Origin of the sequence: Mycobacteroides franklinii, from assembly GCF_002013895.1 — a bacterium.
Classification (GTDB): domain Bacteria; phylum Actinomycetota; class Actinomycetes; order Mycobacteriales; family Mycobacteriaceae; genus Mycobacterium; species Mycobacterium franklinii.
This window is the reverse complement of sequence record NZ_MAFQ01000016.1, coordinates 1-115343: the sequence shown is the minus strand read 5'-3', so window position 1 is coordinate 115343 and position 115343 is coordinate 1. Positions and strand designations below refer to the sequence as shown.

The 115343-nt window shown below is 64.0% G+C and carries 108 protein-coding genes and 10 pseudogenes; 60 read left to right on the top strand and 58 right to left on the bottom strand.

Annotation, left to right across the window (positions count from 1 at the left end; all coding sequences use genetic code 11):
• Positions 1–118 precede the first annotated feature (118 nt).
• A pseudogene (locus B4393_RS23625) lies at positions 119–1111 on the top strand (MFS transporter); the annotation flags it as partial.
• Positions 1112–1411: 300 nt separating this feature from the next.
• Complete coding sequence (locus tag B4393_RS23620) at positions 1412–2113, top strand: type II CAAX endopeptidase family protein (RefSeq protein ID WP_236743238.1); 702 nt, start codon at positions 1412–1414, stop codon at positions 2111–2113.
• A 62-nt stretch (positions 2114–2175) separates the two neighbouring features.
• Here B4393_RS23620 and B4393_RS23615 read toward each other — a convergent pair whose 3' ends face one another.
• Positions 2176–2592: a DUF5313 domain-containing protein gene (locus B4393_RS23615; RefSeq protein ID WP_078336193.1), complete on the bottom strand. Its 417-nt coding sequence runs from the start codon at positions 2590–2592 to the stop codon at positions 2176–2178.
• Positions 2593–2825: 233 nt separating this feature from the next.
• On the opposite strand from B4393_RS23615, the gene B4393_RS23610 reads away from it, so the two are divergent.
• The 5 genes and pseudogenes from B4393_RS23610 to B4393_RS23590 all read left to right on the top strand — a co-directional run.
• Positions 2826–3194 (top strand): ArsR/SmtB family transcription factor, encoded by a 369-nt coding sequence (locus B4393_RS23610; protein ID WP_078336211.1) that lies wholly within the window; start codon positions 2826–2828, stop codon positions 3192–3194.
• A 118-nt stretch (positions 3195–3312) separates the two neighbouring features.
• A complete protein-coding gene (locus B4393_RS23605; protein ID WP_078336210.1) occupies positions 3313–5178 on the top strand; it encodes a phosphoenolpyruvate carboxykinase (GTP) in 1866 nt (621 codons plus the stop codon).
• A 61-nt stretch (positions 5179–5239) separates the two neighbouring features.
• Complete coding sequence (locus B4393_RS23600) at positions 5240–6898, top strand: SulP family inorganic anion transporter (RefSeq protein ID WP_078336192.1); 1659 nt, start codon at positions 5240–5242, stop codon at positions 6896–6898.
• Between the two features lie 152 nt (positions 6899–7050).
• Positions 7051–7425, top strand: coding sequence for a hypothetical protein (locus B4393_RS23595; protein ID WP_078336191.1), 375 nt, complete (start codon positions 7051–7053; stop codon positions 7423–7425).
• Positions 7426–7464: 39 nt separating this feature from the next.
• Positions 7465–7983 (top strand): annotated as a pseudogene (locus B4393_RS23590) (thiolase family protein); the annotation flags it as partial.
• Between the two features lie 283 nt (positions 7984–8266).
• Here the strand turns inward: B4393_RS23590 and B4393_RS23585 are convergent.
• A complete protein-coding gene (locus B4393_RS23585; protein ID WP_078336190.1) occupies positions 8267–8863 on the bottom strand; it encodes a TetR/AcrR family transcriptional regulator in 597 nt (198 codons plus the stop codon).
• A 126-nt stretch (positions 8864–8989) separates the two neighbouring features.
• Here B4393_RS23585 and B4393_RS23580 point away from each other — a divergent pair, with 126 nt between their 5' ends.
• The 3 genes from B4393_RS23580 (at position 8990) to B4393_RS23570 (ending at position 10684) form a co-directional block, all read left to right on the top strand.
• The gene (locus B4393_RS23580; protein ID WP_078336189.1) at positions 8990–9724 is read left to right on the top strand and encodes an SDR family NAD(P)-dependent oxidoreductase; all 735 of its coding nucleotides are present in this window, start codon (positions 8990–8992) and stop codon (positions 9722–9724) included.
• A gap of 175 nt (positions 9725–9899) precedes the next feature.
• Positions 9900–10289, top strand: coding sequence for a nuclear transport factor 2 family protein (locus tag B4393_RS23575; protein WP_078336188.1), 390 nt, complete (start codon positions 9900–9902; stop codon positions 10287–10289).
• Positions 10286–10684: an SDR family NAD(P)-dependent oxidoreductase gene (locus B4393_RS23570; RefSeq protein WP_236743237.1), complete on the top strand. Its 399-nt coding sequence runs from the start codon at positions 10286–10288 to the stop codon at positions 10682–10684. The genes B4393_RS23575 and B4393_RS23570 overlap by 4 nt, the downstream gene beginning before the upstream one ends.
• Here the strand turns inward: B4393_RS23570 and B4393_RS23565 are convergent.
• Positions 10656–11144, bottom strand: a complete 489-nt coding sequence (locus B4393_RS23565) for a MarR family winged helix-turn-helix transcriptional regulator (RefSeq protein WP_078336187.1) — start codon at positions 11142–11144, stop codon at positions 10656–10658. The genes B4393_RS23570 and B4393_RS23565 overlap by 29 nt on opposite strands.
• 390 nt (positions 11145–11534) lie before the next feature.
• Between B4393_RS23565 and B4393_RS23560 the strand changes: the two genes are divergently transcribed.
• Positions 11535–11915 (top strand): DoxX family protein, encoded by a 381-nt coding sequence (locus B4393_RS23560; RefSeq protein WP_078336186.1) that lies wholly within the window; start codon positions 11535–11537, stop codon positions 11913–11915.
• A complete protein-coding gene (locus tag B4393_RS28425) occupies positions 11912–13102 on the top strand; it encodes a YceI family protein (protein ID WP_078336185.1) in 1191 nt (396 codons plus the stop codon). Before B4393_RS23560 ends, B4393_RS28425 begins: the two co-directional genes overlap by 4 nt.
• Before the next feature lie 235 nt (positions 13103–13337).
• Here B4393_RS28425 and B4393_RS23550 read toward each other — a convergent pair whose 3' ends face one another.
• Positions 13338–13820 carry a MarR family winged helix-turn-helix transcriptional regulator gene (locus tag B4393_RS23550; RefSeq protein ID WP_078336209.1) on the bottom strand — a complete coding sequence of 161 codons (483 nt, stop codon included), beginning with the start codon at positions 13818–13820 and terminating at the stop codon, positions 13338–13340.
• Between B4393_RS23550 and B4393_RS28420 the strand changes: the two are divergent.
• From B4393_RS28420 to B4393_RS23525, 5 genes and pseudogenes are all read left to right on the top strand, one after another.
• Positions 13768–14112: pseudogene (locus B4393_RS28420) on the top strand (NAD(P)-binding domain-containing protein); the annotation flags it as partial. The gene B4393_RS23550 and the pseudogene B4393_RS28420 overlap by 53 nt on opposite strands.
• Before the next feature lie 275 nt (positions 14113–14387).
• Positions 14388–15323 carry an SDR family oxidoreductase gene (locus tag B4393_RS23540; RefSeq protein ID WP_078336184.1) on the top strand — a complete coding sequence of 312 codons (936 nt, stop codon included), beginning with the start codon at positions 14388–14390 and terminating at the stop codon, positions 15321–15323.
• Positions 15324–15384: 61 nt separating this feature from the next.
• Positions 15385–15810 carry a nuclear transport factor 2 family protein gene (locus B4393_RS23535; RefSeq protein WP_078336183.1) on the top strand — a complete coding sequence of 142 codons (426 nt, stop codon included), beginning with the start codon at positions 15385–15387 and terminating at the stop codon, positions 15808–15810.
• A gap of 158 nt (positions 15811–15968) precedes the next feature.
• Positions 15969–16592, top strand: a complete 624-nt coding sequence (locus B4393_RS23530; RefSeq protein ID WP_078336182.1) for an NADPH-dependent F420 reductase — start codon at positions 15969–15971, stop codon at positions 16590–16592.
• A gap of 168 nt (positions 16593–16760) precedes the next feature.
• Positions 16761–17504 carry an SDR family NAD(P)-dependent oxidoreductase gene (locus B4393_RS23525; protein WP_078336181.1) on the top strand — a complete coding sequence of 248 codons (744 nt, stop codon included), beginning with the start codon at positions 16761–16763 and terminating at the stop codon, positions 17502–17504.
• A gap of 123 nt (positions 17505–17627) precedes the next feature.
• Here the strand turns inward: B4393_RS23525 and B4393_RS28205 are convergent, their stop codons facing one another.
• From B4393_RS28205 to B4393_RS23490, 8 genes are all read right to left on the bottom strand, one after another.
• Positions 17628–18467 carry a tyrosine-type recombinase/integrase gene (locus B4393_RS28205; RefSeq protein ID WP_236743236.1) on the bottom strand — a complete coding sequence of 280 codons (840 nt, stop codon included), beginning with the start codon at positions 18465–18467 and terminating at the stop codon, positions 17628–17630.
• A gap of 73 nt (positions 18468–18540) precedes the next feature.
• Positions 18541–18666 carry a hypothetical protein gene (locus B4393_RS28320; RefSeq protein ID WP_269087573.1) on the bottom strand — a complete coding sequence of 42 codons (126 nt, stop codon included), beginning with the start codon at positions 18664–18666 and terminating at the stop codon, positions 18541–18543.
• A gap of 95 nt (positions 18667–18761) precedes the next feature.
• Positions 18762–21701: an MMPL/RND family transporter gene (locus B4393_RS23515; protein ID WP_078336208.1), complete on the bottom strand. Its 2940-nt coding sequence runs from the start codon at positions 21699–21701 to the stop codon at positions 18762–18764.
• On the bottom strand, positions 21698–22159 hold the full coding sequence (locus B4393_RS23510) for an MmpS family transport accessory protein (RefSeq protein WP_078336180.1): 462 nt from the start codon (positions 22157–22159) through the stop codon (positions 21698–21700). Before B4393_RS23510 ends, B4393_RS23515 begins: the two co-directional genes overlap by 4 nt.
• 37 nt (positions 22160–22196) lie before the next feature.
• The gene (gene mhpA, locus B4393_RS23505) at positions 22197–23777 is read right to left on the bottom strand and encodes a bifunctional 3-(3-hydroxy-phenyl)propionate/3-hydroxycinnamic acid hydroxylase MhpA (protein WP_078336207.1); all 1581 of its coding nucleotides are present in this window, start codon (positions 23775–23777) and stop codon (positions 22197–22199) included.
• Positions 23778–23809: 32 nt separating this feature from the next.
• Positions 23810–25696 carry an acyl-CoA synthetase gene (locus B4393_RS23500; RefSeq protein WP_078336179.1) on the bottom strand — a complete coding sequence of 629 codons (1887 nt, stop codon included), beginning with the start codon at positions 25694–25696 and terminating at the stop codon, positions 23810–23812.
• Positions 25693–26631 (bottom strand): fumarylacetoacetate hydrolase family protein, encoded by a 939-nt coding sequence (locus B4393_RS23495; protein ID WP_078336178.1) that lies wholly within the window; start codon positions 26629–26631, stop codon positions 25693–25695. The genes B4393_RS23500 and B4393_RS23495 overlap by 4 nt, the downstream gene beginning before the upstream one ends.
• On the bottom strand, positions 26628–27761 hold the full coding sequence (locus B4393_RS23490; RefSeq protein WP_413816165.1) for a VOC family protein: 1134 nt from the start codon (positions 27759–27761) through the stop codon (positions 26628–26630). Before B4393_RS23490 ends, B4393_RS23495 begins: the two co-directional genes overlap by 4 nt.
• A 340-nt stretch (positions 27762–28101) precedes the next feature.
• Here B4393_RS23490 and B4393_RS23485 point away from each other — a divergent pair, with 340 nt between their 5' ends.
• Positions 28102–28719 carry a TetR/AcrR family transcriptional regulator gene (locus B4393_RS23485; RefSeq protein WP_078336176.1) on the top strand — a complete coding sequence of 206 codons (618 nt, stop codon included), beginning with the start codon at positions 28102–28104 and terminating at the stop codon, positions 28717–28719.
• Between the two features lie 161 nt (positions 28720–28880).
• Entirely contained in the window at positions 28881–29162 is a 282-nt protein-coding gene (locus B4393_RS23480; protein ID WP_236743235.1) for a hypothetical protein, read from the top strand.
• 66 nt (positions 29163–29228) lie between these two features.
• Here the strand turns inward: B4393_RS23480 and B4393_RS23475 are convergent, their stop codons facing one another.
• Positions 29229–29690, bottom strand: coding sequence for an SRPBCC domain-containing protein (locus B4393_RS23475; protein ID WP_078336175.1), 462 nt, complete (start codon positions 29688–29690; stop codon positions 29229–29231).
• A 907-nt stretch (positions 29691–30597) separates the two neighbouring features.
• Between B4393_RS23475 and B4393_RS28315 the strand changes: the two genes are divergently transcribed.
• Together B4393_RS28315 and B4393_RS28490 are read left to right on the top strand one after the other, a co-directional pair.
• Positions 30598–30726 carry a hypothetical protein gene (locus B4393_RS28315; RefSeq protein WP_269087572.1) on the top strand — a complete coding sequence of 43 codons (129 nt, stop codon included), beginning with the start codon at positions 30598–30600 and terminating at the stop codon, positions 30724–30726.
• A 263-nt stretch (positions 30727–30989) separates the two neighbouring features.
• Positions 30990–31097 (top strand): annotated as a pseudogene (locus tag B4393_RS28490) (Hsp20/alpha crystallin family protein); the annotation flags it as partial.
• Between the two features lie 1021 nt (positions 31098–32118).
• On the opposite strand, the gene B4393_RS23460 reads toward B4393_RS28490, so the two are convergent.
• Positions 32119–33006 (bottom strand): alpha/beta fold hydrolase, encoded by an 888-nt coding sequence (locus tag B4393_RS23460; protein WP_078336174.1) that lies wholly within the window; start codon positions 33004–33006, stop codon positions 32119–32121.
• A 171-nt stretch (positions 33007–33177) separates the two neighbouring features.
• Here B4393_RS23460 and B4393_RS23455 point away from each other — a divergent pair, with 171 nt between their 5' ends.
• From B4393_RS23455 to B4393_RS23445, 3 genes and pseudogenes are all read left to right on the top strand, one after another.
• Positions 33178–33795, top strand: coding sequence for a TetR/AcrR family transcriptional regulator (locus B4393_RS23455; RefSeq protein WP_078336173.1), 618 nt, complete (start codon positions 33178–33180; stop codon positions 33793–33795).
• Positions 33792–34784, top strand: a complete 993-nt coding sequence (locus B4393_RS23450) for an NADP-dependent oxidoreductase (protein ID WP_078336172.1) — start codon at positions 33792–33794, stop codon at positions 34782–34784. The genes B4393_RS23455 and B4393_RS23450 overlap by 4 nt, the downstream gene beginning before the upstream one ends.
• 258 nt (positions 34785–35042) lie before the next feature.
• A pseudogene (locus tag B4393_RS23445) lies at positions 35043–35899 on the top strand (alpha/beta fold hydrolase).
• 94 nt (positions 35900–35993) lie between these two features.
• On the opposite strand, the pseudogene B4393_RS28485 reads toward B4393_RS23445, so the two are convergent.
• From B4393_RS28485 to B4393_RS23395, 10 genes and pseudogenes are all read right to left on the bottom strand, one after another.
• A pseudogene (locus tag B4393_RS28485) lies at positions 35994–36203 on the bottom strand (TnsA-like heteromeric transposase endonuclease subunit); the annotation flags it as partial.
• 218 nt (positions 36204–36421) lie between these two features.
• Positions 36422–36781 (bottom strand): annotated as a pseudogene (locus tag B4393_RS28200) (DUF6973 domain-containing protein); the annotation flags it as partial.
• An 85-nt stretch (positions 36782–36866) separates the two neighbouring features.
• On the bottom strand, positions 36867–39491 hold the full coding sequence (gene dnaB, locus B4393_RS23430; RefSeq protein ID WP_078336171.1) for a replicative DNA helicase: 2625 nt from the start codon (positions 39489–39491) through the stop codon (positions 36867–36869).
• A 450-nt stretch (positions 39492–39941) separates the two neighbouring features.
• The gene (rplI, locus tag B4393_RS23425) at positions 39942–40397 is read right to left on the bottom strand and encodes a 50S ribosomal protein L9 (RefSeq protein ID WP_070937716.1); all 456 of its coding nucleotides are present in this window, start codon (positions 40395–40397) and stop codon (positions 39942–39944) included.
• 18 nt (positions 40398–40415) lie between these two features.
• Complete coding sequence (rpsR, locus tag B4393_RS23420; RefSeq protein WP_005064619.1) at positions 40416–40670, bottom strand: 30S ribosomal protein S18; 255 nt, start codon at positions 40668–40670, stop codon at positions 40416–40418.
• A gap of 44 nt (positions 40671–40714) precedes the next feature.
• On the bottom strand, positions 40715–41218 hold the full coding sequence (locus B4393_RS23415; RefSeq protein WP_070937715.1) for a single-stranded DNA-binding protein: 504 nt from the start codon (positions 41216–41218) through the stop codon (positions 40715–40717).
• Between the two features lie 85 nt (positions 41219–41303).
• Positions 41304–41594, bottom strand: coding sequence for a 30S ribosomal protein S6 (gene rpsF / locus B4393_RS23410; RefSeq protein ID WP_070937714.1), 291 nt, complete (start codon positions 41592–41594; stop codon positions 41304–41306).
• 242 nt (positions 41595–41836) lie between these two features.
• Positions 41837–43423: a glycosyltransferase family 87 protein gene (locus B4393_RS23405; RefSeq protein WP_078336206.1), complete on the bottom strand. Its 1587-nt coding sequence runs from the start codon at positions 43421–43423 to the stop codon at positions 41837–41839.
• Between the two features lie 85 nt (positions 43424–43508).
• A complete protein-coding gene (locus tag B4393_RS23400) occupies positions 43509–45887 on the bottom strand; it encodes a transglycosylase domain-containing protein (RefSeq protein WP_078336170.1) in 2379 nt (792 codons plus the stop codon).
• Between the two features lie 19 nt (positions 45888–45906).
• Complete coding sequence (locus B4393_RS23395) at positions 45907–46329, bottom strand: DUF5318 family protein (protein ID WP_070937711.1); 423 nt, start codon at positions 46327–46329, stop codon at positions 45907–45909.
• A 130-nt stretch (positions 46330–46459) separates the two neighbouring features.
• On the opposite strand from B4393_RS23395, the gene B4393_RS23390 reads away from it, so the two are divergent.
• The 5 genes from B4393_RS23390 to B4393_RS23370 all read left to right on the top strand — a co-directional run bounded on the left by B4393_RS23390 (position 46460) and on the right by B4393_RS23370 (position 50391).
• Positions 46460–46915 (top strand): hypothetical protein, encoded by a 456-nt coding sequence (locus B4393_RS23390; RefSeq protein ID WP_078336169.1) that lies wholly within the window; start codon positions 46460–46462, stop codon positions 46913–46915.
• Between the two features lie 25 nt (positions 46916–46940).
• A complete protein-coding gene (locus B4393_RS23385) occupies positions 46941–47726 on the top strand; it encodes a DUF1707 SHOCT-like domain-containing protein (RefSeq protein ID WP_078336168.1) in 786 nt (261 codons plus the stop codon).
• A 34-nt stretch (positions 47727–47760) separates the two neighbouring features.
• Entirely contained in the window at positions 47761–48627 is an 867-nt protein-coding gene (locus tag B4393_RS23380; RefSeq protein WP_078336167.1) for a DUF1707 SHOCT-like domain-containing protein, read from the top strand.
• 97 nt (positions 48628–48724) lie between these two features.
• Positions 48725–49270, top strand: coding sequence for a PadR family transcriptional regulator (locus B4393_RS23375; RefSeq protein WP_070937707.1), 546 nt, complete (start codon positions 48725–48727; stop codon positions 49268–49270).
• A 29-nt stretch (positions 49271–49299) separates the two neighbouring features.
• Positions 49300–50391, top strand: a complete 1092-nt coding sequence (locus B4393_RS23370) for an inositol-3-phosphate synthase (RefSeq protein ID WP_070939136.1) — start codon at positions 49300–49302, stop codon at positions 50389–50391.
• Between the two features lie 98 nt (positions 50392–50489).
• Here the strand turns inward: B4393_RS23370 and B4393_RS23365 are convergent, their stop codons facing one another.
• Complete coding sequence (locus tag B4393_RS23365; protein ID WP_078336205.1) at positions 50490–51314, bottom strand: TIGR03619 family F420-dependent LLM class oxidoreductase; 825 nt, start codon at positions 51312–51314, stop codon at positions 50490–50492.
• A gap of 103 nt (positions 51315–51417) precedes the next feature.
• Here B4393_RS23365 and B4393_RS23360 point away from each other — a divergent pair, with 103 nt between their 5' ends.
• Positions 51418–52806: an amino acid permease gene (locus B4393_RS23360; RefSeq protein WP_078336166.1), complete on the top strand. Its 1389-nt coding sequence runs from the start codon at positions 51418–51420 to the stop codon at positions 52804–52806.
• Here B4393_RS23360 and B4393_RS23355 read toward each other — a convergent pair.
• From B4393_RS23355 to pdhA, 9 genes and pseudogenes are all read right to left on the bottom strand, one after another.
• Entirely contained in the window at positions 52796–53845 is a 1050-nt protein-coding gene (locus tag B4393_RS23355) for a phosphotransferase family protein (protein ID WP_078336204.1), read from the bottom strand. The genes B4393_RS23360 and B4393_RS23355 overlap by 11 nt on opposite strands.
• 32 nt (positions 53846–53877) lie before the next feature.
• Complete coding sequence (locus B4393_RS23350) at positions 53878–55167, bottom strand: acyl-CoA dehydrogenase family protein (RefSeq protein ID WP_078336165.1); 1290 nt, start codon at positions 55165–55167, stop codon at positions 53878–53880.
• Position 55168: 1 nt separating this feature from the next.
• The gene (locus B4393_RS23345; RefSeq protein ID WP_078336164.1) at positions 55169–55816 is read right to left on the bottom strand and encodes a TetR/AcrR family transcriptional regulator; all 648 of its coding nucleotides are present in this window, start codon (positions 55814–55816) and stop codon (positions 55169–55171) included.
• Positions 55813–56550, bottom strand: a complete 738-nt coding sequence (locus B4393_RS23340; RefSeq protein ID WP_078336163.1) for an SDR family NAD(P)-dependent oxidoreductase — start codon at positions 56548–56550, stop codon at positions 55813–55815. Before B4393_RS23340 ends, B4393_RS23345 begins: the two co-directional genes overlap by 4 nt.
• Positions 56551–56628: 78 nt before the next feature.
• On the bottom strand, positions 56629–57309 hold the full coding sequence (locus tag B4393_RS23335; protein WP_078336162.1) for a sensor domain-containing protein: 681 nt from the start codon (positions 57307–57309) through the stop codon (positions 56629–56631).
• Positions 57309–57395, bottom strand: a pseudogene (locus B4393_RS27360) (sensor domain-containing protein); the annotation flags it as partial. The pseudogene B4393_RS27360 and the gene B4393_RS23335, both read right to left, overlap by 1 nt.
• Positions 57396–57441: 46 nt before the next feature.
• A complete protein-coding gene (locus B4393_RS23330) occupies positions 57442–58740 on the bottom strand; it encodes a dihydrolipoamide acetyltransferase family protein (RefSeq protein ID WP_078336161.1) in 1299 nt (432 codons plus the stop codon).
• Between the two features lie 15 nt (positions 58741–58755).
• A complete protein-coding gene (locus tag B4393_RS23325) occupies positions 58756–59715 on the bottom strand; it encodes an alpha-ketoacid dehydrogenase subunit beta (protein ID WP_191988888.1) in 960 nt (319 codons plus the stop codon).
• Between the two features lie 11 nt (positions 59716–59726).
• Positions 59727–60821 carry a pyruvate dehydrogenase (acetyl-transferring) E1 component subunit alpha gene (gene pdhA / locus B4393_RS23320; RefSeq protein WP_078336159.1) on the bottom strand — a complete coding sequence of 365 codons (1095 nt, stop codon included), beginning with the start codon at positions 60819–60821 and terminating at the stop codon, positions 59727–59729.
• Positions 60822–60986: 165 nt separating this feature from the next.
• On the opposite strand from pdhA, the gene B4393_RS23315 reads away from it, so the two are divergent.
• Positions 60987–61460, top strand: coding sequence for an Lrp/AsnC family transcriptional regulator (locus B4393_RS23315; RefSeq protein ID WP_070911577.1), 474 nt, complete (start codon positions 60987–60989; stop codon positions 61458–61460).
• A gap of 3 nt (positions 61461–61463) precedes the next feature.
• On the opposite strand, the gene ggh is transcribed toward B4393_RS23315, so the two are convergent.
• Positions 61464–62804 (bottom strand): glucosylglycerate hydrolase, encoded by a 1341-nt coding sequence (gene ggh, locus B4393_RS23310; RefSeq protein ID WP_078336158.1) that lies wholly within the window; start codon positions 62802–62804, stop codon positions 61464–61466.
• Between the two features lie 120 nt (positions 62805–62924).
• Between ggh and B4393_RS23305 the strand changes: the two genes are divergently transcribed.
• On the top strand, positions 62925–63590 hold the full coding sequence (locus B4393_RS23305; protein ID WP_078336157.1) for an SDR family oxidoreductase: 666 nt from the start codon (positions 62925–62927) through the stop codon (positions 63588–63590).
• Here B4393_RS23305 and leuS read toward each other — a convergent pair.
• Positions 63587–66463 (bottom strand): leucine--tRNA ligase, encoded by a 2877-nt coding sequence (gene leuS, locus B4393_RS23300; protein WP_078336156.1) that lies wholly within the window; start codon positions 66461–66463, stop codon positions 63587–63589. The genes B4393_RS23305 and leuS overlap by 4 nt on opposite strands.
• 235 nt (positions 66464–66698) lie before the next feature.
• On the opposite strand from leuS, the gene B4393_RS23290 reads away from it, so the two are divergent.
• The 4 genes from B4393_RS23290 (at position 66699) to B4393_RS23275 (ending at position 70441) form a co-directional block, all read left to right on the top strand.
• A complete protein-coding gene (locus B4393_RS23290; RefSeq protein WP_078336155.1) occupies positions 66699–67664 on the top strand; it encodes an LpqN/LpqT family lipoprotein in 966 nt (321 codons plus the stop codon).
• A 40-nt stretch (positions 67665–67704) separates the two neighbouring features.
• A complete protein-coding gene (locus tag B4393_RS23285; protein ID WP_070937693.1) occupies positions 67705–68067 on the top strand; it encodes a hypothetical protein in 363 nt (120 codons plus the stop codon).
• A 127-nt stretch (positions 68068–68194) separates the two neighbouring features.
• Entirely contained in the window at positions 68195–69571 is a 1377-nt protein-coding gene (locus B4393_RS23280) for a DUF445 domain-containing protein (protein WP_078336203.1), read from the top strand.
• 36 nt (positions 69572–69607) lie between these two features.
• Positions 69608–70441, top strand: a complete 834-nt coding sequence (locus tag B4393_RS23275) for a DUF4393 domain-containing protein (RefSeq protein ID WP_070937692.1) — start codon at positions 69608–69610, stop codon at positions 70439–70441.
• Positions 70442–70443: 2 nt separating this feature from the next.
• Here B4393_RS23275 and B4393_RS23270 read toward each other — a convergent pair whose 3' ends face one another.
• On the bottom strand, positions 70444–71070 hold the full coding sequence (locus B4393_RS23270) for a YqgE/AlgH family protein (RefSeq protein ID WP_070937691.1): 627 nt from the start codon (positions 71068–71070) through the stop codon (positions 70444–70446).
• Positions 71071–71199: 129 nt separating this feature from the next.
• Here B4393_RS23270 and B4393_RS23265 point away from each other — a divergent pair, with 129 nt between their 5' ends.
• From B4393_RS23265 to B4393_RS23255, 3 genes are read left to right on the top strand one after another with little or no spacing between them, the layout of a single operon-like run.
• Positions 71200–72537 carry an MFS transporter gene (locus B4393_RS23265; protein ID WP_078336154.1) on the top strand — a complete coding sequence of 446 codons (1338 nt, stop codon included), beginning with the start codon at positions 71200–71202 and terminating at the stop codon, positions 72535–72537.
• A complete protein-coding gene (locus B4393_RS23260; RefSeq protein ID WP_078336153.1) occupies positions 72521–73300 on the top strand; it encodes a TIGR03084 family metal-binding protein in 780 nt (259 codons plus the stop codon). Before B4393_RS23265 ends, B4393_RS23260 begins: the two co-directional genes overlap by 17 nt.
• Positions 73246–74505, top strand: coding sequence for a phthiocerol/phthiodiolone dimycocerosyl transferase family protein (locus tag B4393_RS23255; RefSeq protein ID WP_413816164.1), 1260 nt, complete (start codon positions 73246–73248; stop codon positions 74503–74505). The genes B4393_RS23260 and B4393_RS23255 overlap by 55 nt, the downstream gene beginning before the upstream one ends.
• On the opposite strand, the gene B4393_RS23250 is transcribed toward B4393_RS23255, so the two are convergent.
• Entirely contained in the window at positions 74473–75021 is a 549-nt protein-coding gene (locus tag B4393_RS23250; protein ID WP_078336152.1) for a pullulanase, read from the bottom strand. The two genes, B4393_RS23255 and B4393_RS23250, sit on opposite strands and share 33 nt — an antisense overlap.
• A 167-nt stretch (positions 75022–75188) precedes the next feature.
• On the opposite strand from B4393_RS23250, the gene B4393_RS23245 reads away from it, so the two are divergent.
• A complete protein-coding gene (locus tag B4393_RS23245) occupies positions 75189–75935 on the top strand; it encodes a TSUP family transporter (RefSeq protein ID WP_078336201.1) in 747 nt (248 codons plus the stop codon).
• 11 nt (positions 75936–75946) lie between these two features.
• Here the strand turns inward: B4393_RS23245 and B4393_RS23240 are convergent, their stop codons facing one another.
• A complete protein-coding gene (locus B4393_RS23240; RefSeq protein WP_078336151.1) occupies positions 75947–77386 on the bottom strand; it encodes a CCA tRNA nucleotidyltransferase in 1440 nt (479 codons plus the stop codon).
• Between the two features lie 62 nt (positions 77387–77448).
• Between B4393_RS23240 and B4393_RS23235 the strand changes: the two genes are divergently transcribed.
• The 8 genes from B4393_RS23235 (at position 77449) to B4393_RS23200 (ending at position 88673) form a co-directional block, all read left to right on the top strand.
• Positions 77449–78255: an NUDIX hydrolase gene (locus B4393_RS23235; protein WP_109558585.1), complete on the top strand. Its 807-nt coding sequence runs from the start codon at positions 77449–77451 to the stop codon at positions 78253–78255.
• On the top strand, positions 78252–80567 hold the full coding sequence (locus B4393_RS23230) for a DUF6049 family protein (RefSeq protein WP_078336150.1): 2316 nt from the start codon (positions 78252–78254) through the stop codon (positions 80565–80567). The genes B4393_RS23235 and B4393_RS23230 overlap by 4 nt, the downstream gene beginning before the upstream one ends.
• Entirely contained in the window at positions 80555–83989 is a 3435-nt protein-coding gene (locus B4393_RS23225; RefSeq protein ID WP_078336149.1) for a murein biosynthesis integral membrane protein MurJ, read from the top strand. The genes B4393_RS23230 and B4393_RS23225 overlap by 13 nt, the downstream gene beginning before the upstream one ends.
• 249 nt (positions 83990–84238) lie before the next feature.
• Complete coding sequence (gene sigM / locus B4393_RS23220; RefSeq protein ID WP_070937683.1) at positions 84239–84823, top strand: RNA polymerase sigma factor SigM; 585 nt, start codon at positions 84239–84241, stop codon at positions 84821–84823.
• Positions 84824–84908: 85 nt separating this feature from the next.
• Positions 84909–85808: a hypothetical protein gene (locus tag B4393_RS23215; RefSeq protein WP_078336148.1), complete on the top strand. Its 900-nt coding sequence runs from the start codon at positions 84909–84911 to the stop codon at positions 85806–85808.
• Between the two features lie 193 nt (positions 85809–86001).
• Complete coding sequence (trxB, locus tag B4393_RS23210) at positions 86002–86979, top strand: thioredoxin-disulfide reductase (RefSeq protein WP_078336147.1); 978 nt, start codon at positions 86002–86004, stop codon at positions 86977–86979.
• A gap of 29 nt (positions 86980–87008) precedes the next feature.
• Complete coding sequence (trxA, locus tag B4393_RS23205) at positions 87009–87338, top strand: thioredoxin (protein ID WP_070911559.1); 330 nt, start codon at positions 87009–87011, stop codon at positions 87336–87338.
• A gap of 147 nt (positions 87339–87485) precedes the next feature.
• Positions 87486–88673, top strand: coding sequence for an N-acetylmuramoyl-L-alanine amidase (locus B4393_RS23200; protein ID WP_078282196.1), 1188 nt, complete (start codon positions 87486–87488; stop codon positions 88671–88673).
• Between the two features lie 34 nt (positions 88674–88707).
• On the opposite strand, the gene B4393_RS23195 is transcribed toward B4393_RS23200, so the two are convergent.
• The 3 genes from B4393_RS23195 to B4393_RS23185 are packed head-to-tail and all read right to left on the bottom strand — an operon-like array spanning position 88708 to position 91381.
• Positions 88708–88932 carry a ferredoxin gene (locus B4393_RS23195; protein ID WP_078336146.1) on the bottom strand — a complete coding sequence of 75 codons (225 nt, stop codon included), beginning with the start codon at positions 88930–88932 and terminating at the stop codon, positions 88708–88710.
• On the bottom strand, positions 88929–90542 hold the full coding sequence (locus tag B4393_RS23190) for a cytochrome P450 (protein WP_078336145.1): 1614 nt from the start codon (positions 90540–90542) through the stop codon (positions 88929–88931). The genes B4393_RS23195 and B4393_RS23190 overlap by 4 nt, the downstream gene beginning before the upstream one ends.
• The gene (locus B4393_RS23185) at positions 90539–91381 is read right to left on the bottom strand and encodes a hypothetical protein (RefSeq protein WP_078336144.1); all 843 of its coding nucleotides are present in this window, start codon (positions 91379–91381) and stop codon (positions 90539–90541) included. The genes B4393_RS23190 and B4393_RS23185 overlap by 4 nt, the downstream gene beginning before the upstream one ends.
• Positions 91382–91523: 142 nt before the next feature.
• Here B4393_RS23185 and B4393_RS23180 point away from each other — a divergent pair, with 142 nt between their 5' ends.
• Both B4393_RS23180 and B4393_RS23175 read left to right on the top strand, forming a co-directional pair.
• Positions 91524–92165 (top strand): TetR/AcrR family transcriptional regulator, encoded by a 642-nt coding sequence (locus B4393_RS23180; protein ID WP_078282192.1) that lies wholly within the window; start codon positions 91524–91526, stop codon positions 92163–92165.
• Positions 92144–93115 carry an MBL fold metallo-hydrolase gene (locus B4393_RS23175; RefSeq protein ID WP_078336143.1) on the top strand — a complete coding sequence of 324 codons (972 nt, stop codon included), beginning with the start codon at positions 92144–92146 and terminating at the stop codon, positions 93113–93115. The genes B4393_RS23180 and B4393_RS23175 overlap by 22 nt, the downstream gene beginning before the upstream one ends.
• Positions 93116–93140: 25 nt before the next feature.
• On the opposite strand, the gene B4393_RS23170 is transcribed toward B4393_RS23175, so the two are convergent.
• The 10 genes from B4393_RS23170 to rpmH all read right to left on the bottom strand — a co-directional run bounded on the left by B4393_RS23170 (position 93141) and on the right by rpmH (position 99407).
• Positions 93141–93857 (bottom strand): acetyltransferase, encoded by a 717-nt coding sequence (locus B4393_RS23170; RefSeq protein WP_070937676.1) that lies wholly within the window; start codon positions 93855–93857, stop codon positions 93141–93143.
• Positions 93858–94111: 254 nt separating this feature from the next.
• Positions 94112–95101 carry a ParB/RepB/Spo0J family partition protein gene (locus tag B4393_RS23165; RefSeq protein ID WP_078336142.1) on the bottom strand — a complete coding sequence of 330 codons (990 nt, stop codon included), beginning with the start codon at positions 95099–95101 and terminating at the stop codon, positions 94112–94114.
• A gap of 64 nt (positions 95102–95165) precedes the next feature.
• Entirely contained in the window at positions 95166–96041 is an 876-nt protein-coding gene (locus tag B4393_RS23160) for a ParA family protein (protein ID WP_272818824.1), read from the bottom strand.
• Between the two features lie 91 nt (positions 96042–96132).
• Positions 96133–96846: a 16S rRNA (guanine(527)-N(7))-methyltransferase RsmG gene (rsmG, locus tag B4393_RS23155; protein WP_078336140.1), complete on the bottom strand. Its 714-nt coding sequence runs from the start codon at positions 96844–96846 to the stop codon at positions 96133–96135.
• Between the two features lie 48 nt (positions 96847–96894).
• Complete coding sequence (locus B4393_RS23150) at positions 96895–97440, bottom strand: Jag family protein (protein WP_070937672.1); 546 nt, start codon at positions 97438–97440, stop codon at positions 96895–96897.
• 42 nt (positions 97441–97482) lie between these two features.
• On the bottom strand, positions 97483–98568 hold the full coding sequence (yidC, locus tag B4393_RS23145) for a membrane protein insertase YidC (RefSeq protein ID WP_078336139.1): 1086 nt from the start codon (positions 98566–98568) through the stop codon (positions 97483–97485).
• Positions 98561–98803 (bottom strand): membrane protein insertion efficiency factor YidD, encoded by a 243-nt coding sequence (gene yidD, locus B4393_RS23140; protein WP_236743240.1) that lies wholly within the window; start codon positions 98801–98803, stop codon positions 98561–98563. The genes yidC and yidD overlap by 8 nt, the downstream gene beginning before the upstream one ends.
• Positions 98757–98912 (bottom strand): hypothetical protein, encoded by a 156-nt coding sequence (locus B4393_RS28195; RefSeq protein WP_236743243.1) that lies wholly within the window; start codon positions 98910–98912, stop codon positions 98757–98759. The genes yidD and B4393_RS28195 overlap by 47 nt, the downstream gene beginning before the upstream one ends.
• Positions 98857–99240: a ribonuclease P protein component gene (gene rnpA, locus B4393_RS23135; protein WP_078336137.1), complete on the bottom strand. Its 384-nt coding sequence runs from the start codon at positions 99238–99240 to the stop codon at positions 98857–98859. The genes B4393_RS28195 and rnpA overlap by 56 nt, the downstream gene beginning before the upstream one ends.
• Before the next feature lie 23 nt (positions 99241–99263).
• On the bottom strand, positions 99264–99407 hold the full coding sequence (gene rpmH / locus B4393_RS23130) for a 50S ribosomal protein L34 (protein WP_030097696.1): 144 nt from the start codon (positions 99405–99407) through the stop codon (positions 99264–99266).
• 73 nt (positions 99408–99480) lie between these two features.
• Between rpmH and B4393_RS23125 the strand changes: the two are divergent.
• The 10 genes and pseudogenes from B4393_RS23125 (at position 99481) to B4393_RS23075 (ending at position 110463) form a co-directional block, all read left to right on the top strand.
• Positions 99481–99884 (top strand): annotated as a pseudogene (locus tag B4393_RS23125) (hypothetical protein).
• A gap of 122 nt (positions 99885–100006) precedes the next feature.
• Positions 100007–101482, top strand: coding sequence for a chromosomal replication initiator protein DnaA (gene dnaA / locus B4393_RS23120; protein ID WP_078282182.1), 1476 nt, complete (start codon positions 100007–100009; stop codon positions 101480–101482).
• A 699-nt stretch (positions 101483–102181) separates the two neighbouring features.
• Positions 102182–103381, top strand: coding sequence for a DNA polymerase III subunit beta (gene dnaN, locus B4393_RS23110; RefSeq protein WP_070937668.1), 1200 nt, complete (start codon positions 102182–102184; stop codon positions 103379–103381).
• A 33-nt stretch (positions 103382–103414) separates the two neighbouring features.
• A pseudogene (gene gnd / locus B4393_RS23105) lies at positions 103415–104323 on the top strand (phosphogluconate dehydrogenase (NAD(+)-dependent, decarboxylating)); the annotation flags it as partial.
• Positions 104324–104342: 19 nt separating this feature from the next.
• Positions 104343–105491 carry a DNA replication/repair protein RecF gene (recF, locus tag B4393_RS23100; protein ID WP_078336200.1) on the top strand — a complete coding sequence of 383 codons (1149 nt, stop codon included), beginning with the start codon at positions 104343–104345 and terminating at the stop codon, positions 105489–105491.
• The gene (locus tag B4393_RS23095) at positions 105484–106035 is read left to right on the top strand and encodes a DUF721 family protein (protein ID WP_070937666.1); all 552 of its coding nucleotides are present in this window, start codon (positions 105484–105486) and stop codon (positions 106033–106035) included. Before recF ends, B4393_RS23095 begins: the two co-directional genes overlap by 8 nt.
• A 224-nt stretch (positions 106036–106259) precedes the next feature.
• Positions 106260–108287, top strand: coding sequence for a DNA topoisomerase (ATP-hydrolyzing) subunit B (gene gyrB, locus B4393_RS23090; protein WP_078282180.1), 2028 nt, complete (start codon positions 106260–106262; stop codon positions 108285–108287).
• A gap of 132 nt (positions 108288–108419) precedes the next feature.
• On the top strand, positions 108420–109631 hold the full coding sequence (locus tag B4393_RS23085) for a hypothetical protein (protein ID WP_070937664.1): 1212 nt from the start codon (positions 108420–108422) through the stop codon (positions 109629–109631).
• Positions 109631–109870 (top strand): hypothetical protein, encoded by a 240-nt coding sequence (locus B4393_RS23080; RefSeq protein WP_078336199.1) that lies wholly within the window; start codon positions 109631–109633, stop codon positions 109868–109870. Before B4393_RS23085 ends, B4393_RS23080 begins: the two co-directional genes overlap by 1 nt.
• A gap of 2 nt (positions 109871–109872) precedes the next feature.
• Complete coding sequence (locus tag B4393_RS23075; RefSeq protein WP_078336135.1) at positions 109873–110463, top strand: DUF3558 family protein; 591 nt, start codon at positions 109873–109875, stop codon at positions 110461–110463.
• A 48-nt stretch (positions 110464–110511) separates the two neighbouring features.
• Here the strand turns inward: B4393_RS23075 and B4393_RS23070 are convergent, their stop codons facing one another.
• The 6 genes from B4393_RS23070 to B4393_RS23045 form a co-directional block, all read right to left on the bottom strand.
• On the bottom strand, positions 110512–110808 hold the full coding sequence (locus B4393_RS23070) for a hypothetical protein (protein WP_078336134.1): 297 nt from the start codon (positions 110806–110808) through the stop codon (positions 110512–110514).
• 76 nt (positions 110809–110884) lie between these two features.
• Positions 110885–111808 (bottom strand): lipoprotein LpqH, encoded by a 924-nt coding sequence (locus tag B4393_RS23065; RefSeq protein ID WP_078336133.1) that lies wholly within the window; start codon positions 111806–111808, stop codon positions 110885–110887.
• A gap of 59 nt (positions 111809–111867) precedes the next feature.
• The gene (locus tag B4393_RS23060; RefSeq protein ID WP_078336132.1) at positions 111868–112647 is read right to left on the bottom strand and encodes an RsiV family protein; all 780 of its coding nucleotides are present in this window, start codon (positions 112645–112647) and stop codon (positions 111868–111870) included.
• Positions 112648–112663: 16 nt separating this feature from the next.
• A complete protein-coding gene (locus B4393_RS23055; protein WP_208863578.1) occupies positions 112664–114055 on the bottom strand; it encodes a glycoside hydrolase family 19 protein in 1392 nt (463 codons plus the stop codon).
• Positions 114056–114073: 18 nt separating this feature from the next.
• The gene (locus tag B4393_RS23050; protein WP_078336130.1) at positions 114074–114979 is read right to left on the bottom strand and encodes a hypothetical protein; all 906 of its coding nucleotides are present in this window, start codon (positions 114977–114979) and stop codon (positions 114074–114076) included.
• Positions 114957–115286, bottom strand: coding sequence for a hypothetical protein (locus B4393_RS23045; RefSeq protein ID WP_157901325.1), 330 nt, complete (start codon positions 115284–115286; stop codon positions 114957–114959). Before B4393_RS23045 ends, B4393_RS23050 begins: the two co-directional genes overlap by 23 nt.
• Positions 115287–115343 lie beyond the last annotated feature (57 nt).

The following is a 115343-nucleotide window of genomic DNA, read 5'->3' as shown; positions in this document are numbered from 1 at the left end:
GGCGCAATGCCGTTCATCGCCGTCGCCTACCTGGGTTCACATTTCCTGAGCTTTCTCGGCAACGGGATCCTGGCGGTGGCGCTGCCGTTGATCGTGCTGCACGACTACCGCGAGCCCCCTCAGCGTCGGCGCGGTCTCGACGGCGACCGCGGTGCCTGCGCTGTTAGTCGGACTGTGCGCCGGAGTGCTGATCGACCGGGTGAACCGGCGTACCTGTTCGATCATCTCGGACCTGGTGTCGGCCGCCGCCGTCGTAGCGATCCCGCTGGTGGATTTGGCGACCGGGCTGACCATCAGCTGGCTGGTGGCGCTGGCGATCCTCGGTTCGTTCGGCGACGTCCCCGGCATGACGGCTCGGCAGGTGATGGTGCCGGTGGTGGCCCGAGATGCCGGGGTGCCGTTGGAGCGGCTGATCGGTCTACGCCAATCGATGACCTCGGCGGCGCTGGTGATTGGGCCAGCCGCGGCGGACACACTGCTGACGTTGTTCAACGGCAGCACGGTGCTTTTCGTGACGGCGGCGACATCATCAGCAGCAGCACTGGTCACCGTGACCCTGCCACCAAGGCTCGGACAGGTGGAAAGTGCTGCCGCCAATCATGATTCGCTGCTGGGTAAACTGACCGCCGGCGCGGCTGCCCTGCGCGGCAGCCGGTTCCTGATCAGCACCGTCACCCTCACCGTGGGTCTGGCAGTGGCGCTGGGCGGGCTGCAGGGACTGGTGCTACCGCTGTACTTCAGCGAGTTGTCCCGGCCCGATCTACTGGGTTTCGTGCTGACCGCGCTGGCAGTCGGCATGCTGGTCGGCACCACGGTGTTCGCCGCAGTCAGCGCGCGGATGTCACGGCGACGGTGGCTGGTCGGCGCCCTGAGCGGGACCACTACGGGATTCCTGCTGCTCGCGACACTGGCCGGTCCGGGCTGGGTGTTCGCGGGCGCCGCGCTGTTCGGTATCGGCAACTCGGTACTGGGAGCGGAGCTGGGAGTGCTGCAGGCCCAACGCATCCCGGACCGAATCCGGGGCCGGGGCCGGGTGCTGAGCCTGCAGAACGCCTGCCTGCAGGTGGCCGTCCCAGCCGGAGTCGGACTCGCAAGTCTGATGGCCGAATGAGACTCGCCGGTCGCGGCCGGGCTCGCCCTGTTCGCCTTCTGGCTTTCGGTACTAGTCCTAGCGGGGACGGTGTCGCGCCAGTCGACCGATGTCTAGCTGAAGCCAGCGGCCGTCGCCGCAAAGACGACACCCGAAGGCATATCAGCCAATACGTATCGCTGAAACGTTTACTAGAAATCTTTCTCGAGGTCGGGTTGTCTGGAGATGAGACGACCTTGCTGGAATCAAACCGGCCATCCGTCGCAGACACTGAAAACATCCCGTTGACTGTGCCGTTGGGGCATGGTCAACACTGGTGTCGTGAGCGCTGCTGCAGACAAACGTTCCCGGGACCAGGATCGCCGTCGACCAGGCTGGCCCGAAGCAGGTGCGGCTGTGCTGGCGGCCGCGGTGCTCTACACAGTTGGGGCGGTAGCGGTTCTCCGGCTACCACCCGGCTGTCCGATTTCGCCCGGTCAGGCGAACTTCCTTGTCTCGGGCCTTGCTCCATTGGGAGCTTTCGCTCTCGCAGCACTCATCCGGTTCCGAGATGTACGCCCTTTCGGGGTGCGGCGCACGGATGCCGGTTGGCTGTTCGTGGCCCCGGGAATTGGCCTGGCATGCTTCGTGTTGAGCTGGCCGGTCTCGGCACTGTTCGACCCGCTCTTCCCTGGCTCGGAAAGCGTCCAGCAAGGTTATCGGGACGCGGCCAGCGCTGGCTTGTCCTCACTCGTGGTGACCGTTGCGCTCGGCGGGCTGCTCACGCCCCTGGGTGAAGAGGCGCTGTTTCGCGGCGTCTTGGCACAGTTCCTTTTACGTTGGGGCACTTGGATCGGTCTGGTGGTCAGCGCAGCCATCTTCGCTCTCGCTCACGGCATCAACGCTGTCATGCCACTGGCATTCGTCATCGGGCTCAGCACCGGACTGCTGCTGCAGCTTTCCGGCTCTATCTGGCCAGGAGTGCTGGTCCATGCCGTCTACAACAGTTTGGGTATCTTTTACCACGCCGCCGCCGGTGGCTGACTCGAATCAGCATCCCGGGCCATCAAGGCAAATAGTGCGGCGGTTCATCGGCACCTTCATGTCTAGATGGGGTCGCTGCTGGAGTAGCTGTCGGTTGTTTGTGGGCGCTCGCCGTAGCGTTGGGCATATGCCTGGTGTTTGCGTGCATTCTTTTCGCGGTTGACGTTGTCGGCGAGTTTGGGGTTCAGGCCGTGCGTGGCCAGGCGGTGACGACGCCAGATCTTGTTGAGGGCGTGGGTCATCAGGATGGCCCAGACGTAGATGGGCAGTGTGATCGCGGTATGTAACAGGAGTCCGCCGGGGAGGAGCCAGAATGGGGCCAGGATGAAGTGGGGCGGGATGACGTATCGGATCATGTGGCGGCGGATGGCGCCGGGACCGGCCAGGTCGTTAGCGACCCAGTCGCGCATGCTGTCAGGCAGACGCTTGCCGTAGGCGTAGGTGATGTATTGCCACGTGGTGGGTCGGTCGGTGGCCATAGACATACTCCTGAGCGTTGTTGATTCGCCCGCATTTCGGCACGCCCGCTGGGGGCCGAAATCTGCGGGATCCGGCAGATCTTGCGGTTCCCACCGGGGCCTGTGTAGCAGACAGCCCTGCTGAATAGGGTAACCACGGTGGGAACCAGTCGGAACTATAGACCACCGTTGTGCTGCGATATTGCCGGGTTGCTAATCTGTGCATGTTGTCGCATTGGTGAGGTGGTGTTGTGGTGGACGCGCGTCAGCCGCTGTATCGGATGAAGGCGGATTTCTTCAAAACGCTGGGCCATCCGGTGCGGATACGGGTGTTGGAGTTGCTTAGTGAGCGCGATCAAGCTGTCTCCGAGATGCTCCCGGAGGTTGGGATCGAGCCTGCGAATTTGTCGCAGCAGTTAGCGGTGCTGCGCAGAGCTGGTTTGGTGACGGCGCGCCGTGAAGGGCTATCTGTGCTGTACACGTTGACTTCTCCGCAGGTGGCCGAGCTGTTGGCCACCGCGCGGCGGATTTTGACTGGGGTGAATGCCGATCAAGCCGAATGGCTTGATGGTGCCGTCCCGGTCCCTGTGGGGTCTGCGCGGGTAGCGCGGACCCGGCGCTAGCCGGAGGTAGGGCCGTTACCTCCGGCTAGCGCCCTCTGGTTGCTTGTTTTCTTAATTAGCGTGCTTTGTTGATAGTTAGATCCTGAAGAGCTGGTGAGGAGCGGTTGTGGTGAGTTCGGTGGACGCAGTGGATACGACAGTTCAGGGTTTGGCGCCTGCGCCGACTACCCATGCGGGGGTGTTGTTGTGGGTGGCGGAGATGGCTGAGTTGCTGGGCCCGGACAAGGTGGTGTGGTGTGACGGGTCGCGTGCGGAGTGGGATCGCCTGACCAAGCAGTTGGTGGCCAAGGGCACGTTCGTGCCGTTGCGGGGTAAGCCGAATTCTTTTTGGGCTGCGTCGGATCCGGCGGATGTAGCGCGGGTCGAGGACCGCACGTTCATCTGCTCAGACAATGCGGCCGATGCCGGTCCGACCAACAATTGGATGGACCCGGTGGATATGACCACGATCATGACCGAGGAATACCGGGGTGCGATGGCGGGGCGCACGATGTATGTAATCGCATTCTGCATGGGCCCGTTGGGGGCTGATGACCCGAAGTTCGGTGTGCAGGTGACCGATTCGGAGTATGTGGCAGTCTCGATGCAGATCATGACCCGCTCTGGCGCGCAGGTGTGGGATCGCCTCGGGCTGCGCGGCCGGTTCGTCAAATGCGTGCACTCTGTGGGCGCTCCGCTGGCACCGGGGCAAGCTGACGCGCCGTGGCCCTGTGATGAGACCAAATACATTTCGCATTTCCCGGCCACCCGCACCATCTGGAGTTATGGCTCGGGCTATGGCGGTAACGCACTGTTGGGCAAGAAGTGTTTCGCGTTGCGGATCGCCTCGGTAATGGCCCGCGATGAGGGCTGGCTGGCCGAACACATGCTGATCCTCAAACTCACCTCCCCCGAAGGTGTTGTGAAATATGTGGCCGCGGCGTTCCCCTCCTCGTGCGGCAAAACGAACATGGCGATGCTGGCCCCAGCGTTGCCGGGCTGGACCGCCGAAACGATCGGCGATGACATCGCCTGGATGCGGTTCGGGGCCGATGGGCGCCTGTACGCGGTCAATCCCGAAGCCGGATTCTTCGGGGTCGCGCCCGGTACCGGGCGGGCCACCAATCCGCACGCGATGGACACCATCGAGCTGGGCAACTCGATCTTCACCAACACCGCGCTGACCAACGACGGAGACGTGTGGTGGGAAGGTGCGACCGACACCCCGCCCGAACACTTGACCGACTGGCGCGGCCAGCACTGGACGCCGGCATCCACCGAGCCTGCCGCGCAACCGAATTCACGCTATTGCACCCCGATCGCGCAGTGCCCGACTGTGGCCCCCGAATGGGATGACCCCACGGGGGTGCCGATCTCGGCGATCTTCTTCGGCGGCCGGCGCGCCAGCACCGTCCCGCTGATCACCGAATCCCGCAACTGGCGTCACGGGGTGTTCCTGGCCTCCACGCTGTCCTCGGAAACCACAGCAGCTGCCGCCGGTGAAGTCGGTGTCTTGCGCCGTGACCCGATGGCGATGCGTCCCTTCTTGGGCTATCACGTCGGCGACTACTTTGCGCACTGGCTCAACATCGGTACCCGCAGCGATCCGGATCTGCTGCCGAAGATCTTCTATGTCAATTGGTTCCGCCGCGGCACCGATGGCAAGCTCCTGTGGCCGGGTTTCGGGGATAATGCCCGCGTCCTCAAGTGGGCACTGGAGCGCCTCGAAGCCACCGCTGACGCGGTCGCAACCCCAATCGGCTACCTGCCCACCGTTGATGCGATCGATCGCACCGGGCTGGATATCAGCGATCAGGACCTCGAAGAGGCGCTGTCGGTGAACATCGACGAATGGATCGCCGAAGCCGAGTCGATCGATTACTGGTATGCCAGCATCGGCGGCAACCGGCTGCCCGATGACCTGCGGGTCGAGCTGGGCGCCCTGCGGACACGACTGGTCGAAGCACGGCAGGGATGCGCCGGCTCGGCCACCGAATCACGGTGACCATCAACCCAGATGAGGCTCCGGTGCCGCAGCGGGGCCCGATCGGTCACGGGGTCCGGTGATGGGTGCAGCCGGTATCGGCGCGGTGGCGCGGCTGCTGCCGCGACGCAACGATTACGCCGGTTTGAGTCGGTCATGGCGCCGCGACATCCTGGCTGGGATCACCGTCGGGGTGGTTGCGCTGCCGCTGGCGTTGGCGTTCGGGATCAGCTCGGGGGCCGGGGCCGCCGCAGGCCTGATCACGGCGGTGATCGCCGGTGTGATCGCCGCGGTGTTCGGTGGCTCACATGTGCAAGTGTCCGGGCCCACCGGGGCGATGGCGGTCGTGTTGGCCCCCATCGTGGCTCAATATGGCAGCGGCAGTTTGGCTTTGGTCACTATCCTGGCCGGGATCATCGTGGTGGCCGCGGGCATCACCGGGTTGGGTCGTGCGGTTACGTTCATCCCGTGGCCTGTGATCGAAGGCTTCACCCTGGGGATTGCCGCGATCATCTTCCTGCAGCAAGTCCCCGCCGCCGTGGGCCTGTCGGCGCCGCAGGGCCACCCCCCGCTGGCCGCCGCGATCGACGTTCTCATGCACACCCGCTGGAGCATGGCCGCACCACCATTGTTGGTGGTGGGATTCGTTGCGGCGCTGATGGTTGGCCTGCCGCGGCTACACCGTGCCATCCCCGAATCATTGACAGCGGTCGTGGCCGCAACTGTGCTGGTGACCGCCACAGGATTGTCGGTCGCCCGTATCGGCGAATTGCCTTCGCGGCTACCGGCGCCGCTGCTACCGCACGCCAATCTGGCTGCCTTGCAAGCCCTTCTGGGAGCAGCAGTGGCAATTGCCGCCTTGGCTGCGATCGAATCGCTGCTGTCGGCGCGGGTCGCGGCCGCCATGTCACCCACCGGCCCCTACGATCCCGACCGCGAACTCGTCGGGCAGGGCCTGGCCTCGGTGGCCTCCGGGATGTTCGGCGGGATGCCGGCCACCGGAGCGATCGCCCGCACCGCCGTCAATGTCCGATCCGGGGCCCGCACCCGTGTTGCGGCGATCACACACTCAGTTCTGCTGCTCGCGGTGGTGTACCTGGCCAGCGAGCCAGTGGCTGCCATCCCGTTAGCCGCACTCTCGGCGGTCCTGATGATCACCTCCTTCCGGATGATCTCGGCGCGCACTGCGGTCACGATCCTGCGCTCTACCCGCTCCGATGCCCTGACCTTTGCTCTCACCGCAGTTGTCACGATCTGTTTCGATCTGATCGAAGCGGTGGAAATCGGCATCGTGGTGGCCGCCTTCTTCGCCCTACGCGTCGTGGCGCGACGCAGCAGTGTCACCCGCGAAGAACTACCCGGCCCTCCAGAGCCGGGCGATGAGAGAATCGCGCTGCTGCGCCTGGATGGCTCCATGTTTTTCGGTGCGGCCGAACGCATCTCGAATACCATCACCGACGCCGACCATCCCGACGTCAATGTCGTGATCATCCGCATGTCCCAACTGGGCATGCTTGATGCCACCGGCGCACACACGCTGGCCCAGATCGCCGAAGACCTAGAGGCCCGCGGCATCACCGTGATCATCAAAGGTGTACGGCCAGAACACCTTAAGCTCCTCACTAATGTCGGTGTCATCGAATCGCTACGTCACGAAAAACACCTCATCGACACCCTCGAGGACGCCATCGCCCATGCCCGCACCCATGCCACCGGCACCCACCCACCCACAAACACCTAACAGGAAGCCTGCATGAATTCTTGGATGTACATCGCCGCACTCCTTGCGTTAACGAGCGGAGCCGTATTCGTGGTGTGGAAGCTCCAGCGCTAAGACATGCAAGCCGTATTAAGACTGTTCGACGACGCCTTGTAAGCGAAAGGGCCGCACCTGTGAGCTACGCCCACGACTCGGCGCACGCCAAGATCCTCATGGAGGGCCTTGGGGGTGGGGTGTGCCTGCTGGCAGTGCACTGGCACGTCCAGGAGGCCGACAGGCAAGCTCACCTACCGCGGATCCGGGCGACCACGTTGGGCATAATCCGTTCGCTTATCGGCGAGGGCTTGTTCGAGCTGGGCACGATGGCGCCAAACGCACACCGATTTGTGCCGACCGATGATCCCGAAGCTGCACTACGCGAGGTCCGCGCCGACTACGTCGACAACTTTGACGTATTCGGATGGCAGTACCACTGGTGGCTGATCATCACCGCGCAAGGCAGACAGTTGGCCGAGCCCCTCATCACGGCCTATCAACGTGAACTTTAAGACACCCCAACAACGTTCAGAGCGCAAAGGAGCAGCTCCATGGGTAATCCGGTCATCGTCGAAGCGACGCGCAGCCCCATCGGCAAACGCGGTGGATGGCTCGCGGGCCTACATCCCGCCGAGCTGCTGGCAGCATCCAGAAGTCGGTGATTGCGCGCGCGGGCCTAGATCCCCACGAGGTCGAGCAAGTCATCGGCGGCTGCGTGACCCAGTTCGGCGAGCAGGGCGGGCACATCACCCGGCAGGCGTGGCTGCACGCCGGGCTGCCCGAGGCCACCGGCGCCACCACCATCGACTGCCAGTGCGGCAGCGCGCAGCAGGCAGGCCAACCACCTCATCGCCGGCTTGATCTACTCGGGTGCCATCGACACCGGCATCGCCTGCGGTATCGAATCGATGAGCCGCGTACCGCTCGGCGCCAACGTCGGTGGCACCGGCATTCCGCGCCCCGCCTCGTGGGATATCGACATGCCGAACCAGTTCGAGGCCGCCGAGCGCATTGCCAAGCGTCGCGGCATCACCCGCGCCGACGTGGACGGCCTGGGCGTGCGCTCGCAGGCACTGACGAGTGAAAAACGCGGTATCGCCACACGGTGTCGATACCGCGTTCGCGCCGGCTCCGGTCGTAGGTCGCGAGATCCGTCAATTTGGAGAGGCGCGGGGCGTCTCGCAGAAGTGCAGCGGAGACCCGGCCGAATGCCCCCCCCCCCCCCCGTCCGTGTGGGCGCGGACCTGCTGCCGGTAGGCGCAGGCCGCTCTGGCGTAGGGCTTGGACTCCTCATTCTCGTCAGCTTCAGCTGAACTCGCCGCCGGATCTGACATGTGGCCCCGTCCTCGTTCGCTAGTTCCCGCCTGCACCGGGCGGTACCGCTGCCGTGAGTACGGCGTTGTCTATGAGCACGACTGCGATGGCGGCGGCAGTGGCGAAGGTTTCGGTGTTGAGGACTCGGTTGCGGGCCGAAGCGCCATCTAAGAGCAGCGCCAGCTGTTCGCCGAGCTGTTCGGGGTCGGTGGCACCGGCCTCGCGCGCGGTTTCAGTGAGCCGCGCAGCAAACGCCCTCTTGTAGTCGGCGGCGCGTACGCGTGCCGGGTGGTCCGGGTTGGGGAGTTCGACGGCCGCCGCGATGAACGGGCACAGCGGCGCATGAATGTCGAAGGCGGCCATGAGCCGCTCTCGGGGTGTGAGGTCGGTGCGGTCGAACACCTCGGGCAGGAGGTCGGGATCGAACCGGCGGAGGTGCTCGGCGATCAGCTCATCTTTGCCGCTGAAGTGCTGGTAAAACGTGCGCTTGGACACCTGGGCCACCGCGCAGAGCTGGTCCAGGCCGGTGCTGTTGATGCCTTGATCACGGAACAGTTGTCGTGAAGCGCCCAGGATCCGCTCTCGTGCGCCCCTGCCGCGGCGCAGGCCCCGCGGCCCCTTTTCTAGCTCCGTCACGTACCCAGTCTAACCCAGGCCGGTACGGATCGGTGTACATAGCTTGCGCTCCCTGTCGCCGGTCGCTACGTTAAGTAATCAGATCGGTGTACATAACATCGGCACTTTCCGATAGAGGGAGTAATCGTGGGAAAACTCGATGGCAAGGTCGCAGTAATCACGGGCGGAACAAGTGGTATGGCGCTGGCCGGCGCCAAGTTGTTCGTCGAGGAGGGCGCTCATGTCTTCATCACGGGCCGACGTAAGGACGCGGTGGAGGAGGCCGTCGAACTGATCGGGCGGAACGTGACTGGTGTGCAAGGTGATTCAGCCGACCTCGGCGATCTGGACCGTTTGTTCGACGTGGTCAAACAGGAGAAAGGCTCCATTGACGTGTTGTGGGCAAGCGCCGGGACGGGCAAGCAGGCCAAGCTCGGCGAGATCACCGAGGAGGACTTCCATGACGCCTTCTGGTTGAACGCGCGCGGCACGCTGTTCACAGTGCAGAAGGCACTACCGCTGTTCAACGATGGCGGCTCGATCTTCATGACCGGGTCAAACGCCTCGCTTCGGGGCTACCCCAATTGGAGTGTGTACGCGGGAAGCAAGGCCGTGTTGCCCGCCTACGCGCGGGCGTGGGTCTCTGAGTTGAGGGACCGCAAGATCCGGGTGAACGTGCTGACCCCCGGCCAGGTCGCCACGCCGGCTCTGGAGCAGGTAATGACCGCGGAGCAGAAGGCTCAGTTCGAGTCCGTGATCCCGCGGCGCGAGTCGGGCCGCCCCGAGGAGATCGCGTCGGCCGCATTGTTCCTCGCCTCGGATGACTCGAGCTATGTCAACGGCACGGAGCTGGTGGTCGACGGCGGCACCACGGTGATCTAAGTGACAGACACCGGGACGCGCGCCGACGAAGACATCGCCGCACCGGCCCGCACACATCAGCGCTAGATCACCGGCCTTCCGATCTTCCGCAAATCCGTTGCGGTCGTTGGCTATCGAGTGGGCGCACCGAGCAGATCTCACACACCGCAGAGCAAAAAGCACCTAAGGAGTAACCATGACCACTTTCACCCCACACCGCGACACCGTGGAATCCTTCGTCGACTACATGCACGGCGGCGCTGACAAAGACGCTCTTTCCGGCCTCCTCGCCGAGGACGTGGTGTTGTTCAGCCCGCTCGACAATGAGCCAGTCACCGGCCGCCGGGAAGTCCTGGAAGCCATGCAGGGGATCGGCGGGGCGGCCGACCTCACCTACAAGGAAGTCCTCACCGGCGAGACGCATCACGCCGCATATTTTCGGCTACAGATCGAAGACACCGTGGTCGACGGGATGGACTACATCCTGCTCGACGCAGACGGCAAGATCGCCGCGGTCACCGTATTTTGGCGCCCCCTGCCGTCCGGTGTCCGGATGCAGCGCCGCCTTGCGGCAAGGTGGCGGTGATCACCGGCGGTTCCAGTGGTATGGCGCTTGCCGGTGCCAGGTTGTTCGTCCAGGAAGGCGCGCACGTTGTCATCACGGGCCGACGGAAGGAAGTGGTCGATGAGGCTGTCATGCTGATTGGCCGCAATGCGACTGGCGTGCAGGCTGATTCGGCGAATCTAGATGATCTGGACCGTTTGTTCGACGTAGTCAGGCGGGAGAAGGGCGCCATCGACGTGTTGTGGGCCAATGCCGGCACGGCCGAAGAAGGCAGGCTTGGCCAGATCACTGAGGAACACTTCGACGCCACGTTCGGGCTCAACGCCCGCGGCACACTGTTCACGGTGCAAAAAGCGCTGCCACAGGCACCGCGGACCGACGATGCAATCAACCAGACTCGGCGATCCGGTCAGTAATGGTCTCGGCCGCTCTGCCGAGCCCGATCAGGTCCGTCTTCGTCAACGGTTCCACCACCAATTCGCGCACCTTCGCGACGTGCAACGGGGCCGCGGCGCCGACCCGCCGCATTCCGGCCTTCGTGAGCTCGACCACGCTTACCCTGCCGTCATCGGCGCTGACACGCTTGATCACCAACCCGTTGTCGGCGAGGCGCCTGACCACGTGCGATAACCGCGACAACGAGGAGTTGGCACGGGCGGCGAGCTCAGACATCCGCAGCGTCCTGTCGTCGGCTTCCGACAGATTCGCCAACACCAGGTACTCGAACATCGTCAATCCGGTGGTGCGCTGCAGATCGCTTTCCAGGGCCGCCGGAAGCTCCATGATCATCGACAGGAGCTGACGCCACGCACGCTGCTGGTCGTCGTCGAGCCACACCGTTTCGCGTCGACGACGATCACGCTTGGGTCGCGTCATAGCGACGACCCGATGGTGTCCCATCGCACAGCTGTCATCCGAGCCTCCTGATCCGCCTGAAGGATAGTTCCACCATCAACCATTGACGGTGAGCCGCCGACCGGCGACGGCTCACGTTGCGGAAACCCTCAGCACCAGCGCTTCCCTGGGAAACAACCCTCAACCCCTGTGGCACCGGCGATGGCGCCTGGTCGTCATCGAGGCGTCGCGGTCTGAGTCGCGTGGGCAATGAGTGCGATACAGACCATTAGTTGACGCGTCACGTTAATACGGTCTAGTTTGATTGAAGCATCAACTAATCTCCCCGGGCGCCCGGCATGAATGCGCGATTCGCAGGTGTAGCCGCTCGGGCCAAACCTGTTCGCAAACCGACGTCTTCGAGGAGCCAACGTGAACATCGCGGTATGGATCGCATCCGGATTACTCGCCGCCGCATATCTCTTTATCGGTGGCACGAAACTGCTGACGTCCAAGGAGCGTCTCGCGGAGAACCCCTCCATGGCTGGCGCCGCCGAGGCGTTGTCTGCGAGGTCGATCAAACTTATCGGCGGCGTCGAGGTGGCCGGCGCTCTCGGTCTGATCCTGCCGTGGCTCACCGGCATCGCGCCTATCCTGACGCCTGCCGCTGCCCTGGGGCTCGCGCTGCTGCAGGTGGGCGCGGCGGTGTTCCACGGTCGCCGCGGGGAGTACAGCAATTGGCCCGTGAACGCCGTGTTCCTGGCGCTGGCGATCTTCATCGCGGCCGCTCGGGCCGCGGAGGTCGTGCGATGACCAGCACTCGGCAATATGCCATCGTAGGCACCGGCAGCATCGGCACGGTTCTGGCGCAACGGTTCTCTGACCATCACGTTCCAGCACTCTGGGCCAACACGCGAGGCCCGGAGACGATCGACGTCACCGAACTGTCTGCCTTGATCACACCGGCCACCCTCGACACGGCCCTGGATGCAGACGTGATCATCTTGGCCATTCCGTTCCTGAAGGTCCGTGAGCTGGGTGGGCGCCGTCCCGACTGGTCGGGCAAGATCGTCGTCGACGCGACGAACGCGTTTCTGGTGCCCAATTCTGAGCAAATCCTCGGCGGACGCCTCTCGACCGAGTTCAACGCCGAGGCGTTCCCGGGCGCCGCGGTGGTCAAGTCGTTCAACCAAACCGCCGCCAGGCAGCTCGCGCAGAAGCGCCCACCCGAATTCGGTAAACGCGTGGTCTTCGTCGCCAGCGACGACTTCACAGCAAGCGCGGCGGTAGCCGGGCTGTGCACTGATCTCGGCTTCGCCCCCATCGAACTCGGACGTCTCGACGAGGGTGGTGTACTGATCCAGGCCCGCAACGCCCTGGTCTTACGCGAACTCTACGAGCTGCCGGCCGAACTCGAGAAGAGTATTCAGGTGACGTCGGCGGTTGGGCGGGATCTGCTCCCCGGCACGTGGACGATCGACCCCGTGCACTCTTCCATCACGTTCTCGGTTCGCCACCTGATGGTGGGCAGGGTACGTGGGCGGTTCGGCGACTTCTCCGGGGCGATCACGGTGCCCGAGAACGGAACTCCGAGCATTACGGCGACCATCGCGGTCGGGTCGGTGGACACCGGCAACCCAACCCGCGACGAGCACCTGCGGGCACCCGACATATTCGGCGCCGACGAGTTCCCCACCGCGACCCTTGTCTCGGTCGACATGCACGGCACCGGGCAGAACGACTGGGTGCTCATAATCGACTTCACCCTGCGCGGAATCACCAAACGCCTACCTCTGGCGTTCTCATTTCTCGGCGTGAGCGCCGGCATGGGTCACGGTGACGTGGCGGGGTTCGAAGGTGTGATCACACTCAGGCGTAGCGATTTCGGCGTCCTGACCGACACTCCCGTGCTCGCCGGGGGCGGCCCGATGCTCGGAGACGCCGTCGAGGTCACCGTGTGTTTAGAGGCGGTCAAGGCACCCGCCGCGCCGACGAGATGAGAGGGCGGCGCCGCACCCGCGTGGGCCCCGCGTCGACCGCAGCAGTCCTTGGGCAACAACATCTTTCATGGGATGGTGACCCGATGCTCAAGGCCGGAAGAAATGACACGAAACTGAGAAATACCGCCGATGACTCGTAGTGGGACAACGCGCCCTGACCACTGCCCACAAGGCTTGGGAGATGACACGCCGTTTGAGAACTGACAGGCTGGCCGCTGCTGCGCCGATGAACCACCTAGGAGGGTTCGTCGGCGGCGCAAGAGTCGGCGTCTGTCACCAGATGGTGCAGGATCCGTTCGTGGAGGACCGTCAACTGGTCGAGTTCAGCCGGGGTGAGCAGGTCCAGAAAAACACGGCGGACGTCTGCAACGTGGCCGGGCGCCGCCTTATCGATGGCGGTGCGGCCAACCGGAAGCAGGCAGACCATCGTGCTGCGGGCGTCGGCGGGGTTGGGCTCGCGGCTGATCAGCCCACTTTTTTCCATGCCCCGAAGCTGGTGGGACAGACGGCTCTTCTCCCAACCCAGTGCATTGCGCAACTGATGGGAAGGCATGCGGTCACCGTCGTGATCGGAGAGCAAGGCCAGGACCTCGTAGTCGGCCCCGGACAGGCCCGATTCCTGCAGGCCCCGGTCTAAGTGCACGCCGACCTGATGACGCGCGTCGATGAAGGCCCGCCAGGCGCGAAGTTCGCGCGGGTTCAGCCAGTTCGGCTCCACCTGCCTCGATACCCCCTCTCGATTGGTTGACTCCTCATCCATATCCACTTATGGTGGAGTACTCAACCTATTTCGATCGTACGTCAAGACGGGATACGTCATGAGCAGCATCAGCATCATCGGCGTGGGGAACATGGCCAGGGCCTTGGCCGGCCGTGCGCTCGCTGGCGGCAACGCGGTCGAGATCATCGGCCGCGACCCGTCCAAAGCCGAAGCGTTGGCCGCCGCGCTCGGCGGCGCCACCGTCGGTAGGGCCGGTACGGCCCCGGCCGGGGACATCGTCGTCCTCGCCGTGCCATACGGCAGCGCGGCGGCGGTTATCAGTCAGTACGGGGACACCCTGAACGGCAAGGTCAGGGGCGCTGCCCATGGCGCGGGCACTGGAGAACGCCACTCTGCTGCAACTGGGCCTGGCCACCCACTGCGTCAAGAACCCGAATCTCTTCCTCGGCGTCAGCGTCCTGCGCTGAGCGCACCACCACCATTTCCCGCCCCCGCGCTCGTCGTTCTAGGCGCACAAGGCACCAGCAGAACACCTCACTCCACCTACCTGAGAAGGACAGTCACATGCACGTTTTCGTCACTGGCGGAACCGGCCACGCCGGTTCGCACATCATCCCCGAACTCATCGCCGCCGGGCACGACGTCACCGCCCTGGCCCGGTCGGAGGCATCCGCGACGGCTCTGTCCGCGCTCGGCGCCAAGGTGCGTCGCGGCAGCCTTGAAGATCTCGACGGGCTCAAGGAAGCGGCCGCGAACGCCGACGGCGTCATCCACGTCGGGCACCGGCAAGACCTACTTCCCTCCGGCGGGATGGATGCCGTGGCCGCCGCCGAACTCCCGATCATGCTCGCCTACGGCGAGGCACTGCAGGGGACCGGAAAGCCACTGGTCGCAGCAGGCAGCATCGGCTCGCCTGGAAACCTGGGCCGACCGGCCACCGAGGACGACCCGGCCCTTCCTAGCGGGGAGGAGCATAGGGGCACGCTACGGGCTCGTAACATCGTGGAACGGGCCGTAATCGGCCTGGCCGAGCAGGGAGTGCGGTCCTCGATCGTGCGGCTCCCACTCATCGCACACGACACGACCGATAACACTGGCTTCCTGCCGGGGCTGATCGCGCTCGCGAAGGAGAAGGGCGTCGTCGGCTACCCCGGCGACGGCATGAATGTGTGGAACGCCGTGCACATCCGCGATGTCGGCTCTCTGTTCCGCCTGGCGCTGGAGAAGGGTCCGGCCGGCAGGTATTGGCACGCGGTCCAGGATGAGGCCATCGCGTTCCGCGACATCGCCGAGGCCATCGGCGGCCGCCTGGATCTACCCACCGTGAGCATTCCCCTAGATGTCCTGATGCTGCCGGGATACTTCGGCATGTTCACGAATCTGGTCACCGGATCCTTCCCGGCGACCAGCCTCATCACCCGCCAAACCCTGGGCTGGGAACCCCTTCAGCCCAGCCTGTTCGCCGATCTAGACAACGGCCACTACTTCCCTGCCGGCTGATGGCCTAGGCACACCGACCAAATCGCACACGCTCAACCCACACACTATGAGAGGAGTAACCATGGCCACGTTCGCCCCGCACCGCGGCACCGTGGAGGCGTTCGTCGACTGCATCCACGGCGGCGCAGACAAAGACACTCTCACCGGCTTGCTCGCCGAGGACGTGGTGCTGTACAGCCCGTTCGGTGACGAGCCAGTCGTCGGCCGCGAGACCGCCGTGCAGACCATCAAGACCGTCAACAAACTGTCGTCCGACGACACCTACCTGGAGGTCCTCAGCGGCGACACCCACCATGCCGCACACTTCCGGCTACAAGTCGGAGACGCCGCGGTCAACGGCATCTTCTTCGTCCTGCTCGACAAGGACGGCAAGATCGCCGAAGTCAGCATCTTCTACCGCACGCTGCCGGCCGGCGTCGCGCTGCAACGCAACCTTGCGGATGCAATTGGCATGCAGCCCTGGGAACTGCGCACCAGCCGGGAGTGACGACCAAGACCGTGCCCTCCTTGGCGACGGCCTCGGCCAGCTCAGTCGCTTTCAGTCAGCCTCGGATGCCTTCCCTGGGCTTTGTCGGGACCTCACCAAGCCGGGCTTCGGAGTGGGGGAATCGATCCTTTAGATAATCAGTCAAGAGAGGACATCTCATGAGCAGCATCAGCATCATCGGCACCGGAAACATGGCGGGTACCATCGCCACGCTGGCAGTAGCAGGCGGCAACACCGTCGAGGTCATCGGCCGCGATCAGTCCAAAGCCGCCGATCTGGCCAGGACTCTCGGCGGCAGCACCACTGCCGGAGAGTTCGGTGCCGTCCCGGCCGGGGACATCGTCATCGTGGCCCTCGGGTACGCCAACGTCGTTCCCGTCGTCGCCCAGTACGGAGACGCACTCGCGGACAAGGTGATCGTCGACATCTGCAACCCCGTGAACTCCGCGGCCGACGGGCTCGCTATCCCCGACGGCACCTCCATTGCGCAGAACGTTGCCGAGCAAGCCCCGGCCAGCGCCAGCGTGGTCAAGGCCTTCAACACCACCTTCGGTGCCGTCCTAGCCAAGGGCCAACCGATGGACGTCCTCATCGCCGGCGACGACGAGCACGCCAAGGCCCGCGTTGCCCAGTTCATCGAGAGCATGACACTGCGCCCGCTCGATGTCGGCGGCTTGACCATGGCGCACTACCTGGAAGGAACGGGCCTGGTCATGATCGGTCTGGCACAACACGGAGTGGGGAACTTCGACTTCGCACTCGATGTCACCGTCCCCGGCTGAACCACAACACCGCCACCCGGCCGCAGAAGTGAACGACGAGCAGGCAAGCACACCTCAAGTACTAGGGCGGACGTTGCGACCGCCCGTGGTCAGCGTCAGCCGACGATGGTCCGGTCGAAGGAGGAGTCGCCCAGATGCCCAGCTACACAACCAAACACAGGAGTCATTGTGGGAAAGCTTGACGGCAAGGTGGCGGTGATCACCGGCGGTTCCAGTGGTATGGCGCTTGCCGGTGCCAGGTTGTTCGTCCAGGAAGGCGCTCACGTTGTCATCACGGGCCGACGGAAGGAAGTGGTCGATGAGGCCGTCATGCTGATTGGCCGCAATGCGACTGGCGTGCAGGCTGATTCGGCGAATCTAGATGATCTGGACCGTTTGTTCGACGTAGTCAGGCGGGAGAAGGGCGCCATCGACGTGTTGTGGGCCAATGCCGGCACAGCCGAAGAAGGCAGGCTTGGCCAGATCACTGAGGAACACTTCGACGCCACGTTCGGGCTCAACGCCCGCGGCACACTGTTCACGGTGCAAAAAGCGCTGCCACTGTTCAACGATGGCGGCTCGATCTTCATGACCGGGTCAATCGCATCTGTCAGGGGCTACCCATCCTGGAGTGTCTACGCCGCGAGCAAGGCAACGCTACATGCGTACGCCCGCGGGTGGTTAGCCGAGTTGAAGGACCGCAGAATCCGGGTCAACGTGCTGACCCCGGGCCAGGTCGTCACGCCAGGACACGAGCAGCTGTTCGACGACGAGACCAAGGCCGCGATGGACGCGAGGGAGGCGTTGATCCCACGGGGAAAAAACGGCAGCCCCCAGGAGATAGCGACGGTCGCCTTGTTCCTCGCCTCGAACGACTCGAGCTTCGTCAACGGTATGGAATTGATCGCCGACGGCGGCACCACCGCAGTCTGACCACGCACCACCATTGAGCCGACGGTGGGGCCTGATCCAGCCGCTGCTAGCGGCGGTTGCTAAACACGCGAGGAGCCGACCAACAGTTCACCAGGGAGCAAGCGAACAGCTAGGGCAACAGACTCACCCGGTCGCAATGGAGTGCTCCACGCAATCGCTGGATGCCGTAACCAGTGCCGCCAACAGCTTGGCGAGGCGCGCACACCCTATCGAAAGCGGTGTTCCGCCAACGTTGCCGGAGACGAAACAACCACTCATCGCCACTGTGAGACAACAGACCAACGGATCCGTCACAATCACCTTGTGAGCCACCACTCGCGGCAGGCCCCGAAAACCGAGGTAGTCAACGTCCGCGCGTCCGCGAGGGCGGCCAATAGGGGCAGGGTTGGTGCGGAGCCAATCACGCACCGGCACAGCATCTTTCCCGCTGCGCCACCACCGAAAATAGTGCGCGTAACACAAGCCCAGATCAGGGCGAGGACGATCTGAACCGGGTATGTCGTTGCCCAACCAGTAGACGTCGCGGCCACATTCGCCGACCGCGCAGCGCTCCTGGGTGGCCCTCCGCGAATCGTCGGGTGCTTCACGGACCGGCCAAACGTCCAATGTCCAATGTCCAAGGGCTAGGGGGAATCTGCAGGGTGGCGATCCGATCGAGTAGCACCGCGTGCCCGCGACTGATGTGCCCCAGCCCCGGTGACCATCAGCGCTGCTTGCCGCCGGGTGGGTCGGATAACGGCTGCCACACCAAATGCTCGGTCTCCCGTATTCGGGCCGCCAGATCATCGCGGCCAGATGGATGTAGACATCGGCGCTGGAGGCATGCGACTGACCCAGTCGAGCCGCGATCTCAGGCGCTGTCCAGCCTGCCTTCGCTAGTGCAGTCGCATGCGTGGGCCGCAACGTATGCGGATGCAGACCCTCGAACGAAACGGTGTACCAGGTAATTCCACGCGCCGACAACCACCGGTTAAAACAAGCTCAAATGCAATGCGCATGACCGCACCGAATTCGGTGATCGATCAACGGCCCGCATTCAACGCAGGAACTGCCCAATCTCCCCGAGCGGCAGGCCCGAGTCGTCGACCACCGTCCATGACCGCGTGTCGTGAACGGTCACCGGAACTGCCCGCAGCCCAGCAGAAATCGTGGTCGACCTCATCGCGCGCCTGTAGATAACCAGCCACGATCGCACAATAACTCGGGGTACCGACAGGGCCGAGGATGCGAGCCTGAGTGAGTTTAAGTGCCTTCGATCTACGCCTGTGGACTGACCTCGCTGATGGATTGTGGTCCGGAGCTCGGCTCATTTCTGAAGGTGGCTCGCTTCGGCGTGGGCAGTTTCTGCGGCCACCAGAACCAGGGCCCGAGGAGACTGGCTAACGGCATCACCAGCAATAGCCGGACGATCATCATGTCGAAGACCAGTCCGATGCAGATGGTCGCTCCGGCTTGGCCGATGTTGACCACGTCGCTGGAGAGCATCGCCAGCATGGTTCCGGCGAGCACGAACGCCGCAGTGACAGCGACGTTGCCGGAGCCGGTGATAGTCCGGATCAGGCCGGTGCGGATACCGGCCGACAACTCTTCGCGGTATCGGGACAGCAGTAGCAGGTTGTAGTCGCAGCCCACGCCGACGAGCACGATGAAGGCGATGGGCAGTGTGAGCCAATGCAAGGTGATGCCGAACAGGGTCTCCCAGATGAAAGCCGCCAGCCCCAGCGAGCCCAGGAAGGACAGCACCACGGTGATCAACACGATCACCGAACCGGCCAGCGTTCGCGTGATGACCATGACGATCAGGAACACCAACCCGAAGGTGGCCAACATCATCGTCAGGATGTCGTTCATGGAAAACGTTTGCACATCACGGAAATTTGAGGATGAGCCGGCCATGAGAAGCTGTACGTCCGATAGGGAGGTGCCCTTGATGGCTTCGTGGGCGGCGGCCTCAGCGCGCTGGATCTGATCGATGCCCTCGGGGCTCATCGCTTCACCCTGGTGGTAGATCATGATGCGGGTGCCCCTACCGTCGGGCGTCATCATGAACTTCAACCCAGTCTGAAATTCCGTGGTTTTGAAGGAATCCGGGGGCAGGAAGAAGAAGTCGTCGTTCTTGGCGTTGTCGAATGCCTGCGCCATGTCGACCATCGGGCTGACCATCGGCTCAAGCTGGGTGATGGTCGCATGCATCAGGCTCTGCGTGGTCAGCGTCAGCCGCTGCATGACAGTCATGTTCTGCACCATGGCGTTGAGTTGGGCGATCATCTGCGGGGTGGCGGTGGAAATCTTGGTCAGACCATCGACCATCGGCCCTAGATACTGCGTCGTTTCGTCGATACTGTCGAGAGACTCGTTCAGCGAGCGCATGGCCCAGCAGATCGGGATGTCGAAGCAGTGCGGTTCCCAATACAGATAGTTGCGCACTGGCCGGAAGAAGTCGTCGAAGTCGGCCATCTTGTCCCGCATCGTCTCCATTGCCTCTTTGAGCCCTTTGGCGGCCTCTGTGGAGATCTGCGCGCCTTCGGCTAACTGTCGCGTGAGGTCCGTCATCTTTTGGGTCGAGGCGATCATGTCGCCCATACGAGCGGCCATGGTGTCGATATCGGCGACCCGGTCTTTCATGAATCCGAGATTCTGGCCGATCATGGTGCCCATGGAACCCATGGAATAGGGCAGCGAGGCGTGTTCCAGCGGTCGGCCGTTGGGCCGGGTGATGCTCTGCACCATCGAAATGCCCGGTGTGCGGACGATATTCTTGGCAATCCGGTCCAGGCTGATCATGTCGGTGGTGTTGCGCATGTCGTGGTCGGCCTTGATGTACAGGGTGTCGATCGAGAGCTGGCTCGGCTGGAAATGCCGGTCGGCCGCTGCGTAACCCTGAGATGCTTCCACAGAAGTCGGTGCGTAGTCCCGGTCGTTGTAGCTCACCGTGTAGTTGGCCAGGTTGGCGATGCACAGCGGAATCACCAGTGCCGCAACCGCAATCATCGCGGCGGGCCACTTGGCGGTGGCAGTGCCGAGCTTACGCCAGACGGGGCTGGCCTTGGCCGGCTCGCCCAGCCAGGGGATCTTGCTTCCCAGCGTCAACAGCGCCGGGCCCATCGTGAGGGCCGCCATGACCGACACGGCCATCGCCACGAAACACGGCGGCCCCAGGGTGCGGAAGTAGTCGAGCGTGGTCAGGCTCAGACACAGGCACGCACCCGAGATCGCTACTCCCGAGCCGATGACGACGTGGGTCACGTTGTGCACCGAGGTGTAGTACGCCGACTCGCGGTCCTCCCCGGCCCGCAAGGCCTCCTCGAAGCGGCCCAGGTAGAAGATGCCGTAGTCGGTAGCAACACCCAGGACCAGGGACACCGCCATATTCATCCCGAAGGACGAGATCCCGATGACGTGATTCTCAACCAGCAGCGAGATCACGCCACGCGCGGTAGCGAGCGTGATCAACACACCGAACAGCGGGATGATCGCCCGGGTAACGGAGCGGAAGGCGATCAGCAGCATGACGATGATCACCACGACGGTGACGATTTCCAGCGTGACCATGCTCTCGTCGGCGGCGGTCAGCATGTCCGAGGCCAAAGGCGCCGGACCGCTCACGTAGACCTTGAGTCCCTCGGGTTTCTCATTGTCGAGTTTCTCGATGATGCCCCGAATGGCCTTAATCGACCTGTTCGAGTCGGCATCAGCCAAATCGCCGGTCGGCCGGACCGTCAGCGTTGCCACCTGACCGTCCGCGCTCTGCTGACCCGAGCGGGTGACCGGATCGCCCCACATGTCCATCAGTGACTGCACATGCTCTTTGTCGTCCCGAAGCCGACGAACCATCTCGCCGTAATACTTTCGGTCCTGTTCGCCGAGCTGGCGGCCCTGCGCCTCAAGCACGACGACGGCAGCGCTGGTGTAGTCGGATTCCTTGAAGTCCTTCCCCTGAGTGATGGCCGCAACCGACGAGGGCGCGTCCCGCGGAATCATCGCTTTAGCGTTAGCCGAGGTGGTTTCTTCCAGGGAGGGCACAAAGATAGTCACAGCAGCGGCGGCAATGACCCAGAAAAGCACCACCGGAACCGCGAGCACACGAAGCCAGCGTGCGGCGGCTGGATGCTTGTGCGTTTTGTGCTTCACCGGGCGTTGAGTCGGCACCGGACCCGTGACCGCGTCATCACCCGGCGGCTGCTGGCCCGCGGTCATGCTGCCGTCACCGAGCACGCAACCGCGGCACCGACGTGGTTGACGACCTGTTCCTCACGCACTTCTCCGTTGACCCGGATGCGGCAACCCACAGTGTTGCCGTCGACCTGTGCGACGAGGCTCAGCGACACCGCCGACGACATCGTGGTCTCCGAAACCGACCACGGCAATGAGGTCAGCACGACATTGACGGGTTCGCTATTGAGGTTGGCATAGGCCACCTTCCCGCTATTTCCGAGATCACCGAACACCTCGTAGGTGACATTCTTGGGATTGATCTGAACCACCGTGGCCGGGATCGGACGAGCAGTCGGAGGGTGGCTGATCGCCTGCGACTTCTCTCGAATCCGATTCACCCCGAAGCCCACCACCGCGATGACGATCAGCGCCACCACGGGCATCCACAACGCGCCCACCACTCGGCCGGCTCGGCCTTTTGCTTCTTCGCGTCGACTCATGATCGAGACCCTGTCGCTGGGGCGCGATGAATGACAATCATTGGATCCTCGTTTCGCTCGGCGCTTCATGGGGTTTCGCTGTGCGCGGTGAGCCGACTGGAGGAGCCAGTAATGGTGTCGTACTAACTAGTTCAGAAAGGTGTCGGCCTGTCTGCATTACAGTGCGATCCGGCCGAACCAGCGCCACTTTGGCATGGCCGCGGCGCAGCCAACGGCCCAACTCGGATTGGCGCGGTTCGATAATGAGGTCGGCGCCGCACCGACCCAGCAGGGCTCGTTGATCGCAATCCACCGCTTCGCAGGTGACCACTGCAAATCCCATCCCGAGGACCGTGTCAAGTCGTTGGCCCTGGCTGAGAACAAGATTCGGAATCTGGGTGCCAGCTAGCTGCAGCGGGCGTCGGGGTTTGATCACTAGCGCAGACCGAGTCAGCGGCGGCGACCCCGAATGACGTATGCGTGATCGCACCCCCGGGACGTGACGTAGGCGGGGAACCAGCAGTTTGCAGATGGCAGCGCCCACTGCGCTGCGAGTGGTCATGGCCATGCCGATGGCTACCGCAACGGCGATCGTTTTCCAGGCGTGAGGCTTTCGTTCTTTTTCATAGGTGTCCAGCACCCGCGCGGGCAACTGGCCGCCCAGCACCCCGGCTAATTTCCAGGCGAGGTTGGCTGCATCCCTCATTCCCGCTCCCATGCCCTGGCCGACAAATGGTGGGGTCAGGTGGGCGGCATCGCCCAGAATGAACACATTGCCGTTGCGCCAGTGATCGGCAACGCAGGCGCGGAAGTCGTACTCGGTGGCCCGAACCAATTCGAGTTCATTGGCCGTGACGTTGCCTATCCATGGGGCGAGCAGCGGCTGCAGCTTCACAGTGGTGTCAAAGTCTGCCGCCGTCTCATCGTGGTGAAGTTTGAATTCCCAACGGTAACGGCGTTTTCCGATCCGCATGAACGTGGCCGGACGATCTGGACCGCATAAGTGGTGTACGCCGTCCCATTGGCGCAGGTCGGCGTCCGAGGACATGTCGACCACAAGCCACCGCTGGGCGAACGGCCATGCAGTCATGCTGGATCCGATGACGGTGCGGACCACGCTGTTGGCGCCATCACAGCCCAAGACATAGGCAGCCATCACACGGTGTTCACTACCGCTATCGCGGTCTGTGAACCTCACCCACACCTGGCTGTTGCCAAGTTGCCTGATTGCAGTGACTTCGACACCGCTTCGCACTGTGACTTGCCGATACCGCGCCAGGTTGGCACGCAGCAGCTCTTCCAATTGAGGCTGATCGAACATATTGGCCTGCGGGTATCCATGGATACCGATCCGAACGCGGTCTATCTGGCTCAGCACCCGTCGACGGTGATCGAGCAGCCGCATTCCCGCGCCGGGACGGGAGATGGCGGCGAACTGTTCGCCGACACCTAACTGCACCAAGATGCGGTAGATCTCGTCGTCGAGATGTACGGCCCGTGGCTGCGGATACACCGTGGGCCACCGATCAAGCAGCAGGCACGGTACGCCGTGCTGGGCTAACAGCGTGGCAGCAGTCAGGCCGGTCGGCCCAGCCCCCACGATGACAACCGGAAACGGCTGCTGTGCTGAGGTATTCACGACAGGTGCCGGATCTGATCGGAGCATGGCGTTCAGTGCTCCTCGATCAGACGCCATGTGATGGTGTACCGGTCCAGAATCGCCTCGACCATCGCATGGCGGCTTCCCGCAGCGAGGTTGACGGTGACGACCGTTGCTCCGTCTTCGGTGTCGGCGGTCACGGCGCGTATGCCGTCGATGCCGGTCATGGCGTCGTTGACGGCGCGGCGGGCGGCATCGGCCCGTAGCGGCAGTTTGTACGGTTTGCCGATGGCAGTAATCGGGATGGTGTCGATCACGATGACCGCTTTGGGTGCGGCGGCCGCCTCGGCGACGCGGTCAGCGGCCCACTGCCGTAAGGACTCCGCGGTAGCGGTGGCGTGCTGTCGTACGGTCACGTAGGCGACCGGTACTTCGCCAGCGTGTATATCGGGGCGGCCAACCGCAGCGGCGCCGATAACGTCGGGATGAGAGAGCAGGGCATCTTCGATCATTGCCGGGTCGATATTGTGCCCGCCGCGGATGATGAGGTCTTTGGCACGGCCGGACAGATGGACAAAATCGTCGTCATCGATCCAGGCCAGGTCGCCGGTGTCGAGCCAGCCATCGACCAGTTTGCCGTCGCCGTCGAGTACGAAACCATCGGCGCTACGGCCCGTGACGTACCCGGGGAACACGGTGGGCCCGTGGATGGCCAAGATGCCAACGGAGCCGCGCGGCAGGTCATGCCACGCACCGTCATCGTCGATATGGACGGCTTTGATCTGTTGGTAAGGCAGTCTTTGGCCCGCCGCACCGGGCCGGGGATGATCGGGGAAGCTGCGGGCGCTTGCGCAGGTCGCTTCGGTCAGGCCGTATCCCTCAACGAGGGGAATCCCGGTGTGTGTCTGAAAGTCGTTGCGGACCGCGGCGGGCAATGCTGCGGCGCCCACCACGGCGAGCTTCATGTCGGAGATGTCCGCATCGATCGGGATTTGCGCGAGGACGGCGTACACCGTGGGGACGGCGCTCATCGCGGTTATCCGATAGCGCTCAACGATTTTCCAGAAGTTGCTGTACAGCGCCATGTCCCGGTAGCCCCGTGGTCCTGCCCACAGGACGTGTTGCCCACGCAGCAGTGGAGCCAGGGTGGTTACCACGAGTGCGTTGACATGGAATAGCGGCAACGCGGCGAATAGCACGGCGGTCTCGTCAAGCACGGTGTTGGCCGCGATCATCCAGGCGTTGATGACTTCGTTGGCGTGGGTGTGGGCGGCCAGCTTGGGGGCGCCGGTGGTTCCACCGGTGTGAAATAGTGCTGCCAGATCGTCGGATTGTGGTGCGGCACCATGGAATTGGTCGCTGTCGTAGTCGGCGGCCCGACCCATGAGGTAGTCCACTTTCGCGCCTGGCAGGAAATGCGCACGTGTGGCGGCAGGGGTGCCTGCCGCGGTGATAAGGAGGACGGTGTCGATGAGACCATCCGCGACGAGGCCTTCGGCGATAGTCCACGCGGTGGCATCGAGATCAGGGTCGGCGGTGATCAGGACGCGGGCGCCGGAGCGGCGGATGAGTTCACCAATGTGGTCGGGTGAGAGTGCACCGTTGATCGGGGCTGCGATACCAGCCAGCTGTGCCGCCAGTGTCGCGGTGATCAGGTCGTCGCAGTTCGGTGCGATCAGAGCGACGGTATCGGTGCGCTGAACACCGATGTCGCCCAAGAGGTTTGCCACTTGGTGGACATCATGTAGCAGGTGCCCAAAGGTGCGGCGGGCAGGCTGCTGCCAACGTTCACCATCAGGCAGTACGCTGACCGCGATCCGGTCGGGCCAGATCTGTCCGGCACGTGCGAGCAGCGCGTAGGTAGAAGGGGGCAGGCCGCGATGGGCCAAAGGTATCGATTCGATGATGCGAAGATCATCCGGGCGGGCATAGTTGGGCCACAACTGGTTCGGGCTCATGCGTAGCGCACCGTGTTAGTCTGCGTGCCCAGCTTGATGCTGCCGTCGTCGAGAGCCGCGGTTGCTTCGATGACGTCTCCGTCATGCAGGTACCTCGGGTTACCGGCTTGACGTTTGAAGAAGGCCTTCCATTTCACCGCGGGCGGCAACAGGGACGCGATGATCTGGATCGGCTTGGGCGGCGCGCTCAGTGCGGTACCCACCGGTGTTCCGGTCAATAGGAGATCGCCGGCGCTGAGGTCCTGGAAGCGGGTCAGTGCTTGCAGAGCCTGTCGTGGCGTGTAGATCATGTCATCACCAACAAGCATGTTCTGGCGCAGTTGGCCATTGACGCGCAGCTGCAGGCGAAGATCGCCGAAGCGCTCGAGTTCAGAGGGGGTCAACAAGACCAAGGCCGGGCCGACCGGGGTGAAGGTCGGGTACGACTTAGCTTCGTAGAACTGGGTTTGGGACAGCTGAATGTCGCGGGCGGACACATCGTTGGTGACCACCAGCCCGCCCACGTAGTGGGCGAGGTCATTGTCGTCAATGCGGGTGCCTGCCGGGATGTCGGTCCCGATGACCAGACCGATTTCGACTTCGTAGTCCAGCAGCTTGACGTGGCCGGGTTTGACGATGTTGGCGAAGGGGCCGGTGATCGATGCCGAGGATTTGCGGAAGAAGGTCAACGGGATCGTGTCCGGGTCCATGCCGGAATCTTTGACGTGCGAGGCGAAGTTGGTCATCTGGGCCACGACCCGGCACGGTGCGGTAACCGGTGAGATCAGTGCGAGGGTGTCGACCGGCACCGTCTCGGTGTCGTTCGTCGCGGCCTCGATGGCGGCACGGTCGGTCAGCAGGTCACCGGTGGTGGTGGCGTCGGTGACTATCTTTGCTGCCCCGTTTGGGGTGTGCACCCACCAGGCGTCAGCGGTGCGCAGAACGGAAATGGTCATGACTTGGCCGCTTTCAGTAAGCCGGTGAGGCGGTGGACATCGAATTCGTTATTGCTACGCACAGCGGTCAGCAGTTCGCGTACCTCGCGCCGCATGTGGCGGGCACTGGTGCCGAGGAAATCGGCCGTGGCGGGCGGCCCCCACTGCGCCAGGCCCGAGGCGCCGAACTGGGCCCATCCGGGTTCGAGGGTGTTGTCGAACATGTCGCCGTCGGTGAAATGTTCGACCATGAACCCGTCGGGGTCACGCCAGTAGTCGAAGATCTGGCTGCCCTGGACGTGCCGCCCGATACCCCAGGAACGTTGGTAGCCGTGCGCTTTGAGGTATTCGCCGCCGGCGGCGAGGGCGTCGAGATCGCTGACCTGGTAGGCCGAGTGCACATAGCGGTTGGCTGGCCCCAGCGCCAACGCGAGGGTGTGATGGTCGCTCGGGATCGAGCCGCGGTCGCAGCGTATAAAGCTCATGATCGGGCCCCGATCGCGCTGGCCGGGAAAGTACAGGAAATCGCTGACGATCATGCCGAGGGTGTCGAGGTACCAATTCAGTGCCGCACGGTATTTCGTGCTTTGCAGAACGACGTGACCCAGACGTTGGACCGTGGAGGGTACTCGCGGCGGCCGCTGCGTCACATTGATCCGCTTAAGGCGGTCGCCAACGTTGAGGAGGTGGGGTGCCTGCCTCGGCAGCGGGCGCGCCGGCCGTGTCGTGGCCACTACACGGACCGGGATGCCACTTGGATCGGTCAATTGCACGCCCAGGCCGCCCATCGATTCCGGTAGCGGCGTCACCCGCGAGCCGGTCGCGTTGGCCAGGCGCACCAGGTCGGCGTCGTCGCCGACGGCGAATGCCATTCCGCGGAAGCGGGTTTGCGTGCCGCGCCGGATGAGTACGCAGGGAGCGTTGGGATCGCTGCCACGCAAGTGCAATTCGGTGTCAGTGCGCATCGCCGTGGCCAAGCCGAACGCGTGAGCAAAAGCTTCAGCACGGGCCAGATCAGGTTTGTCGAATTCCAGCCAGGCGACGTCGGTGACCTTGATCAGCGGGTTACGCGATCGGCCGGGATGCTCACCGCTGCGGGCGCCCTCGGAGCTGTGCAGGGCGGCGTGTGCACCGGAGGTGCTGCTGCTCACGGGGACACGGTCAGACATCGGGTCGCCGGCTACTGCCGATTCTGAGCTCATTGCCGAGCCTTTCCATCCGTCACCGTGGGCCACGCCTCAACAACAACGTAACTGATTGAACAGTATTGTTCAATTCAGATCAAGACTGTCCTTGTGTCTAGTTGTGGTTGACGCAGCCAGGCGTCGCGCCAACCAGTCCTCATCTATGGCACTGGCCAGCAGAAATAATGAAGCGTATTCAGCCCGTGGAACACATCTGTTCACCACGTCAGAGATCTGTGCAATTTACGCTGGTAGAGTTCGTCATTGAACGGCGGTGTAAACCCGCACGGCGGTGAGGAGCGGCTCAATGACGACGACCGACAACCGCATCTACACCGCTGCCATGCGACTCTTCGTCGAGAAGGGCACCACGCAGATCACCATCAGCGAGCTCGCGCAAGAGGCCAACCTGGCACGCGGCACCCTGTACCGGAACCTGGGCTCGATCGACGGACTGTTTGACCGTGTGGTCAGCGCCATCAGTACGGATCTGCATCAGCGAGTGGCGGCGACGTTCGACGGGATCGACGATTCGGCGACACGACTGGCCATCGGGGTACGCATGTGGGTGCGGTACGCGCACGAGAACCCACTGATGGGCCGGTTTGCCGTCAAGTTCGGCCTCAGCCAGGAAACCTTACGCACGTGGATGACCGGCCAGCCGCAGCGTGACATCGATTCCGGCATCGCTTCAGGCCGCTATTCACTGGGCGATCTCACCGTTGACAGCGTGGCATCACTAGTCCAGGGGGCCACGATCAGCTCAATGTGGATGGTGCTGGAAGGCCACCAGACGTGGCGCGAAGCCGGGTCAGCAACGGCCGAACTCGTGTTACGCGCCTTAGGGATTACCCCGGATGAAGCCCGCGACATCGCGGCAATGCCCTTACCCGCGACGCCACCTCACGTCTTGACGACGACTTAACAGACTTCCGAGCCAGCTTTGACTGCATCGAGATCTGCTGCCACTACTTCCAACTCGCGATCGCGCGGGAAAACCAGGTGTATATCTCGCTGATCTGTCATGCCCCAATTGCACTGACATCAACTAACTTTCGCATCGATGAGAATGAACAAACCTATGCGGTGCCCGATAATCCATTCCAAGCCGCCGAGGTCACCACGGTCAGCACCAGCGGCGAAACCGGCATGCTCGACTACGGATATGTGAACATTCCCGGCGAGCTCACCCGCCTGGAGTACTTCGTCGACCAGGCACTAGGTGAGGCCGGTTTCACCGTGATCGCCGCGGCTGTGCCGACCTCGCTGTTCCTGCTGCCCAACCCCGCGCTCGGGCTTGTCACCGGCAACGGCCCCCAAACCGTCGATATCCAGGCCGCCGATATTCGAGGCCGAGTCACCGGCTAGCCCAGCTCTGGGAAAAGCCTTTGGACCAATCGCAAACCGAAGCCCATCGAGGGTCCGCAGGTAGCTTTATGACAGACCGGGCAGGCCAAAAACACTGGGCAGTCGGCGTGTTTGGCGCTCCAACTTTCTGTTGATGTAGTGGAAACCCCAGTGGATGCTCTCGGTGATGATGTGCTCCAGCAGCCGCTCTGCGGGATCGTTCCTGTCGGCGCCACAGACGGTGAATGTGCAGTGGGTCTCTCCGGGCAGTTCCACGAACTCGAAGGTGTCGATCAGGGCGGTGGGAGGTCCTGACCATGTCAGGGCCTGCACTGCGAACTCCAGCCGCTGGCACGGCTGCACATCACTGACGACGCATTCGAAACATCCAGTAAATCGCGTGCCCAGCACCGCCGGGTCTTTGATCACGAACCGCCGGCCCACGGTAGGAGTGAATCCTTGTGTGTTGACCGACCACATGTCGGGATCGAACATCAGATCCCAAACATGTTGAGGCAGAAACGGAAAGCTCCGTTGCACAGTACCCATCCGAAACCTCCTTACCCGCTCACCCGGTCAACACTGCTTGGCCGGATACGTGCCGCAGACGTCCGGATCCAGTGCCCCACAACTGCGGTGTGCCCGTGCTGCTCAACAGGCACGTTCCCGGCAGCCCCATTGCCGCGGCGGAAACTCTCGCCACGGGAGTGACCGTTCGCCCATTTGAGCTACCACTCACACTCTCGACCGCGCATAAGGCTCTGTGCGAGCGCCTGGATTCGACCTGCCAGCATCGCGACGAGCCGAGATCGTCGCGCTCATATCCTTTTACTGCACGCCGACCCATTTGGAGCAGCAGCTGTCCGCGCCGTAACTTTCCCCTGCCATGCCCAGACCGCCGCGACCGATGCCCCGCGTTACTAGTACTGGCAGTACTGATAATCATGCCGGGAAAGCTACTCGCAGCGTTCGGCCATGTAAATGGACAAACGCCCAGGTACCGGCCCTGACCATCCCCAAGCCTATCCAATCTCAGCACTGTCGACTCCAGCGAGTCTCGCTGGGGAGGATGCTCGGCCACTCACCATCTGACACCCGCACGACTGCCCTGCCGGTTCGTGATCATCGCGCCCGCAACAACTCACGCTGAACGGCTTGGGCATGGCGCAGGGCTCTGTCTCTGGCCGCCGCGGATTTACTCTAAAGCTCGATACATCCTGCGCTCCTCGATCCCCTTGCGGGTACAGATTCAGTATCCCCGCATTGCCCAGAAGGTCGAGGCGTCAGTATCGGTGTACGAGACGGCCTGTCAGGTCTGCGCGATGCTCTGGACATCGATTTCAGCCGATCCAACCCGCCGATTGGGATATAAAGTCCCATGTGGTTCAACTGATTCCGCGGCGAGCACACCTCATGTGGTGTCACCATCCACCACATGAGGTGAAAGTATGTAGGGGTGCTTGAAGAGGTCTCTGCAGCACAGGCTCGGATACTGCTGGCCTCGCTCCACGATCATGTCGAGGAGGTCTCTGCAGCAGTAGCCGCCGCCGAGCGGCGCTACCACATCGGCGTCAACGGGTCGTGAGGTTACGCAAGGATCTCTACGAGGCGCACCACCTGATCGATACACTGCACCTTCGATTTCCGGCAACCCAGGAAGCCGCGAGTTCGGTGCAGCGATATCGCGCTGCGGCTACGCACGTCCGATCGTCTGTGCCCCAGGTGATCTGAGACTCACACGCTGTGCCAGCTCCCTGGAAAGATGTGGCCGCACATTGCCGGTCTCAATGGTCATATGCGTCGACGATTCGTTGAACACCGCCCATGCCTAGCGATCAGTGCCGGCTGATCCCGGTAGCCGAGAAAGCCAAACCCCGCAAAATCGCCGTGGATCGCCCGGCCGCCGCCATGGCGATCGATGACACCACGGTGATCACCGAAGAGGGCGACGCGGTGGTGCGATCAAGGAACCGGTCAGCGCCTGACTGTGTTCGTGTTCCACTAGCTAGGCCGAGGCCTCACGTGCCGCCCCGATGCCGGCGGGGCTCATGCCAGCGATCCATCCTCGGCTCAATCATCCCGATGCCCTAAGTAGACACCTGGGCTGCAGCGAAATGCATATTGCAATAGACCGCATCTCAAAACCTGGATGGTCGGCCCCGTTGACACCACAAAGGAGGTGAGCAATGACGCAGAGCGTGATGATGGTGGCGCCGGCACCGCCAAGCCCGGCCGAGTCAGAGGTGCTGGCCACATCTGGACGACGCCACAGGGGTGATAGCGCTGATCGCTGAAGTCGACGCCATACTCGGCGCCGCCGAAGCTCACCGGTGCCAGCGGCCGGCGCCACCAGCGGTCGGGTGCGCCCTTCGCGGGCCCTGGCAAGCTGGTCGGTCTCACCATCGCCGCGACAACACAGTGAACCAGTCCGGCGAGTCGACCCGATGCAGCGCAGCCCTCCGCCAACAAGATCCACACGCCCACAAGCTATTCCGATCACGATCAGGTGAAAGCGAGGTGGTGATACAGCTATCCAACCGTGCCGGGCCAGCCCGTCCCGAAAGGACCACACCACTTGGGCGTCGTCGTCTGCGCCCACATCTGGACGATCTGCACACGCTAACGCCACACCCAGGCAACAGTTCCCCGAGGCGCTGCCCGGCACCACCATCACCGATACAAGGGCGTGGTGATTGCTGTGACATGCTCTAGCGGTGACTGCTCGGCAAGGCGGAAGCCGGAGCGCCGGTGCACGGCGTTGTCAAAACTTCGTGTAGCCGGCGTCCATGCCGATGGCCTTGGACGAATTCTTCGACGATGTACCTACCGGCGGCTGGTTGCAACGTCACCATGGCCTGAATCTCGTAGAACTCTCGGAATGCTTAGACCAGGCGACTGCCGTCGAATCAGCGCCGAGGCGTACCGACGAGCCGTTGAACCGTTGTTGACGTTCATTGCGGACGGTCCAGTGGGTCGGTCAGTTCCGCGGAAGATCGAGTCCACTGATCGCAGCGACCTCAGGACGGTGCGGGCGCGGAGCCAGGAAGTCCAGAACCTCCGGTACGAACTCATGGTGGTACTGAAAGACGCCACCGTGACCGGAGTTGGGGTAGATCCGGAGGCGGGAGTCGGGCAGCCGAGCGGCCATGTCCTTGGAGTGCTCGCTGGCGACCATCAGGTCATGGTCGCCGTTGGCGACGAAGACCGGGATTTTGATCTGTGACAGGTCGTCGGCGGGGTGCAGTCCCGCGCTGGTGATTGCTCGCACCTGCGCGAGGCCGGCCTGTGAAGATATCGGCTTGTCCAGATCCGACGTGCGCTCCGCGAGCCGCTCGAGGTAGGCGTTGGCCGCCTCTTTGCCCTTCGTGGTACGAGGGAAAAACAGGAAGTGGCGTGGGTCCTTTCGGGACAGGAACGCCTTGGTGTAGGCGCCACCGACGATGAATGGCATCTTCCAGATTCCCCCGCCGCCGCGCGGGCCGGTGCCCGCGAGCACCATGCGGCGTACAAGGTCAGGAGCCTGGAGGGCAATCATCTGAGCCACGCCACCACCGAGCGAGAAACCGATCAGGTCTACCTGCTCGTACCCCAGCGCACGGATGAACGCGATCGCGTCGGCGCCCATCTGCTCGATGTCGGTCGGCACACGTCCGGCGGTAGCCCCCACCCCCCGGTTATCGAACGCGATCACATGGTGATGAGCGGCGACGCCATCCAGGACGCGCGGATCCCAGTCGTCGAGGACGGCAGTCAGGTGGTGCAGGAACACTACCGGCACGCCGACGGGCCTGCCCAGCTCGCGGTAGGTGAACGAGGTGCCGTCGACGTCAATTGTCTTGGTGGGCGCGGTCTTCCAGGTAGCCATGACTCCTTCTTTCGTCAGGGTGCTGCGGGGTTGGGCGGGCACGCGCAGGACCGCACGTCAAGCTGATCGGCAGGCGCTGCCGTGAAATGGTCCGATTTCCTTTGCGGCACGGCTGTTATATTATGATCATAATGCTATGGTGTTGACAAGCCCAGTAAGGAGATCCGCGTCATGGTGAGATACGGCCCGGAACACAAGGAAGCGACCCGGCGCCGGATGATCGAGTCCGCCGGACGCAGGTTCAAAAGCGACGGAATCGACGGCTCCGGCATCGCGGCGCTGGTCGCCGACGCCGGCCTGACCAACGGCGCCTTCTACGGCCACTTCTCTTCGAAGGACGACCTGGTCGCTACCGTCGTCGCGCAACAGCTCGAGGACCAGGTCGCCGTTGTGAACTCGCTGCCGGCAGGCCTTGACTCGGTCGAGGCGTTCCTCCGGGAGTACCTCTCCCCCGCACACCGCCACGATCTCGCTGGTGGCTGCCCCTCCGCGGCACTGCTGGATGAGATCGGGCGGTGCGATGTCACGATCCGGGAGGCCTACACCGATGGCGCCAGTTCGATGATCGAGGCGATTGCCCGCCACCTCGACGACGGCGACCCGCAGCGGACCAACGAGCGTGCGATTGGCTTGTTCTCCTTGCTCGTCGGCTCGCTCCAGGCCGCCCGCGCGGTCACCGATACCGCGCTGTCCGACCGCATCCTTGCGGCGGCGTTCAGCAACGCCATGACCCTTGCCGGCGCTTCACGAAATCCCGTACGCCCAACGATCCGACAGGAAACAGAATGAAGGCCTTCGTCGTCACTCATTACGGCCCCGATGGGCTCCGGGCTGCTGATGTCCCGACGCCGAGCGTTGGACCTCGCGACGTTCTGATAGACGTCCGGGCCGCTAGTATCAATCCGCTCGACAAGATGGTCCGCAACGGGGAGTTCAAGCAGCTCATCAGGTACAAGCGGCCTTTCATCCTCGGCCATGACCTGTCCGGCGTGATCACCAAGGTCGGCGCCGAGGTCCGCGGCTTCAAGGCGGGTGATGAGGTCTACGCCCGGCCGCGAGACCTGCGTATCGGCGCCTTTGCCGAACAGGTAGCCGTCGATGCTGACGACATCGCCCTCAAACCCGCCTCCCTGTCGTTTGAGGAAGCGGCCGCAGTGCCCCTCGTCGCGCTCGCCGCGTGGCAGGCCCTGGCCGAGCTAGCCGATGTTCAACCGGGGCAGAAGGTCCTGGTCCACGCCGGCGCAGGCGGATTGGGCTCCACAGCCATCCAGGTCGCCAAGCACCTCGGCGCGTATGTCGCCACTACTGCGAGCGCCAAGGACATCGACAAGGTCCGGGCCCTGGGTGCCGACGAGGTCATCGACTTCAGGGCCCGGGAATTCGCCCAGGTCCTGTCCGGGTACGACGTCGTGCTGGACTCCCTAGGTCTGGCGAGTCTGGAGAAGTCATTGACCGTGCTGCAGCCAGGCGGTCTTGCGATCAGCGTCGTCGGACCGCCGGACCCGGCCTTCGCCGATCAACTCCGGCAGCCGGTCCTTAAGCCCGTTATGGCCGTTCTCAGCCGCAAGATCCGCCGTCAAGCACGCAAGCTGGGCGTGCGTTACTCATTCTTTTTCATGCGGGCTAGCGGTCCGCAGCTCGCGATGCTCGGGGCGCTCTACGACGCGGGCACCCTGCGACCTGTCCTGGACCGGACCTTCCCGTTCGCAGAGACGCTGGACGCCATGGCCTACGTCGAGCAGGGCAAAGCTAACGGCAAGATCGTGGTGAGCCGATGACGATTTCGGCAGATCACCGACCGTCCGTCCTGGTCGCGCGCCGGTCGGGGAATCGGACTTCTCGCCGCGCGCCGAAACTCATCGGCGATCCCCAGAAGGTCATGAAAGCCGACGACTGCTCTCTCACCGCCAGACACCTGAAACAACGCTACCGGTGCGACAACCTCAGCCGAACTCAGCCGGCACTCGTATCAGTAACCACGACAGCCGACACCGACGCATTGTTCGACCACGCCACCACATCCCAAGGAGTTCTCCATGAGCAACAACAGCAACGAGACCATCATCACCTCCTACGCGCAGGCCCGAACGCGCACCGTCGCCGTCGGCGACACAAGCTACGCCTACCGCGAACTAGGCCCCAAGGGAGTCCCGTTGTCTTCTTCGTGCACCTCGCGGCGACCCTCGACAACTGGGACCCCCGCATCATCGACCCCATCGCACAGAAGCGACATGTCATCGCGTTCAACCAGCGCGGCGTCGGCGCCTCCACCGGACAGGTGCCCAACACCCTAGAAGAAGCCGCCGATCACGCCTACGAATTCATCGCGGCACTCGGATACGAGACCATCGACATCTTCTCCTTCTCGATGGGCGGCATGATCGCCCAGGACCTGATCGTCAAACATCCCGCCCTGGTCCGCAAACTTGTCCTGACCGGGACCGGACCACGTGGCGGAAAGGACATCGACAAGGTCGCCGGCGTGACCTACTGGGACATCCTGCGCGCGACATTGACCAGGTCGGACCCGAAAGAATTCCTCTTCTTCAACCGCGACGCCGCCGGAAAGGCCGCGGGGAAAGCATTCATCAAGCGGCTCCATGAACGCACCACCGACCGGGACCAAGAGATCCGCATCAAGGCACTGCAGACCCAGTTGAAGGCGATCCAGAAGTTCGGCCGCTCCGCTCCCTCAGACCTGTCGACGTTCACACAGCCGACGCTGATAGCAAACGGCGACCACGACCGAATGGTCCCCACCGCCCTGTCACAAGACCTGCATAACCGCATCCAGGGCAGCCAACTGCTCATCTACCCCAACTCCGGTCACGGCGGGATCTTCCAGTACCACAAGGAATTCGCCCCCGTCGCCGCCGAGTTCCTCGCCGACTAACCGGGCGCGCCGTGCGCCTATTTCGCGCTGAATGAGCAGCGTCAACAATCGACCCTGGTTTGGTGATCACCTCGATGGACGAGGTGATCACCACCAGCAAACCCACACGGCAGTAAATCCAGCCAACTGTCGCGTACTCAGCACCCGAATGGTCGAATTTCTCCCAAAATGGTTGTGAAATAACGCCAATCACGTCCGGGTCAGCATCCAGATCCATCAACTGATCACGCTCCCGCCATGACTCATGGCCGAGGTGAACGCCGGTGCGTGAAAACCACCACAGGCCTGGAAAAATTGCGACCATGCAGGATGATCCATGGATTGTCCACCACGGAGACCGATGTGCTCGTAGAGCTCCCGCTCTGATCTTGCTTTGAATCGGATTGGCTTGTGATGTTCGCGACCGGTGGATTGCCACATTTGAATCGCCTGCTACATCATCGATGCAATCTGTGGCGGCAGTTTATCCAGGCCCGATAACGACAAACTGAGAGGTTGCCCCGGCATCGAACCGTCTTTGCATCGTTGCTGCTGATCGCTGTTGTCTTGATCCTGGTTAGGCGCCTGGGTCTGGGTGGGCGCCTGTGCCTGTGGCTGCTGCTGGTTGCCTGTTTGAGGCTGCTGAGGCGAGTTCTGTTGCGGCCCTTGATAGTCAGGGTTCGCACGGCCAGGACCCTGCGTGTAGGGCGTCGCGGTCTTATAGTCGGGTATCTGACTCCCCTGCTGCGGCTGCAGCCCCTGATCGGCTTGCTGTGCGCCCTGCTGACCCGGTTGTTGGGGCACACCTTGAGCGCCCGTGTTGTAGGTGGAGATCCCGTTGTTCTGATCCAGCGGTGGCTGGTTAACACCGCCTTGGTGGTTAGGCTGCTGCCGCGGTGGCCCCTAAATTCGTGTCATAAACGACAACCGCATGACATCGAACTTGGGAATATGACACGAAACTCGGGATCTTACAAACGACTTTCGGCTACCTCGCCATATTCGTGAAGCGCGACAGATGCAGCTGGTGCGCCACGGTAATCGTCGCCGTTGGGCCGTTACGGTGCTTACCGAGGATCAGGTCGGCCTCACCGCCGCGCGGATCGTCCCGCTCGAACGCATCCGGGCGATGCAACAGGATGACCATGTCGGCATCCTGCTCCAGCGAGCCCGATTCACGAAGATCCGAGACCTGCGGCCGCTTGTCGGTGCGCTGCTCGGGACCGCGGTTCAGCTGACTGATCGCAATGACCGGAACCTCGAGCTCCTTGGCCAGTAGCTTCAGATTTCGGGAGAACTCCGAAACCTCCTGCTGGCGCGATTCGTGCTTCTTACCGGAGGTCATCAGCTGCAGGTAGTCCACCACCACCAGCTTGAGCCCGGCCTTCTGGTTGAGCCGCCGTGCCTTGGCGCGGATCTCCATCATCGTCAGGTTCGGGGAGTCATCGATGTAGAGCGGCGCCTCACTGATCTCGCTCATCCGCCGCGCCAGCCGCGTCCAGTCGTCATCGCTCATCCGGCCCGAACGCATATCGCCCAGTTTGATTTTCGCTTCTGCCGAGAGCAATCGCATGACGATCTCGGTCTTGCTCATTTCCAGCGAGAAGATGACGCTGGGCAGCTGATGCTTGATCGAGCACGACCGCATGAAATCCAAACCAAGGGTCGAGTTGTGCGTAGGCACCATCGACCGGCTGGCCAAGTATAGATGCTCATCGTTGTCGACCTCGACGCAGCGCACCGGCACACTCTCGATCGGACGTACATCAACAACGAACCGTGAGCCGGAGCGCGCGGTTCCCTTACCCGCCCGACGTTCTTTGTGCAGCAATGCCTTCCGCGGCAGCGCGAACACTTCGTCCTCGCATGCGAACGTCAATGTGTATGCGATTGACGAGGACTCGCTGCGACCCCGCACCTGCTTGGTCGAGGTTTGGCAGCGATAGCCCAGGCTCACCACCAGCTCAGCCACATCTGCCGCCAGGCGTGCACTGGTAACCGAAAACTGCACAGACCCCCCGGCGGTAACGGTGCCGTCGGTATCCAGCAGTCCGGCAAGCACCGCTCGCCGCTGCGACTCAGATGCCCGTAGGTAATCGATCGGAATGTGCTTGTCGCCCAACACCCCAATGGTCCGCAGGCGCGCCTGCAGAGTACCGACGGAGCGGTGGCAGAGCTGGCAGAGCTGCCCGCCAGCGGATGCGTGCCCGCACCGGACACAGGTGGGCGCGGCAGCGGGTTCCGAGACAAACCGCGCACGCCCACCACACGATTGCCCGCACGTGCGCACCTGGGCGGACTTCGGGACAAACGACTGACCACACACAACGCAGTTGCGCTCCGCGACGGGAGCTCCCGGGAGCACCAACTGATACCGGTACTTCGCCGACGGCGAGCTGTGCGCCTCGATGCCTTCGGCCTCGATATGCATCACGATCTCCGGATCGGCGCACGTAATCTGAGCCGAGGCACTCGTCCCATCGCCGAGCCAGGCACCCAGTGTGTACGGGCCCACGAGAAGATCGCGCGCCGGCAGCTGAACCGGCTTGGCGTTGACCACCGAGTGATTCAGGCGTCGATCCGCCGTCTCGCACCGCAAGGTCTCGCCCATCTCGCGTGTGGTCCGCACTTCTGCAAACGTGCGCTGATTCCGGGTCCGGTTGTATCCCGCCGCGGCCGCCTGCGCGGACTTGCGTGACGCACGTGTCTCGGTCAGCCACTGGTGCTGCTCGTCGGCCACGATCACCGTGCCGTCGGAGAACTCGACCTCGTAGCAAGGCCGCTCGGTCATCACCTCGGTCGCGGCGACAACACGGGTCGGCCTGCCGTCGGCGTCCAACAGCTCGTCGCCGACCCGGACCTGGCCCATCGTGGTCCATCCGGTCGGCGTCGGCAGCGGCGTGTCCAGCGCCAGCGCCTTACCCACACCGGGTCGCGCCGCCACGATGATCATCTGTCCCGGGTGCAGCCCATTGGTGATCTCATCCAGATCGGTGAACCCCGTTGGCACACCCTTGGAGATGCCGCCGGCCGATGCGATCGCATCGATCTCATCCATCGTGGGCTGCAGCAGCTCTTCCAGCGGCACGTAATCTTCCGACATCCGCCGGTCGGTGACGTCGTACACCTCGGCCTGCGCCCGATCCACCACCTCGGCCACATCGGCGCCCTCGGCTCCGGCGTACCCGTACTGCACCACTCGGGTGCCGGCCTCCACGAGCCGGCGCAACAGCGCCTTCTCGGCCACGATGCCCGCGTAGTACCCAGCGTTGGCGGCGGTCGGCACCGTGGAAATCAGCGTGTGCAGATAGGGCGCACCGCCCACGCGGCGCAGCTGCCCGCGCCGGTCCAGCTCGGCAGCCACGGTCACCGCATCGGCGGGCTCTCCCCTGCCGTACAGGTCCAGAACGGCCTCGTACACGCTCTGGTGGTTGGGTCGATAGAAGTCGTGTGGCCGCAGCTTCTCCAGAACGTCAGCGATGGCGTCCTTGGACAGCAGCATCCCACCCAGTACGGACTGTTCGGCGGCCACATCCTGCGGTGGTTGGCGGCCGAACTCCTCCTCCGGAGGGGCAACCGGACCGGACTGGCCCAGATCGTCGACTATCGCCACGGCGCGCGGTCCTCCTATTCACATCAAGTCGAACACATGATCGCGTCAAGGTCCGACATGTACGGTTCACCCTGCGCGCCGCGGTAGACGTTAGATGTTGCTGGGCACCCTGCCAAGCTGCCCTGTGGATGAGCCTGGGCATGGGGTGTGGACTACTGTCCAACGCGGTGTTAGGGGGTTGGGGAAAACCTGGGGATAGCTACCTACAGTCCTGCACTTTTCCCTGTTGAAAGCCCGTGAACTACTTGACAGGACTGTGGATGGGAATCCATCCGGCGTGTCGCCGCAGGTTGCGTGTTCGGGCGTGTTCTGTTACCCCGATCAACCCTCTAGGTGAACTAGAGGTAGCTTCGCTGGACTGGCACACGCGTACAATACATTCGCCAGTAGATACGGCAACGGCGCCGCGGAAATCCGCGGCGCCGTTGACCCGGCAGTATTTCGGATCGATCAGCCTTCGGCGACTACATCCACAGTGACCTTGGTTGCCACACCGGTGTGCAGGTGCACGTCCAGCGCGTACGAACCGACCTTCTTGATGTGTGCCTTCGGCAGGGTGACGGTCCGCTTGTCCAGGTTCGGGCCACCGGCGGCCTTGATGGCGCCCACCACGTCAGCGGCGGTCACCGAACCGAACAGCTTGCCTTCGCCTGCGGTCCGCACCGTCAGCTTGACGGCGCCCAACCCCTCGATGGCCTGCTTGATCTCGTGAGCGTGCTCGACGCCACGGATCTCCTTGGCCTCGCGGGCACGACGGATATCCGTCGCCTGGCGCTCGGCACCACGGGTGGCGACAATCGCCAGTCCGCGCGGCAGCAGGTAGTTACGTCCGTAACCGTCCTTGACCTCGACGGTGTCACCGGCAGTGCCGAGGTGCTCGACCTCGGTCGTCAGAATCAGCTTCATCAGATATCCCTCCGGTCCCTACCGCGTCGCCGAGCTGAACGGCAGCAGGGCAACCTCGCGGGCGTTCTTCACCGCGATCGCGATGTCGCGCTGGTGCTGAACGCAGTTACCGGTGACCCGGCGGGCACGAATCTTGCCGCGCTCACTGATGTACGTGCGCAGCAGGTTGGTGTCCTTGTAGTCGATATTCAGCGCCTTCTTGGTGCAGAAGGCGCACTTGCGCGTCTTGACCGGCTTTTCCGGGGCAGGACGGCGCTTAGTCGTCTTGGCCATGGTGAATCTCTTTCTTTCTAGCTAGATAAGTTGTGTCGCCCAGATCAGAAGGGCGGTTCGTCGTCGGCAGCCGTAGTGGAACCGGAGGCCGGGGCACTGCCCCACGGATCGTCGGCAGGCTCGCTGGACCGGGAAGCCCCGCCGCCACCGCCGCCACCACCGAAACCGCCGCCGCCCCCACCACGTGAGGCCTTGTTGACCTTGGCGGTCGCGTACCGCAGAGACGGGCCGATCTCGTCGACCTCGACCTCCATCACGGTGCGCTTCTCGCCCTCGCGGGTTTCGAAGGAGCGCTGCTTGAGACGGCCGGTCACGATGACACGGGAACCACGAGTAAGGCTTTCGGCCACATTTTCGGCGGCCTCACGCCAGATATTGCACCGCAGGAACAGCGCCTCACCGTCTTTCCACTCCGAACTCTGTCGGTCGAAGATGCGGGGAGTCGACGCCACAGTGAAGTTGGCGACGGCAGCCCCGGACGGTGTGAATCGCAGTTCCGGATCGGCGGTCAAGTTTCCGACGACCGTGATGGTGGTGTCACCTGCCACGGTTCCTCCTCGTAGATGTCAGCGGCTTAGTTAACCGGCAGCCTACGGAAGTCCACTGACTCCCGTAGGACCCTCCCGGAGATCGTCAGCGGGCTCCGGTACGCAGGACCTTGGTCCGCAACACGGACTCGTTCAGGCCAAGCTGACGATCCAGCTCGGACACGGTGGCCGGAGCAGCGACCACGTCGATCACCGCGTAGATGCCCTCGGTGTGCTTAGCGATCTCGTAAGCAAGACGGCGCTTGCCCCAAACCTCCACCTTCGAGACGGTTCCGCCGTCACCGCGGATGACGTTCAGGAACGTATCCAGGGACGGAGCTACGGTGCGCTCGTCAAGGGTGGGGTCGAGAATGACCATGATTTCGTACTGACGCATGAGAAACTCATCACCTCCTATGGTCTTGTGCGGCCACGGCGTATCCGTGGCAGGAGAGTCGCCTGCGTCGGCAACCGGCCAAGGCTACCGCACAGCCCCCTGACCGGCGAAATCGTGCTTACCGGCTAGATCCACCGACGTGCGCCTGCCCTCCCTCGACACACCCGCTCGTGGTGAGAACACGCCGCGCAAATCCGCCTGAACACGGCGTGTCGGCACGGAGCAAGGTCGTGGTGCCGGGGCTACGCGCGAGCGATATGCGGCGCGGGCTTACGCGGGCGCAACCAGGCAGGCAGCCATTCGGGAGGGGCGTCGGGCGCCCCATCGCACGGCCCACCCGCCGGATCGTCAGTGTGGTCACCGTGGGCGCGCACCAAGTCCTCGCTGGGGTGATAGATCTGGCGCAGCACCAGCACACACAGTCCGATCACCGCGATATCGCGCACCAAGACCGTGCCGGTGAACCACTGTTCGGGCAGCCCCTTGTTCTCCACGCCCAGCAGGTAGTACATCCGCGGTATCCACACCAGCGCATCGACGGTCATCCACGCCAACAGAATTCGGCGATGCGGCAGCGCCACCACCGCCAGCGGCACCAGCCACAGGGAGAACTGCGGACTCCACACCTTGTTGGTCAACAGAAAGACGGCCACGACCAGGAAGGCCAACTGCGCTACCCGCGGGCGCCGCGGCGCCGTCAGCGCCACATATCCGATGCCCAGACAACAGAGCCCGAACAGCACTGCCGATACCGCGTTGAGAATGACCGGCGGCTCCCAGAAGCCCAGCGGACCGTCGAAGCCCTGCCACCCGGTGAAGGACTTGAAGACGTTGTAGAGCGAGTCCATATCGTCGCCGCGACGGGTGTTGAGCCGGAAGAACTCTCCCCAACCGCGTGGGAACAGCATCGCCACCGGCGCGTTCACCACAACCCAACTGCCCGCCGCGGCCGCCGCGGTCTTGGCGAACTCGTGCATTTTGCCGCTGCGCAGGCTCACCAACAGCAGCGGGAGCAACAGCAGCATCGGATAGAGCTTGGCGGCCACGCCCAGCCCAATCAGCACACCCGCGAGCCACGGCTTCTTGCGTGCCCACGCCCACAGCGCCGTCATACTGAAAGCCGTTGCGAGAGCATCGAAATTCGTGAAGATCTGGAATATCACGATCGGGGACGCGGCAATCATCACCACATCCCACGGACGGGTGCGCGGGCTCAATCCTGCACTGGCCCAAATGGTTACCAACCAAGCCAACGCCAGCCCAAAGGCCACGATGTCGAAGAACATCACCACCTCGGCCACAATGGGCAGCCCGAGTCGATCGCTGGCCTGCGTGTAGGTCTTGGCCAGCGCCATCGCGGTGTACTGGTACACCCCGGTGACCACCGGGTACTCCATGTACCGAACCGCCGGGGTGCCGTCGTACTGGATCTTCTGGTGCCCGCCCGAATCGGTTTCCAGCCAACTCGACTTGTACGGGAAGCGGCCCTGGTTCAGCAGTTCTGCGCCATACAGCGGCACGGTGTCCGAATAGCACAGCTGGTAGTAGGCGCGGTTGTTGTCCCAATTGGCCACGCGCGCAGCGCCGTTGCCGGTCCCGCTCTGCTGCAGACAGGGCGCCTTGCTGGTCCATCCCAGGATGAGGAACCCCAGCGCGATGATGAACACCACCCGTAGCGGCGTCCAGAACGGCTGCCGACCGACCAGTGCATGCCGGCCCAATGGTCCGCCCACGACCTCGGACAGCTCAACACCCATCGCGTCGGTGCGACTGGGGAAATCGCGATCGTCGGCGCTGCGCAGATCATCCGCCAGCTCCTCGGGCGACACCGTCGCACGCTCAAGCTCGTCGGCCACGCGGCTCTCAGACTGAATGTCGCCGGCTACGCGGCTCCGAGATTCTGTCGGCACCTGCCTACTGCCCCGGCGGTGGTGCGTCACCCGCCGGTGGCGCTGCCGGACCAACCGGAACCGTCGTCGGCGGCCCCACCGGAATGGTGATACCGGGCGCGATTTCGATGGTGGGCTGGATGACCGTCACTTCCCCGCCGCCTGCCGGCGCAGGCACCGGCGGACCGTTGGGCACCGGTGGCGGCGGCACGTACGTGGGCACACCGGCGTAACCGCCGATCGGCCCTGGCTTCGGGAAGGTCTCCTTGGGGGTGCCGTCCAGGGCGCCGTTCATGGTCTTCTGCCAGATGTCCGACGGCAGGCCGGAGCCGTAAATCGGCCCGCCCCAACTGGTCTTGATCGGCTTGCCATCGTCGGTGCCGACCCATACCGCCGTCGAGAGCGACGGGGTGAAGCCGACCATCCAAGCGTCCTTGTTGTCCTTGGTGTCGCCCAGCTGCGCGGTACCGGTCTTGGCGGCCGACTCCCGTCCACCGGCCAACGCGTGCCCACGCGAGTAGGCGGCAATCGGCTTCATCGCCGAGATGGCGTTGTTGGCAACGTCATCGGAGATGCGCTTCTCACCCGTGTTATCGGAAGAGCCGGCGTCGAACAGCACCTGACCGTCGGCGTTCACCACCTTCTGGATGAAATGCGGCTTGCGGTAGGTACCGGAAGCCGCCAGGGTCGCGTACGCCGAGGCCATGTCGAGCACCCGGGTCTGGTACTGGCCCAGCACCACACCGTTATTGGGCGGACCGCCCTGCCCGTCTTCGGACAAGGTGTGCGCGACGCCGGGGAAGTTCTCGGCGATACCGGCGTTGTGCGCGGCGGCGGCCACATCGTCGGGCCCGTTCTTCAGCTTCAGCATCAGCCGGTAGAAGCTGGTGTTCAGCGAGCGCTTGAGCGCCTCGGCCACCGAACATGTTCCACACGAAGCGTCTTCACTGTTCTTGATGGTGATGCCCTGATAGGTCAGCTCCGAGCTGTCCAGCTGGTAACCCAGGCCGATGCCCTGCTGCAACGCCGCCACCAAGGCGAACACCTTGAATGAGGAACCCGTCTGCAGGCCCTGCTGTGCATAGTCCAGACCCTGCGCGTTGGAGCCGCCGTAGTACGCCTTGACCGCACCCGAACGCGGGTCGATGGACACCACCGCGGTGCGCAGATCCGGGTTCTCACTCTGCAAGGTGGTGTTGACCGCATTCTCGGCGGCCTGCTGCGCCTTGGTGTCGATGGTCGTGGTGATCTGCAAACCCTCGGTGTTCAACGTCTGCTCGTCGATGTTGAACAGATCGGTGAGCTCTGCCATCACCTGACGTTTGATGAGGCCGTTGGGACCCGTGGTCGCGTTCTGTGCCGCGGCCTGCTCGGGCGGCACCGTGGCCGGGTACACCTGACCGGCGCGATCCTGAGCGGACAGTGCGCCGATCGTGACCATGCCGTCGAGCACCCAGTTCCAGCGATTCGTCGACTCCGGCAGATCCACCGCGGGATCCAGCCGCGAAGGCCGCTGGATCAGCGCCGCCAGCAGCGCACCCTCGGACACCGTCAGCTGCTCGACCGGCTTGTCGAAGTAGGCCTTCGATGCCGCCGAGATGCCGTATGCACCGCGCCCGAAGTAGATGATGTTGAGGTACGCCTCCATCACCTGATCCTTGGACCAGGACTGCGACATCTTGGTGGAGATCACGATCTCCTTGGCCTTACGGGTCAGACCGCCCAGGCCGGCGCGCTGCGAACCCACCATCGCGTTCTTCACGTACTGCTGGGTGATGGTCGACCCACCCTGGGTGTCACCGCCGAACATGTTGTTCTTCACCGCGCGCAGCAGTCCCGAAAAAGAGAAGCCCGGGTTGCCGTAGAAATCGCGGTCCTCGGCGGCCATCACGGCAGCACGCACGTGCTGGGGCACCTGGTCGATCTTGATATCGACTCGATTACCTTCCGGCGGAACGACTTTGGCGATCTCGGTGGTGCCATCGCTGGCCAGGATGGTGGACACCTGGCTGGTGCGGATATCACCCGGCTTGGGAATGTCCACCACCGAATACGCGAGCGCAAACGTCGCCAGCGGAATCACGATCGCCAGCAGCACCAGCGCGATCATCACATTGCGAACGGTCTTCCAGCCGTTGCTCTTTCGCTTACGACGGCGCCGCGGCGGACGTGCCGAACCACCCGTCGTACCGGGCGGACCCGGAGGTGGCGGCGGCTCATGCCCCATGCCCTCGTCGTCGCGTTCCAGCGCCGCACGTGCCGCGGCCACCGCGTCATCGTCGCGCCGGTACAGCGGCAAATCCTCGACCGGGTCCAGGATCGAGGTCGGGCGATCGTCCATGCTGGGGGTGCGCGGTGAATCCTGGCCGTCGTGGGGAGCTACCGGATTCTGCTCGTCAACCACGCCGCCGTCACCTATCTGCCTATTCACTGGCCGTCCGGGCCCGAGTTGTTCGCTGACGTGGGGTGGTCCCCTTCGGCGCCGGCAGGGCGCCCATGACATACGACTTCACCAAATGATTCCAACTGCAGGTCCGACATACCTCGACAACATGCACAGCGAACTCCGAGTACTTCGTGGCGAGCATCACCAGTTCCTCGGCCGAACGAGCCGATCCGGATACCGCGCCCAAATGTTCGCCGAAAACCCACGACACCAGTGTCAGTTGCTCCTTGCGGCAGATGGGACACATCACGGAGCTGGGCTTGCCATGAAATTTAGCCGCACGGAGCAGGTAAGGGTTCGCGTCGCAGACTTCAGTCACCCCGGTACGCCCGGAATAGACCTCTGCCAGCAGGGATCGCCGCTTGAGCGCGTAATCCACCACCTGTCTCTGCAATCGCACGGTAACCAGAGTACGTCCGATTACGCGCCGACAGAGCGTGGGCCGCACAGACAGGCTGTCCTTTGCAAACCCGAACTCTGCCCGCGTTCGACTCGTTACGATTGAGCGACTGTCATTCCGAGGGGGCAACGTGACATCTCGTCATCTATCGCCGGTGCTTGCCGGCTTCGCGATCATCGCCGTCATCGCGGCCGGATGCGGCAAGTCCGCCGATACCCCGGCCACCGGGACATCCACCGCGACGACCACGTCATCGGGACGCGCCGTCCCGAGCGCGGCTCCCGCCGTCACCCCGTCGGTGCCGGTTGGCGTGACGGGCACCGGCAAGGTTGTCGGGAACGCGGTACTGAAGGTGCTTGGCAATGGGACCGCCACCGTCACCTGGAAAGAGAACGGCGGACCCGCACACGTCGAAAAGAATGTGCCGCTGCCCTGGGAGCACACCATCGACGTTGTCGAAGAGGCCAACTCCGAAGTCCGCGCCGACGGTTCCGGCGCCAGCGGCTGCACGATCATGATGGGCGACATGCTGGTGTCCTTCAAGAACGAGCCGAACCCCGTCTGCGAGTTCGCGTACTGGGGCTGATCCCGGCCGCTCTACGATTCCTCGCATGGCGACCCGTGCCAAGGACTCTGACCGAGACGCCACCTGCAAGGCACTCGACGCCGCCTTCGGCGATGGCCAGATCTCCTCGGAGGAACACCGTCAGCGGATTGCCGTAGCGACGCACGCACAGACCCTTGGCGAACTCAACGGCGTCGTCTCCGATCTGCAGATCTCTCCCTTGCCGATCGAGGCACCCGCCCCACGCCCGCCGCGCCGCCGCTGGCCGGCCATCGTTGTCACCGCCGTCGCCGCGGCCGCCATCGGGGCCGGGGTTGGCGGTTATGCGATGCGGCAGGCGCCACCGGACCCGGGTGCTGCGGCCGACGGCGTCGCGCCGGTAGTGATCGCGCCGACGAAACTGTTTTCCGTGCCCGGTCTGGCCGGGCTGTTGGATCAGATGCGCGTCACGTTCGGCGATACCGTCGGCATCGAGCTGACGGTGCGCGCCAACAATGCGTCGTTGGTCCGTATCGAAGCCTCCGATCCGAACCTGCCCATCACCTATCCGTATCAGGGCGGGTTCCGCGACGGCGGCGCGATGCCGGGCACCTGGCGCAATGTGCACATCGGAGATCTGAGCAGGTTCGATCCGGCCAAGATTGTCGGCGTTCTGCGCGGTGCACCCGAATCCCTGAACGTGCCCACCGCGGGTGACGGCGGCACTGTCATGGTGATCAGACCCAGCGACGAGGGCGTCGACATCACCATCACCGTCTCGGACAAGGACCGCACCGGACGGGTTGTCGTCGCGGGCAACGGAGAGCCCAAAGAAGTCGCGCCCGCACCCTGACCGCCAGGATCGCCGCCGCTCTACCATTCCTCGCATGGCGACGCGACCTTCAGCCCAGACCCGCGCCAAGGATTCCGACCGTGACGCGACCTGCCAAGCCCTCGACACCGCGCTGGGCGATGGCCAGCTGTCCATGGAGGAACACCGTGAACGGGTTGCCGCAGCGACCAGCGCGAAATCCCTTGGCGATCTCTCCGCACTGGTGGCAGATCTGCAGCTGAACACCCCGCCCGTCGCGCTCCCCCATGAGCAGAAACCTTCGGCGTGGCGTCAACGCGCACCATTTCTTGCCATCGCGACATTCACTGCGGCCGTGATTGTCCTGGGTATCGGGCTGCTGGTGCGGGAATCGGGAACTCCCGACGCGCCACGCCCTGCAGGCACGCCCGGCGCCATCCGTCCCGGTACGGCTCCGGTTGACGACGGGATTGCTCCCACCGTGATCCCTCGACCTGCGCCCGCCGAGAAGAACATCTTCAGCGCCCCCGGGCTGTCCACGCTGATCGACCGTATCCATCAGAAATTCGGTGACTCAACGGGGTATGAGCTGGACCTTTACCCGGAGTACGCGATCATTGAACGTGCTGACCCCGATGAACCCAAGGGGCTGATTTCGTACCTCTACCGCGAGGGCGATTTCAACGATCCCGATCGCCGACCGCGCTCGTTCGACAATCTGGGCGACGTCGGCGCATTCGACCAGGCTGCGATCCTCGGCATCATCCGGGGCGCCGCGCAGACCCTAGGGATCGACAAGGGCGAACCGAGTCACGTGATCATCCGGCCCACCGCGGAGGGCGGTCTGAAGATCAACATCTACGCCTCCCGTGGAAACTACGAATCCGGCTACATCTCAGTCGACGCCCAGGGGCTCAATCCCAAGCTCCACCCGCCGTCATAACCCCCGTGTGGCGCCCGCATATATCGCGGCGATACTATGACCCGATCGGTGCACGAGAGATGCTCCGTCGTCATACACGGTGTTGGGAGGTGACTTCATGTTGGAACTGGCCATTCTCGGCTTACTGCTTGAGTCACCCATGCACGGCTACGAGCTGCGCAAGCGCCTGACCGGCCTGCTGGGCGCCTTTCGGGCCTTCTCCTACGGCTCGCTGTACCCGGCCCTGCGGCGCATGCAGGCCGACGGGCTCATCGAAGAGGACTCCGCGCCCGCGGGCGCCACGGTGCTGCTTCGCGGCAAGCGGGTCTACCAGATGACGGCCGCCGGCCGCGCTCGCTTCAGCGAGCTGGTGGCGGACACCGGTCCTCAGAACTACACCGACGACGGCTTCGGTGTGCACCTGGCATTCTTCAACCGCACCCCGGCCGAGGCCCGGATGCGAATCCTCGAAGGCCGCCGCCGTCAGGTGGAGGAACGCCGGGAAGGTCTGCGCGAGGCCATCACCCGGGCAAGCAGTTCGTTCGACCGATATACGAAGCAGTTACACCAGCTTGGCCTGGAATCCAGTGAACGAGAAGTGAAGTGGCTCAACGACTTGATCGCCGCCGAGCGCACCGCGCAGGCACGGGTCGAGGAGCGTTAAGTATGTCCATCGGTAAAGGAGAACCGTCCATGTCCAACAACACATCTGAGGTGCGCGTCGCCATCGTCGGCGTCGGTAACTGCGCGTCCTCGCTGGTCCAGGGTGTGCAGTATTACCAGGACGCGGACGAGAACTCCAATGTTCCCGGCCTGATGCACGTCAAGTTCGGCCAGTATCACGTGCGCGACGTGAAATTCGTCGCCGCGTTCGATGTGGACGCCAAGAAGGTCGGCTTCGATCTCTCCGAGGCGATCCTGGCTTCGGAGAACAACACCATCAAGATCGCCGACGTGCCGCCCACCGATGTGATCGTGCAGCGCGGACCGACCCTGGACGGCATCGGTAAGTACTACGCCGACACCATCGAGGTCTCTGACTCCGAGCCCGTCGACGTCGTGAAGGTATTGAAGGACAACAACGTTGACGTCCTCGTGTCCTACCTGCCGGTGGGATCGGAAGAGGCCGACAAGTTCTACGCCCAGTGCGCCATCGACGCCAAGGTGGCCTTCGTCAACGCACTGCCGGTGTTCATCGCCTCGGATCCCGTGTGGGCCAAGAAGTTCGAGGATGCCGGTGTACCGATCGTGGGCGACGACATCAAGAGCCAGGTGGGCGCCACCATCACCCACCGCGTGATGGCCAAGCTGTTCGAGGACCGCGGTGTCACCCTGGACCGCACCTACCAGCTCAACGTCGGCGGCAACATGGACTTCAAGAACATGCTCGAGCGTGAGCGCCTGGAGTCCAAGAAGGTGTCCAAGACCCAGGCCGTGACGTCGAACCTCAACGGCTCGCTAGCCGACAAGGTGTACGACAAGAACGTGCACATCGGCCCGTCCGACTATGTCGCGTGGCTCGACGACCGCAAGTGGGCTTATGTCCGCTTGGAAGGCCGCGCCTTCGGTGACGTGCCGCTGAACCTGGAATACAAGCTTGAGGTCTGGGACTCCCCCAACTCGGCGGGCATCATCATCGACGCGGTGCGTGCGGCGAAGATCGCCCTCGACCGTGGACTCGGTGGCCCGATCCTGCCGGCCTCGGCCTACCTGATGAAGAGCCCGCCCAAGCAGCTCGCCGACGATGTCGCGCGCGTTCAGCTGGAGCAGTTCATCGAGGGCTGAGCGCCTACGCGCAGACCATCGAACCGGGCTAGTCACCCGGAAGTCGTTCCCGCCGAGGGCATACCAAACGCACGACTGCGTACGGTATGCCCTCGGTGCTATCTCAGGTGTTCGGCGAGCCCCGCCAGCCGGTCCAGCTCGCGGACTACCTCGTCCTCCGGTCCCGGATCGAGATGAAAAAGCACCCGTCCCGCACCGGCACCCCGATATTCGACGGCGAGCTTCTGATCCCCCGGCACCCCGCTCACGGTGACCGGCAGATCAGCGCGCCCCTGCTCGGCGAACCAGTCGCGCGCCCGACGCACATCCTCGGGTGTGGACGTCCCCGCGTACGGCAGCCAACCCTCCCCTACCCGCACCGCACGCGACTGTGCCGCCCGGCTGGGTCCACCGATGTGGAGCGGAATCGGCACAGCCGGGCGCGGACGCGCGACGACGGGACCGAAATCAACATGCTTGCCGTGGAATTCGGCCACTTCTTCACCCCAGAGCAGTCCCAGGGCAGCCAACTGCTCGTCCAGTACCGCACCCCGCGTCGACGGGTCGACGCCGTGGTTGCGCACCTCGTCCAGATTCCACCCGACACCCACGCCGAGCACCACCCGATCGTGTGACAGCGTGGCCAGGGTCGCAACAGCTTTCGCGGTGTGCAGCACATCGCGCTGCGGCAGCAGGGCAACACCAGACCCGACCACGAGCCGCTGCGTGGCGGACAACGCGTAGGCCAACACCACCGGCAAGTCGCGGATCAACGGCAGCCGCGCCCGAAACTCGGCGTCGATCTCATCGGGTGTGTCCACCGGGAAGTAGGAGTGGTCGTCGAAGAGCAGCCATTCGAATCCACGTTCCTCGACCGCACGGGCGAGCACATCCGGCGAGACATATCCGTCGGCAGATGTGGTGGCGATACCGAATCCCGTCATGACCTCCAGGAACCCGCGGTGCGCCCCCGAAATTCCGGGCAACGCGCTGCACGATCTGGTTACGGGGTGCAACATCGACCTACCCGGCTGAAAGAGGCATCGCATGGCCAACACGGCAGCGCCCAGCGAAGGAGGCCTGCAACACTCGTTGCAGAAGCGCCACCTGACGATGATCGCGATCGGCGGCGTCATCGGCGCCGGCCTGTTCGTCGGGTCCGGTGCGACCATCCAGGCCGCCGGGCCCGCAGCGTTTCTCACCTACGCCATTACCGGCGTGCTCATCGTCTTGGTGATGCGGATGCTCGGCGAGATGGCCGTCGCCAACCCGTCCACCGGTTCCTTCGCCGACTACAGCCGCCGCGCCCTCGGTGACTGGGCGGGGTTCTCGGTCGGCTGGCTCTACTGGTACTTCTGGGTGATCGTCGTCGGGTTCGAGGCGGTGGCCGGCGGCAAGCTCATTCAGGACTGGTTACCGCGAGCTCCGCTGTGGCTGGTGGCGCTGCTCCTGATGCTGGCCATGACGGCGACCAACCTGTTCTCGGTGCGCTCCTATGGCGAGTTCGAGTACTGGTTCGCCAGCGTGAAAGTTGCTGCGATCGTGGCATTTCTGGCCGCGGGCACGTGCTACGCCTTCGGCCTGTGGCCGGGTAAGCGGATGGACTTCTCCAATCTCACCGCCCATCACGGCTTCATGCCGCACGGGCCGGGAGCGATCTTCTCCTCGATCGTCATCGTGATCTTCTCCATGGTGGGTGCCGAGATCGCCACCATCGCCGCTGCCGAATCGAAGGACCCCGCCAAAGCCATCAGCCAGGCCACCAATTCGGTGATCTACCGGGTGGCGATCTTCTTCGTCGGATCGATTTTTCTGATCGTGGTCATCGTGCCCTGGGACAGCCCGGAACTGGGAACCTCGCCGTACGTCACCGCCTTCAAAACGATGGGGATCCCGGCTGCCGATCACATCATGCGATTCGTGGTGCTCACCGCGGTGCTGTCGTGTTTGAACTCGGCGATGTACACCGCGTCCCGAATGCTGTTCGTGCTCGCGGGCCGCGGCGAGGCGCCCCGCAGCTGGCTCAAGGTCAGCAATCGCGGCGTCCCGGTGCAGGCGATTCTTGCGTCCTCATTCGTGGGCTTCGTCTGCGTCATCCTGGCGTACTTCTTCGAGCACACCGTATTCCTGTTCCTGCTCAACTCCTCGGGCGCGGTAATCCTGTTCGTGTACTTGATGATTGTCGTCTCGCAGTTCATCCTGCGACGTCGAACTCCCGAGGAGAAGCTGATAGTCAAGATGTGGGGCTTCCCGGTGCTGACGATCCTCACCGCGATCGGAATCGTCGCCATCCTGGTGGCGATGGGTTTCCAGGACGAGACCCGCACGCAGCTGTGGACCAGCCTGCTGTCCTGGGGTGTGATCCTGCTGCTCTTCGGGGTGCTGCGGCTCACGCAGCGGCGCCAGCCGCAGCGTGAGGAACCGGCTACCCGGTAATCGCCACGGCACGCTTGAACAGCTGCAGCGTCATGCCGTGCAGGTAATCCCCCACCGCCACAGGTGCTTTCCCCGCGAATGCGCGGGCATGCGTACCCTCCAGGATGATTCCCAGCTTGAAGCAGGCCAGCACCGTGTACCAGTCCATCGCGCTCAGATCCCGGTCCGTGCGTTCCGCGTAGTGTGCGACGAGTTCCTGCGGCGTGGGCAGGTTTCCGGCCTGAACCAACGCGCCACCCAACGACGCGTCGTCGGCCTCGGACGGCCAGGTAGCCAGCAGCCAACCCAGATCCAGCAGCGGGTCACCGATCGTCGACATCTCCCAGTCCACGATGGCGGCCAGCTGCGGGCCGTCATTGCGGAACATCATGTTGGCCAGATGGAAATCGCCGTGCATGATTCCCGGCTTCCACTGCGAAGGCCGTTGCCGCTCAAGCCAATTCGCCACGGATTCCAGGCCCGGAATGTCCGGACCGGGGTACCCGTCGTGCTTGGCGTACGAGTCGAGCTCCTTGAGCCAGCGCGGCACCTGGCGTTCCAGGAAACCGTCCGGATTTCCGTAGCCGTCAAGTCCCAGCGTGTGATAGTCCAGCGCGCCGAGGGCGGCGATACCGCTGACCGCCTCCAGCCCCATCTGATGGCGGATCTGCGCACTGCCGGCGTGTAATTCCGGCAGTGCGACCGAGGCATTGAATCCGTCGACGGGCTCCATCAGGTAGAAGACCGCGCCGCCGAGCACCGCCTCATCGGCGCAGGCCGCGATGAGTTCCGGTGCCGGAACGCCTTGCCCCCGTATCGCTCCCAACAGCCGCGCCTCGCGGCGGATCACATTGTTACTCGCTTCGCGCAGATGCTTCGGAGGCCGACGGAGCACGTACTCGCGCCCACCGCGGCTGAACCGCACCATGATGTTCTGGGTGCCCCCGGATATGGGAGACACTCCAGCGATGTCCCCCTGAGGAAGCCCCTGCTCGTCCATCCAGCGCGAAACAACCTCGAAATCCACACTCTTCGGATCCACATGCTCAGGCGCGGCCAACTGCGTCTGACGTTCTTCGCGCGAATCGCTCATCAGAAGTTGCCCACCCGGTGCTCGAGCCGCGCTGCCACATGGGCCCGCGCTTTTTCGGTCAGCGCCGGAATGTGACTCGGCGGGAAGAGCCCCGCATAGGGGGTGTAGTCCTTGAGCACCTCCTTGGCGATGGTGACCTTGTGCACCTCGGTCGGTCCGTCCACCAGACCCATCACCTCTGAGTACAGGAACATCTTGGCCAACGGCATCTCCTCGGACACCCCCAGCGAGCCGTGCAGATGCAGCGCGCGCTGCGCCACATCGTGCATCACCTTCGGCATCGCGGCCTTGATCGCCGAAATGTCCTTGCGCACCTTCAGGTAATCCTGGTGCTTGTCGATCAACCAGGCCGTGCGCAGTACCAGCAGCCGGAAGGATTCCATCTCGATCCAGCTGTCGGCGATACGTTCCTGTGTCATCTGCAGTTTGGCGATGGTGCCCCCGCGAGCCTCCCGGCTGATGACGCGCTCGCACATCATGTCGAATGCCTTGCGTACCTGGGCCACCGTGCGCATGGCGTGGTGTACGCGGCCACCACCGAGACGGGTCTGCGCGATGGCGAACGCACCGCCCTCGGCGCCCAACATGTTCTCGGCGGGAATCCGAGCGTTGGTGAAGCGGGTGTAGGCCTCGTCCTCGCTGAACCCGTGCACCGTGATGTTCCGGACGATCTCGACACCGGGGGCACTCGGGTCGACGATGAACATCGACATTCCTTGATACGGGCTGACGTCGGTATTGGTGACCGCCATGACGATCCAGAACGAGGCGTGCCGCGCCTCGGAGTTGAACCACTTCTCCCCGTTGAGGATCCACTCGTCGCCGTCACGCACGGCGGTGGTCTTGAACAGCGTCGGGTCCGATCCGCCCTGCGGCTCGGTCATGACATAACAGGAGCCGATATCGCCGTCCATCAACGGCTGCAGATACTTGGCCTTCTGCGCTTCGGTGCCATAGTGCGCGAGAATCTCGGCGTTGCCGGTGTCGGGCGCCTGGCATCCGAATATCGAAGGAGCCCAGGACGACCGGCCAAGAATCTCATTGAGCAGCGCCAGTTTGAGCTGGCCGAAGCCCGGACCGCCCAGCTCGGGCCCGAGGTGGCACGCCCACAAGCCGCGGCGCTTGACCTCTTCCTTCAACGGGCGCACGTAGTCCATGGCCGCTGTGTCGGACTTGTCGTACGGGTTGGGGAACACGTAATCGAGGGGTTCGACCTCCGTGCGGACGAACTCATCAGCCCAGTCCAGTAGCTCCTGGTACTCAGGGTCGGTCTCGAAATCCCATGCCATGTCAGTCACTTCCTGTCGGTTCGTGTGGACTGTTCGTTTGGACACCGTCTAAAACCATGTCGGCGATGCGCTTGGCGATCTGTGCCGGGCTCTTGCCGTCGGCGCGGTACCAGACCGCCACCATGTTCAGCATTCCCAGGACCGCGTTGGTGACCACGTGATCGGCCGTGCGAAACGTCCCGGTCTCGTGTCCCTCATCGAAAACACGCTGCCAGCAGCGCTGCAGCTCGTCGCGCAAGCCCTGCAGTTCCGCGGCGCGCCCGCCGGTCAGTGCGGAACCATCGCGCACCTGGATGGAAACCTGCTTGCGATATTTGACGATGAGGATGACGTAGGAGCCGATCAGCGTGCGCAGGCGCTTGGCCGGCTCGGTGTTCATGTTGGCGATATGCACGGCCTCGGTGAGCATCTCGTCGATATAGCTACGCAGGATCTCCCAGAGAAGTTCTTCCTTGGATCCGATGTGGTAGTACAGCGCGCCGCCGCGCACGCCGGCCGCGGAACCTATTTCGGCCACGCCCGTGGCGTGAAACCCTTTCTCCGCGAAGAGTTCCGTCGCCACGTCCATAATCCGCCGGCGGGTCGCCGCGGCGTCACCGTCGGATGCGGGCGGGCGGCCACGGCGCGGTTTGGCGCCGGCCTCCGTCACAGGATGCCGCCGTCCAAACGGATCGTCGTTCCCGTGCAGTAGGCCGATGCCTCGCTCGCGAGATACAGCGCCGCACCCACGATGTCCTCCGGCTCGCCCACGCGCCGCAGCGGAATACTCGGAATCAACCCCTCCGCGAATCCCTCCGGCCAGGCCGCGGCGATATCGGTGTTGAACAGCCCGCACTGAATTGTGTTGGCGCGCACGGTCGGCCCAAACGTGTGCGACAGACCCAGGGTCAACGCGTTCAAACCCGCCTTGGCCGCCGCGTAGGGCAGCGCCGTCGCATCGGGTCGCACCGCTTCGATGGAGCTGATGTTGATGATCGAACCACCGGCTCCCGCGGCCATCTTGGTGGCGATCGACGCCGACAGCCGGAACGGGCCCTTCAGATTGACCCCGATGACCTTGTCGAACAACGCCTCCGACACCTGGTCCAGGCTGGGGTACAGCGGGGACAGCCCGGCGTTGTTCACCAACACGTCCACGCGGCCGAACTCGCGGTACACGGTGTCGACCAACTCGTCGCACTGCTCCCACGAGCTGACATTGCACGCGACCGGGAGCGCGCGGCGCCCGTGCTCCGCCTCCACTTTGGCGGCCAGCTCATGACACGAATCAATCTTGCGGCTGGCGATCACCACGTCCGCGCCATGGACCGCGAACGCCTGCACCATGGCCCGTCCCAACCCGCGGCTTCCACCGGTGACGACGACGACCTTGTCCTGCAGCATTCGATGCCTCCTCAATTAATGTGGCGATCGATACATTAAAGACCGTGCGTCGATAGCGCAAGAGGCTGGTGCCGTCGATCAGCGAGCGAGCTTGTCCAGCAGCAGGCTGAACATCGCGTCGGCCTTGTCCTCATTCGGGTCGACACGACAGAACATCACCGAGGCGACGTAGTTCGCGCGTTGCCGTGCCATCAAACGGCACGACCATGGCGAATGGTCGGTAGTGCGCGTCCAGTTCACCTCGTCCTTACCGCTGTGCACGATCTTGAGGGCCCAGCCCTCCTTGGCACTGCCGACCGAAGTCACCCCACGCACCCCGTCGCAGCGGGACATGCGCTGGGCGAATTGTTCGAACTGCCGGCCAGCCGAGTCGGCGGTCTCGAACACGACGAGTGCGGTACCGACGGTGTGCTTACGAACCCTTTCCACCGACTGGGAGTACGCCTGGATACGCGCCGCGCTAAAGCTCAGGTACTGCTGGCGTGTGGCCAACGAATACCCGTACGCACAATCGGACACGGTATTGGCCGTCGAGAGCACCGTCTCCACCGCGGGGATCGTCTTGACCTCCGTAAGACCCGCCGCCGCACGAACATCCGGCGCCGAGAGCAATCGCCCTTCGAGGTCTGCCTGTCTGGGAGGCAACATCGGATACAGCTTCTCCGTCTTGGCGGGGGCTGTCGCGTCGCCCGCGATCGCCTGCGTGCAGGAGGTCAACAGCATGGCGGCACTGAGCAAAATCACTGGCGCCCAGCGCATTATCGCGGCCCCGATGGCTTCTGCGTCAAAAGATCCAGCACGTCGCCCGCCTTGTTGTCGGAACCATGGGCGCAGAATATCGGCGATATCCCCTGTCCCGGCAACCCCGATCGGGAGGTGCTCAATGTGAAGCTACACCACCAGGGCCATGCGCGGATCGGTGACCATCGCACCCAAATCCGCCAGGAACTTCGAGCCCTGCTCGCCGTCGACCAGTCGATGATCGAAGGACAATGCCAACGTGGTGACATCGCGGACCGCCAGCTCCCCGGCCACCACCCAGGGACGCTTGGCCACTGAGCCCAAGGCCAGGATCGCCGCCTCCCCCGGGTTGATGATCGGCGTTCCGGCATCGATACCGAACACGCCGATATTGGTGAGGGTGAACGTGCCACCGGTCATATCGGCGGGCGTGGTCTTGCCGTCGCGCGCGGTGCCGACCAGCTGCGCAACCGCCGTCGCCAGCTCGCGCAGCGACATCGTGTTGGCGCTCTTGATATTCGGCACCACCAGTCCCCGGTCGGTGGCCGCCGCGATACCCAGATTCACGTAGTGCTTCACGACGATCTCGCCGGCTTGTTCATCCCAGGTGGAATTCAGCGACGGATGCGACCGCAGCGCCAGCAGCACCATCCGGGCCACCAGCGTCATCGGGGTGAGCCTGAGATCGGGATACTTCGCCCTCAACTCTGCCAGCAGGCCCATCGTCTCGGTCATGTCCACGGTGAGGAACTCGGTGACATGCGGTGCGGTGAAGGCGCTGCGCACCATGGCGGCGGCGGTGTGCTTGCGCACCCCCGCGATCGGAATACGCGTCTCGCCGCCCACGACCGGAGTCGCGGCGCCGACGACATCCGGCTCCGCCTGTGGCGCGCGGGCGGTGAGGCTCCGGGTGTACGCCTCCACATCCTGTCGGGTGATGCTGCCGCCGATGCCGGTTCCGCTGATCAGTTCGAGGGTCACGCCCAGTTCGGCAGCGAGCTTGCGGACCGACGGCTTGGCAGGGGCCCTCTCCGGTACCGGCTGTGCCTTAGCCGCGGGCTCAACAACTTCGGGCTCCGGCTCCGCTGCCTCTTCCACCAGCGCAAGCGCGGCCGCTCCGGCTCCCGCACGGCGCCGACGACGGGTGTGGCTGCTCGTTTCCGACGGGCCGTAACCCACCAGATTGGCCGGAGCGTCCGGCTCGGCGCCGGCCACCTCGATCGAAATCAGCGGCGCACCGACCGCGACGGTGGAATTCTCCGCCGCCTGCAAGGCCACCACCGTGCCCTCGAAGGGAGACGGCAGCTCGACCATCGCCTTGGCGGTCTCCACATCGGCGAGCACCTGGTTGAGCTTCACCTCATCGCCGACCTTCACCTTCCAGGCGATCAGGTCGGCTTCGGTGAGTCCCTCGCCGAGGTCGGGGAGCAGAAACTGTTTGACTGCCATGGATTTCGGCCTCTTCTACGCGGCGATGGCGCGGTCGACGGCGTCCATCACCCGCTCTGCATCGGGCAGGTAGTGATGTTCCACCTTGTTGGCCGGGTACGGAAGTGCGAAGCCGCCGACCCGCAGTACGGGAGCCTCCAGGTGATAGAAGCACCGCTCGGTGATGCGTGCAGCGATCTCGGCGCCCAATCCCATGAACACCGAGGCCTCGTGGACTACCACCAGCCGTCCGGTCTTACGTACCGACGCCTCCAGGGTGTCGAAGTCGACGGGCGAGAGGGAACGCAGGTCTACCACCTCGATGGACATACCCTCCGCGGCAGCCATTTCCGCGGCCACTTTGGCGACGGCCACCATCGGTCCGTAGGCGGCGACGGTGGCCGCGGTGCCGGCTCGGACAATACGTGCCGTACCCAGCGGGAGCGGGGTGAGCGCGGTATCAACCTCATCCTTCTCCCAGTAACGCCGCTTGGGCTCGAAGAAGACCACCGGGTCATCGCACGCGACCGATTGGCGGATCATGTCGTAGGCATCCTGCGGTGAGCTGCACGACACCACGCGCAGCCCGGCGGTATGCGCGAAGTACGCCTCCGGCGACTCCGAATGGTGCTCTACCGCACCGATTCCACCGCCGAACGGGATCCGGATGGTGAGCGGCATCCCTACCGCGCCCTTGGTGCGGTAGTGCAGCTTGGCCACCTGGCTGACGATCTGATCAAAGGCCGGGTACACGAATCCGTCGAACTGGATCTCGCAGACCGGGCGGTATCCACGCATGGCCAAACCGACAGCTGTTCCGATGATTCCGGACTCGGCGAGCGGAGTGTCGATGACCCGGTGGTCACCGAAATCCTTCTGCAGCCCGTCGGTGACCCGGAAGACGCCGCCGAGCTTGCCGACATCCTCGCCCATGACGATCACCTTGTCGTCGTCCTCCAACGCCGCACGCAAGCCCGCGTTCAGGGCACCGGACATGGTCATTCTGGTCATGATGCGTAAGTCCCTTCGCTCTCAAAACTGGCCAGGTATTCCAGGTAGTCGCGCCGCTCCGCGGCGACAAGCGAATGCGGTTCTGCGTACACATGGTTGAACATGTCCGCGGCGGTCGGCTCGATCGTGCCGAGGCATCCGGCGCGCAGCTCCGCGGCCACCTCGTCGGCCTTCGCGGCAATGCGCTCCTTCTCCGATTCGCTCAACCCTCCGCGGCTCTCCAAGTACTTTTCGACCCGGGCCAGCGGATCCTTGGCCCGCCATTCATCGAGTTCTGCGGCATTGCGGTACTTGGTCGGGTCATCCGAGGTGGTGTGCGGCCCCATCCGGTAGGTGACGGCCTCGATGAGGGTCGGACCACTGCCCTCACGGGCGCGCCGCAGCGCCCAGCGGGTCGCGGCCATCACGGCAAGCACATCGTTGCCGTCGACCTGAATTCCCGGGACGCCGAACCCGGTGCCCCGGGCGGCCAGCGGCAGATGGCTCTGCACCCGGACGGGCTCGCTGATGGCCCACTGATTGTTCTGACAGAAGAAGACAACGGGTGCACCGAAACTCGACGCAAAGGCGAATGCCTCGGAGACGTCCCCCTGGCTGGTGGCGCCATCGCCGAAGTAGGCGATGACCGCGGTGTCCGATCCGTCGAACTTCACGCCCATCGCGTATCCGGTGGCATGCAGGGACTGCGCGCCGACGATGATCGCGGGCGCGGTGATGTTGTGCTCTCGCGGATTCCAGCCCGATTGCGTTGAACCGCGCCAGAACTGGAGCATCGCGGTGGGCTCGACGCCGCGACAGTAGGCGACGCCGTGCTCGCGGAAGCTGGTGAACGCGAAGTCATCGTGCTCCAGCGCGCGGGCCGACCCGACCTGCGCGGCCTCCTGGCCCAGCAGCGGCGCCCACAGCGCGAGCTCGCCCTGACGCTGTAGGGCCGTGGCCTCGTTATCGATGCGGCGGACCACCACCATGTCCTCGTACAGCGCCCTCAGAGCGGCCAGGTCTTCCTCGTCGAGGATGTCGCTGACCAGCGGCGCGTACTCGGAATTCTCGATCCGGTTGCCGTCCGGATCAAGGAGCTGGATGGTCTCCATAACCTGCCCTCGCTAACGATGGGTTGCACCGCATGTCCATGACCGTCACCTTGTGGGTGTGTCATGATTCACAGTGCAACAGATAGTCATACTGCGCAACTGATACGTGTCGGATTGAGCATTCTGCCCATATCTTGGGTCACATACTGTGCGATACTGCGCGCTATGACCACTCTGGATGCCACCGATGCGAAGTTGTTATTGGCACTCACGCAAACCCCCCGCGCATCCGGCGTGGAGCTGGCGCAGCGACTGAATCTGTCCCGCAACACCGTGCAGGCGCGGCTCACCCGCTGGGATCAGCACGAGGCCCTGGCCGGGATCGACCATCAAATCGTGCCGCGCGCGATGGGCTATCCGATGACGGCTTACGTCACCGCGCGCATCGACCAACACCAGCTCGCAGCCATCGGGGTGGCACTGGCCGACGTGCCGGAGGTGGTACAGGTCCACGGCCTGGCGGGTGCCGACGACCTGATGATCAAGGTGGTCGCCGTCGACAGCGACGACCTCTACCGGATCGCTGGGAACATTCTCGATATCCCCGGCATCACCCGCACCTCGATTGCCATTGCCATGCACGAGCTGGTGGCGTTCCGGATGACGCCACTGCTGCGACGCCTCGCCGGGCAGGAGTAAGGCCTAGCCCAACCAGTCCAAAACCGCTGCGGCCGTCCAGGATTGCTGCATGCTTCCCAAGGGCGCACCGGTAAACGGCTCGTAGTACTCCGCGAACGAACCGTCCCCCGCCTGCCGTAATCCCTCCTGCCGCAACAGGAATGCGCGCTCACTCCAGCCACGCCGCTCGAAGGCCCAACAGAACAGCCAGGTGAGCACCGGCCAGACCGGGCCCCGCCAGTATTCGCGCGGACGAAAGTCCCGCGAGACCGGCGATGTCGAGGGCACCAGCGCGTATCGCAGATCGGGATGGCCACAGAATCGGGGACCCTCCAACAGTCTCAGCAGTACCAGCTCCTGCGGGCGCGGCAGACCGCCAGACAGCAACGGCGCGAACACCGCCACCGTGTCGGTGGCAACCCACTTACCGGTCTTGACATCGAAATCTCTTGCCGCACCGCTGCGTTCCTCGGTGGTATCGAGAACGCCCTGCCGGAAGCGCTCAGCCCAGCCGTGCAGTTCACGCACATCGGCACGTGGGCGGGCATGCTCCTCACCGATGGTGGCCAGCACCTCGCAGGCCACCGAGAAGATCGCCGAAACGAAGACGTCCTCCATCGCGAAGCTCATCGCGTCGGGTAACCGCGCATCGTCGTAGCGCACCGATTTCATCTCTTCCAGCAGCCACAGATACACGTCGTACTCGGCATCCTTGGGTCGCTGCGAAGGATCGGTCACGATGGTCGTGTCCTCGCGCGTGTAAGCCGGAAGGACGCCCGGTACAACGTTGGCGTAGGCCGCGTCCCAACGCGGCGAATTGTCCATGCCCGATTCCCACCCGTGGTACAGGGTGATTCGGCCGTGCTGGTTCTGGTCCCGAGTCTCGGCCAGCCAGCGGTGCCAACGCATCAAATCGGCCCAGCGCCGATCAAGGAACGCCTCGGCCACACCCCGGGCGCTGCGGCCCCGGCGACGTGCGTGATCGAGGATGCGTTGCACTGCGATGGCATGCACGGGCGGCTGGGTGATACCCGACGTCTGATGCCCCGACGGCGCGTTCACTGCCAGCTCGGAGGTCTGCCAGCGGGCGGGCCCCGGGAAATATCCGTCGACCCCGTTGGCGAAGACAATGTGCGGGATCATCCCGTTGGCCCATTGCGCCGAGAGCAAGGTGTCCAGCTCGGTGACGGCCCGTTCGACGCTCAGTGGTGCCAGCCCCACCGCGACAAAGGCGGCGTCCCAGCTCCACATGTGCGGGTAAAGCTTGGGTGCGGCACTGGTCATGGTTCCCCGGTCATTTCCCCTGAGCAGGTACGCCGCGCGTGCGGCCAGCTGCGTGGGGGTGAACATCGGGTGGGACGGCATCCGTCCATTGTGCGGTGTGCCTGGCCATTCCCTCTCGCCGAAAGTCGACTTTTGGTGCGAAAGTGCGAGTAAAGGCCACCAAAAGTCGACTTTCGGCGCACGGGAGCTAACGTGACGCACATGCCGCACGCTCTCATCACCGGTGCCGCCGGAGGTCTTGGTTCCGCCATTGCCCGCGCTCTCGCCCCCACCCACAGCCTGCTGCTGGGCGGTCGGCCATCCGCGCGGCTGGATACGCTGGCCGCCGAGTTGGACGCCACCGCATGGCCGGTGGACCTGGGCGACGAGAACGCGGTGGTCGCGGCCGTCGCCAACATCGACACGCTCGACGTGCTGGTGCACAACGCCGGCGTCTCCTACCCCGCGACGATCGCCGACTCCAGCCTGTCCGATTGGCGAAAGACCTTCGATGTCAACGTGTTGGCCCCCGTCGCGCTGACCCAAGCCCTGCTTCCCGCGCTGCGGGCGGCACAGGGCGACGTGGTGTTCATCAACTCCGGCGCGGGGATCAACGCGCACCCGGGCATCGGCTCGTACTCAGCGAGCAAGTTCGCGCTGCGTGGATTCGCCGACGTACTGCGCGCCGAGGAACCGACGCTCCGGGTGACCTCGGTACATCCCGGCCGGATCAGCACACCGATGCAGCAGGAACTCACCGAACATGAAGGGCGCGAGTACAACCCGAACGAGTACATGCGCCCCGAGTCCGTTGCGCAGCTGGTCGCCGACGCCGTGAATCTGCCGCGCGACGCACGGGTGCACCACATCGTGGTGCGGCAGAACTAGACGACCAGATTCACCATGCGGCCCGGCACCACGATGACCTTCTTCGGGGTCGCACCCGCCAGGAACTCCAGCACCTTCTCCTCGGCAAGCGCCGCGGCCTCGATATCGCCCTTCGGCGCATCGACGGCCACCGTGATGCGGCCACGCACCTTGCCGTTGACCTGAATCGGGTACTCCACCGTGTCGGCCACCAGCCAGCGCTCGTCGGACTCCGGGAAGGGTCCGTGGGCCAGCGACACCTCGCTGCCCAGCTGGCTCCACAGCTCCTCGGACAGGTGCGGGGCCAGCGGTGCCAGCATGAGCACCAGTGGCTCCACCGCGGCCCGCGGGGCGCCCTCGGGATACTCCTTGGTCAGGTGATTCGTGTACTCGATCAGCTTGGCCGCCGCGGTGTTATTGCGCAGAGCCGCATAGTCTTCGGTTACCCCGGCGATCGTCTTGTGCAACGCCCGCAGGGTGTCCTCGCTGGTCAGCTCGTCCGAGGTAACGCGGATCTTGCCGGTCTCCTCATCGACCACCGCCCGCCACGCCCGCTGCAAGAAGCGGTGCGCACCGACGACATCCTTTGTCGCCCAGGGCCGAGAAAGCTCCAGCGGACCCATCGACATTTCGTACACACGCAGGGTATCGGCACCGTAGTTGTCGCAGATGTCGTCCGGTGAGATCGAATTCTTGAGGCTCTTTCCAATCTTGCCGAACTCCTGCTTCACCTCCGCGCCCTGATAGAAGAACTTTCCGTTCTCCTCGACCACCTCGGCGGCCGGGACGTACATGCCGCGCGAGTCCGTATAGGCGTGGGCCTGGATGTAGCCCTGGTTCAGCAGCCGCCGGTACGGCTCGCGAGAGCTGACATGCCCGAGGTCGTAGAGAACCTTGTGCCAGAACCTCGAGTACAGCAGGTGCAGCACGGCGTGCTCCATGCCGCCGACATACAGATCGACACCGCCCGGATCATTCGGACCGTGCTCGGCCGGACGCGGACCCAACCAGTACGCCTCGTTCTCCTTGTCGCAGAAGGCTTCCGCATTATCGGGATCGGCGTAACGCAGCTCGTACCAGGAGCTGCCCGCCCACTGTGGCATCACATTGGTGTCGCGCGTGTAGTGCTTGAGCCCATCGCCCAGGTCCAGCTCGACGTTCACCCAGTCGGCGGCCTTGGACAACGGTGGCGACGGCTCGGATGACGCGTCCTCCGGATCGAAGGAAACCGGTGCGTAGTCCTCGACCTCGGGCAGTTCGACGGGCAACAGATTCTCGCCCAGCGCGCGTGGTCGCCCGTCCTCGCCATAAACGATCGGGAAAGGCTCGCCCCAATACCGCTGGCGCGCAAAGAGCCAATCGCGCAGCTTGTATTCGATACGCGATTCGCCGCGTCCGTCCTTGACCAGCCGGCGTGTCACCTCGACCTTGGCGGCGTCGACATCGAGCCCGTCCAGGTAGTCGGAGTTCACCAACACGCCATCGCCCGTGTAGGCGGCCTCGGTGATATCGCCGCCGGAAATCACTTCCCGCACCGGCAAACCGAAGGCATTCGCGAAATCCCAGTCACGCGGGTCGTGCCCGGGCACCGCCATGATGGCACCGGTGCCGTAGCCCAGCAGCACGTAGTCGGCGATGAAGACCGGCACCTGACTACCGCTCACCGGGTTGGTGGCGTAGGCACCGGTGAAGACGCCCGTCTTCTCTTTGTTCTCTTGACGTTCCAGGTCGCTCTTGGCAGCGATGGAACGGCGGTACTGCTCGATCGCCGCGCGCGGCGAGTCCTGTCCGCCCGTCCAGCGCGCATCGGTTCCCTGGGGCCAGGCGTCTACCGCCAGCGCGTCCACCAGCGGGTGCTCGGGAGCCAACACCATGTAGGTGGCGCCGAAGAGCGTGTCGGGCCGGGTGGTGAACACCTCGATATCGGCGGGGCCGCCCGCGCCGTCCACCGCGAACAACACCGACGCGCCCTGCGAACGGCCAATCCAGTTGCGCTGCATGGTCTTGACCTTCTCGGGCCAGTCCAGGACATCCAGGTCGTCGATCAGCCGGTCGGAGTACGCGGTGATACGCATCATCCACTGCCGCAATCGCTTACGAAACACCGGGAAGTTGCCGCGCTCGCTGCGGCCGTCCGAGGTCACCTCCTCGTTGGCCAGCACGGTGCCCAACCCGGGACACCAGTTGACCACCGAGTCCGATTGGTAAACCAGGCGATACGAGTCAACGAGATCTGCGCGTGCGCCGGCACTCAGCTGCGCCCACACCGTGCCGTCGGCGGGAGTGCGCGCACCGGATTCAAACTCGGCGATCAGCTCCTGAATGGGCCGCGCGCGGTGGGCCTGCTCGTCGTACCAGGCGTTGTAGATCTGCAGGAAGATCCACTGCGTCCACTTGTAGAAGTCGACATCGGTGGTGGCGAAGCTGCGACGCGAGTCGTGGCCCAGGCCCAGCCGTCCCAGCTGCCGCTTGTAGTTGACGATGTTGGCCTCGGTGCGCACCCGCGGATGCGTGCCGGTCTGCACCGCGTACTGCTCGGCAGGCAACCCGAACGCGTCGAACCCCAGCGCGTGCAGCACGTTGGCCCCCCGCATCCGGTGAAAGCGGGCGTAGACGTCCGTCGCGATGTATCCAAGCGGGTGACCCACATGCAGTCCGTCGCCCGACGGGTACGGGAACATGTCCTGGACGAACATCTTGTCGACCGGAATCGGGGTGCCGTCCGCCGGAGCCAGCGATCCCACCGGGTTCGGCACATGGAACGTGCCCCGGTCGGTCCAGGCCTGCTGCCAACGGCTCTCGATCTGCCCGGCGAGCTGCGCGGTGTAGCGATGCGTGGGGAATTCAGCGGCTTCCTCACTAGCTCTGCCGGCGTCCTGCTCGGTTTCAGTCACGCTTCAAGGGTAAAGGTGGCTGGTCAGCGAACAGAAATCGCCGCTTTGGCGACAGGAGTTAATCACTCTGGTCACAATCCGGCCACTTCCGGGGGTGTCCGGGGTGGTTTCTCAGCCACGCTCACTACCTTCAGGACCGCCACAACCGAGCGAACGTCTGTCGACGCCGTCAGCGTTCTTCGTTGTCGCCACAACCTCACACGACGCACTGGACAGAGCCGGAAGGACATAGAAGGTGACGACCATACGGTATTCAGTCAGATTAGCGGCGGCCACGGCCTCCGTCGCGGCATTGCTCGCCGGGACTGCCGCCGTAGCGATGGCGGACCCGCAACCGGCACCCGCACCTCCGGTGCCGGCGGCCACTCCCAACGCCGCCGTCGCACCGGCCCCGAACGCCGCGCCGGCGCCTGCTGTGGCCCCCACGGCATCGACGAATCCCCTGCAGCCGTCCGCGCCGATCGGCGGGGTCGCGCCCGCCACCGACGGCACCCTCACCGAGTTCTTCGCCGCCAAGAACGTCAAGGTGGAGCCGCTGTCCAAGAGCAGCCACGGGGTGCCGCGCATCAGCATCCCGATTCCGAACAACTGGGCCAACGTGCCGGACCCCAATGTCCCCAACGCGTACCAAGTGATTGTCAGCAAGGCCAACGGCACCGGGATCTACCAGTCCAACGCACAGGTCACCATGAGCAAGCTGGTCGGCGAGTTCGACACCAACGAGGCCGTCTCGCATGGCCCCGTCGAGGTCAAGGCGCTGCAGGGCTGGCAACCGACCGACGCGTCGGTGGTCACCTATCAGGGCTTCCCGTCCTCCATCGTGGAAGGCACCTTCCGTCAGGACGGCGAAACCCTCAACACCTCACGCCGCTCCGTGATCATCACGCAGGGCAAGGACCGCTTCCTGGTCCAGCTGGCCGTCACCACCACCGTCGGTAACGCCATCGCCGAAGCCCCCGCCACGGACCTGATCGTCAACGGACTGCGCTTCGGCGATGCCGCCCCGGTCACCGCCCCGGTCGCCGATCCGAATGCGCTCGCCGATCCCGACGCCGTGCCCGGTGCGCCCGTCACACCTGTTCCGGGGGCTCCTGCTCCCGCAGACCCCAACGCGCCGGCTTCGCCGGCGCCCGGGATCCCGGGCCTGCCACCCCTGCCCACCTTGCCTCCGTTGGCGCCACCGGCGCCGCCCGCGGCATAACCATTTCAAACACCAATCCGACACCCTTTAAACTGAGCGGGTGCTGATCGCCGCCATCGTGACCGTCGCCCTTGCCGGGTTGCTGGCTGCGCTGTCGGCGCTGGCATTCCTGCGGGCGCCGCACGGTAGCCCCCAGCGGATGCTGGCACCCGCACAGGCCGCGGCCGCGGTGATCCTGGTGCCGGGCGCCCTTGCGGCGCTATTCGGCCCTGCCACAATCGGTTTGGTGGGGCTGGTGGTGTGTGGTGTCGCCGCCGTCGTGACGGTGGGTGCGGCGGCCTGGCAGGTCGCCCAATACACCACGGCCGCACAACAGATGTCGTCCTCGGGCGGCTGCGGCAGTTCCTGTGGCGGATGCCCGAGCGCGGGCCGCAGAGACTCGTCGGTGTGCGCGCAACCCTGACATGTCCAATCTTTAGACACGGCGGCCGCGACCTCGCCGGAATGTGAGCCGTATTCGCCCATGTGGGCCCCTTTTTTGGTGTTATGTTTCCGGACACTCGTCAACGGGTGTGGTCAGAAAGGGAGCCGTGAAAGACACCAAGCAGATGGTGAAGTTCATCCTCGTTGGCGTCCTCACCGTCGTGTCCGGCATTGCCACGTACATCTATCGCGACGATCAACTGATCGTCGACCTGCTCACCGTGCCGCTGTTCACCGGCATCATCGGGTACATCACCAACTGGACCGGCGTGCTGATGCTGTTCGCGCCCTTGCGTTTCTACGGCTGGCGCATCCCCGGACTGCGCACGCTGTATGCGTTCCTGCCGCGGCGCGTGCAGGTGATCCCGGCGATCACCTCCGATGGCCGGTTCGGATGGCAGGGCATCGTGCCCTCACGCGCGGAGAAGATGGCCAGCATCGCCGTCGACAAAAGCCTGGCCAAGCTGGGCAGTATCTCGGACTTCTACGAGCAGCTCGAGCCCGATCTCATCGCCAATCACCTTGCGCTGATTGCCAAATCGGAGATTCGCAGCGTCATCACCAAAATCATGGAGCGCGAGGACCCTCAGCTGTGGCACAACCTGCCCCCGGCGCTGCGGGAAATGATGTTCAAGCGCATCGAGAACCAGTTGCCGCAGATCGTCAAGAACATGACCGATCAGATCGGCGAGAACATCGGCCAGCTGGTCGACGCCAAGCTGATGATCATCCGGTATCTCACCGCGCATCCCAAGCTGCTGAACGACATCTTCCGAACCATGGGACATAAAGAGCTGCAATTCATGCAGAACTTCGGCTTCTATTTCGGCTATCCCATGGGTTTCGTGCTCGTCGCGATCCTGCATTCCGTTCCACATCATTGGTGGACACCGTGGATCGTGCTTCCGCTCGGCGGCGTGATCATCGGATACATCGTCAACTACCTCGGCATCACCATGATCTTCGAACCCGTGCACCCCAACAAGTGGGTGCCGTGGCGTCAAGGTCTGTTCATCAAACGCAAGTCGGAGATCTCCGAGGAATACGCGCGCACCATCTCCGAGAACGTCATCACCCTGGAGAACATCGGCAACGAGATGCTCAACGGGCCGCGCTCGGATCGCACTCGGCAGATGCTGGCCGACGGGATCCGCCCGGCCCTGGAGCAGGCGCTGGGGCCCGCTCGTCGCGCCATTCGGGTAGCCGTCGGCCGGCGCCAATACGACCAGATCACCGAATCGGTCACCATCGAGGCAACCGGCTTTGCGCCCCTTGCGTTTTCCGATCCGGAGTTCAACAAGCAGCGCCAGGGCAAGATCGGCGCCTTCGTCTCCACCCAGATGCACAAGCTCTCACTCGACGACTTCAACGAACTGCTGCGCTCCGCGGTCAAACAAGACGAGTGGTTGCTGTTCGTGCACGGCGCGGTTCTGGGTGCCGCCGGCGGCCTCGCGCACCTACTCATCTTCCCGCCAGCGGGCTGACACGTGCCCGGAACCGACCTGACAAGATGATGCCCGATGACCAATAACACGCCCGTCCCCGCGCACAACAATCGTGAGCTCCGGCCTGATCGCGTGGTCCAAGGGGTCGCCATGCTGGCAGCGAAGACCTGGTGGCGCGGCGTCAAGTGGTCGGCCGATATCGCCACCACCACGGGCACCAAGATCATCGACGACGTGCGGGCCGGCCGGTCCGCCACCGACATCGCCCTCTCGGCGACCGAGCACGTCCTGGGCGCCGTTCGCGATGCGCTGCAGCTGCCCAGCGATGCCTCAGGGCTGACGATCACCAAACCGCAAAAGCCCGTCCCCTCACGCGTCACCATCGACATCACCGAATCGGGCAGCCTCGACGGAGATGAATTACGCCGCCGCGGAGCGGAATTGCTGCGCCGTTCGGCCGACGTCACCGACGTCGAGGACACCCACCCGGCGTACGCCCGGATTATCAACCAGCTGGCTCCCGACGAGGCACGCATCCTGCGGTTCCTGGCCGCGCACGGCGCGCAGCCGGTGGTGGATGTGCGCACCAGCCGTCCGTTCGACGTCGGCTCGGAGATGATCGCCGAGGGGCTGTCCATGGTCGCCGAGCGCTCCGGCTGCCGCTACACCGATCGCAACAACGCGTACACCAACAATCTGGTACGCCTCGGCCTGGTCCGCGCATCTCCGGAAGCGGTTGCGGCCGAACGCTATCAGGTACTCGAGGTGCAACCCGACGTGGTTGCGGCGTGCCGCCGTGCGGGCCGCGCACACAAGACGGTGCGCCGCAGCGTCCACTTGACGCCTTTTGGCGAGGACTTCTGCCGGGCCGTCATTCCCACCGATCCGTCGGTGGGCGACGACCTGTAGGTCTAGTTGCGGCTGACGTCGATGGGGTGCGTCGCCAACAACGACAGCGGCAGCGGCTGCCGGCGCAGCACCTTGGCCCACAGATCCTGGCGCACGTCGGTCAGCACATCGGACGGCAGCGCGGACAGCACGATCCAGTCGTCGCGCTCAACCTCTCCCTCGAGCTGACCGATGGTCCAGCCCGAGTAGCCCGCGAAGACCCTGACACCCTCCACCAGCGGGGCGATGTCCTCGGGCTCGGCATCCAGATCGACCATGGCCATTCGGCCCGCCACATGGCGCAGACCCTTGACACCCTCGACGCTGACCCCGGCCCGCAGGGTCGCCAGGCACAGCGCCGCATCTCGTTTGACCGGCCCGCCGATGAACATGGTCTTGGGCTTGCCGACGAGTTTGGCCCACTGCGGCAGCACGTTGTACACCGCGGTCTCACTGGGGCGGTTGAGCACCACGCCCAGGGTTCCACCGTCATTGTGTTCGATAATGAAGATCACGCTGCGCCGAAAAGTCGGTTCGAAGAGGTTGGTGTTGGCGACCAGCAGAGTGCCCGCCCGCAGGCGATGTGCGGGCGGTGCCATGTAGCCCTCGCTATATGCCTCGCCCTCATCAGGCTCGTCCCCGTGCGCCACCTCAACATCATGACACCGTTTGCCGTTTCATGACTTGTGCTCGACCAACCGCTACACATTTGTAGTGTGGGCGTTAAGTACTTCGCCTCCTTCCTGTAGCCCGTTTCCCGACATACGAAAGCGACTCCCATGACTGCGCGCCACTCGCCGCTGAGCCTGTGGCACGCGATTCAGGATCTGCCCGACTTCCGGCGGCTGGTGTGGGTGCGGCTCCTGACCCAATTCAGCGACGGCCTCTTCCAGGCCGGCCTGGCGGGCGCGCTGTTGTTCAATCCGGAACGTGAAGCCGAGCCGTGGGCCATCGCCGGAGCCTTCGCCGTGCTTTTCCTGCCGTACTCGGCGATCGGTCCGTTTGCCGGTGCGCTGCTGGACCGCTGGGACCGCCGCATGGTGCTGATCGGTGCCAACCTGATTCGGGTACTGCTGGTGGCCCTCGTCGGCATCGAACTGGCACTCGGCGCCGACGATGTGGTGCTGCTGCTGGGTGCGCTGGTCGTCAACGGGGTCACCCGCTTCGTCACATCGGGCCTGTCGGCGGCCCTCCCCCACGTGGTGCCGCGCGACCAGGTCGCCACCATGAACTCGGTGGCCACCGCGGTGGGCGCCTCGGCCACATTTATCGGCGCCAACTTCATGCTGATGCTGCGGGCGGTGTTCGGTGCCGGTGATTTGGGTTCTGCCACAGTCATTTTCCTGGTGATCGTGCCGGCGACGGCTGCGGCGTGGGTGGCGTCCGGATTTCCCGGCGACCGGTTGGGCCCCGATGACAGCGTGCGCGCGGTACACGGTTCGGCCTTCTACGCCGTGGCGACCGGCTGGCTGCATGGCGCGCGCACCATCGTCGGCACACCATCGGTGTTCGACGCCCTCATCGGGTTGGCCGCGCACCGGATGGTGTTCGGCGTCAACACCCTGCTGGTCCTTGTGCTGGTGCGCAATACCGAGTCGCTGTTCGCCGGCATCGGCGCCGCGGCATTGTTCCTGGCCTGCACCGGCATCGGCTCATTCCTGGGGACGGTCTCTACCCCGGCCCTGCTGCGGCGGTTCGGTCGCGGACGCACTCTCGGGATGGCACTCGGCGGCGCGGTTGTCCTGCAATTGATTGCCTCGGGTTTGTACATTCCCATCCTGTTGGCCGCCGCGTTCGGGCTCGGGATGGCGGGACAGGTCATCAAACTGTGCGCCGATGTCGGTATGCAGACCGACGTCGACGACGCCCTGCGTGGACACGTTTTCGCGGTGCAGGACTCGCTGTTCTGGGTCACCTTCACCGGGGCGATGGCCGTCGGCGCCGCCTTCATCACCCACGCGCATTGGCTAGCCTTCTCCGGCGCGGTGATCTACTTGATCGGACTGATCGTGCACATGACGCGAACCCTCTGGCCCAGCCCGCCAGACAGTGGGTCTCTGCCCACCCAGCCCAACCAGCCCGACCCGGAAGGACAACCCCGTGACCTCGACCGCTGACGCAGTCATCGACGACCTGCGTGACGAGAGCGATGGACTCGACGCCCTGGTGGCACCGCTGCCCGACGACGGCTGGGCCCGGGACACACCCGCGGCGGGCTGGACCATCGCCCACCAGATCGCCCATCTGCATTGGACCGACGCGCAGTCGCTGCTGGCGGTCACCGATCCCGAGGGCTTCGCCAATGAGCTGCCCAAGGCGATGGCCGACCCGTTCGGGTTTGTGGACAAGGCCGCCGAGGAGACCGCGCAGATACCGCCCGCCGAGCTACTCACCCGTTGGCGCGATACCCGCAATCAGCTGCATGCGGCACTGCGCGACGTACCGGACGGGGTTAAGATCCCCTGGTACGGGCCGCCCATGAGCTCTGCCTCCATGGGCACCGCCCGCTTGATGGAAACCTGGGCCCACGCACTCGACGTCGCCGACGCGCTCGGCGTGGTCCCCACACCCAGCGCACGACTGAAATCCATTGCGCACCTGGGTGTTCGAACTAGGAACTATGCGTACACGGTGCATTCACTGACCCCTCCCGCCGAACCGTTCCGCGTCGAGCTGACCGGGCCCGGCGGCGGCACCTGGACCTGGGGGCCGGAAGACGCCGCCCAACGCGTCACCGGGTCGGCGCTCGACTTCTGCTACCTGGTGACCCAACGGCGCCCACGCGCCGAACTGGATCTGCGGGCCACCGGCGAGGACGCCGAGAAATGGCTGTCCATCGCGCAGGCATTCGCCGGGCCGCCCGGCGCCGGCCGGGGGTGAACCTCGCGGCATTCGACCGTGCACTCGATCCTTCGGAGGCGCTGTTCGCGGGCAATCGCAGCACCGTGGCGTACTCGGTCTTCGGCACCGGCGTGCTCGATACCGATGCTCTGACAACGGCTTTTCGAGCGCTGCTGACGAGTTACCCCGTGCTGTCCGCGCAGATCGTGCCCGCCAGACACGGGTACGTGCTTGCACACCTTCCCCACCCGCCCGCGCTGCAGCTGGGTGCGTGTACCGCCCTACCCCGGTCTGGCTTCACCATCGTCGACCCCACCGCGGTGTGCGCCGTCGATGCCGCCCAGGACGGCAATGACTTTCGCCTGACCTTGTTGACCCACCACAGCATCGCCGACGCGGGCGCCGGGCTGACGTACCTGGAAGTTCTGTGTTCGCTCTACACCCGCGTGGTCGAGACGGGATCAGCCGGGACCGCCCGCCCGCATCCCCTGGCGATGTCACTGGAGCAGTTCCTCGCCGCGCGCGGGTACGTCATATCCACGCCCAGCGCGCCCCCCGCGCCCCCCGCGACACCAGCAGCGCCGACGGTCGACGCGACGGTTGTGGTTCGGCACGGGCGCACCCGACTCGGCCGCGAGCAGACCACGCGCTTGTTCGACGCCGCCCGCGCCGCGGGCCTCACCGTGCACGGAGTCGTGTGTGCCGCGATCCTGCTGGCCGCTCAAGCACTTTCACAATCGCAGGACCCGATCACGTTTGGCCTGACGTCATCGGTGGACCTGCGCACACGAACCGGCGCACCCATCACCGCGGCGCAAGGAACGGTGATCCAAGGCGCCAATACCGCGATTCTGGCCGTCACACCCGATGACGACCCGTCGCGTCTGGCCCGCGCGGTACTGGATTCTCTGGCCGGTGGCCTCGCGGATCACAGTGTGCACCAAGCATTTCTGCGCCCGGCACCGCTGCATCAGCCGTCCATCGAGAACCCGCTCATGGTCACGAACTGGGGCCGAATACCTCCGCTGCATCTACCGGAGGGGCTGCGCGTGAACGACTTCCGTGCCACCGTACGTGGCGGGCGTATCCGGTTGCGGGCCACAACACTTCCCCCGAGCTTCTTCATCACCACCTGCGATGGACGGCTCAGCCTCGATCACCCCACCTGGGTGGCCGACGAATCCGACCCCACCCTCGGGTGGACGGCCGCGCTAGGGCGAGCCTTCGACCGGATTCTCCGCTGACAGCCGCGGCGATCCCACCGGTCGGCCTGCGTCCGCGACACCGTCGCCGTCAACATCGGTGAGCACGGCGTCCCAACGACCGTCGCCGGTCGTGTCGACGTACACAGAGTTACCTGAATCGGTTGTGCTGAAAGCTCGTTCGGCACGGCCATCGCCATCGGCATCCAACAGTTGCTCCGGCTTCCCGTCCCCGTCGACATCGGCTGTGCCGCCGGGGTGTTCGGTGCCATCAAGACCGAACCAGCTGATCGATCCGCTTCGTTCCACGTGAAACGCCCACGTGCCCAGGCCATCATCGGTGAAGTAGGCCTCGGGCCTGCCGTCGTTGTCGACGTCCAGGACGGCGTGATCCGCCGATCCGTCGCCGTCGGCATCCCACATCATGTCGTCGAACAGCCCGTCACCGTCGAAGTCGAGGCGCACCGCGTCCATCACCCCATCGCCGTCCAGGTCGACGTTGGGTGGCGCATCCCATGCGGTGACGACTCCGTCCCCCGTACCGAAGCAGTAGTCCATACCCGATATGAGGCGCTGACGATCCCGGGAGTTCCGCCTTCTTGGGGCATGTGGATAACCACGCAGACAGAACGTGCGCTGAGATCGGTTCATGTCTGTAGGAGGCACACGGCGGCAATTCGGTTCCATCCGTAATCTCTGACCCCGTGGATGCCCCTACCCTCACCCTGCTGCTGGCCGCTGCCTCCGCCGCCGGCTGGGTCGACGCGGTGGTGGGCGGCGGCGGCCTCGTCCTCATCCCGGTGCTCATGCTCGTGTTTCCCGGGATGGTGCCCGCCACCGCGTTGGGGACCAACAAACTCACCGCACTGTCCGGCACTGCGTCGGCGGCCATTCGGCTCTTCCCCCGAACACCGCTGAACTGGCGTGCGCTGGCCGCAGCCTTCGTCGTCGCGGCGGCTTTCTCCAGTGCCGGCGCCTACACCGCCTCGCGACTACCGGTGTCCGTCTTCAAACCGGTGGTGCTGGTGCTGCTGGTGGCGGTGGGGGTGTTCGTCGCGACACGTCCCCGGTTCGGCACCGCCGAGCACAGCTCCACGCGCACGAGGGCCACCACGTTGACCGCGCTCGCCGTGGCCGCCGTCGTCATCGCCTTCTACGACGGCATCATGGGCCCGGGCACGGGGACCTTCATGATCATCACGTTGACTGCCGTCGCCGGGATGACGTTCCTGGAAAGCTCGGCCACCGCCAAGGTGCTCAACTCGGGCACCAACGTCGGGGCGCTCATCGTCTTCGCCGCCCAGGGCCATGTGTTGTGGCTGCTGGGCCTGGCCCTTGGCGTCGCGAACATCGTCGGCGCCCAGCTGGGCGCGCATATGGCGCTCGGGCGTGGGGCTGGTTTTGTCCGCGTGGTGCTGCTGGCGGTCGTCGTGGTGATGGTGGGCAAGCTCGGCTACGACATGCTCGGCTGACGCCGGCGGTCTCAGCTGTTGCGGCCCGCCCACCATTCCCGCAGCGCCTCGATCGCTTCGTCGTGGTCCAGCGGGCCCCGCTCCACGCGGAGTTCCTTCAAGAATCGCCAGGCCTGCCCCACGATCGGCCCGGCCGGCACGCCCAGCAACTCCATGATCTCGTTGCCGTCGAGGTCGGGTCGCACCCGGGCCAGATCCTCCTTGGCCGCCAGCTCCGCGATGCGCTCTTCGAGCCCGTCATAGTTGGCCTGCAGCCGCGCCGCTCGCCGTTTGTTGCGCGTCGTGCAGTCCGCACGCACCAGCTTGTGCAGCCGCGGCAACAACGGCCCGGCATCGGTCACGTACCGGCGCACCGCCGAGTCGGTCCACGTCCCATCGCCATATCCATGAAATCGCAGATGCAGATACACCAGCTGCGATACGTCCTCGACCATCTGCTTGGAGTACTTGAGGGCACGCATCCGCTTGCGCACCATCTTGGCTCCGACGACCTCGTGGTGGTGGAAGCTCACCCCGCCACCATCCTCGTGTCGACGGGTGGCCGGCTTACCGATGTCGTGCAGCAGGGCCGCCCAGCGCAACACCAGATCGGGGCCGTCGTCCTCGAGATCCACCGCCTGCTCCAGCACCGTCAGCGAGTGCCGGTACACATCCTTGTGCTGGTGATGTTCGTCGATGGTCAGCTGCATCTCGCCGACCTCGGGCAGCGCCACCGCGCCCAGTCCGCTGTCCACCAGCAGATCGATTCCGGCGACCGGATGCGCACCCAGGATCAACTTGTCCAGCTCGGCCTGCACGCGTTCGGCGGTGATGCGGCCCAGCTGCTCGGACATCGCATGCAACGCCTCGAGCACCCGCGGTGCCACCGTGAAGCCCAGCTGGGAAACGAAACGCGCTGCCCGCAGCATGCGCAGCGGGTCATCGCCGAACGAGATCTCCGGAGCCGACGGGGTATCCAGTACCCCGGCGCGCAGCGCTTCCAGGCCGTTCAGCGGGTCACAGAACTCCCCGGGCCCCTCCGGACCGATCTTGACCGCCATCGCGTTCACGGTGAAGTCCCGGCGCACCAGATCGCCCTCGAGGCTGTCGCCGAACACCACCTCGGGGTTACGCGACTGCTGGTCATAGCTGTCACTGCGGAAGGTGGTGATCTCGACCCGCTGCCCCTTGCGGGACACCCCGATGGTGCCGAACGCGATACCGGTGTCCCAGATGGCCTCGGCCCACCCAGTCACCAATTCCTGCACCTGTTCCGGGTGCGCATCGGTGGTGAAATCCAGATCGGAGCCCAACTTGCCCAGCACGGCGTCGCGGACACTGCCGCCCACCAGATACAGGGTGAAGCCCGCGGAATCGAAGAGGGCGCCCAACTCCGCGAGCATCTTCTTGTGCCGGTTCAGGGTCACCACAGCGGTGACCAACAGTTCGGCGGTCGGTATCGATTCGGGCACGTCGGGCAGCCTACCGGCGCGTATCGCAAGGGCTCTCAGTAGCGGGAACTACTATCACATGGGTGTCTGACTCCTCCGGCGGTTCCCGCACGGGTGGGTCGTCGGACGAGCCCAACGGCTCAGCGCGCGGCAGGGGGTCGCGCCGCGGTCGGCGCAACCGATCGCAGGGTCGTGCACAGGGCCGGGCGCAAGGCGCCAATACTCCGGCGGCCTCCCCTGCCGCTGGGGCTCCCCATGCGACAAACGGGACCAACGGCCCCACCGGAAAAGGCCGCGGGCACGTCAAGGGCCGCGCCGCGAGCGCCTCACTGCGTACCGTGCGCGAAACCTCGGCCGGCGGCCTGGTCATCGCCGGAATCGACGGACCAAAGGACGGTCAGGTAGCGGCCCTCATCGGGCGGACCGACCGGCGCGGCCGGATGTTGTGGTCGCTCCCCAAGGGTCATATCGAACAGGGCGAAACCGCCGAGCAGACCGCCATCCGCGAGGTGGCCGAGGAGACCGGCATCCGCGGCAGCGTGCTCGCCGCGCTCGGCAGCATCGACTACTGGTTCGTCACCGAGGGCCGGCGCGTGCACAAGACCGTGCACCACTATCTGATGCGCTCGCTGGGTGGTGAACTGTCCGATGACGACGTCGAAGTCACCGAGGTCGCCTGGGTTCCGCTCGATGAGCTGCCCACCCGCCTGGCCTACGCCGACGAGCGACGACTGGCCGAAGTGGCCGGTGACCTCATCGACAAGTTGCATGCAGGCGGACCTACCGCTCTACCTCCATTGCCTCCCTCCACGCCACGACGCCGTCCTCAAACGCACTCCAGCACGCGTAGGACACCGGGCCGGCGATCCGGGCGCGGACAGCAGCAATGACCCGACCCACGCATCGCAACGCGACGCGTGTGGCGGCAGTACTTGCCGTCCTCGCGCTTGTCCTGCTCATCGCGCCGTGGTCCGCACCGCGCGCCCAGGCCTACCACGACGGACAGTTCCTCAAGGTCGTCATCGACGAGGTCAATCCACAAACAGTGACCACCGTCGACTCGACGGTGACCGTGCGCGGCACGGTGGCCAATGTCGGTGACCGTCCCGTCACCGATGTCGTGGTGCGCCTGGAGCGGGCCGATGCCGTGACCGCCAGCTCCGATCTGCGCGCCAATCTGCATGGCCACCACGACCAGTACCGGCCCGTCGGGGAGTTCGTCACCGTTGCGGGCACGCTGGAACAGGGGCAGCAGCGTCCCTTCACCCTCGCCTTCCCGCTGCGCGGGGATGCCGGGCCGAACTGGAACATCGACACACCCGGGGTGTATCCGGCCCTGGTGAACGTCAACGGCACCCCGGACTACGGTGCCGCCGCGCGGCTCGATGACGCCCGTTTCCTGCTCCCGGTGCTCGGGGTGCCACCGCCCAGTGGTGCCGCCGCCGAACCCGAGGTCGCTCCCGACACCTCCCGCCCGGTGGGTCTGACGCTGCTATGGCCCCTGGCCGATCGTCCGCGACTGGCACCCGGCCAGCCCGGTGGGCCGGCCCCGGTACGGCTGCTCGACGATCAGCTGGAACGCTCACTTTCTGCCGGCGGCCGGCTGGATGCGCTGCTGGGTGCCCTCGAGTTCGCCACCGAGCCGGCCGTCGACCCCAAGGGCGATCTGGCACGCACGGTCTGCGTGGCGGTCGACCCCGATCTGCTGGTGACCGTCAACGAGATGACACAGAACTACCAGGTTCTCGACAACGCGGCCGACCCCGCGGGCCCCGTGCATCCCGGCACCGGGCAGGGACTGGCCACCGCGTGGCTCGACCGGCTGCGTGCCATGGCCAAGCACACCTGTGTCACCCCGCTGCCCTACGCGCAGGCGAGTCTGGACGCGGTCGCCCAGATGGCCGACGACGGCCTGGCCCATCAAGCCACCACCGGCGCCGCCGATGTGCTCGACCAGATTCTGGGAATCGCCAGCCTGCGGGGCGCCACCCTCCTCGGCGACAGCCACCTCTCGACGGCGGGCATCAACCTGCTCACCGCACAGGGCCCCACCGTCGCGGTGTCCCCCCTGCCGTCGGTTCAGGAAACACCCCCCGATTTCAATCCGCGCCGGGTATCCGCCACCGTGGTGGCCGCACCCTTCGACCCCTCGGTGGGAGCCGCACTGAGCGCTGTCGGCCGAACACCCACCACCCCCGATTACGTGTCCCCATCACTTCGCTTTGCACTACAACATGATTCGCGGGTCGCACGCATGCAGGACGCGCTCGGGGCGATGGCCTGGCAGGCACTCACGCCCCAGCAGACCCCCCGTCAAACGATTCTGCTGCCGAATGCCACCTGGGATCTGTCCGACGGCGAAGCCCGCGCGATCCTGTCGACCACATCCACGCTTCTGCATGCTGGGCTTGCGATACCGCGCCCGCTGCCGACAGTCATCGGCGAGGCGCGCGCCGGTGCCCAGCCCAATCCGGTGGACTCCGCGTTCGGCGTGGATCCACAAGATTCCGTGGATGACTGGGTGTCTCAAGGGCTGGGTGATGAGGTTCGCCGACTGTGGGGACTCACCGCGGCGTTGACGGTGGACGCCCGCACCGGCCTCACCGGTGCCCAATACACCGATCCGCTGCGCCAAGACACCCTGCGCGCGGTCAGCCAAAGCGTCCCCGCGGATGCCCGGGACGACACCGCACGCGAACGACTGGCCGCCATCCGGCGCACGGTCGGTGATCTATTCAATGCGGTCACCGTCGTCAATCCGGGTGGTTCCTACACCATGGCCACTGAACACAGCCCGCTACCGTTGGTGCTGCGCAACGAACTCCCGGTGCCGATCCGGGTCACCCTGCGGGTCGAGACACCCGCCGGCATGAGCGCGACAGACGTTGGTGTACAAGAGATTCCACCCGGATTCCTACCGGTGAAGGTGCCCGTGGAGGTAAACGTGTCGCAGCGTATGGCGGTGGACGTCACGCTGCACACGCCCGACGGGCTGCCCCTGGGTGATCCGGTGCGCCTGTCCGTGCACTCCAATGCATACGGCAAGCCGCTGTTCTTCATCACCATCAGCGCGGCCACGGTGCTCTTCGCCTTGACCGGTCGGCGTCTATGGCATCGGTTCCGCGGTCAGCCCGACCGCGCCGATCTGGACCGTGACGATGAACCACCCACGACCGGAAGAGGCCCGCAGTGGCAGCCGTGAGGAAGCCGCTGGATCCGTTACCCGATCCCGAGTTCGACGACACGATCGAGGAACTGTCCGACGCCGCCGTCGTCGCCCACTCCGGCTCGATGGCGGTGGCCACCCTGGTCAGCCGGATCACCGGCTTCATCAAGCTGCTGTTGATCACCGCGGCGCTCGGCGCCGCATCCGCGAGCGCGTTCTCCACGGCCAACCAGCTGCCCAACATCATTGCGGCGCTGGTACTTGAGGCCACCTTCACCGCTATCTTCATCCCGGTACTCACCCGCGCGGAACGCGAGGACGCCGACGGCGGCCAGGCATTCGTCCGCAAGCTGCTGACCATCGCCGCCACCGTGCTGTTGGTGACGACGGTGCTCTCCGTGCTGGCTGCGCCCTTGTTGGCCGCGCTCATGCTCGGTGGCGATCCCAAGGTCAGCACGCCACTCACCACCGCGCTGGCGTATCTGCTTCTCCCCCAGATCTTCTTCTACGGGTTGTCGTCGGTATTCATGGCGATTCTCAACACCCGCGACGTGTTTGGTCCGCCCGCGTGGGCCCCGGTGTGGAACAACGTTGTGGCGATCCTCACCCTGATTCTGTACTGGCTGATGCCCGGTGAACTGACCCTCAACCCGACACGGATGAGCGATCCGAAACTCCTGGTGCTGGGCATCGGCACCACCCTCGGCGTCGTGACCCAGGTCCTGGTGTTGGTCCCGGCGATCCGCCGTCAACACATACCCATGCGCCCGCTGTGGGGACTTGACGACCGCCTCAAACAGTTCGCCGGGATGGCGGCCGCCATGGTGGCGTACGTGACAATCAGCGACATCGGGTTCGTCGTGGTAAATCGGATCGCCGCCGGCGCAGCCGATTCCGGCCCCATCATCTACAACCAGACCTGGATGATCCTGCAGCTGCCCTACGGGGTCGTCGGCGTAACAATCCTCACCGCGATCATGCCCCGGCTCAGTCGCAACGCCGCCGCCGAAGACGTGCCCGCCGTGGTCGGCGACATGTCCTTGGCCACCCGGCTGACGATGACGGTGCTCATTCCCGTGGTGGCGGTGATGACCGTCTGCGGGCCCGCGATGGGTCCCGCACTATTCGCGTACGGAAACTTCAGCCTCGCCTCGGCCCGTTATCTGGGGCTCTCCATTTCACTGTCGTCCTTCACCCTCATCGCATATGCCCTTGTGCTACTCCAACTTCGGGTGTTCTACGCGCGTCAGGAGGCGTGGACGCCCACGTGGATCATCATCGTGATCACCACGGTGAAGATCATCGCCTCAGTCATCGCCCCGCACCTGACCGACGATCCCGACCTGGTTGCCGGGTATCTGGGCGCGGCCAACGGTCTGGGATTCGTCGCGGGTGCCGTCTGCGGATATCTGTTGTTACGCCGCAGCCTGGGGCGCGAGGCCGCGTCACTCGTCGGTTCGGACGTGGCCCGCACGGTGCTGCTCACCCTTGCCGCCTCGGCGACCGCCGCCGCGGTCGGTCTGGGTATCGACCGGGGCTTCGGCCTGGATCTACTCACCCAACGCGGGGGTGGCCTTGGTTCGATTCTGCGGTTGGCCATCCTCGGCATCGTCATGCTGATGGTGACCTTCGCCGTCATGGTCGCCGTCAAGCTCCCCGAGGCCCTCAGTGTGGTCTCCATGCTGCAGCGCCGTCTCGGTGGTCGCCTCGGGGTGGCCGCCCAAGATCACGCTTCGGTCATCGGCAACTCTCCCGTGCCATCCCTGCCGTACCCTGATTCGGGTGATCGAGTCGGCGGCAGCGATGCTGTGGACTCGACAACCGCAAACAAACCAGCGCTTGGGGGCAGTGCTGATACGAGAAAGGGCAGGGCTGTGACCGACACCCCGGGGTCATCGACCCGGCCTGTTCCCACCCGGTCCCCGTCCACGGGCCTAGTGCCCACCTCCGTGATGCCCGGCGCCAGCATCGCCAGCGGTCGTTACCGGCTGCTCACGTCGCACGGTGGCCCGGACGGACTGCAGTTCTGGCAGGCCACCGATACCGAACTCAATCGACCGGTGGCGCTCACCATCATCGACGGCGCCCTCTTCACCTCCGACCAGGTGCAGGACATCCTGTCGAACACCTTGCGACTCAGCAAGATTGGGTCACCGGGCCTCGCCCGCGTGTTGGACGCCGTGCATGAGGGCTCCGGTGGCATCGTCGTCGCCCAATGGGTCCGCGGGGGTTCACTGCGCGAGGTCGCCGAGACCGAGCCTTCCGCCGTGGGCGCCGCCCGCGCGGTCCGGTCCCTGGCCGAGGCCGCTGACGCGGCGTTCGAGGCCGGCACGGCGCTGAGCATCGACCATCCCGATCGGGTGCGCATCAGTATCGACGGTGACGCGGTGCTCGCATTCCCCGCCACCCTGTCGTCGGCCAGCGCGGACGAGGACGTGAACGGTCTTGGCGCCGCTCTCTATGCGCTGACCACACGCCGCTGGCCGCTGGCCGAGACCGGTCAGCCGAGCGGGCTCGCCGCGGCCAACCGTGCTCCGGACGGACGGCCCGTCGAGGCCCGGGTCATCGTCCCCACGGTGCCCGCCGAGATCTCCGCCGTGACCTCCCGCGCGCTGGGCGACGATCCTGGATCCGCCTCCGACCTGCTCGACGGCCTGGAGTCGGCCATCGCGAGCGTGGATCACACCACCATGCTCGAACCCGCCGCTGCCGCACCCACCCAGGCGCTCGATGTCGACCGTCGCCAGGGGTTTGCGGGCCCGCGAGCCGCTGCCGATGACGAGGACTACGACGACCTCGACGACGAAGATCCGGAGGAGGCCGCCCGCCACCGCAAGATCTTCCTGATCGGGCTGGGTGTGGTGGGCGTTCTCGTCATCTCGCTGTGCATCGCGCTGGGCGTCTGGGTCACGCGCATATTCGGCGACGTCGGGCCCCTCGACAAGATCAACATCGGCATCGGATTGCCGACCCAGTCCTCCAGCGGCGAGACGGCCAAGCCAGGTAGCCCGGCCAAGATCGTGCAGGCGACCGTGTTCCCCCCGGGTCCTGACGCAGATCAGCCCGGCAAGGCGAGTCTGGCGATCGATGGCAACGCTTCCACGTCGTGGACCACCGACACGTACACCCAAGCTGATCCCTTTCCAGACCTCTTCAAGCCCGGTGTCGGCCTGTTACTGGATCTGCAGTCCGCGAGTGCCCTGAGCAGCGTCACGATCGAATCGCACAGTGTCGGAACGCAAGTGCAGATCCGATCCGCCGACTCCGCCACACCGGGCTCGCTCAGCGACACCAAGGAGATCTCGGCGACCGCCACGCTGCAGCCCGGCAAAACAACGATTCCCATCACCAGCAGCTCACAGGTCTCCCATGTGCTGGTGTGGATCAGCAAGCTGGGCTCCACCAACGGCGATCACCATGCGGAGATCGGCGAAATCACGGTCTCGACTGCTTCCTAGCTGCATGATCGTCTGCTAGGCGACGGGTTACCGAATGGGTTTCAGTACCGATCCACAGATTTGACCCTATATTTTTCGCGGTAGTTGAAACCCGATGGCAACCATAAATTGGGGCGCTGAACTGCGGTTCATGTTGTTCAGTTACGCATATCGCCGTTACTGATTGTTGAAAATTGTATAACAGTTTGCTGTGGGGCCTTCTGTTGGTCGACGGCACCCACCATTTTTGATTACTGTGCGCGTGTGGGCATGGTTCAGGGGGTTCTCGCCGCTCCTCAACACTCGGACGCCGAGCTGTTGGCTGCCCACGTCGCCGGCGACCCCTCGGCTTTCGAACAGCTGTTCCGTCGGCACCATCGTCGCCTCTACCGACTCGCCCGGGCCACCAGCCGCACCCCTGAGGATGCCGCCGATGCGCTCCAGGAGGCGATGCTGTCGGCCCACCGCGGAGCTGCCAATTTCCGCAACGACGCCGCCGTCACCAGCTGGCTGTACCGGATCGTCGTGAATGCCTGTTTGGACCGTATGCGCCGGAACAAGGCCCACAGCCCGATCGAGCTCGAAGAGGACGTCTACACCCTCGAAGACCCCTCGACCAATGTCGACACCTCGATCGTCATCCAGAAGGCCCTGCTCCGGCTACCCGCCGAACAGCGTGCCGCGGTCATAGCGGTCGATATGCAGGGATATTCGGTGGCCGATGCCGCTGAGCTGCTCGGTGTGCCCGAAGGCACGGTGAAGAGCCGTTGTGCACGCGCACGTGCACGCCTGGCTGTCGCCCTGCATTACCTGGACAAGGCCGGCTCGGTCGAACCGGAAACAATCGATTACTAACCGTGTATCACCACGTCACGATCCGCCTACGAATTAGGCAACGGTCGTGGCGGGCGGTAGCTGGATACGGGAACAATGGACACAAATGGTCAGCAGCAAGCCGGGCGGTTCCGATGACGAAGGTAACCTCGACAAGGTGAACCTCGCCGAGGTGCCGCTTTCACTCGAGGTCTTGGCCGACCTCCACTCCGACGTCTACGACGCCGGCGATTCTGGCGTGCTTCGGCAACGCGCAGACCAAGATCCGGACGCGCGTCAGACACTGGCGGCCCTCGACCGGGTACGTGCCGATCTGGCGGCCTGGCTGGACAGTCCGGCGCCCGAGGCACCCGAGTCCGTCGTCGACGACATCGTTGCCGCATTGCGCGCGGAGTCGGCCCAGTCCACGTTGCCCGCAGTAGCTGCGAATGCCGTACGGCCCGCCGACGTCAGCCACAATCTGGTCACCGGTCCGGTCCCGCTCGACCATCGCCGACGCCCCGCGGCAAAGCGTCGCTGGCTCGCATACTCCGGCGCAGGATTGGCGGCCGCCGCGTGCGTTGCCGTCGCCATCACCGTGGTGGCCCAGAACAACCACCGCGCCGCGAACACCACCGCCACCGTGGCGGGGCCCTCGCTGTCCCAGCAGATCGCCCCCAGGACGCCCGCGCCCGCGGCGCCGGAACTACCCGCGCAGAGCGCACTGGGGCAGACTCCCTTCCCGCTGTCCGGGAATGAGATCACCGCACTCGTGGGCCGCACACCCGCGTTCGGCGAGCTCGACAATGCTGCCCGGCGCGCCTCCTGCCTTACCGGTCTCGGCTTCTCCGCGTCCACGCCGGTCCTCGGCGCGCAGACTCTGGATATCGAGGGCCCGGCCGTGCTGATGGTGCTCCCCGCCGGGCGCCCGGGTGAACTACTGGCGGTGGCGGTGCGCCCCGGGTGTAGCGAGTCCGATCCGCAGCGCGTGGCCCAGACCCGTATCGGCGCGACACCGAGCCCATAGAAGGCCCATAGAAGGCCCATAGAAAGGCCGGTGGAAGGCCGGTGGAAGGCCGACAGAAACCCGGTGTAAAGCAGTCCAACCTCGCTATCGCCCACCGCCCGCCCAGCGTGGAACATCCCGCTCTAGGCTGTTGTTTTAGCATTCGCATGGCCCTGTTCGATCAGGGAATCAGATCGCCTCAGAAGGGAAGCGCATGTCTCAGGCTCCGTCGACCGGGACCGAATCGGATGTCCACGAGCTCATCATCATCGGCTCCGGACCCGCTGGGTACACCGCGGCGGTCTACGCGGCCCGCGCACAACTCAAGCCGATCGTGTTCGAGGGCACGCAGTTTGGCGGCGCCTTGATGACCACTACCGAGGTAGAGAACTACCCCGGTTTCCGCGAGGGAATCATGGGCCCCGACCTCATGGACCAGATGCGCGAACAGGCCATCCGCTTCGGTGCCGACCTGCGCACCGAGGACGTTGACGAGGTGTCCCTGCAGGGCCCCGTGAAGACCGTCACCGCGGGTGGCGAGGTTTACCGTGCTCGGGCCGTCATCTTGGCCATGGGCGCCGCACCGCGGTACCTGGGGGTTCCCGGCGAGGACACCCTGCTGGGCCGCGGCGTGAGCTCCTGCGCCACCTGCGACGGATTCTTCTTCAAGGATCAGGACATCGCGGTCATCGGCGGCGGTGATTCCGCGATGGAAGAAGCGACCTTCCTCACACGGTTTGCCCGTAGTGTCACGCTCATCCACCGCCGCGACGAGTTCCGCGCCTCCAAGATCATGCTGGAGCGCGCGTACGCCGACCCCAAGATCAAGGTCCTGACCAATACCAAGATCATCGGGGTCGAAGGCACCGACTCGGTGACCGGACTCAAGCTCGAGAACACCCTCACCGGTGAGGCCTCGCAGCTGCCGATCACAGGTATGTTCGTCGCCGTCGGCCATGACCCCCGTAGCGAACTCGTGAAGGATATCGTCGACGTCGATCCCGACGGCTACGTGCTAGTGCGCGATCGCAGCACCTACACCTCACTGGAGGGCGTCTTCGCCGCCGGAGACCTGGTGGACCGCACCTATCGTCAGGCCGTTACCGCCGCCGGAAGTGGTTGTGCCGCAGCCATCGACGCCGAGCGGTGGCTTGCCGAAACTGCGCATTCCCAGACCCTCATTGAGGCCTAGTCTCAACTGCCACCCATCAAAGGAGAATCATGAGCGACCACGCAACCGTTACCGTCACCGACGACTCGTTCCAGGATGATGTCGTTTCCAGCAACAAGCCAGTGCTGGTGGATTTCTGGGCGACCTGGTGCGGACCCTGCAAGATGGTGGCCCCCGTACTGGAGGAAATCGCCAAGGATCACGGTGACGCGCTGACCATCGCCAAGCTCGATGTCGACGCCAATCCGGAGACCGCCCGTGCGTTCCAGGTGACCTCGATCCCCACCCTGATCCTGTTCCAGAACGGCGAGGCAACCAAGCGGATCGTCGGCGCCAAGAGCAAGTCGGCGTTGCTGCGTGAGCTCGACGGAGTCGTCTAACCGGCCCAACACCGGTCGGCTGACAGGGCCGAGAGTTTCGCTCATCGCGTAGGCATCTGAGACAATATTGCTGTCCGGACGACGGGCAGCAGCTGCCGGCGTCGGTAGCAGTACGGATTCCTCACATACGGCTGCGAAAGGCGGAGTATGACGACAGGCGCGTCGAACATTCGCCACGGCGATCGAGGCCCGGCCGTCACCGAGGTGCGCGAGGTACTGACCGCGCTCGGGTTCCTCGAGGACCTCGACGAGGTGTTGGCGACCGGTCGGCACGTCGTCGTGGATCGCTTCGATGCGACGCTCCACGACGCCGTGCGAGCGTTTCAGCAGCGCCGAGGCCTCCTCGTCGACGGAATCGTCGGCCCCGCGACCTACCGCACGCTCAAAGAGGCTTCCTACCGGCTCGGTGCCCGCACGCTCTTTCATCAGTTCTCCGCGCCGATGTACGGCGACGATGTGGCCACCCTGCAGAAGCGTCTGCAGGATCTGGGCTTCTACACCGGCCTGGTCGACGGCAACTTCGGCCTGCAGACCTACAACTCACTCATGTCGTACCAGCGGGAGTACGGACTCACCGCCGACGGCATCTGCGGACCGGAAACGCTGCGCTCCTTCCAATTATTGGGACGCCACGTCACCGGCGGGTCCGCGCACGCGATCCGTGAGACCGAACACGTCCGCAATGCCGGCCCGCAATTGTCGGGCAAGCGCATCGTCATCGATCCCGGCCTCGGAGGCGCCGACCGCGGCCGCATCGTACCGGGACGGGAAGGCCCCACCAGCGAGGCAGATATCTTGTGGGACTTGGCCAGTCGCCTCGAGGGGCGCATGACCGCCATCGGTATGGATACCTACATCTCGCGCGCCATCCAGAACAACCCCACCGATATCGAGCGGGCCACCTACGCCAACAACGTGGGCGCCGACCTGATGATCAGTCTGCGCTTCGACTCGCAGCCCACCGTGGCAGCCAGCGGAGTCGCGTCCTACCACTTCGGCAATCTGCACGGCTCCGTGTCCACCATCGGCCACATGCTGGCCGACTTCATTCAGCGAGAAGTGGCTGCCCGCACCGGATTACGTGACTGTCGGGCGCATGGCCGCACGTGGGATCTGCTCCGTCTCACCCGGATGCCCACCGTGCAGGTGGATATCGGGTACATCACCTCGCCGAATGATGTCTCCATTCTGAGCGCCGCCCACTACCGCGACGTGATGGCGGAGTCGATTCTGGCCGCAGTCAAACGCGTGTACCTGCTCGGCAAGAACGACCGGCCCACCGGAACCTTCACCTTTGACGAGCTTCTGGCGCACGAGTTGTCGGCCGGAAGCTAGTTTTTAGGCGTCCCCCGCGTTCGCGCCGCTTTCGTCACAGTGACGTGTCATGCACCTCGATAGCGTCGGCCGGGCAGATACGTGCGGCGGCCGCCGCTCCCTGTGCTTGCGCTTCGGACAGCGTCGCCGTCAGCAAGGGCACCGCGGTACCGTCCGCATCCGCACCGAACAGATCTGGGTGTTGCGCAACGCAGTACCCCGAACCCATGCAGAGGTCTTGATCGACAGTCACGATTGAACCGCACGACGGCACGCTCACGATCGTGCCGTCGTCAATGTCACGGGCAGGCCACCGTCGAGAGTCACCGAGAAATTGAAGTGGTGCTTTGGTTTCCAGCACTCCGGTAGCTCCAAGCGGTACCGCTGAAAGATGATCGCCAGCAGGAACTGTGCATTCATGTACGCCATGCCCGTACCGAGGCAGTGGTGCCTGCCCGAACCAAAGGGCATGAACGCCAACCGCGGACGATCTTTGGTCGCTGCCTCGTCCAGGAAACGGTTCGGGTCGTACACGTCGGGCTCGGGCCACCATCTAGGATCCCGATGCATCGAGTACAGCGAGGGCCCGACGATGGTGTATCGCGGAATGAAGTACCCGCCTATGACGTCGTCTTCCATCGCGAACCGCGGATTGAGCGGATGGCCCTGCAGCCTTTGGCCCTCATCGAAACATGCTCTTGCCCAGGCCAATTTAGGCAAGTCCTCCGGTGTGGGTATCGCACCGTGCAAGGAATCCACCTCCGCGTACAGCCGCCGGAGATGCTCGGGGTACGCAAGCAACAACGCAAGTGTCCACGACAGTGATGCCACGACCGTCTCGTACCCACCCGCCATCAGAATCATCAGCTCCATGCTGAGATCTCGTTCCGAGAGCGGACTTCCGTCGTCGTAGGCGGCTTCCAACAACAGGCTCAACAGATCCGGTGTCTCGACCGGATTCGTGCGGCGCTCCTTGATCAACCGCCGCGTCAATCGCCACAGCCTCCACATGGAGCGCGGTGCCGACTCCCGTCCGGGCAGCGGAATGAGAGCGGGCCGTGGACTCATCAGTGTCACCGATGCCATCAAGGACATGAAAGTCCTTAAATCAATATCGGTTTCATGTATCTCGCGCTCCGTGATCGACGACGAGAACATCGCGCGCAAGAATGCCGGTAATGTCACCTGCGCGATGGCGTGCTGCATATCCACGACATGTCCGGTATCCGCCCATCGCGCCCATCCGTCGACTCGCCGCACGAACTCGTCGGCGATAACCTCGGCGACTCGCGCCAGGTGACGCCGGCCGAACATCGGCATCAGCATGCGGCGCCGCTGCCGGAACTTGTCACCCTCCAGCATCGGGATCGCCGCGCCGATCATGCCCATCGCCGCCTGACCCGGCCCGATCATGCTGTACCGGCCCACCGGGTCATCCATCACCTGGCTCGCGTAGTCCGGGTGATTCACCACGACGATGCCGCCGCCGAGCGGGAACGGCACCCGATATACATCGCCGAATTCCCTTGTGCAGCGTCGAAAGAACTCGAACGGTTCACGCCGCATCTCCGGCACGCTGCCCACGATCGGATGACCAACCGGGCCGGGTGGGATGAGCGCCGGACTCCCGACGCCCCGGGCGATGCTGGAAGCCAGCGGAATCCCTCCGCGGGTAATCCACCACGGGTCCCGTCCCCGCGATGCGAATCTTCCATGCGTTTTGGCAATTTCGTTGACCTCGTGGATGGTCGGGTTCATGGGCAACGGCCCCCACTCCCCTGCCAATAGGCGCGGTAGGCCTGCAGCCACTGCGGGACTTTGAATTCCAGTGCTGGCCGGGGGACCAACCGGACAGGTTCCCGTGGGCTGCTTTCCTGGAAGACCGGTCATGCTGCGGTCACCGGCTGTCGGGCGGCGATCCGCACCGGACCCAGTACCTTCGCTCCCACCTCGTCGCGGTATCGCTGACACGTCGGTGAACACGCGACGATACAGACGGCCAGTAGGTTCAGGCCCGTGGATAGGGCTGCCAGAACCCAGGCCGGCACCGGCGCGAGCCCCAGGTGAATCGCAAAGTAGTTCGGCAGCGTACACATGATGGTGTACGCCAGATACGCACCGGGAGCGACGAATAGGACTGCAGCCCAACGATATCCGCGCATATGCGGACGTATCACGGCCAGTACCCACGCGATCATCACCAGGAATCCGCCGTTTTGCACCAGGCTCGGCAACGGCACCCCGAAGACCAGCGCGTTGTTGCTGTAGTACTTCATCAAGCCGAAGTGACTGTTGACCATTTCACCTATGCATTCGGCAATCCCGAATACCAATGCGAAGACGATGAGCGTCCAAGCAGCCCAACCCTTCTTGATCATTTCGTACACAATCAGCGCTGTCGGCGCGGTACCCACCCACACCAGGGGCACGAATATCGGCAACGGCCGTTCGGCGATGGTGACGTAAGGCAGGGCATTGGTCATGTACGTGGTGGCGCCGATGACATCGAGCCACGGTTCAACGAAATACGGCAGGATCGTCACGCCGCTGAGCATGATGAGCCAATACATCAGCGCGTCTTCGTGCTTGCGGGCCGTCATCCAACCCACCCATACGAGCGAAATCGCCAGGCAGGCAACAAGTACCGCGACCACGGTCCATGCCCACCAGGACTCCCCGTGAATCACCGGTGGTAGACCCCACTCCGCTCCTGCGCTCAACCGTGTCATCACCCGTGTCCTTTCACCGTCGTTTGACGGTCTACTCGGACACTAATGTCTAGTTTGAGAATAAGTCAATCATTTCGAGACAAACCATTCCGTTAAGCGACGCTTGTCATCGCCGGCGCCCGTGTCGACTATTCTCAGCCGCATGGAGGACCCCTCGGAACCGCCGATCCGGATGGTGGATCGGCAGCGGGCTCGGCGCAGTGAGCTTGTCAAAGAAGAGGTCGTTGACGCCGCCCTCGCTGAGTTCTCTGAGCGGGGCTATCACCAGACATCGATTGCACATATCGCAGAGCGGCTCGGCACCGGTCACTCGATGTTCTATCGATACTTCACCAACAAGCGCGACATCCTCGAACACGTAGTGCAGCACGCGACACAACGCACCATCGAGACACTCAGCCGCACATTGCCGGGCCACATCACATCCCTAGACGAATTCCATGATTTTGCAGTCAATCTCGGTCTCGCCTACATCGGATTGGTGGTCGACGACCCTCGGCTCTCACGCCTGTTGCTGCAACAGGGTGCCGCCGTGGATGCGGAGATGACGGCCCAGTTCTGCGGTGTATTCGATGCTGGCGCTTCGGTTCTCGCCGGTCTACTACGCGACGGCATCCAATCCGGCTACGTCCGAGCGGATATCGATATCGAGGCCGTTGCCGATTCGGTGGCCGGCATTCCGTTGGGCATCCTGGCACGCTACGGACACGAACCCGATCAGGACATTCTGGCGGCCCGGGTCCGCGCCACCGCCGATCTCGTATGTCGGGGAATCGCCCCCTAAAGGGAATACACCCCCTGGGCTCGACGTTTTTGGCCGCTGTGAACACTTTCACCATCGGCGAAGCGACCATCACTCAGCTCACCGAACTGGACGTGTGGCCCATCACGCCACGCCACTGGTATCCGGCTCTCACCGATGAGCAGCTCGCGGTGGCCCAAGCTACGTACACGCCGTCCGCCGTTTCCGAAGACGGTGCTGAGCTCATCTTCGCGATACACAACTACGTCATCGAGCTCGGTGGCACGGTGGTGGTCGTCGATACCTGCTCGGGCAACCACAAGAACCGGCCGCTGTTTCCCGACCTGCACATGCTCGACACCGACTACCTGACTCGGCTCAAACAAGCCGGGTACGCCCCCGACGACGTCGACATCGTCGTCAACACTCATCTCCATCTGGACCACTGCGGATGGAACACCCGTCTGACCGATGGCACATGGCAACCGACCTTCGCCAACGCCCGGTATCTCTTCCACTCCACCGAGCTCAATTACATTCGGGCCCAGTGGGAATCGGCCCCCATTGAGCAATGGCAAGATAACGGGGGCTGGGTCTACCAAGACAGCATTCTGCCGGTCCTGGAATACGCGTCACACGAATTCCTCGAACCCGGGCAGCTTCTCCACTCCCACCGCGCCACGCGCATCAGCGCGCTCGACGCGACCGGGCACACACCAGGACATATCGCTATCGAGGTCAGCACACCGGACACCGGCGTGATCATCGCCGGTGATGCGCTCCACCACCCCATGCAGGCGCAGTTTCCGGAACTACCCTTCTATGCCGACGCGGATCCCGTCGCTGCCACCGCTACCCGTCGCGCCCTGCTCGAGCGCTGCGCCAACGAAAACCTGAAGCTCCTCACCGCCCATTTTCCGGCACATCGTCCGCTGGGTGTCCGCCGCAGCGGTAGCGGATTTGCCTGGGACGGCTCGCTGGCGATGGCATAAGCACACCAATCCCGTTGTCCCACCTCTAGAACGCGGCGCCCACCACCGGACCGGCCCCGGCCGGCTGTGGAATCTGCACGGATTCCAGGAGTCGCTCCAAGGCGGCCTCGACCTCTGCCTTCCATCCGAGCCCGCTATCAAGCTCCAACCGCAGTCGAGGGAAATGCTGATGCGGCGCAACGACCGTGAAGCCAACATCCTTCAAGAAATTCACGTCGATCATGCACTGCTCGATCGTGCACTCCCCCAATACGTCAGCCGCTTCGGAATTCCTCGCCAACGACCCCTCACACATTTCCAGCGCCTCGCTGGTCCGACCGAAGGCCTCCAGCGCACGCACACCGCGACGTACCAACTCGGCGACCACATTGGCGACGATGCTGTGCGGCAGGCCGTCTGACTCATGACCCGGCTCTACCCCGAGCGAGGTCAACAGAATCGCGTCGGCGCTCACCGGTCCCGTCGGGAACAGTCGCGCGCGCGGTACCACCCCGGGCGGCGCATACAACGCGTACCCCGCGGTGGTCGGCCGAGACTGTGGACCGGTCACCGCCACCTGACCGCATGACCCCCACTCGAGCATGACCATCGACAGCCACGCTTCCTTCTCGAATTCGGGATCCGACAGGTGCTGACTATCACCGACGGTGGCAGGGTCCACTTCCCAGAAGACACACCGCCGGGCATGCTTGGGCAACTGCTCGAAACCATCGAGCCGCAAAGGAACGATCCGAGCCGACACTGGTCTAGTACGCCTCCACGTCAGGTCAACATGGTGCGCGGCACGCCTCATGCGTCCGGCAACCCTTCAAGGATATGCGAAATTTCTGGTTTGGCACCCGGCAGCTGGGTCACGATCCCTCGAAACCGCCGTCGTCACCACAACCGCACCGACGCTTGCCTCGCGGAACCGAAAGTGCTTAGTTACCAACTGCTTTCATGGCGACGAACGATTTCGTCGGGTTTCACGTCACAGTGACGTTTCTCCCCTGTGGGCTAGGACGTTGCCTCGCCGGACATCAAATCGACAATTCGCTGCAAATCGTCGACCGAGCCGAACTCGACAACGATCTTGCCCTTACGCTTGCCGAGGCTCACCGTCACGCGGGTATCGAAGGTGCCCGACAGCCGCTCGGCGACATCCTGCAGACCGGGCATCTGGATCGGCTTGCGCCGCGGCGCCGGCTTCGGGGCGTCACTGCGGTTAGCGAGGGTCACTGCCTCCTCAGCAGCACGCACCGACATCCCCTCGGCGACGATCCGTGCGGCCAACTCTTCCTGTGCGCCGGCTCCGCCCTCGAGAGCGAGCAGGGCGCGCGCATGGCCAGCCGACAGCACGCCCGCCGCGACTCGGCGCTGCACGGCGATGGGGAGCCGCAGCAGTCGGATCATGTTGGAGATCACCGGTCGCGACCGGCCGATGCGGGTAGCCAGTTCCTCGTGGGTGACGTCGAACTCGTCGAGAAGCTGTTGGTAGGCGGCCGCCTCTTCCAGAGGATTCAGCTGCGCCCGATGGATGTTCTCCAGCAGCGCATCGCGAAGCAGGTTGTCGTCCGCCGTCTCCCGCACGATCGCCGGGATGGTTTCGAGGCCCGCCTCCTGAGTGGCGCGCCAACGCCGCTCCCCCATGACGAGCTGATAGTCGCCGCCGTCCACCATCCGCACCACGATCGGCTGCATCACACCGAACTCACGGATCGAATGAACCAGCTCGGCAAGTGCCTCTTCATCGAACACCTGGCGCGGCTGCTTGGGGTTCGGCTTAATGGCGGTCACCGGGATCTCGCGATACACCGCGCCGATATCAGCGGACGGTGCGGCCACCGCCGCGGCCGCGGGGCCGCCACCGATGACGACATCTGCCGCCGCGTCACCCAAACGTGGGCCCGAGGGTGCGGCCGAGCCGTCGACTGGAGCGGTCGGAATGAGCGATGCCAGCCCCCGGCCGAGGCCGCCCTTACGCCGTGATGGTGGCGACTGACTCATCGGTTACTTCTCCCTTTTCGCATCCGCTCGGCACACGTGATCATTTTCCCGCAGCGCACCCGGCTCATTGCGGATCACTCGCCGACGGGCTTGGCCGCTGCGCAAGTTCGCGGGCAGCATCCAGATAGCTCAGCGCGCCACGTGAACCCGGGTCGTACTCCAGGACGCTGGTCCCGTATCCGGGCGCTTCGGAGACCTTGACGCTGCGCGGGATGACCGAGCCCAGCACCTTCGGGCCGAAGTGGCTACGCACCTCATCCGCCACCTGATCGGCGAGCTTGGTCCTGCCGTCGTACATGGTCAGCAGAATCGTCGACACATGCAGGGCGGGATTCAGGTGAGCCTGGACGAGCTCGATGTTGCGTAGCAACTGCCCCACTCCCTCCAGTGCGTAGTACTCGCATTGGATGGGGATCAGTACTTCGTTGGCGGCGACGAGCGCGTTGACCGTCAGCAGACCTAGCGACGGTGGGCAATCAATGAAGACGAAATCGAAGGCGTCGGCCGGCAGCCCGGCGATCGCCGAGCGCAGCCGTCCTTCCCGGGCGACCATCGAGACCAACTCGATCTCGGCACCGGCGAGATCGATCGTCGCGGGGACACAGAACAGATGCTCGCTCTGCGGGCTGGACTGAATCGCGTCCTTGATCGGGATCTCACCGAGAAGTACCTCATACGACGACGGGGTGCCCGCCCGGTGATCGGCACCCAGCGCAGTGCTTGCGTTGCCCTGCGGATCGAGGTCGATCACCAGAACGTTGAGCCCCTGCATCGCCATCGCCGCCGCCAGATTCACGGCGGTCGTGGTCTTGCCGACGCCACCCTTCTGGTTGGCAATCGTCAGCATCCGACGATGCGCTGGCTTGGGGAGTCGGACCGACCCCTGCTTCAGTTGGGTCGCGCGCTGAGCCGCCGCGCCGATCGGAGTCTCTGACTCCACGAAGTCCGTCGACGACCGGTGGCCGTCACTCGCCGCGCCGGTTTCACGTGAAACATCGTCGCTTCTCACTGTCGTCTCCTTGATCGGATGCTCATCGGCTCCGCCGTCGCGAACCGCCGCGGGAGCTTCCCCGCCGACGGTCTCCGTCGCATTCTTTCCGCCGCGCGACCACCACCGTGGTGGGCGAATCGAGGTACCGCGTGCCACACTGCACCACCCTCACGTCATCGGCGCCGAGCGGACCCAGCGCACTACCGTACTGCTGTACTTCTTCGTCAGCGCGATCACCTTTGATCGCCAACATCCGTCCGCCGATCCGCGTCAAGGGAAGGGACCAGCGGGCGATCTTGTCCAGTGCCGCGACTGCCCGGGACGTCACTGCGTCCGCTCCACCAACCTCGGCGATGACACCGGGCTCCTCGGCCCGGCCCCTCACCACCGATACGTTGGCCAGCCCCAGCCGCTCAATCATTTCACGAAGGAACTCGGTGCGACGGAGCATCGGCTCGACGAGAACGATATGGACGTCCGGGCGCGCGATGGCTAAGGGAATACCCGGCAGCCCCGCGCCGCTCCCGACATCAATGACTCGCTCCCCGGCGTCCAGTAGCTCGCCTAGGACAGCGCTGTTGAGGATGTGGCGCTCCCACAATCGGCCGGCTTCGCGGGGTCCGATCAGACCTCGCTCCACACCGATTGTGGCAAGCGCCTCGACGTACTCGACCGCGACCGAGAGCCGCTCACCGAACACCTCGGCAGCGGCCTCCGGCACCGGGAGGGTCTCGTCGTGTTTCACGTGAAACATTCCTCCCGGAGCGCGGCCACAGAATTACATGGATGAGATTTGGAGTTGTCAGTCGTGCAGGACGACCACGCGACGCGACGGCTCCACGCCCTCGCTCTCGCTGTGCACGCCATCAACGGCCGCGACCGCGTCGTGCACGATCTTGCGCTCGAAGGGAGTCATCGGGGCGAGCTCCTCGCGCTCTCCGGACTCCAGCACCTGCTTGGCGATCTTGGTACCCAACGCCGCGAGCTCGTCGCGACGACGGCCCCGCCAGTTGGCGATGTCCAGCATCAGCCGGCTGCGCTCACCGGACTTCTGCTGAACCGCGAGGCGGGTCAGCTCCTGCAGTGCATCGAGCACCTCGCCCTTACGGCCGACGAGCTTCGTCAGGTCGCCGCCGCCGTCGATGCTGACGATCGCCCGGTCGCCCTCGACGTCCAGGTCGATATCGCCGTCGAAGTCGAGGAGATCCAGGAGCTCCTCGAGGTAGTCGCCGGCGATCTCGCCCTCTGCCACCAGACGCTCTTCGAGATCGGCCGTACGCGGCTCGGTCTCGGGTGCGGCGTCGGTCTCGGCCGTGGTCTCTTCGGCTTGAGTGTCCAGATCGGTCATCGTTCTTCTCCCTCTGTCACGCCCGTACAGAATCGCGGGCGGTTAGCGCTTGCGGCGACGATCGGGCCGCGCACCCGGCTTCGGGGTGCGGCTCGTCGTACCTGATCCATTTGTTGAGTCCGGGGAAGCCTGTCCCCCGGTGTCCTCGTCCGTGCCATCGGACTCCACGACCTCGGTGCTGTCCGAGTCGTCTGTCTGTTTGGCGGGCTGGTTCTTCCCACTGCGAGTCGGCTTGGCTCCCGGCTTCGGGGCGTTGGCCGCTCGCCGCTCCAAGTCCGCCTGCTTCTTCTCTTCTTCTTCCTTGGCGATGTGGTTGAAGACGTAGTGCTGCTGCCCGAACGTCCAGATGTTGTTAGACACCCAGTACAGGATGATCGCGATCGGCAGGAACGGTCCACCGACGACCACGCCGAGCGGGAACACATACAGCGCCAGTCGGTTCATGATCTGGGTCTGCGGGTTGGCTTGAGCCTCGGGGCTCTGACGCGCTATGGATGCCCGGCTGTTGAAGTAGGTGGCGATACCCGCGATCACCATCAGCGGAATGGACACACCGGCCACGGCCAGTCTGTTGAATTCGGTGAACGCGTCCAGACCTGTGGTCTGAACCATGGTGGCACCCAGGGGCGCGCCGAACAGGTTGGCGTCCAGGAAGTTGGCGACGTCGTTCGCACTGAAGAAGTAGTTCCCCGTGGCGCGGTTCGCCTCCACCGTCATATGCACCTGGCCGAAACCACCGGTAGTTCGGTTGAAGGACCGCAGCACATGGAACAGGCCTAGGAACACCGGGATCTGCGCCAGCATCGGCAGACAGCCGAGGATCGGGTTGAAGCCGTGTTCGCGCTGCAGCTTCTGCATTTCCAACGCCATGCGCTGGCGATCGTTCTTGTACTTCTTCTGCAGCGCCTTGATCTGTGGCTGCAGCTCCTGCATCTGCCGGGTGGTCCGGATCTGCCGAACGAAGGGCTTGTACAGAATCGCGCGCAGGGTGAACACCAGGAACATCACCGACAGTGCCCAGGCGAAGAAGTTCTTGGGGCCCAGCAGGTACGCGAACAGCTTGTACCAAACCCACATGATCCCCGAGACCGGGTAATAGATGAACCCGAGGCTGAACCAATCAAACATCCGCTGTGCTCCTTCGCACGCTCACGTGCTCTTCGCCCCGACTATCTCGGTCCCCGTGGTTCGTATGGCGTTCGGGAATCGGGTCCCATCCACCGTGGTGCCATGGTCCACACTTCAGTAGCCGAATGGTGGCCAGCCAACCGCCGCGGAGCAGTCCGTGCACGCTCAACGCCTCGACCGCGTACTGGCTACATGTCGGCATAAACCGGCAACTGGGCAGCCGCATGGGTGAGATCCAGGTCTGGTACAGACGGATCAGGAAGATTACGGCGCGCGCCGGGCGGCTTTTCATCGCTGCCGCTCTGCTGCCGGTTCCTGCCGTCGCGCCGACCGTTCGATTCCATCTCGCAGTTGCTGACGCAGGCTTGCCGACAGCGCGGTACCACTGCTGGGGAGGGCCCTGATCACCATGCGATCTACCGGCTCAAGTTTGGGGAGCAGCTCCGCGGCGACGTGCCTAAGCCGACGAGATACTCGATGGCGTACGACCGCACCGCCGACCGACTTTCCGACGATCAAACCGACCTTGGGACCCTCCACCTCTCCACAGGAGGAGTCCACGCAGCTCCGCTGGAGATGAATCACCAAGTCCGCGTGGGCAGTTCGCACGCCACGCTTGACGGTCTGTCGGAATTCGGATGATTTGGTCATCCGGTGTCGAGTCGGCAACACCGACTACTACCAGCGCCCGAAACTCAGGCGGTCAGTTCCTTGCGGCCCTTACGACGCCGGACCGCAATGATTGCGCGCCCGGCGCGGGTGCGCATGCGCAACCGGAAACCGTGGGTACGCGCGCGACGCCGATTGTTTGGCTGGAAGGTCCGCTTGCCCTTTGCCACCGCTACTACTCCTTTATGTCCGTCACGTTCTCAACAGAAATCACGCACGCCGCTAGTTCACGACGCATGCGATGTGCTGAGACGTATCAGTCCGTTGGTACTTCTCACTCGCCACCGGCGCGGTACCTACGGAATCCTGGGTTTCATCCCTGATGACGTGCGGGTCGCGGCCGTGCCGCCAACGTTCGGGCGACTGTTTGAGGGTACTGACCTGCTCGGCGCCGGTCAAACTGATCACAAACGTCACACGCGTATCCCCTCTCCACAGGAGTCTGTCACCTTCCCGAAAGTTGTCATCCGTGTCTCCGGATCGGTTGGCGGGCGGATACAAAAACTGTTAGCTTCTGCGAATGCCGTTTCCACCGGGCGCATGCATCGGAACCATCCACACTGGCCGATGCCGATCGCGGTCGGACACCGACTAGCCGGTCCCCGGAACAGGTGATCCAACTCGATCACCTGGTATGCGCACACTGACCACCATGGGGGTGGTCGGCTTTGTTGTCCACAGCTGTGGATAACCGTGTGGAAACCCACGACCGATCGTTGAAAAGGGGCTAGTGTCGACGTGACCCCACCAGCCAGAGAGATACTCGCCGTTGACTGATGAACTGAATTCCCAGTTCACGGCGGTATGGAATACCGTCGTCGCGGAACTCAACGGTGACGACAACCAATATCTTTCGAGTTTCCCGCCGTTGACGCCGCAGCAGCGCGCCTGGCTGACGTTGGTCAAACCACTCACGATGGCCGAGGGTTTCGCGCTACTTTCCGTACCCTCGAGCTTCGTCCAGAACGAGATCGAACGGCATCTGCGCGGGCCGATTGTCGAGGCACTCTCCCGGAGGCTGGGCGAGAACGTCGAGCTGGGTGTACGTATCGCCGCGCCAGCTCCTGGCGAAGATCCAGACGTCGCCGGAGCCACCCCGGAACTCGAACTCGACGAGGTCGATGAGACCACCGAGGCGCTTGCCAGCGCACACGAATCGTGGCCCTCGTACTTCATCAATCGACCGGGCGGCGCCGATAAGGCCGAAACCCCCGATACGAGCCTCAACGCGCGCTACACCTTCGAATCATTCGTCATCGGCGCATCCAACAGGTTCTCGCATGCGGCGGCCGTGGCGGTCTCAGAGGCCCCCGCACGGGCCTACAACCCGTTGTTCATCTGGGGTGAATCGGGGCTCGGCAAGACGCATCTGCTGCACGCCGCGGGGAACTATGCACAGCGTCTCTTTCCCGGTATGCGCGTCAAGTACGTATCCACCGAAGAGTTCACCAACGACTTCATCAACTCTTTGCGCGATGACCGTCGCGTTGCGTTCAAGCGCAGCTACCGCGACATCGACGTTCTCCTGGTCGACGACATCCAGTTCATCGAGGGCAAGGAAGGTATCCAGGAAGAGTTCTTCCACACCTTCAACACCTTGCACAATGCCAACAAGCAGATCGTGATCTCCTCCGATCGACCCCCGAAGGGCCTGGCCACCCTCGAAGACCGGCTACGGACCCGCTTCGAATGGGGCTTGATCACCGATGTTCAGCCTCCCGAACTGGAAACCCGCATCGCGATCCTTCGTAAGAAGGCACAGATGGATCGGCTCGACGTTCCAGACGACGTGCTGGAACTCATCGCCAGCCGCATCGAACGCAATATCCGCGAACTCGAGGGTGCCCTCATCCGGGTGACGGCATTTGCCTCACTGAACAAGTCCCCCATCGAGCTGCCGCTGGCCGAAATCGTGCTGCGCGACCTCATCCCAGACTCCAATGCGATCCAGATCAGTGCCGCCACGATCATGGCCGTCACCGCGGAGTACTTCGACACCACGCTCGAAGAGCTCCGTGGGCCCGGTAAGACCCGTGCACTAGCCCAGGCACGTCAGATTGCCATGTACCTCTGTCGTGAGCTCACCGACCTCTCCTTGCCCAAGATCGGGCAGACGTTCGGCCGCGACCACACCACTGTCATGTATGCGGACAAGAAGGTCCGTGGCGAAATGGCGCAGCGGCGTGAGGTTTTCGATCACGTGAAGGAGCTCACCGCACGGATCCGCCAGCGCTCGCGCCATTGACCTCGTTGCTCCCTACCCGGCCCACCGCGGCCGGGTTTTTTTGTGTCCCCGCGCCGCCACGCCCGCTCAACACACCCCTATTTCAAGACTTTTCGAGATTTTTCTCGACGATTTTTACTCACCTCGTGTGGCTCACACGCCACATCCACAACATCGGAGGTTGTGCACAGGGATGTGGACAGCTCTTGGTCAAACCTGCCATCGCTTGGGGGTTGCTGAACAAATGACACGTCGTCCACATCCACTGCTCGTCAATCACATCAGAATCCACAAATTCCTGACAGCCTCACTGAGCCTCTGTGGTGCGATAACACTTGTCTGTCCACAGCTTCCACAGCACCTACTACTACTGCTTAAATCTCTCTCTAATCTCTCTCTTTAAAAGCAGCTGTGTGGATGGATGCGTCAACATGGCCCGTCCGGCCGGTAACCCGGCGATGGACGCGAGGGGTCTTACGAGAAACCGATCCGCTTTCCCGATGCGCCGAAAGCATCTACGGTTGTGCTTCGGAAGCCGCATGGCCTGACGGCTTCCAACCCGTGTGACGAGACTTGTGCAGGGTGCTCCGGTAAATACCGGATGGCTGCCCGATGCGCTGTCGGTCTTGTCACTCGGACGTGCCACGATGGCCATTACTGATTTTTGTGTTTTTGTGTGGAGACAGTCCGACCTGGACAACGAGGAAGCGAAGGGTATTCATGGATCTCGCGAGCCCGACTGCCGCAGACACCAGCCTGAAGTTCAGGGTCGCGCGGGATGATTTCGCCGATTCGGTGGCCTGGGTTGCCCGTAGTCTGCCCTCCCGGCCGACGGTTCCGGTGCTGGCTGGTGTGCTGCTGACCGCGCATGACACGGGTTTGACGCTGTCGGGCTTCGACTACGAGGTTTCCGCGCAGGTGAAGGTTCCGGCTGAGGTTGCGGCTTCCGGTAGTGCGTTGGTGTCGGGCCGACTGCTTTCGGATATCACCCGGTCGCTGCCGAATAAGCCGGTCGACGTCGCCTTGGAGGGCACCCGACTGTTGATCAGTTGCGGGAGTGCGAAGTTCTCACTGCCGAGCATGCCGGTGGAGGATTACCCGGCCCTGCCGTCGTTGCCGGAAGAAACGGGCGCGCTCAGCGCTGATGTGTTCTCCGAGGCCATCGGCCAGGTGGCGGTCGCTGCCGGTAAGGACGACACCCTGCCGATGCTTACCGGTGTTCGTGTCGAAATCAGCGGCGACACAGTGGTTTTGGCTGCTACAGACAGGTTCCGCCTGGCCGTGCGTGAGCTGAAGTGGACCTCGGGATCCGGCGACATCAATGCCGCGGTGCTGGTGCCGGCCAAGACGTTGTCGGAAGCCGCAAAGTCGGCGTCGAGCGGGTCCGATGTGCAACTCGCGCTCGGTGCCGGTTCGGCAATCGGATCTGAGGGACTGCTCGGCATCGTCAGTGACGGCAAGCGCAGCACCACCCGGCTACTGGACGCGGAGTTCCCCAAGTTCCGCCAGCTGTTGCCGACCGAGCACACCGCGTTGGCGACCGTCGCTATTTCGGAACTGGTGGAAGCCATCAAACGTGTTGCGCTGGTTGCCGATCGCGGTGCCCAGATACGCCTGGAGTTTGAGCCGGGACTGCTGCGGTTGTCGGCCGGTGCCGACGATGTGGGTCGTGCGGAGGAAGAGCTGGAGGTGGAGTTCGTCGGCGAGCCGCTCACCATCGCCTTCAACCCGACTTACCTGACCGACGGGCTGGGGTCGCTGCATTCGAGCCGGGTCACCTTCGGATTCACCACGCCGAGCCGTCCGGCCGTGCTGCGTCCTGCGGATGACGATCAAAGCTCCCCGGACGGCTCCGGGCCGTTCACGGCAGCGCAAACTGAGTATGTCTATCTATTGATGCCGGTGCGTCTGCCCGGCTAGGACTTGCGTTCCTAACGGCAACGGACTGTTCATCGGAGGTTATGGGTCATGCAGCTGGGTTTGGTTGGACTGGGCAAGATGGGTTTCAACATGCGCGACCGGCTGCGCGCCGGTGGGCACGAGGTCATCGGATATGACCCGCGTCCGGAGGTCACCGACGTGCCGTCGCTGAAAGGATTGGCGGATGCGCTCGAGGCGCCCCGCGTCGTGTGGGTGATGGTGCCGTCGGGCCCGATCACACAGCAGACGATTGCCGAGCTTTCCGAAGAATTGTCCGAAGGCGACCTCGTGATCGATGGCGGTAATTCACGTTTCACTGAGGACAAACCGAACGCAGATCTGCTGGCCGCCAAGGGAATTGGCTACATTGACGCCGGGGTTTCCGGTGGCGTGTGGGGCAAGGACAATGGTTACGGGCTGATGGTCGGCGGCAGTGATGAGGATGTGGCGCGCGCGATGCCGATCTTTGACACGCTGCGTCCCGAGGGTGATCGCGCCGACGGATTCGTCCACGCGGGTCCTGTCGGGGCCGGTCATTACGCCAAAATGATTCACAACGGCATCGAATACGGGCTGATGCATGCCTACGCCGAGGGATACGAATTGCTGGCCGCTGAACCGCTGATCACCGATGTACAGGCGGTGTTGCAGGCCTGGACCAAGGGCACGGTGGTGCGCTCCTGGCTGCTGGATCTGCTGGCCAAGGCATTGAAGGAAGACCCCGGTTTCGATGCGATCTCCGGATACACCGAGGACTCGGGTGAGGGCCGGTGGACCGTCGAAGAGGCCATCAATCATCGGGTTCCCGCACCGGTGATTGCCGCCTCGCTGTTCGCCAGATTCGCTTCGCGCCAAGAGGATTCGCCTGCGATGAAGGCCGTCTCGGCGCTGCGCAATCAGTTCGGTGGCCACGCGGTCAAGCGCGTCGGTCTTTCCGGCTGAGGGAGGCCCGCGGACCGAGGTGTACGTACGACAACTGGGATTACGGGACTTCCGGTCATGGGAGCGTGTCGACCTGGAGCTCGAGCCAGGTCGCACCGTATTCGTCGGGCCAAACGGTTACGGCAAGACGAATCTTGTTGAGGCGCTGTGGTATTCGTCTACGTTAGGGTCACACCGTGTTTCCACCGATGCACCCCTGATCCGTACCGGAGCCGAGCGGGCGGTCGTGTCGACCATCGTGGTCAACGATGGTCGCGAGTTGGCCATAGACCTCGAAATCGCTGCCGGGCGCGCCAATAAGGCCAGGATCAACCGGTCACCGGTGCGCAGCCCCCGGGAGATTGTCGGGATTCTGCATGCGGTGCTGTTCGCTCCCGAAGATCTGTCTTTGGTGCGCGGTGATCCGTCGGACCGCCGGCGCTTCCTGGATGATCTGTTGATTCAGCGCAGGCCCCGGATGGCTGGGGTGCGCGCGGACTACGACAAGGTGCTTCGCCAACGGACCGCACTGCTCAAGACGGCGGGGGCGGCATTACGGCAACGCAACGACCAAAGCGTGCTGGACACCCTGGATGTGTGGGACGGCCATTTGGTAGCCCATGGTTCCGAATTACTTTCTGCACGTTTGGAATTGGTGAGCGAGCTGCGGCCGTTGGTGGAGAAGTCGTACCAGCTGCTGGCCCCCGCGTCGCGCTCGGCGGACATTGCCTACCGCAGTAGCGTCGACGGGGTGGATGCCGAGCTGTCGGTGGAGCACCTCGCCGATGCGTTGCAGGCGGGATTGGTGGCCAAACGGTCAGCGGAGATCGAGCGGGGAGTCTGTTTGGTCGGACCACACCGTGATGACCTGGAACTGAGGCTCGGGGACGGACCTGCCAAGGGGTTCGCAAGCCACGGAGAGTCCTGGTCGTTTGCGTTGGCGCTGAGGTTGGCGGCCTTTGACCTGCTGCGCACCGACGGCACCGACCCGGTGCTGATGCTCGACGATGTCTTCGCTGAGCTGGATGGGGCTCGGCGACGGTGTTTGGCCACGGTTGCCGCTGATGTGGAGCAGGTCCTGGTGACGGCTGCGGTTCCTGATGATGTTCCCGAGGAATTGTCGGCGCGGACGGTTACCGTCGATGTGCAGGAAGACCCTGCGGGACGAAAGTCGGTGGCGTATGAGTGAGGAAGAGGCCTGGCCGCCCGAGCACTTGGCTGGGGTGAAGGGCATGGATCTGGTGCGCCGGGTACTCGAGGAGGCTCGCGGGGCGGCCAAACAGCAGGGTAAGGACATCGGTCGAGGGGGCAGATCTCCGGAGCAGCGTCGCCGGGTGGCCGGCGGACGCCGGACCTGGTCGGGCCCGGGTCCGGACGCGCGCGACCCCCAGTTGTTGGGCGGGGCCGCAGGCGATTTGGCGAGACGCCGGGGTTGGTCGTCCCGAGTTTCCGAAGGCGCGGTCTTTGGAAGATGGGAGGCGGTCGTTGGCGAGCAGATCGCCGCACATGCGACTCCGACCGCGCTCAACGAGGGCGTATTGACGGTGGCAGCGGAGTCCACGGCGTGGGCCACACAGCTTCGGCTGGTGCAGGCGCAGCTGCTGGCGAAGATCGCCGCAGCCGTCGGCGATGGTGTGGTGACCAGTTTGAAGATCTCCGGACCGACCGCACCGTCGTGGCGCAAGGGTCCCCGGCATATCGCCGGACGTGGTCCGCGCGACACCTACGGCTGAGGGCTCATCGCGGCGTCGCGCGCCGGAACCGGCGTCCAGAGCGTCTAGACACAGGCCGATCCGAGATATGCGACGGACGGCGTAAATAGAGGGGACGAAACATGCCCTGAAACTAGGTGCCGTCGGTACAGACCAGTAGGATGGTCGTGAGACGGATCGCGGGGTCCTTGTTATCGAGCGGGCCCGCCAGAGTCGTTACTTCCAGACAGGAGACAAAGTCGATCGTGGCTGCGCCGAAGAAGAGTGCCAAGAGCGAATACAGTGCCGACTCGATCACCATCTTAGAGGGGCTCGAAGCGGTCCGGAAGCGCCCCGGTATGTACATCGGGTCCACCGGCGAGCGCGGTCTGCACCACCTGATCTGGGAAGTTGTAGACAACTCCGTCGATGAGGCGATGGCCGGGTATGCCACGACCGTCGAGGTGACCATGCTGGAGGACGGCGGCATCCAGGTCAGGGACGATGGCCGCGGTATTCCCGTGGCGATGCATGCCTCCGGAATACCCACTGTTGATGTCGTCATGACCCAGTTGCACGCCGGTGGCAAGTTCGACTCCGATTCCTACGCCGTCTCCGGTGGTCTGCACGGCGTGGGTATCTCGGTGGTCAACGCGCTCTCCACAAAGGTTGAGTTGGAGATCCTGCGGGATGGCCATGAGTGGCGGCAGGTCTACACGGCGTCCGAGCCGGGAACACTGCAGCAGGGTGCGGCGACCAAGAAGACGGGCACCACAGTCCGATTCTGGGCCGATCCGACGATCTTCGAGACCACCACCTACGACTTTGAGACGGTCGCCCGGCGCCTGCAAGAGCAGGCATTCCTGAACAAGGGCCTGACCATCAAACTCACCGATGAGCGGGTGAGCAACGCCGATGTGACTGACGAGGTGGTCAGCGACACGGCGGAGGCTCCTAAGACCGCCGAGGAGCAGGCCGCCGAATCGGCTGCGCCGCACAAGGTTAAGAACCGCGTCTTCCACTACCCCGATGGCCTGGTCGACTTCGTCAAGCACATCAACCGCACCAAGTCAGCCATCCACTCCACCATCGTCGACTTCTCCGGCAAGGGCGAAGGCCACGAGGTGGAGATCGCGATGCAGTGGAACGCCGGCTACTCGGAGTCGGTGCACACCTTTGCCAATACCATCAACACCCACGAGGGCGGTACGCACGAAGAAGGATTCCGTGCCGCGCTCACGACGGTGGTCAACAAGTACGCCAAGGAGAAGAAGCTTCTCAAGGAGAAGGACACCAACCTCACGGGTGACGACATTCGTGAGGGCCTGGCCGCGGTGATCTCGGTGAAGGTCGGCGAGCCGCAGTTCGAGGGCCAGACGAAGACCAAGCTGGGCAACACCGAGGTCAAGTCGTTTGTGCAGAAGGTGTGTAACGAGCAGCTTCAACACTGGTTCGACTCCAACCCTGCGGACGCGAAAACTGTTGTCAACAAAGCGGTTTCGTCGGCGCAGGCACGGATCGCCGCGCGCAAGGCGCGCGAGCTAGTGCGGCGTAAGAGTGCTACCGACATCGGGGGGCTGCCCGGTAAGCTGGCCGACTGCCGCTCTACCGATCCGTCGAAGTCCGAACTGTATGTGGTGGAGGGTGACTCGGCCGGTGGTTCGGCCAAGAGTGGCCGCGACTCGATGTTCCAGGCGATCCTGCCGCTGCGAGGCAAGATCATCAACGTCGAAAAGGCACGTATCGACCGGGTTTTGAAGAACACGGAAGTCCAGGCCATCATCACGGCGCTGGGCACCGGAATTCACGACGAGTTCGACCTGGCTAAGTTGCGCTATCACAAGATCGTGCTGATGGCCGACGCCGACGTTGACGGCCAGCACATTTCGACGCTGCTGTTGACGCTGCTGTTCCGGTTCATGCGTCCGCTCGTCGAGCACGGCCACATCTTCTTGGCGCAGCCGCCGCTGTACAAACTCAAGTGGCAGCGTAGTCAGCCGGAGTTCGCCTACTCGGACCGCGAGCGCGACGGGTTGATGGAAGCCGGGCTCAAGGCCGGTAAAAAGATCAACAAGGACGACGGCATCCAGCGCTACAAGGGTCTGGGCGAGATGGACGCGAAGGAACTGTGGGAGACCACCATGGATCCGTCCGTACGTGTGTTGCGCCAGGTGACTCTCGACGATGCCGCCGCGGCGGACGAGCTCTTCTCGATTCTGATGGGCGAGGACGTGGAGGCACGCCGCAGCTTCATCACCCGAAATGCCAGGGACGTGCGCTTCCTCGACGTGTAATGGCGGCCGGCGATGCCGCCGCTGTAGTTGAAGATTCAATTTGATCTTGAATCTTTTCGTCCCGATGGAACCGAATCCGGAGATCGTGACGTCGTACGGAGAAGTACGACAGCAGCCGGAGGGATTGTGTAGATGGGTGAGAAGTTCAGCGTCAACGTCGAAGAGCTCGCGGGTTTCGGTGCGGGTGTCGAGGATCTAGCGGCGTATCTGGGCAAGGTGCGTGCTCTGGTGGATTCCGAGGGTGGCCCCAAGGACGGCTGGGATGGCCTCATGTCCCAGTTGAAGGGTCCCTTCGAGGCCGCCAAGACCAAGACCTCTGAGCGATATGACAAGCGCCAGACCGCGACGTATATGACCGGCAATGAGCTGATTTCTCTCGCCAACACCTACAAGGAACAAGAAAACAAGACGGGCGCCAGAATCAGGGCGGCCGCATCGCCATTGCCCGGACACGACTCACGGCGCGACGGTGACGCCACCACGGCCGCCAAGCACTACTCGACCGGGGATACTCCGGATCTGGCCGCGCCTAAGCACGAGGAAGCCGATGTGGTGTCCATCGTGCGAGACAAGGCCGCGTGGGTGGCCGATGCCGATGAGGCGATCCAGAAGGTGTCCGGTTGGAGCCCGATCAACGACACGTTCGAGAAGCTGGTCGGCAACTGGGCCGAACTGACGCGTATCGGCAACGTGTACGAGAAGGCTGGCAAGGGCATGGAGGGGGCCGGCAAGTCGCTTGCCAGCATGACGGAGCAGTCGCGGTCACATTGGGATGGCAAGTCGGCCCAGGCTTTTGAGGGTTATTCCGAGGATCTGAGTAAGGGTCTTGAAGCCGAGGCGCCGTTGACCAAGGTCATCAAGGATTGCCTGGACGTGCTGGTGGAGCAGATCAAGAAGCTGATCAAGACCATCGTCGACATGGTCGTCGAGAAGCTGAAGCAGGAAGTTCAGATCGACAGTTGGAAGGACGCCCTCAAGGTCCTGGCCAAGAAGATTCCCATTGCGGGAACTGCCTGGCAGGTGGAGCGCCTGGCGATGATCCTCAAGGAAGTCTTTCAGGAGGCACAAAAACTGGTCGACGAGGTTCAGAAGGCGGTGGACCTGGTGAAATCCGTCATCGAGTTCTTCGAGGACCCGGCGGCGTACCTGGAGAAGAAGGGCAAGGACTCGCTCAACAAGTCTGTGGATAACGCCCTCGGCAAAGCTGGCGTCAGCAGTGACGCTGGGAAACAGCTGGTGAAGGATCTGCCGGCCGCGGTGTTGGCGGCCCCGGATTTCCAGGCAGCTCCTGGTGACGGCTATTCCGGCGGTGCGGGTGGTGCGCCATGGGAGGATGGCAAGTGATGGAGGTTCCACTCGACCCGGCCCTGCAGGCGCTGGTGCGTAAGGTCACCGACGGCGTCGCGGAGATGGAGGCCGTTCGATTGCAGGGTGAACGCTACATCGATACCCCGATTGAACCGGTTTTCACTGAGCGCAAGCAGACCCCTCCGGCACCCCAGATTCCTCCTACACCAACGGAGTTGGAGGAAGACGACTTCTATGCGTTCAAAGATCCATTCGGCACAAAAAAGTGGAAGTGAATATGAGTAAACGAGCATGGGTGGCGGCCGTGGCTGCGGTGGGACTTCTCGGAGTTGGATGCGGATCGCCCAAAACCGAGACCACCGGTGCGTCTTCTCCGGCCACATCGAGTTCGGTGGCGACATCAGCCGCGCAAGCATCAGAGACGAAAACCTCTGGCTACCAGCCGTTTAGCCCCGCAACAGATCCCTGCAGCCTTGTCATACCCGAGCAGCTGGGCGCCCATGGCGCGGCCCCGATCAATTCCCGGGCCAGGGAGTCAAACGGGATACAGCAGTGCACCTATCAAGACGCCGATCACAACAAGGTACTGAACCTGAAGTTGTTCAAGAACGCCGATGGTGCAACCAACTTCCGCGACATTCATGTCAGGATCCTGCAGGCCGATGGCGCCGAGATCTATGTCATGAAGGATGAGCAAAACGAATGCGGCGCTGCGCTTTTGGGGCCGGAAGACAATATAGTGCAATTCGACTTCGAGCCCGGGACAGCGGCGGTGTCCGCCGCGCAGGTGCAGACCGGACAAACGTGGTGCGACTTCTCAGCGCCCGTCATCGCGGAGGCCAATAAAAGGCTTGGTTGGACCAAGTAGTACCGACGACTTTGGGTGACTAGCCGAGTCACCCAAAGTCGTTCGTGCTCATTCGTGGCCACCAAGCTGGGAGGCGCTCCGGGCATCGCTGCCGGTGATGGCACTGCTGGTCATCCGCAGCTTGTCGCGGTAGTCGTCGCAGTGCGCGCCACCGGTGGTCATCAGCCCGGCGAGTCGCTCGATAGCCGGCTCGATATCGGCCATCTGCTCGGCGTAGTGGGCCCCAAACGTCTCTGCCCGCAGCTCGCAGGACCGAACCCTGTCTCCCTGGGCACGCAGGCCTTCGGCGGCACGACCCCACACGCCCGCCAACTTCTCCATACCGTCAGTGTCGATGTATGTCATGCGAGGGGCCTCCTTGGCTTCAACTACCTACTGGGACGCCAGCAGACGGGAATCGGTTCCATGAATTTGTGACGGGCTAGAAGCCCGGGCAGGTGGCGGTGAGTCCGACGGCATGGGGTTCGTCGTAGGCCTGCTGCTGGTAGATCCGGTACAGGTCGGCCTTGATGCGAAGAGCGTCACCGTCCTTGATCACAGATGCATTGGAGGGAACGCGGGTTGTGTAGTTGAACAGTGCACCGCCGACGTATCCGTGCAGTACCGCACCGTCCTGCACCTGAAAAGTGAGGTTGTTTCCAGGCTTGCCCAACGCTGGTTTCACCTCAACCTTCAACGAGCCGTCCGACTCGCGGCTGCAGTAGGCGGCATCGGTGCCATCGACGAAGACCCTGCCGTCGACCGTCGCTTCCACGCGGGGTCCCTTGGGATCGGGTGCCGGAGGGGCAGGCGGCGTCTCCGGCTGCCGCGGGCTGGGGTATGCCGGGCACGTTGCGGTGACGGTGAACGGAATCGGTTTCGGTTCACCGGGATCCAGATTCATAAACACCACCCCCGAGACGTTGTACGTCGCGCCGTGCACTGCGACCGTGGGTGGTGACGGCAGATGCGACCACGTCTTCCACAGGTAGGTGCCTCGTCCCGGTAGGCCGAGCTGGACCTCATTCACGGACGAGGTCGCGGTGTCCAGCCGCAAGGTCAGTGAATTTCCTTGCGGCGCGGTGCTAAAGCCGATGGTGGTTTCCTGCCCGAACCCCAGACAGGCCGGGTCACCAAAGGTCAACGGATTCCCGTCGAGGGTGGCGTCGATGGTGGCCGGGCTACGGGGAAAGTTTGGCGGTGCCGGGGCCGGAAGAGAGGACGTCGTCGCCACGGCGGACATCGCGGAGGGCGCGGCGGCCGGCGGCGTCGGATCGCACCCCGCGACCGGTAGCGCAACGAGTGGCGCCAGGAGAATCCCCCAGCTCCGTCGTCCAGCGCGGGCGGTGATGAGTCGTGCGGTCATCGGAGTCCCCTCAATTGATATGTGTGCGTCTGTAATTCGGAGTTTTGATCGGCACGGTCCTACGCCGAGCAGGAACCCCCACGCCGGATGGTTTCGAGCGCGGAGAGCGGAATGTGGGGCTGCCACGCTCCGGCATGGACCGGCCCTGCGCGCTCGGCAGGCATTACGAGGACGAGGCCGTCGCCGTCCAGATACCAGGCTTTGTAGTCGTCGCTGTAACCGCCATGGCCGGGCTGAGGCTCGAACTGGCTGATGGTGAACTGGGAGTTCTTGTCCAGGGCTACAGCCTGTTCCACATACGGGCGGACCAGCGGGGGCAGTGCGGTGAGCGGGTTTACGCCCGGGCATAACAAGTCCCCGAGCGTGAGTTGCCGCTGGATTGTCTGGTCGAAGGTGAAGGTGACGATCGCATCGTTGGGATGAGGCGTACCGGTCACGAACCATTCTTCGGTGAAGACGACGGACAGTGTGTCCGGGGCGTGTTTGTACGTCTTATAGCCGAGACTCGCCTCGCTGTTTTGGGTGACATTGTCATTCGGGTGACCGAATTTGGTGAAGAAGTCGGTCAGGAATTGTTGTAGTGCCGGGCCCGCGGTCGGGTCCTGCAGCAAGCTGGCCGGGTATGCGGCTTGAACCTTGGCGGTGATGTTCTTCGAGTTCGTACCCGTCAGGGAGCAGCTTTCTTTGGAACTATCCCATGTCCCACCCAGGTTGGTGCAAAAGTCTGTCGGCGGCGCTGCGGTTGCAGGACTTTGTACCGGACTGCCAGAGGAGCAGGCCACCAGTGAGAGGACAAGCACGGCAAGAGGACGCAGTGTCCAGACGTTCGTTTTCCACATGTCGTTGTTCCTTCTGTCACCCGCCGAGTACGGACAGTGCTCGCTGGTAGACATCGCGCTTCTTGTCCCGATTGCCGTCGTAGTAATTGACGATATCGGTCACCGCATCGATCCCCCCGCTGTCTGCGGCGGCGTTGATCCCGTGTGTGGTCCAGTACCATTCCGCTGCCGCAAAACCATATTCGGGCTGTTGAAGGAGTTCCGGTGTTTGTGTGAAATCCATTGGCGGATTCGGGTTGTAGCTCTGGTTGTACCAATCGGTGAAATGTTGGTAGTTGCTCCTCCCGGTGACCTGGATGGGTCCGCGGCCCATGAACCGCGCGCCGTCTCCCGGTTCGATATTCCCGAGCTCTTGGCCTTTGGGGGTTTGTGGACCGTAGTGTGCGTTGAACCAGTCAGCGTCGGGTCCGCCCGGATACGCGCCCTCGTACCACATGGTCAACTCTCCAGATTCGATCGCACAGGTGGCGAGGAACGCGGCTTGTCTCTGCGGCGTGTTGATGCCCGCATGTTCCATCATCGCGTTGAGCTGGTCCAGAATTCGCTGTTGCTGCTCCGCGGGCAGGCTCGCGAAGTTCCCCTGATTGAAGACGGCCTGCAACTGCTCCATCGTCACCTTGTTGAAAGAGCTTTCCTCCGGTCCGTTTTCGCTGATGTTGAGTGCTTCGCGCAGGATGGTGTAGTTGTCGGTGACGAATTGGTCCATGCTGGCGTTGGCGTCGTTGAAGGCGGCGATGGCGGTGGCGAATGCGCCGATGACGCTGGTGCGTAGATCGTCTTTGACTTGTCGCGCAGGCCAATTGACTCCGGGGCTGCCATGCCAGGCATAGAGGTGTTTCTCGGAGTCCTCAAGGCCTTTGTTGTCGGCCATGATCGCGGCGGCACCGGTGCTGAGCCGGTTGGCGAAATCTGCCGGGTTGTTTTGGATCGTGCCTTCGATCATCAACGTGATCGCCGCGGTGTACTCGTCTTGCTTTTTGTTCAGCCCGAAGTACAAGTTGTCATCGACACCCTTGATCGCTTCCTGGGCGTCTTTCAATTTTTGAAGGTTGGTCTGCAACTGTTCGGTGTTGGTTTTGTATTTTTCCCAGGCCGCATCGGCGGCGTTGCCTTTCAAATACTGTGAGAGGCGCTCGGTTTCACCGATCAAACCCACCTGCTCGGTGCCGCCGGCCACCGCGTCTTGAAGGTGATCTCCGGACTCGCGGATCACCTTCAAATTGATATCGGCCTCCTTGTAATAGGCCGAGTCGAAATCGGCGGCACTACGGTCCATCGGCAGACCTGAGAAGTCCACCCCCGCCTGACTCAGCTCGCCTTGATGGCTCTTCAGAATTTCCCAGTACCCACAAAAATCCCGGATCTTGGCACCGTCATCGAGCACCTGCCGACCCGTGTCATACACCACCACCACAAACCCCCAGACCTAGAACGGAACGGTGCTGTATCCGGGCGGGGCCGCGGTCCGGTTCCGGAGGAATCTCTCCAAAGTCGCGCGGTCGCACGGATACGGCAGCGTTCCGCCGTTCCGAGTACCCGCCGACGTCCGGTTGGAGTCATTGACCCAGTACTGCGGCTGGCCGTTCTCATCGAACGTCACACGCGAGATCGACAAGAAATGCCCGCCGCCCGGTGTCACCGAGCCGTTCACGATCACTTGGCGTCCGGCCTGCAGGTCGGCGGTCATCTGGTTCGTCAATTCCGTCACCGCCTCCGGAGAGCTGCCCGTGGCGTTGTTGACAACGGAGTCGATGCCCAGGCTTTGCAGCTGCTGGGTCATCAGACCTGGCCCACCGGGGAAGCCGTCGCGCTCCGAGTTGGGGTCGTAGATTTGGACTCCTTGCCATCGGGTGATCTGGTCGATGTCTGCTCGATTGGGTGGGAAATGCAGGGGCATGCCGTCCATCAGTTTGTTTTGCACATCGGCGGGAAGATTGATCTCCTTGCCGTTGGGGCCTTCTCGCGTTCCGTATTTGTTGGCCAAGGCACTCGCCAGTGCCCACCGGGAGCAGTCCCCACCGCCGACACCGTCGAGCGAATACTGCGACCATTGGCCAACCTGATCTTGCTCGTCGGGGGTCAGTGGGCTCCCCACGGCCGGTCCGTTTTCGCTGATGTTGAGTGCTTCGCGCAGGATGGTGTAGTTGTCGGTGACGAATTGGTCCATGCTGGCGTTGGCGTCGTTGAAGGCGGCGATGGCGGTGGCGAATGCGCCGATGACGCTGGTGCGTAGATCGTCTTTGACTTGTCGCGCAGGCCAATTGACTCCGGGGCTGCCATGCCAGGCATAGAGGTGTTTCTCGGAGTCCTCAAGGCCTTTGTTGTCGGCCATGATCGCGGCGGCACCGGTGCTGAGCCGGTTGGCGAAATCTGCCGGGTTGTTTTGGATGCTCGGTGCCGCCGGCCACCGCGTCTTGAAGGTGATCTCCGGACTCGCGGATCACCTTCAAATTGATATCGGCCTCCTTGTAATAGGCCGAGTCGAAATCGGCGGCACTACGGTCCATCGGCAGACCTGAGAAGTCCACCCCCGCCTGACTCAGCTCGCCTTGATGGCTCTTCAGAATTTCCCAGTACCCACAAAAATCCCGGATCTTGGCACCGTCATCGAGCACCTGCCGACCCGTGTCATACACCACCACCACAAACCCCCAGACCTAGAACTTCAGCCGGTTTCCGCGAAATTCCCAGAAGCT

What these genes read in the sequence shown, in the direction of transcription:
- B4393_RS23615 (WP_078336193.1), bottom strand. Translation starts at nt 2,592, where the DNA reads ATGGCCACCGACCGACCCACCACGTGGCAATACATCACCTACGCCTAC.
- B4393_RS23600 (WP_078336192.1), top strand. Translation starts at nt 5,240, where the DNA reads ATGGGTGCAGCCGGTATCGGCGCGGTGGCGCGGCTGCTGCCGCGACGC.
- B4393_RS23575 (WP_078336188.1), top strand. Translation starts at nt 9,900, where the DNA reads ATGACCACTTTCACCCCACACCGCGACACCGTGGAATCCTTCGTCGAC.
- B4393_RS23565 (WP_078336187.1), bottom strand. Translation starts at nt 11,144, where the DNA reads ATGACGCGACCCAAGCGTGATCGTCGTCGACGCGAAACGGTGTGGCTC.
- B4393_RS28425 (WP_078336185.1), top strand. Translation starts at nt 11,912, where the DNA reads ATGACCAGCACTCGGCAATATGCCATCGTAGGCACCGGCAGCATCGGC.
- B4393_RS23540 (WP_078336184.1), top strand. Translation starts at nt 14,388, where the DNA reads ATGCACGTTTTCGTCACTGGCGGAACCGGCCACGCCGGTTCGCACATC.
- B4393_RS23535 (WP_078336183.1), top strand. Translation starts at nt 15,385, where the DNA reads ATGGCCACGTTCGCCCCGCACCGCGGCACCGTGGAGGCGTTCGTCGAC.
- B4393_RS23530 (WP_078336182.1), top strand. Translation starts at nt 15,969, where the DNA reads ATGAGCAGCATCAGCATCATCGGCACCGGAAACATGGCGGGTACCATC.
- B4393_RS28320 (WP_269087573.1), bottom strand. Translation starts at nt 18,666, where the DNA reads ATGAGGTCGACCACGATTTCTGCTGGGCTGCGGGCAGTTCCGGTGACC.
- B4393_RS23515 (WP_078336208.1), bottom strand. Translation starts at nt 21,701, where the DNA reads ATGACCGCGGGCCAGCAGCCGCCGGGTGATGACGCGGTCACGGGTCCG.
- B4393_RS23510 (WP_078336180.1), bottom strand. Translation starts at nt 22,159, where the DNA reads ATGAGTCGACGCGAAGAAGCAAAAGGCCGAGCCGGCCGAGTGGTGGGC.
- B4393_RS23500 (WP_078336179.1), bottom strand. Translation starts at nt 25,696, where the DNA reads ATGAGCCCGAACCAGTTGTGGCCCAACTATGCCCGCCCGGATGATCTT.
- B4393_RS23495 (WP_078336178.1), bottom strand. Translation starts at nt 26,631, where the DNA reads ATGACCATTTCCGTTCTGCGCACCGCTGACGCCTGGTGGGTGCACACC.
- B4393_RS23485 (WP_078336176.1), top strand. Translation starts at nt 28,102, where the DNA reads ATGACGACGACCGACAACCGCATCTACACCGCTGCCATGCGACTCTTC.
- B4393_RS23475 (WP_078336175.1), bottom strand. Translation starts at nt 29,690, where the DNA reads ATGGGTACTGTGCAACGGAGCTTTCCGTTTCTGCCTCAACATGTTTGG.
- B4393_RS23460 (WP_078336174.1), bottom strand. Translation starts at nt 33,006, where the DNA reads ATGGCTACCTGGAAGACCGCGCCCACCAAGACAATTGACGTCGACGGC.
- B4393_RS23455 (WP_078336173.1), top strand. Translation starts at nt 33,178, where the DNA reads ATGGTGAGATACGGCCCGGAACACAAGGAAGCGACCCGGCGCCGGATG.
- B4393_RS23450 (WP_078336172.1), top strand. Translation starts at nt 33,792, where the DNA reads ATGAAGGCCTTCGTCGTCACTCATTACGGCCCCGATGGGCTCCGGGCT.
- rplI (WP_070937716.1), bottom strand. Translation starts at nt 40,397, where the DNA reads ATGAAGCTGATTCTGACGACCGAGGTCGAGCACCTCGGCACTGCCGGT.
- rpsR (WP_005064619.1), bottom strand. Translation starts at nt 40,670, where the DNA reads ATGGCCAAGACGACTAAGCGCCGTCCTGCCCCGGAAAAGCCGGTCAAG.
- rpsF (WP_070937714.1), bottom strand. Translation starts at nt 41,594, where the DNA reads ATGCGTCAGTACGAAATCATGGTCATTCTCGACCCCACCCTTGACGAG.
- B4393_RS23385 (WP_078336168.1), top strand. Translation starts at nt 46,941, where the DNA reads ATGGCGACCCGTGCCAAGGACTCTGACCGAGACGCCACCTGCAAGGCA.
- B4393_RS23380 (WP_078336167.1), top strand. Translation starts at nt 47,761, where the DNA reads ATGGCGACGCGACCTTCAGCCCAGACCCGCGCCAAGGATTCCGACCGT.
- B4393_RS23375 (WP_070937707.1), top strand. Translation starts at nt 48,725, where the DNA reads ATGTTGGAACTGGCCATTCTCGGCTTACTGCTTGAGTCACCCATGCAC.
- B4393_RS23370 (WP_070939136.1), top strand. Translation starts at nt 49,300, where the DNA reads ATGTCCAACAACACATCTGAGGTGCGCGTCGCCATCGTCGGCGTCGGT.
- B4393_RS23365 (WP_078336205.1), bottom strand. Translation starts at nt 51,314, where the DNA reads ATGACGGGATTCGGTATCGCCACCACATCTGCCGACGGATATGTCTCG.
- B4393_RS23360 (WP_078336166.1), top strand. Translation starts at nt 51,418, where the DNA reads ATGGCCAACACGGCAGCGCCCAGCGAAGGAGGCCTGCAACACTCGTTG.
- B4393_RS23350 (WP_078336165.1), bottom strand. Translation starts at nt 55,167, where the DNA reads ATGGCATGGGATTTCGAGACCGACCCTGAGTACCAGGAGCTACTGGAC.
- B4393_RS23340 (WP_078336163.1), bottom strand. Translation starts at nt 56,550, where the DNA reads ATGCTGCAGGACAAGGTCGTCGTCGTCACCGGTGGAAGCCGCGGGTTG.
- B4393_RS23335 (WP_078336162.1), bottom strand. Translation starts at nt 57,309, where the DNA reads ATGCGCTGGGCGCCAGTGATTTTGCTCAGTGCCGCCATGCTGTTGACC.
- B4393_RS23330 (WP_078336161.1), bottom strand. Translation starts at nt 58,740, where the DNA reads ATGGCAGTCAAACAGTTTCTGCTCCCCGACCTCGGCGAGGGACTCACC.
- B4393_RS23325 (WP_191988888.1), bottom strand. Translation starts at nt 59,715, where the DNA reads ATGTCCGGTGCCCTGAACGCGGGCTTGCGTGCGGCGTTGGAGGACGAC.
- pdhA (WP_078336159.1), bottom strand. Translation starts at nt 60,821, where the DNA reads ATGGAGACCATCCAGCTCCTTGATCCGGACGGCAACCGGATCGAGAAT.
- B4393_RS23315 (WP_070911577.1), top strand. Translation starts at nt 60,987, where the DNA reads ATGACCACTCTGGATGCCACCGATGCGAAGTTGTTATTGGCACTCACG.
- ggh (WP_078336158.1), bottom strand. Translation starts at nt 62,804, where the DNA reads ATGCCGTCCCACCCGATGTTCACCCCCACGCAGCTGGCCGCACGCGCG.
- B4393_RS23305 (WP_078336157.1), top strand. Translation starts at nt 62,925, where the DNA reads ATGCCGCACGCTCTCATCACCGGTGCCGCCGGAGGTCTTGGTTCCGCC.
- B4393_RS23275 (WP_070937692.1), top strand. Translation starts at nt 69,608, where the DNA reads ATGACCAATAACACGCCCGTCCCCGCGCACAACAATCGTGAGCTCCGG.
- B4393_RS23265 (WP_078336154.1), top strand. Translation starts at nt 71,200, where the DNA reads ATGACTGCGCGCCACTCGCCGCTGAGCCTGTGGCACGCGATTCAGGAT.
- B4393_RS23255 (WP_413816164.1), top strand. Translation starts at nt 73,246, where the DNA reads ATGGCTGTCCATCGCGCAGGCATTCGCCGGGCCGCCCGGCGCCGGCCG.
- B4393_RS23250 (WP_078336152.1), bottom strand. Translation starts at nt 75,021, where the DNA reads ATGGACTACTGCTTCGGTACGGGGGACGGAGTCGTCACCGCATGGGAT.
- B4393_RS23230 (WP_078336150.1), top strand. Translation starts at nt 78,252, where the DNA reads ATGACCCGACCCACGCATCGCAACGCGACGCGTGTGGCGGCAGTACTT.
- sigM (WP_070937683.1), top strand. Translation starts at nt 84,239, where the DNA reads ATGGTTCAGGGGGTTCTCGCCGCTCCTCAACACTCGGACGCCGAGCTG.
- B4393_RS23215 (WP_078336148.1), top strand. Translation starts at nt 84,909, where the DNA reads ATGGTCAGCAGCAAGCCGGGCGGTTCCGATGACGAAGGTAACCTCGAC.
- trxB (WP_078336147.1), top strand. Translation starts at nt 86,002, where the DNA reads ATGTCTCAGGCTCCGTCGACCGGGACCGAATCGGATGTCCACGAGCTC.
- trxA (WP_070911559.1), top strand. Translation starts at nt 87,009, where the DNA reads ATGAGCGACCACGCAACCGTTACCGTCACCGACGACTCGTTCCAGGAT.
- B4393_RS23200 (WP_078282196.1), top strand. Translation starts at nt 87,486, where the DNA reads ATGACGACAGGCGCGTCGAACATTCGCCACGGCGATCGAGGCCCGGCC.
- B4393_RS23190 (WP_078336145.1), bottom strand. Translation starts at nt 90,542, where the DNA reads ATGACCGGTCTTCCAGGAAAGCAGCCCACGGGAACCTGTCCGGTTGGT.
- B4393_RS23185 (WP_078336144.1), bottom strand. Translation starts at nt 91,381, where the DNA reads ATGACACGGTTGAGCGCAGGAGCGGAGTGGGGTCTACCACCGGTGATT.
- B4393_RS23180 (WP_078282192.1), top strand. Translation starts at nt 91,524, where the DNA reads ATGGAGGACCCCTCGGAACCGCCGATCCGGATGGTGGATCGGCAGCGG.
- B4393_RS23175 (WP_078336143.1), top strand. Translation starts at nt 92,144, where the DNA reads ATGTCGGGGAATCGCCCCCTAAAGGGAATACACCCCCTGGGCTCGACG.
- B4393_RS23165 (WP_078336142.1), bottom strand. Translation starts at nt 95,101, where the DNA reads ATGAGTCAGTCGCCACCATCACGGCGTAAGGGCGGCCTCGGCCGGGGG.
- rsmG (WP_078336140.1), bottom strand. Translation starts at nt 96,846, where the DNA reads ATGTTTCACGTGAAACACGACGAGACCCTCCCGGTGCCGGAGGCCGCT.
- B4393_RS23150 (WP_070937672.1), bottom strand. Translation starts at nt 97,440, where the DNA reads ATGACCGATCTGGACACTCAAGCCGAAGAGACCACGGCCGAGACCGAC.
- yidC (WP_078336139.1), bottom strand. Translation starts at nt 98,568, where the DNA reads ATGTTTGATTGGTTCAGCCTCGGGTTCATCTATTACCCGGTCTCGGGG.
- B4393_RS28195 (WP_236743243.1), bottom strand. Translation starts at nt 98,912, where the DNA reads ATGGAATCGAACGGTCGGCGCGACGGCAGGAACCGGCAGCAGAGCGGC.
- dnaN (WP_070937668.1), top strand. Translation starts at nt 102,182, where the DNA reads ATGGATCTCGCGAGCCCGACTGCCGCAGACACCAGCCTGAAGTTCAGG.
- B4393_RS23095 (WP_070937666.1), top strand. Translation starts at nt 105,484, where the DNA reads ATGAGTGAGGAAGAGGCCTGGCCGCCCGAGCACTTGGCTGGGGTGAAG.
- B4393_RS23085 (WP_070937664.1), top strand. Translation starts at nt 108,420, where the DNA reads ATGGGTGAGAAGTTCAGCGTCAACGTCGAAGAGCTCGCGGGTTTCGGT.
- B4393_RS23080 (WP_078336199.1), top strand. Translation starts at nt 109,631, where the DNA reads ATGGAGGTTCCACTCGACCCGGCCCTGCAGGCGCTGGTGCGTAAGGTC.
- B4393_RS23075 (WP_078336135.1), top strand. Translation starts at nt 109,873, where the DNA reads ATGAGTAAACGAGCATGGGTGGCGGCCGTGGCTGCGGTGGGACTTCTC.
- B4393_RS23070 (WP_078336134.1), bottom strand. Translation starts at nt 110,808, where the DNA reads ATGACATACATCGACACTGACGGTATGGAGAAGTTGGCGGGCGTGTGG.
- B4393_RS23065 (WP_078336133.1), bottom strand. Translation starts at nt 111,808, where the DNA reads ATGACCGCACGACTCATCACCGCCCGCGCTGGACGACGGAGCTGGGGG.
- B4393_RS23060 (WP_078336132.1), bottom strand. Translation starts at nt 112,647, where the DNA reads ATGTGGAAAACGAACGTCTGGACACTGCGTCCTCTTGCCGTGCTTGTC.
- B4393_RS23050 (WP_078336130.1), bottom strand. Translation starts at nt 114,979, where the DNA reads ATGGCCGACAACAAAGGCCTTGAGGACTCCGAGAAACACCTCTATGCC.